At 63.1% G+C, this 113,665-nt stretch carries 105 protein-coding genes, 1 tRNA gene and 2 riboswitches (2 of these 108 cut by a window edge); of the genes, 54 read left to right on the top strand and 52 right to left on the bottom strand.

All coding sequences use genetic code 11. The annotated features are described in order from the left end of the window. Window positions 1-293, bottom strand: the 5' end (the start) of a protein-coding gene (locus QM996_RS16750; protein ID WP_500268409.1) for an FAD-binding oxidoreductase. The gene continues 1,129 nt to the left of window position 1, outside the view; 293 of the gene's 1,422 nt are visible here — the first part of the coding sequence; its start codon is at window positions 291-293; its stop codon lies off the left edge, out of view. Between the two features lie 10 nt (window positions 294-303). Next, window positions 304-1,704 (bottom strand): VOC family protein, encoded by a 1,401-nt coding sequence (gene hglS / locus QM996_RS16745; RefSeq protein WP_500268408.1) that lies wholly within the window; start codon window positions 1,702-1,704, stop codon window positions 304-306. Between the two features lie 113 nt (window positions 1,705-1,817). On the opposite strand from hglS, the gene QM996_RS16740 reads away from it, so the two are divergent. The 3 genes from QM996_RS16740 to QM996_RS16730 all read left to right on the top strand — a co-directional run bounded on the left by QM996_RS16740 (window position 1,818) and on the right by QM996_RS16730 (window position 13,092). Further along, window positions 1,818-2,711, top strand: coding sequence for a LysR family transcriptional regulator (locus tag QM996_RS16740; protein ID WP_500268407.1), 894 nt, complete (start codon window positions 1,818-1,820; stop codon window positions 2,709-2,711). A 352-nt stretch (window positions 2,712-3,063) separates the two neighbouring features. Next, window positions 3,064-11,691 (top strand): glycoside hydrolase family 94 protein, encoded by an 8,628-nt coding sequence (gene ndvB, locus QM996_RS16735; protein ID WP_500268406.1) that lies wholly within the window; start codon window positions 3,064-3,066, stop codon window positions 11,689-11,691. A 246-nt stretch (window positions 11,692-11,937) separates the two neighbouring features. Further along, window positions 11,938-13,092: an OpgC family protein gene (locus QM996_RS16730; RefSeq protein WP_500268405.1), complete on the top strand. Its 1,155-nt coding sequence runs from the start codon at window positions 11,938-11,940 to the stop codon at window positions 13,090-13,092. A gap of 24 nt (window positions 13,093-13,116) precedes the next feature. Here QM996_RS16730 and QM996_RS16725 read toward each other — a convergent pair whose 3' ends face one another. Both QM996_RS16725 and QM996_RS16720 read right to left on the bottom strand, forming a co-directional pair. Further along, the gene (locus tag QM996_RS16725) at window positions 13,117-13,749 is read right to left on the bottom strand and encodes a LysE family translocator (RefSeq protein ID WP_500268404.1); all 633 of its coding nucleotides are present in this window, start codon (window positions 13,747-13,749) and stop codon (window positions 13,117-13,119) included. A 182-nt stretch (window positions 13,750-13,931) separates the two neighbouring features. Continuing rightward, window positions 13,932-15,689 (bottom strand): glucan ABC transporter ATP-binding protein/ permease, encoded by a 1,758-nt coding sequence (locus tag QM996_RS16720; protein WP_500268403.1) that lies wholly within the window; start codon window positions 15,687-15,689, stop codon window positions 13,932-13,934. Window positions 15,690-16,069: 380 nt separating this feature from the next. Between QM996_RS16720 and QM996_RS16715 the strand changes: the two genes are divergently transcribed. Next, entirely contained in the window at window positions 16,070-16,810 is a 741-nt protein-coding gene (locus QM996_RS16715) for a helix-turn-helix transcriptional regulator (RefSeq protein WP_429814561.1), read from the top strand. Between the two features lie 118 nt (window positions 16,811-16,928). Continuing rightward, window positions 16,929-20,387, top strand: a complete 3,459-nt coding sequence (pyc, locus tag QM996_RS16710; protein WP_500268402.1) for a pyruvate carboxylase — start codon at window positions 16,929-16,931, stop codon at window positions 20,385-20,387. A 195-nt stretch (window positions 20,388-20,582) separates the two neighbouring features. Here the strand turns inward: pyc and QM996_RS16705 are convergent, their stop codons facing one another. The 4 genes from QM996_RS16705 to QM996_RS16690 form a co-directional block, all read right to left on the bottom strand. Continuing rightward, entirely contained in the window at window positions 20,583-21,344 is a 762-nt protein-coding gene (locus QM996_RS16705) for an amino acid ABC transporter ATP-binding protein (protein ID WP_500268401.1), read from the bottom strand. Further along, window positions 21,341-22,021, bottom strand: coding sequence for an amino acid ABC transporter permease (locus QM996_RS16700; protein ID WP_483500491.1), 681 nt, complete (start codon window positions 22,019-22,021; stop codon window positions 21,341-21,343). Before QM996_RS16700 ends, QM996_RS16705 begins: the two co-directional genes overlap by 4 nt. Window positions 22,022-22,126: 105 nt before the next feature. After that, the gene (locus QM996_RS16695; protein WP_500268400.1) at window positions 22,127-22,900 is read right to left on the bottom strand and encodes an amino acid ABC transporter substrate-binding protein; all 774 of its coding nucleotides are present in this window, start codon (window positions 22,898-22,900) and stop codon (window positions 22,127-22,129) included. Then, the gene (locus QM996_RS16690; RefSeq protein ID WP_500268399.1) at window positions 22,897-23,133 is read right to left on the bottom strand and encodes a hypothetical protein; all 237 of its coding nucleotides are present in this window, start codon (window positions 23,131-23,133) and stop codon (window positions 22,897-22,899) included. The genes QM996_RS16695 and QM996_RS16690 overlap by 4 nt, the downstream gene beginning before the upstream one ends. Window positions 23,134-23,171: 38 nt before the next feature. Between QM996_RS16690 and QM996_RS16685 the strand changes: the two genes are divergently transcribed. The 4 genes from QM996_RS16685 to ispG all read left to right on the top strand — a co-directional run bounded on the left by QM996_RS16685 (window position 23,172) and on the right by ispG (window position 27,045). Further along, a complete protein-coding gene (locus QM996_RS16685) occupies window positions 23,172-23,954 on the top strand; it encodes a DeoR/GlpR family DNA-binding transcription regulator (protein ID WP_500268398.1) in 783 nt (260 codons plus the stop codon). Further along, a complete protein-coding gene (locus QM996_RS16680; protein WP_500268397.1) occupies window positions 23,951-24,337 on the top strand; it encodes a VOC family protein in 387 nt (128 codons plus the stop codon). The genes QM996_RS16685 and QM996_RS16680 overlap by 4 nt, the downstream gene beginning before the upstream one ends. Before the next feature lie 29 nt (window positions 24,338-24,366). Beyond that, window positions 24,367-25,554, top strand: coding sequence for an MFS transporter (locus tag QM996_RS16675; RefSeq protein ID WP_500268396.1), 1,188 nt, complete (start codon window positions 24,367-24,369; stop codon window positions 25,552-25,554). A gap of 237 nt (window positions 25,555-25,791) precedes the next feature. After that, window positions 25,792-27,045, top strand: coding sequence for a flavodoxin-dependent (E)-4-hydroxy-3-methylbut-2-enyl-diphosphate synthase (gene ispG / locus QM996_RS16670; RefSeq protein WP_429815209.1), 1,254 nt, complete (start codon window positions 25,792-25,794; stop codon window positions 27,043-27,045). A gap of 42 nt (window positions 27,046-27,087) precedes the next feature. Here the strand turns inward: ispG and QM996_RS16665 are convergent, their stop codons facing one another. From QM996_RS16665 to QM996_RS16655, 3 genes are all read right to left on the bottom strand, one after another. Continuing rightward, window positions 27,088-27,732, bottom strand: a complete 645-nt coding sequence (locus QM996_RS16665; protein WP_500268395.1) for a LysE family translocator — start codon at window positions 27,730-27,732, stop codon at window positions 27,088-27,090. Window positions 27,733-27,815: 83 nt separating this feature from the next. Beyond that, a complete protein-coding gene (gene hisC, locus QM996_RS16660) occupies window positions 27,816-28,871 on the bottom strand; it encodes a pyridoxal phosphate-dependent aminotransferase (protein ID WP_500268394.1) in 1,056 nt (351 codons plus the stop codon). Between the two features lie 4 nt (window positions 28,872-28,875). Then, the gene (locus tag QM996_RS16655) at window positions 28,876-29,790 is read right to left on the bottom strand and encodes a polyprenyl synthetase family protein (protein WP_500268393.1); all 915 of its coding nucleotides are present in this window, start codon (window positions 29,788-29,790) and stop codon (window positions 28,876-28,878) included. 172 nt (window positions 29,791-29,962) lie between these two features. Here QM996_RS16655 and mtgA point away from each other — a divergent pair, with 172 nt between their 5' ends. The 5 genes from mtgA to QM996_RS16630 all read left to right on the top strand — a co-directional run bounded on the left by mtgA (window position 29,963) and on the right by QM996_RS16630 (window position 33,083). Further along, a complete protein-coding gene (gene mtgA / locus QM996_RS16650; protein ID WP_500270340.1) occupies window positions 29,963-30,709 on the top strand; it encodes a biosynthetic peptidoglycan transglycosylase in 747 nt (248 codons plus the stop codon). A gap of 103 nt (window positions 30,710-30,812) precedes the next feature. Next, window positions 30,813-31,556 (top strand): DUF1868 domain-containing protein, encoded by a 744-nt coding sequence (locus tag QM996_RS16645; protein WP_500268392.1) that lies wholly within the window; start codon window positions 30,813-30,815, stop codon window positions 31,554-31,556. Then, the gene (locus QM996_RS16640; protein WP_500268391.1) at window positions 31,557-32,204 is read left to right on the top strand and encodes a glutathione S-transferase family protein; all 648 of its coding nucleotides are present in this window, start codon (window positions 31,557-31,559) and stop codon (window positions 32,202-32,204) included. It begins immediately after the preceding gene. A gap of 145 nt (window positions 32,205-32,349) precedes the next feature. Then, window positions 32,350-32,535 (top strand): 50S ribosomal protein L32, encoded by a 186-nt coding sequence (gene rpmF, locus QM996_RS16635; protein ID WP_026186748.1) that lies wholly within the window; start codon window positions 32,350-32,352, stop codon window positions 32,533-32,535. A 146-nt stretch (window positions 32,536-32,681) separates the two neighbouring features. Next, window positions 32,682-33,083 (top strand): hypothetical protein, encoded by a 402-nt coding sequence (locus QM996_RS16630; protein ID WP_483500470.1) that lies wholly within the window; start codon window positions 32,682-32,684, stop codon window positions 33,081-33,083. A 111-nt stretch (window positions 33,084-33,194) separates the two neighbouring features. Here QM996_RS16630 and phaR read toward each other — a convergent pair whose 3' ends face one another. Continuing rightward, entirely contained in the window at window positions 33,195-33,773 is a 579-nt protein-coding gene (gene phaR, locus QM996_RS16625; RefSeq protein WP_173517872.1) for a polyhydroxyalkanoate synthesis repressor PhaR, read from the bottom strand. 224 nt (window positions 33,774-33,997) lie between these two features. Here phaR and QM996_RS16620 point away from each other — a divergent pair, with 224 nt between their 5' ends. The 8 genes from QM996_RS16620 to QM996_RS16585 all read left to right on the top strand — a co-directional run bounded on the left by QM996_RS16620 (window position 33,998) and on the right by QM996_RS16585 (window position 43,405). Continuing rightward, window positions 33,998-35,179, top strand: coding sequence for an acetyl-CoA C-acetyltransferase (locus QM996_RS16620; RefSeq protein ID WP_500268390.1), 1,182 nt, complete (start codon window positions 33,998-34,000; stop codon window positions 35,177-35,179). Window positions 35,180-35,191: 12 nt separating this feature from the next. Next, a complete protein-coding gene (locus QM996_RS16615; protein WP_500268389.1) occupies window positions 35,192-35,551 on the top strand; it encodes a hypothetical protein in 360 nt (119 codons plus the stop codon). Window positions 35,552-35,568: 17 nt separating this feature from the next. Next, a complete protein-coding gene (locus QM996_RS16610; protein ID WP_500268388.1) occupies window positions 35,569-36,294 on the top strand; it encodes a beta-ketoacyl-ACP reductase in 726 nt (241 codons plus the stop codon). Between the two features lie 678 nt (window positions 36,295-36,972). Then, the gene (locus QM996_RS16605) at window positions 36,973-40,002 is read left to right on the top strand and encodes a DEAD/DEAH box-containing ATP-dependent helicase (protein WP_500270339.1); all 3,030 of its coding nucleotides are present in this window, start codon (window positions 36,973-36,975) and stop codon (window positions 40,000-40,002) included. 4 nt (window positions 40,003-40,006) lie between these two features. Then, window positions 40,007-40,420 (top strand): RNA-binding S4 domain-containing protein, encoded by a 414-nt coding sequence (locus QM996_RS16600; RefSeq protein ID WP_500268387.1) that lies wholly within the window; start codon window positions 40,007-40,009, stop codon window positions 40,418-40,420. Between the two features lie 281 nt (window positions 40,421-40,701). Beyond that, complete coding sequence (fdxA, locus tag QM996_RS16595; protein ID WP_500268386.1) at window positions 40,702-41,040, top strand: ferredoxin family protein; 339 nt, start codon at window positions 40,702-40,704, stop codon at window positions 41,038-41,040. Window positions 41,041-41,449: 409 nt separating this feature from the next. Next, the gene (locus QM996_RS16590) at window positions 41,450-42,019 is read left to right on the top strand and encodes a CarD family transcriptional regulator (protein WP_173517865.1); all 570 of its coding nucleotides are present in this window, start codon (window positions 41,450-41,452) and stop codon (window positions 42,017-42,019) included. 519 nt (window positions 42,020-42,538) lie between these two features. Further along, window positions 42,539-43,405 (top strand): RNA polymerase factor sigma-32, encoded by an 867-nt coding sequence (locus tag QM996_RS16585; RefSeq protein WP_057254889.1) that lies wholly within the window; start codon window positions 42,539-42,541, stop codon window positions 43,403-43,405. 250 nt (window positions 43,406-43,655) lie between these two features. Here QM996_RS16585 and QM996_RS16580 read toward each other — a convergent pair whose 3' ends face one another. The 4 genes from QM996_RS16580 to thiB all read right to left on the bottom strand — a co-directional run bounded on the left by QM996_RS16580 (window position 43,656) and on the right by thiB (window position 48,812). After that, complete coding sequence (locus tag QM996_RS16580; RefSeq protein ID WP_500268385.1) at window positions 43,656-45,167, bottom strand: M48 family metalloprotease; 1,512 nt, start codon at window positions 45,165-45,167, stop codon at window positions 43,656-43,658. 282 nt (window positions 45,168-45,449) lie between these two features. Beyond that, window positions 45,450-46,169, bottom strand: a complete 720-nt coding sequence (thiQ, locus tag QM996_RS16575; protein ID WP_500268384.1) for a thiamine ABC transporter ATP-binding protein — start codon at window positions 46,167-46,169, stop codon at window positions 45,450-45,452. After that, entirely contained in the window at window positions 46,166-47,794 is a 1,629-nt protein-coding gene (gene thiP, locus QM996_RS16570; RefSeq protein WP_500268383.1) for a thiamine/thiamine pyrophosphate ABC transporter permease ThiP, read from the bottom strand. Before thiP ends, thiQ begins: the two co-directional genes overlap by 4 nt. A 7-nt stretch (window positions 47,795-47,801) precedes the next feature. Continuing rightward, window positions 47,802-48,812 (bottom strand): thiamine ABC transporter substrate binding subunit, encoded by a 1,011-nt coding sequence (thiB, locus tag QM996_RS16565; RefSeq protein WP_500270338.1) that lies wholly within the window; start codon window positions 48,810-48,812, stop codon window positions 47,802-47,804. A 148-nt stretch (window positions 48,813-48,960) separates the two neighbouring features. Continuing rightward, a riboswitch (TPP riboswitch) is annotated at window positions 48,961-49,078 on the bottom strand. Between the two features lie 146 nt (window positions 49,079-49,224). Between thiB and QM996_RS16560 the strand changes: the two genes are divergently transcribed. From QM996_RS16560 to QM996_RS16540, 5 genes are all read left to right on the top strand, one after another. After that, on the top strand, window positions 49,225-49,710 hold the full coding sequence (locus QM996_RS16560; RefSeq protein WP_500268382.1) for a GNAT family N-acetyltransferase: 486 nt from the start codon (window positions 49,225-49,227) through the stop codon (window positions 49,708-49,710). A gap of 84 nt (window positions 49,711-49,794) precedes the next feature. Then, window positions 49,795-50,445 carry a thiamine pyrophosphokinase gene (locus QM996_RS16555; protein ID WP_500268381.1) on the top strand — a complete coding sequence of 217 codons (651 nt, stop codon included), beginning with the start codon at window positions 49,795-49,797 and terminating at the stop codon, window positions 50,443-50,445. Between the two features lie 3 nt (window positions 50,446-50,448). After that, window positions 50,449-52,278 (top strand): ABC-F family ATP-binding cassette domain-containing protein, encoded by a 1,830-nt coding sequence (locus tag QM996_RS16550; RefSeq protein ID WP_500268380.1) that lies wholly within the window; start codon window positions 50,449-50,451, stop codon window positions 52,276-52,278. Between the two features lie 78 nt (window positions 52,279-52,356). After that, window positions 52,357-52,860 carry a MarR family winged helix-turn-helix transcriptional regulator gene (locus QM996_RS16545; RefSeq protein WP_500268379.1) on the top strand — a complete coding sequence of 168 codons (504 nt, stop codon included), beginning with the start codon at window positions 52,357-52,359 and terminating at the stop codon, window positions 52,858-52,860. Then, window positions 52,857-54,095: a multidrug effflux MFS transporter gene (locus QM996_RS16540; protein WP_500268378.1), complete on the top strand. Its 1,239-nt coding sequence runs from the start codon at window positions 52,857-52,859 to the stop codon at window positions 54,093-54,095. Before QM996_RS16545 ends, QM996_RS16540 begins: the two co-directional genes overlap by 4 nt. A gap of 58 nt (window positions 54,096-54,153) precedes the next feature. Here QM996_RS16540 and QM996_RS16535 read toward each other — a convergent pair whose 3' ends face one another. Next, a complete protein-coding gene (locus tag QM996_RS16535; protein WP_500268377.1) occupies window positions 54,154-55,371 on the bottom strand; it encodes an argininosuccinate synthase in 1,218 nt (405 codons plus the stop codon). 170 nt (window positions 55,372-55,541) lie between these two features. On the opposite strand from QM996_RS16535, the gene QM996_RS16530 reads away from it, so the two are divergent. Next, complete coding sequence (locus QM996_RS16530) at window positions 55,542-56,183, top strand: LysE family translocator (protein WP_500268376.1); 642 nt, start codon at window positions 55,542-55,544, stop codon at window positions 56,181-56,183. 250 nt (window positions 56,184-56,433) lie between these two features. Here the strand turns inward: QM996_RS16530 and QM996_RS16525 are convergent, their stop codons facing one another. The 7 genes from QM996_RS16525 to QM996_RS16495 all read right to left on the bottom strand — a co-directional run bounded on the left by QM996_RS16525 (window position 56,434) and on the right by QM996_RS16495 (window position 62,615). Beyond that, entirely contained in the window at window positions 56,434-57,228 is a 795-nt protein-coding gene (locus tag QM996_RS16525) for an ABC transporter ATP-binding protein (protein WP_429814653.1), read from the bottom strand. Continuing rightward, window positions 57,225-58,103, bottom strand: a complete 879-nt coding sequence (locus QM996_RS16520) for an ABC transporter permease (protein ID WP_500268375.1) — start codon at window positions 58,101-58,103, stop codon at window positions 57,225-57,227. Before QM996_RS16520 ends, QM996_RS16525 begins: the two co-directional genes overlap by 4 nt. Before the next feature lie 208 nt (window positions 58,104-58,311). Next, window positions 58,312-59,265, bottom strand: a complete 954-nt coding sequence (locus tag QM996_RS16515; protein ID WP_500268374.1) for an ABC transporter substrate-binding protein — start codon at window positions 59,263-59,265, stop codon at window positions 58,312-58,314. Window positions 59,266-59,407: 142 nt separating this feature from the next. Beyond that, window positions 59,408-60,643 (bottom strand): 23S rRNA (adenine(2503)-C(2))-methyltransferase RlmN, encoded by a 1,236-nt coding sequence (rlmN, locus tag QM996_RS16510; RefSeq protein ID WP_500268373.1) that lies wholly within the window; start codon window positions 60,641-60,643, stop codon window positions 59,408-59,410. A 285-nt stretch (window positions 60,644-60,928) separates the two neighbouring features. Further along, window positions 60,929-61,432 carry an invasion associated locus B family protein gene (locus tag QM996_RS16505; RefSeq protein ID WP_429814665.1) on the bottom strand — a complete coding sequence of 168 codons (504 nt, stop codon included), beginning with the start codon at window positions 61,430-61,432 and terminating at the stop codon, window positions 60,929-60,931. Between the two features lie 397 nt (window positions 61,433-61,829). Then, window positions 61,830-62,207, bottom strand: coding sequence for a YkvA family protein (locus QM996_RS16500; RefSeq protein ID WP_173517851.1), 378 nt, complete (start codon window positions 62,205-62,207; stop codon window positions 61,830-61,832). A gap of 90 nt (window positions 62,208-62,297) precedes the next feature. Beyond that, complete coding sequence (locus tag QM996_RS16495) at window positions 62,298-62,615, bottom strand: 4a-hydroxytetrahydrobiopterin dehydratase (protein WP_500268372.1); 318 nt, start codon at window positions 62,613-62,615, stop codon at window positions 62,298-62,300. A 193-nt stretch (window positions 62,616-62,808) separates the two neighbouring features. Here QM996_RS16495 and QM996_RS16490 point away from each other — a divergent pair, with 193 nt between their 5' ends. Further along, the gene (locus tag QM996_RS16490; protein ID WP_500268371.1) at window positions 62,809-63,285 is read left to right on the top strand and encodes a low molecular weight protein-tyrosine-phosphatase; all 477 of its coding nucleotides are present in this window, start codon (window positions 62,809-62,811) and stop codon (window positions 63,283-63,285) included. Here QM996_RS16490 and thpR read toward each other — a convergent pair. Both thpR and QM996_RS16480 read right to left on the bottom strand, forming a co-directional pair. Then, complete coding sequence (gene thpR / locus QM996_RS16485; protein WP_500268370.1) at window positions 63,222-63,812, bottom strand: 2'-5' RNA ligase family protein; 591 nt, start codon at window positions 63,810-63,812, stop codon at window positions 63,222-63,224. The two genes, QM996_RS16490 and thpR, sit on opposite strands and share 64 nt — an antisense overlap. 114 nt (window positions 63,813-63,926) lie before the next feature. Then, a complete protein-coding gene (locus QM996_RS16480) occupies window positions 63,927-64,568 on the bottom strand; it encodes an arylesterase (RefSeq protein WP_500268369.1) in 642 nt (213 codons plus the stop codon). Between the two features lie 65 nt (window positions 64,569-64,633). Between QM996_RS16480 and QM996_RS16475 the strand changes: the two genes are divergently transcribed. The 4 genes from QM996_RS16475 (at window position 64,634) to QM996_RS16460 (ending at window position 69,549) form a co-directional block, all read left to right on the top strand. After that, window positions 64,634-65,359 carry an ABC transporter ATP-binding protein gene (locus QM996_RS16475; protein WP_500268368.1) on the top strand — a complete coding sequence of 242 codons (726 nt, stop codon included), beginning with the start codon at window positions 64,634-64,636 and terminating at the stop codon, window positions 65,357-65,359. Then, window positions 65,356-67,908: an ABC transporter permease gene (locus QM996_RS16470; protein ID WP_500268367.1), complete on the top strand. Its 2,553-nt coding sequence runs from the start codon at window positions 65,356-65,358 to the stop codon at window positions 67,906-67,908. The genes QM996_RS16475 and QM996_RS16470 overlap by 4 nt, the downstream gene beginning before the upstream one ends. Window positions 67,909-68,132: 224 nt before the next feature. Continuing rightward, complete coding sequence (locus QM996_RS16465) at window positions 68,133-68,870, top strand: Bax inhibitor-1/YccA family protein (protein WP_429814683.1); 738 nt, start codon at window positions 68,133-68,135, stop codon at window positions 68,868-68,870. A gap of 121 nt (window positions 68,871-68,991) precedes the next feature. Further along, a complete protein-coding gene (locus QM996_RS16460; protein ID WP_429815219.1) occupies window positions 68,992-69,549 on the top strand; it encodes a GNAT family N-acetyltransferase in 558 nt (185 codons plus the stop codon). A 222-nt stretch (window positions 69,550-69,771) separates the two neighbouring features. On the opposite strand, the gene QM996_RS16455 is transcribed toward QM996_RS16460, so the two are convergent. The 3 genes from QM996_RS16455 to acnA form a co-directional block, all read right to left on the bottom strand. Beyond that, a complete protein-coding gene (locus QM996_RS16455; RefSeq protein WP_065374081.1) occupies window positions 69,772-70,176 on the bottom strand; it encodes a DUF2794 domain-containing protein in 405 nt (134 codons plus the stop codon). Window positions 70,177-70,486: 310 nt separating this feature from the next. Continuing rightward, window positions 70,487-71,260, bottom strand: a complete 774-nt coding sequence (locus QM996_RS16450; RefSeq protein WP_500268366.1) for a DUF1223 domain-containing protein — start codon at window positions 71,258-71,260, stop codon at window positions 70,487-70,489. 213 nt (window positions 71,261-71,473) lie between these two features. Continuing rightward, on the bottom strand, window positions 71,474-74,164 hold the full coding sequence (acnA, locus tag QM996_RS16445) for an aconitate hydratase (protein ID WP_500268365.1): 2,691 nt from the start codon (window positions 74,162-74,164) through the stop codon (window positions 71,474-71,476). Between the two features lie 269 nt (window positions 74,165-74,433). On the opposite strand from acnA, the gene ccmA reads away from it, so the two are divergent. The 5 genes from ccmA (at window position 74,434) to QM996_RS16420 (ending at window position 77,508) form a co-directional block, all read left to right on the top strand. Beyond that, window positions 74,434-75,084 carry a heme ABC exporter ATP-binding protein CcmA gene (gene ccmA / locus QM996_RS16440; RefSeq protein WP_500268364.1) on the top strand — a complete coding sequence of 217 codons (651 nt, stop codon included), beginning with the start codon at window positions 74,434-74,436 and terminating at the stop codon, window positions 75,082-75,084. A 51-nt stretch (window positions 75,085-75,135) separates the two neighbouring features. Beyond that, window positions 75,136-75,795 carry a heme exporter protein CcmB gene (ccmB, locus tag QM996_RS16435; protein WP_500268363.1) on the top strand — a complete coding sequence of 220 codons (660 nt, stop codon included), beginning with the start codon at window positions 75,136-75,138 and terminating at the stop codon, window positions 75,793-75,795. 164 nt (window positions 75,796-75,959) lie between these two features. Further along, window positions 75,960-76,730: a heme ABC transporter permease gene (locus QM996_RS16430; protein ID WP_223725860.1), complete on the top strand. Its 771-nt coding sequence runs from the start codon at window positions 75,960-75,962 to the stop codon at window positions 76,728-76,730. Beyond that, the gene (gene ccmD, locus QM996_RS16425; protein WP_500268362.1) at window positions 76,727-76,903 is read left to right on the top strand and encodes a heme exporter protein CcmD; all 177 of its coding nucleotides are present in this window, start codon (window positions 76,727-76,729) and stop codon (window positions 76,901-76,903) included. The genes QM996_RS16430 and ccmD overlap by 4 nt, the downstream gene beginning before the upstream one ends. Continuing rightward, window positions 76,900-77,508: a thioredoxin domain-containing protein gene (locus QM996_RS16420; protein WP_500268361.1), complete on the top strand. Its 609-nt coding sequence runs from the start codon at window positions 76,900-76,902 to the stop codon at window positions 77,506-77,508. Before ccmD ends, QM996_RS16420 begins: the two co-directional genes overlap by 4 nt. 256 nt (window positions 77,509-77,764) lie before the next feature. On the opposite strand, the gene QM996_RS16415 is transcribed toward QM996_RS16420, so the two are convergent. From QM996_RS16415 to QM996_RS16390, 6 genes are all read right to left on the bottom strand, one after another. Continuing rightward, window positions 77,765-78,358, bottom strand: a complete 594-nt coding sequence (locus QM996_RS16415) for a DUF2585 domain-containing protein (RefSeq protein ID WP_500268360.1) — start codon at window positions 78,356-78,358, stop codon at window positions 77,765-77,767. Then, the gene (locus QM996_RS16410; RefSeq protein ID WP_500270337.1) at window positions 78,355-78,987 is read right to left on the bottom strand and encodes an inner membrane-spanning protein YciB; all 633 of its coding nucleotides are present in this window, start codon (window positions 78,985-78,987) and stop codon (window positions 78,355-78,357) included. The genes QM996_RS16415 and QM996_RS16410 overlap by 4 nt, the downstream gene beginning before the upstream one ends. 108 nt (window positions 78,988-79,095) lie before the next feature. After that, on the bottom strand, window positions 79,096-80,877 hold the full coding sequence (gene ftsY / locus QM996_RS16405) for a signal recognition particle-docking protein FtsY (RefSeq protein WP_500268359.1): 1,782 nt from the start codon (window positions 80,875-80,877) through the stop codon (window positions 79,096-79,098). A gap of 18 nt (window positions 80,878-80,895) precedes the next feature. After that, entirely contained in the window at window positions 80,896-82,170 is a 1,275-nt protein-coding gene (gene mtaB, locus QM996_RS16400; protein WP_500268358.1) for a MiaB/RimO family radical SAM methylthiotransferase, read from the bottom strand. Next, entirely contained in the window at window positions 82,167-83,078 is a 912-nt protein-coding gene (dapF, locus tag QM996_RS16395) for a diaminopimelate epimerase (protein ID WP_500268357.1), read from the bottom strand. The genes mtaB and dapF overlap by 4 nt, the downstream gene beginning before the upstream one ends. A gap of 92 nt (window positions 83,079-83,170) precedes the next feature. After that, window positions 83,171-84,187 carry an MBL fold metallo-hydrolase gene (locus QM996_RS16390; protein WP_500270336.1) on the bottom strand — a complete coding sequence of 339 codons (1,017 nt, stop codon included), beginning with the start codon at window positions 84,185-84,187 and terminating at the stop codon, window positions 83,171-83,173. A 115-nt stretch (window positions 84,188-84,302) separates the two neighbouring features. On the opposite strand from QM996_RS16390, the gene QM996_RS16385 reads away from it, so the two are divergent. The 6 genes from QM996_RS16385 to trmD all read left to right on the top strand — a co-directional run bounded on the left by QM996_RS16385 (window position 84,303) and on the right by trmD (window position 88,783). Then, the gene (locus QM996_RS16385) at window positions 84,303-84,785 is read left to right on the top strand and encodes a MarR family winged helix-turn-helix transcriptional regulator (protein ID WP_500268356.1); all 483 of its coding nucleotides are present in this window, start codon (window positions 84,303-84,305) and stop codon (window positions 84,783-84,785) included. 256 nt (window positions 84,786-85,041) lie between these two features. Continuing rightward, window positions 85,042-86,607, top strand: a complete 1,566-nt coding sequence (ffh, locus tag QM996_RS16380; RefSeq protein ID WP_500268355.1) for a signal recognition particle protein — start codon at window positions 85,042-85,044, stop codon at window positions 86,605-86,607. Between the two features lie 14 nt (window positions 86,608-86,621). After that, window positions 86,622-86,957 carry a chorismate mutase gene (locus QM996_RS16375; protein WP_057254921.1) on the top strand — a complete coding sequence of 112 codons (336 nt, stop codon included), beginning with the start codon at window positions 86,622-86,624 and terminating at the stop codon, window positions 86,955-86,957. A 37-nt stretch (window positions 86,958-86,994) separates the two neighbouring features. Then, the gene (gene rpsP / locus QM996_RS16370) at window positions 86,995-87,369 is read left to right on the top strand and encodes a small ribosomal subunit protein bS16 (RefSeq protein WP_500268354.1); all 375 of its coding nucleotides are present in this window, start codon (window positions 86,995-86,997) and stop codon (window positions 87,367-87,369) included. A 146-nt stretch (window positions 87,370-87,515) separates the two neighbouring features. Then, a complete protein-coding gene (gene rimM / locus QM996_RS16365) occupies window positions 87,516-88,079 on the top strand; it encodes a ribosome maturation factor RimM (RefSeq protein WP_500268353.1) in 564 nt (187 codons plus the stop codon). An 11-nt stretch (window positions 88,080-88,090) separates the two neighbouring features. After that, window positions 88,091-88,783, top strand: coding sequence for a tRNA (guanine(37)-N(1))-methyltransferase (gene trmD / locus QM996_RS16360; RefSeq protein ID WP_500268352.1), 693 nt, complete (start codon window positions 88,091-88,093; stop codon window positions 88,781-88,783). Here the strand turns inward: trmD and QM996_RS16355 are convergent. Further along, on the bottom strand, window positions 88,765-89,511 hold the full coding sequence (locus QM996_RS16355; protein ID WP_483500411.1) for a sulfite exporter TauE/SafE family protein: 747 nt from the start codon (window positions 89,509-89,511) through the stop codon (window positions 88,765-88,767). The two genes, trmD and QM996_RS16355, sit on opposite strands and share 19 nt — an antisense overlap. A gap of 326 nt (window positions 89,512-89,837) precedes the next feature. On the opposite strand from QM996_RS16355, the gene rplS reads away from it, so the two are divergent. From rplS to QM996_RS16325, 6 genes are all read left to right on the top strand, one after another. Continuing rightward, the gene (rplS, locus tag QM996_RS16350; protein ID WP_173517824.1) at window positions 89,838-90,356 is read left to right on the top strand and encodes a 50S ribosomal protein L19; all 519 of its coding nucleotides are present in this window, start codon (window positions 89,838-89,840) and stop codon (window positions 90,354-90,356) included. A 126-nt stretch (window positions 90,357-90,482) separates the two neighbouring features. Next, window positions 90,483-91,292, top strand: a complete 810-nt coding sequence (locus QM996_RS16345) for a basic amino acid ABC transporter substrate-binding protein (RefSeq protein WP_173517823.1) — start codon at window positions 90,483-90,485, stop codon at window positions 91,290-91,292. A gap of 29 nt (window positions 91,293-91,321) precedes the next feature. Then, window positions 91,322-92,119 carry an amino acid ABC transporter permease gene (locus tag QM996_RS16340; protein WP_500268351.1) on the top strand — a complete coding sequence of 266 codons (798 nt, stop codon included), beginning with the start codon at window positions 91,322-91,324 and terminating at the stop codon, window positions 92,117-92,119. Window positions 92,120-92,158: 39 nt separating this feature from the next. Continuing rightward, window positions 92,159-92,287, top strand: coding sequence for a hypothetical protein (locus QM996_RS16335; protein WP_282439048.1), 129 nt, complete (start codon window positions 92,159-92,161; stop codon window positions 92,285-92,287). A gap of 74 nt (window positions 92,288-92,361) precedes the next feature. After that, on the top strand, window positions 92,362-93,771 hold the full coding sequence (gene leuC, locus QM996_RS16330) for a 3-isopropylmalate dehydratase large subunit (protein WP_500268350.1): 1,410 nt from the start codon (window positions 92,362-92,364) through the stop codon (window positions 93,769-93,771). Window positions 93,772-93,914: 143 nt separating this feature from the next. After that, window positions 93,915-94,451 (top strand): SixA phosphatase family protein, encoded by a 537-nt coding sequence (locus tag QM996_RS16325; RefSeq protein WP_500268349.1) that lies wholly within the window; start codon window positions 93,915-93,917, stop codon window positions 94,449-94,451. A 22-nt stretch (window positions 94,452-94,473) separates the two neighbouring features. Here the strand turns inward: QM996_RS16325 and QM996_RS16320 are convergent, their stop codons facing one another. Continuing rightward, entirely contained in the window at window positions 94,474-95,022 is a 549-nt protein-coding gene (locus tag QM996_RS16320; RefSeq protein ID WP_500270335.1) for a L,D-transpeptidase family protein, read from the bottom strand. Window positions 95,023-95,165: 143 nt separating this feature from the next. On the opposite strand from QM996_RS16320, the gene QM996_RS16315 reads away from it, so the two are divergent. Together QM996_RS16315 and QM996_RS16310 are read left to right on the top strand one after the other, a co-directional pair. After that, the gene (locus QM996_RS16315; protein WP_065776897.1) at window positions 95,166-95,849 is read left to right on the top strand and encodes a response regulator transcription factor; all 684 of its coding nucleotides are present in this window, start codon (window positions 95,166-95,168) and stop codon (window positions 95,847-95,849) included. Window positions 95,850-95,946: 97 nt separating this feature from the next. Beyond that, entirely contained in the window at window positions 95,947-96,402 is a 456-nt protein-coding gene (locus QM996_RS16310) for a cyclic nucleotide-binding domain-containing protein (RefSeq protein WP_500268348.1), read from the top strand. Between the two features lie 177 nt (window positions 96,403-96,579). Here the strand turns inward: QM996_RS16310 and QM996_RS16305 are convergent, their stop codons facing one another. From QM996_RS16305 to tesB, 6 genes are all read right to left on the bottom strand, one after another. Continuing rightward, window positions 96,580-97,386: an exodeoxyribonuclease III gene (locus tag QM996_RS16305; RefSeq protein WP_500268347.1), complete on the bottom strand. Its 807-nt coding sequence runs from the start codon at window positions 97,384-97,386 to the stop codon at window positions 96,580-96,582. A gap of 191 nt (window positions 97,387-97,577) precedes the next feature. Then, the gene (locus QM996_RS16300) at window positions 97,578-98,240 is read right to left on the bottom strand and encodes an outer membrane lipoprotein carrier protein LolA (protein ID WP_500268346.1); all 663 of its coding nucleotides are present in this window, start codon (window positions 98,238-98,240) and stop codon (window positions 97,578-97,580) included. A 218-nt stretch (window positions 98,241-98,458) separates the two neighbouring features. Then, a complete protein-coding gene (locus QM996_RS16295) occupies window positions 98,459-101,113 on the bottom strand; it encodes an FtsK/SpoIIIE family DNA translocase (protein WP_500268345.1) in 2,655 nt (884 codons plus the stop codon). A 232-nt stretch (window positions 101,114-101,345) separates the two neighbouring features. Beyond that, window positions 101,346-102,773 carry an ammonium transporter gene (locus tag QM996_RS16290; RefSeq protein ID WP_500268344.1) on the bottom strand — a complete coding sequence of 476 codons (1,428 nt, stop codon included), beginning with the start codon at window positions 102,771-102,773 and terminating at the stop codon, window positions 101,346-101,348. 26 nt (window positions 102,774-102,799) lie between these two features. Then, entirely contained in the window at window positions 102,800-103,138 is a 339-nt protein-coding gene (locus QM996_RS16285) for a P-II family nitrogen regulator (protein ID WP_077968248.1), read from the bottom strand. Window positions 103,139-103,372: 234 nt separating this feature from the next. After that, a complete protein-coding gene (tesB, locus tag QM996_RS16280) occupies window positions 103,373-104,257 on the bottom strand; it encodes an acyl-CoA thioesterase (RefSeq protein WP_500268343.1) in 885 nt (294 codons plus the stop codon). An 85-nt stretch (window positions 104,258-104,342) separates the two neighbouring features. Here tesB and QM996_RS16275 point away from each other — a divergent pair, with 85 nt between their 5' ends. Beyond that, complete coding sequence (locus QM996_RS16275; protein WP_500268342.1) at window positions 104,343-105,557, top strand: ubiquinone biosynthesis hydroxylase; 1,215 nt, start codon at window positions 104,343-104,345, stop codon at window positions 105,555-105,557. 234 nt (window positions 105,558-105,791) lie between these two features. Here QM996_RS16275 and QM996_RS16270 read toward each other — a convergent pair whose 3' ends face one another. From QM996_RS16270 to QM996_RS16255, 4 genes are all read right to left on the bottom strand, one after another. Further along, on the bottom strand, window positions 105,792-105,980 hold the full coding sequence (locus QM996_RS16270) for a Trm112 family protein (protein ID WP_043626122.1): 189 nt from the start codon (window positions 105,978-105,980) through the stop codon (window positions 105,792-105,794). A gap of 15 nt (window positions 105,981-105,995) precedes the next feature. Beyond that, entirely contained in the window at window positions 105,996-106,676 is a 681-nt protein-coding gene (locus tag QM996_RS16265; protein ID WP_500268341.1) for an LON peptidase substrate-binding domain-containing protein, read from the bottom strand. A 194-nt stretch (window positions 106,677-106,870) separates the two neighbouring features. Further along, complete coding sequence (trxA, locus tag QM996_RS16260) at window positions 106,871-107,839, bottom strand: thioredoxin (RefSeq protein ID WP_500268340.1); 969 nt, start codon at window positions 107,837-107,839, stop codon at window positions 106,871-106,873. Window positions 107,840-107,897: 58 nt separating this feature from the next. After that, window positions 107,898-108,407, bottom strand: a complete 510-nt coding sequence (locus QM996_RS16255) for a prolyl-tRNA synthetase associated domain-containing protein (protein ID WP_500268339.1) — start codon at window positions 108,405-108,407, stop codon at window positions 107,898-107,900. Between the two features lie 252 nt (window positions 108,408-108,659). On the opposite strand from QM996_RS16255, the gene QM996_RS16250 reads away from it, so the two are divergent. Continuing rightward, window positions 108,660-108,734 (top strand) — tRNA-Gly (locus QM996_RS16250). Between the two features lie 293 nt (window positions 108,735-109,027). On the opposite strand, the gene QM996_RS16245 is transcribed toward QM996_RS16250, so the two are convergent. The 5 genes from QM996_RS16245 to QM996_RS16225 all read right to left on the bottom strand — a co-directional run. Beyond that, window positions 109,028-110,044, bottom strand: a complete 1,017-nt coding sequence (locus QM996_RS16245; protein WP_500268338.1) for an aldose epimerase family protein — start codon at window positions 110,042-110,044, stop codon at window positions 109,028-109,030. 138 nt (window positions 110,045-110,182) lie between these two features. After that, complete coding sequence (locus QM996_RS16240) at window positions 110,183-111,367, bottom strand: vWA domain-containing protein (RefSeq protein ID WP_500268337.1); 1,185 nt, start codon at window positions 111,365-111,367, stop codon at window positions 110,183-110,185. Between the two features lie 9 nt (window positions 111,368-111,376). Beyond that, window positions 111,377-112,303: a homoserine O-succinyltransferase gene (metA, locus tag QM996_RS16235; protein WP_500268336.1), complete on the bottom strand. Its 927-nt coding sequence runs from the start codon at window positions 112,301-112,303 to the stop codon at window positions 111,377-111,379. 61 nt (window positions 112,304-112,364) lie between these two features. Continuing rightward, window positions 112,365-112,442, bottom strand: a riboswitch (SAM riboswitch). Between the two features lie 224 nt (window positions 112,443-112,666). Further along, on the bottom strand, window positions 112,667-112,996 hold the full coding sequence (locus tag QM996_RS16230; protein WP_500268335.1) for an NUDIX hydrolase: 330 nt from the start codon (window positions 112,994-112,996) through the stop codon (window positions 112,667-112,669). Window positions 112,997-113,087: 91 nt separating this feature from the next. Then, window positions 113,088-113,665 carry the 3' portion of an AAA family ATPase gene (locus tag QM996_RS16225; protein ID WP_500268334.1) on the bottom strand. 262 nt of this gene lie beyond the right edge of the window, so only the last 578 of its 840 coding nucleotides appear in the window; its start codon lies beyond the right edge, outside the window — the gene reads right to left on this strand; the stop codon is at window positions 113,088-113,090.

Here is a 113,665-nt window from a genome sequence, read left to right as displayed (position 1 = left end):
TGCTTGGTCAGCCGGTCAAGGCTGAGGACAACTTCATCACCCGACTGGTCCGGGGTCGAGCCGGAGACGAGGCCGGTGTTGCCGGATTGCGGGATCAGAGCGATGCCGCTCGTGACGCAATAGGCAACGGCAGCAGAGACTTCCTCCGTCGTCGCCGGCCGCAGAACGAGTGAGGTCCGGCCGCGATCGTAGCGCGCGCCGGTCTCGTAGGCTTCCAGGTCTTCAGGACGCGTGACGACACCCTTGTCTCCAAGGATGTCACTCAGCGCGTCGATGTGCCGTTTGTCGATCATCGGACAAGCATCATTCCGCAGCGATCGCGCCGGTCAAGGCCCTGATGCAGCTTTCGATCGATGCCTGCTCGATGCCGGCATAATGGTCGAACTCGTTGAGCACGGTCGCACCGAGGTCGCTCTCGAAGCGCTTCTGGTTCGGGCTGGCGACGAAGTCCTGCTGGGCGCCGTCGCCGAGGTTCGACTGGAAGATGCCTGCGGCGCTGACCGGCAGGAAGTCTTCGTAGACGATGGCGTCGAACTGGACGAGGCCGGCGGCGATCAGCGCTTCGATGTCGCGTGCCGGGGAGATACCGGCCTTGCGGCCCTTCTCCGTCAGAGAGTAGCTGAAATAGCCGAGACCGGCTTCGCGGATACCTGCCCAGGTATCGGGGAACGGTTCGAATGCCTTGGCGAGTGCCGCTTCGTATTCGCGGGCATTCGAGCCGTCGGCCGCCGGGCGGACGATCTTGCGCGAGGCGTCGAGCAGTTCGTCGTAGAGCGCGCGGCCCTTCGGGGTCAGCGCAATGCCGCGCTGTTCGATCTCGCCGAAGCGGGCGGTGTGCGAACCGGCCTTCCAGGTGCCGTCAGCATCCCTGAAGGAGACCGGTTCTTCCAGTGCCTTGAACGAGGTCTGGCGCAAGAGGATCGGGCACCTGCGGGTCGGCGGCCCTTCGACGACAGCCTTCGGGGCGATGGCGTATTCCGGCATCTGCGCCTGCACCTTGTCGATGTCGAGCGTGCGTGGCGTCAGGTGGTTGATGTGCGGGCCCTTGAAGGAGACGACGTCGGCGATCAGGCGATGGGCGTCATGCAGGCGCTTGTACATGTCGGCGCTGACATTGGCCTTGTCATGCCAGCGGAAGGTTTCGAGCACTTCCGAGACGAAACGTTCGGCGTCGGCCTTGTCGAGGCCGCCGTCGCGCTCAGCCTTTTGCGTGAGCTCCACGGCGCCTGTGGTGAAGATCTGGCGCGCGGCGAGGATGACCTCGGCTTCGGCGCGCAGCGCTTCGTCGGCGATCAGGTCGAGACGCAGCAGCGAAGTGAAGACGCGGAACGGGTTGCGCTTCAGCGCGGCCTCGCCGACCGGGCGGAAGGCGGTCGAATGGACGGGGACGCCGGCGGTCGACAGGTCGTAGTAGCCGACCGGATACATGCCCATGACGGCGAAGACGCGGCGCATCATTGCGAGCTCGGCCGGCGTGCCCAAGCGGATCGCGCCGTGGCGTTCCTCGGAGATACGGTCGAGCGAATCCGTGGCGTCCAGGCGCTCCTTCAGCAGCGGGTCGGCGGCGAGCGTATCGTCGTTCACCTTGGCGACCAGTTCCATCAGCGTGCCGTAGGCCGGCACCTCTTCGCGGTACATGACCGACATGGCTGCGGAAAAGGCCGAACGGATGTCGTCGGCGGATACGAAACTATTCTCTTTCACTGGGGCTCGCCTCGCGCTATGGGTGAAGGACAAGGTCATTCTCATTTCGGATCATATCCGATCGAACTGGCCATTGATCGCGTTGCTTCTGACTATGTTGATGCGAGGCTGGAATGAAGTTAAGCCGCAGGCTGGTTCCCGACGTGACGACGCTGCAGGCGTTCGAATGCGCGGCGCGACACGGCAGCTTCACGCAGGCCGCAGCCGAGCTGAACCTCACCCAAAGCGCTGTCAGCCGGCAGATCAAGGATCTCGAAAACCAGCTCGGCGTGCTCCTGTTCGAGCGCGTGCGCCAGCGGGTGATCCTGTCGGATGCGGGCCAGAAGTTCCTGCCCGAGGTTCGCCGTCTCCTCAACCAGACCGAGGAACTGATGGTGCGCGCCATGGCGTCGGCCCGGGCGGACTCGACGCTGTCGATCGCCTCGCTGCCAACCTTCGGCAGCCGCTGGCTGGTGCCGCGTCTTCCCGATTTCCTCAAGCGCCATCCGGATACGGTGCTGAACATCGCCTCCCGCTCCGCGCCTTTCGATTTCGACGAACAGAACTTCGATCTTGCGATCCACTACGGCCAACCGGTTTGGGCGCGCGCCACCTGCAGCTACCTCTGCAGCGAGATCATCGTGCCGGCTGCAAGCCCCGCCTTGCTGGCGGATCATCCGGTCAAGACTCCCGAGGATCTCGTCGCCGGCCCGTTGCTGCACCTCGCCACCCGCCCGAAGCTCTGGGCGCAATGGTTCGAGGCGAACGACATGGACGGCCGCGGCGCCTATCGCGGCAACCGCTTCGACCAGTTCTCCATGGTGATCGAAGCGGCGACGGCGGGGCTCGGTTTTGCGCTGCTGCCACGCTACCTGATCGAGCAGGAAATTGCCGCCGGCACGCTCAGCATCGTGCTCGACCGGCCGATGAAGACGGAAAACAGCTATTATCTCGCCGTGCCCGAGGGCAAGCTCGAAAACCCGATCAGCCTGGCCTTCCGGGAGTGGATTACCGAGCAGGTGGGCTGACGGATTTTCTCTAAATCGAGGGAACCTTCCTCGCCGCTTCACGTTTCGCCTCGTCTGCCATCCGCGATGAAGCTTGAGAAGAGGGCAATTGAGAGAGCTGTATCAAAGTGCCATTGGGGGCGCCCGCAGCGGCCGGTTTCGGCTTGATTCGTCTGTGCGCAAATCGTCCAAACTTATATGAGCAATCCTTGCAAGCTGTTGGCACCACGGCTAAAAAATGCCATTTTCATGCATCACGCGGCCTTGAAAACCAATGCGCCGCCGGCTTTGCGATCTCCGATGCCCAGTCGAGGGCGGTGCCTGTTACCGCCAGTTCCCCACCTGCGGGAATTGACGGTGGATGGGAGGACACATGACCGTGTCTAGCAACGCGCCGGCTCAGCCTGAATTCTCAGGTCCGCAGCCAACCCGGCAACCCAACGAGGACCGGGCCGATCAACCCCGGCTGGATTCAGAACCCGTACCCATGCAGCTTCAAACTACGCCGCCCACCTCTCCGCGCGAACCGGAAGCAAAGCAGATCGATTACAACGATTCGATCCGCGCCACCTTCTTCTCGATGGAGGACCTCCGGCAATGCGGCGAGGATCTCGCATTGAAGGGTGCCTCCGCACTGCCGGGGTTCTTCCCGTTCGAGTTCCGCCCGCGGCATCGTGAAAACGAGAACGAGATCCTGCGCGTCTACCGGGCGACGGCCGCCGACGTGGAGGCCGGGGCGACGATAACGCCGGCCGCCGAGTGGCTGCTCGACAACCACCACGTCGTCGAAGAGGCGATCCAGGAAGTCCGGCGCGACTTCCCGCGCCGGTTCTATCGTCAGCTTCCGACGCTCTCGGTTTCGGGCACGGTGATCCCGCGCACCATGGCGCTCGCCTGGCTCTATGTCGCCCACACGCACAGCACGGTGACGCGCGAAAGCATCACGGCGATGGTCGAGGGCTTCCAGAAGCGCGAGACCTTCAAGATCGGCGAACTCTGGGCGCTGCCGTCGATCCTGCGCTTCGTGCTGATCGAAAATCTCCGCCGGATCGCCATTCGCGTCGAGCGCTCGCGCGGCATGCGCCGCAAGGCAAACGATGTCGCCGACCAGATCATCCGCCTGAACGATCCGGAAAAATGTCGGGCGCTGCTTGCGGAGTCGGAAGCTCTGGCGGCCGACAACACCTTCGTCGCGCAACTGCTCTACCGCATGCGTGACGGCTCGCAGACTTCGGGCGCCGTCATCGGCTGGATCGAGGAGCAGCTCGAGAAACGCGGCAGCGACGTCGAGAACGCGCTGGTCGCGGAGCAGAATCGCCTGTCGTCCGGTAACGCGACGATGAGCAACATCATCCGCAGCCTGCGCGAAATCGACGACACCGATTGGGCCGTCTGGTTCGAAAGCGTCAGCAAGATCGACGCGGCGCTGCGCGAGGGCTCCGACTATGCAGCGCTCGATTTCGGCTCGCGCAACAAGTATCGCGACACGATCGAGAAGCTGGCACGCCGCTCCGGTCACAGCGAATACGAGGTGACGCAGATCGCCATCGAGATGGTGCGCGAGGCGGAAGCCGCGGCCGCGACCGAAGCGCCGCTGCAGGAGCCGAACGTCGGTTCCTTCCTCGTCGGCAAGCAGCGCAAGATGCTCGAGAAGAGGATCGGCTACCGACCCTCGCTGCTGCAGACGATCATCCGTATCAGCCGCAAGCTCGACTGGTTCGCAATCGCCGGACCGAACATCCTCTTGACGATCCTGGCGATGATCGCCGTCTTTTCCTTCGTCAGTCCGATGGACATTCCGAACGGTGCGAAGCTGATCATGTTGCTTCTTTTCGCGCTTCCGGCCTCGGAAGGCGCGATGGGCCTGTTCAACACGCTGGTGACGCTGTTCGTCAAACCTTCGCGACTTGTCGGCTATGAATTCCTCGACGGCATTCCCGAGCATGCCCGTACCCTCGTCGTCGTGCCCTGCCTGATCGCCAAGCGCGACCATGTCGACGAACTCGTGCGCAATCTCGAGGTACACTACCTGGCCAACCCGCGTGGCGAGATCTACTTCGCGCTTTTGAGCGACTGGGCGGATAGCAAGGCGGAGGAGTCGAGCACAGATTCCGACGTGCTCGACTACGCCAAGCGCGAGATTGCCCAGCTTTCGGCGCGCTACGCCTATGACGGCAAGACGCGCTTCTATCTCCTGCATCGCCGCCGCCTGTTCAACGAACAGGAAGGGGTGTGGATGGGCTGGGAGCGCAAGCGCGGCAAGCTGCACGAGCTGAACATGCTGCTTCGCGGCGACCGCGACACCTCGTTCCTGCAGGGCGCCAACACGGTGCCGGACAATGTTCAGTACGTCATGACGCTCGATTCCGACACGCGGCTGATGCGCGATGCGGTGACGAAGCTCGTCGGCAAGATCTACCATCCGATCAACCGCCCGGTGGTCGACCCTAAGACGCAGAACGTGATCGCCGGCTACAGCCTGCTGCAGCCGCGCGTGACGCCGTCGCTGACCACGGGCAGCGAAGCCTCGGCCTTCCAGCGCATCTTCTCGGCCAACCGCGGCATCGACCCCTATGTCTTCACCGTTTCCGACGTCTACCAGGACATCGCCGGCGAAGGCAGCTTCACCGGCAAGGGCCTCTACCATGTCGACGCCTTCGAGGCGGCGCTGAAGGGCCGGATCCAGGAAAACGCCGTTCTCAGCCACGACCTGCTCGAGGGCTCCTATGTGCGCTGCGCGCTGGTGACCGACGTCGAGCTCGTCGAGGATTTCCCGACCCGCTATGAGGTCGAGATGTCGCGCCAGCATCGCTGGGCACGCGGCGACTGGCAGCTTCTGCCCTACATCTTCAACTTCTCGAACGGGCTGTCGATGCTCGGCCGCTGGAAGATGTACGACAACCTGCGCCGCTCACTGATCCCGCTCGCCTGGCTCGTCGCCTCGGTCATGGGCTGGTACTATATGGAACCGACGGAAGCGTTGATCTGGCAGATCGTGCTGATCTTCAGCTTGTTCGTGGCCCCGACCCTGTCGCTGATCAACGGCCTCCTGCCGCGCCGCAACGACATCGTCGCCCGCGCCCACCTTCACGCCGTGCTCACCGAAATCCGCGCCGCCAACGCGCAAGTGGCGCTCCGCATCGTCTTCATCGCCCATAATGCGGCGATGATGGGCGACGCGATCGTGCGCTCGCTTTACCGCACCTTCGTCAGCGGCAAGCTGATGCTCGAATGGCGTACGGCGGCGCAGGTGCAGAGCGCCGGCCACGGCACGATCGGCGATTACTATCGCGCCATGTGGATCGCGCCGGCGCTTTCGGCGCTTTCGCTGGCACTTGCCGCGATCTCCGACACCGGCCTGCCGTTCATCGGCATTCCCTTCGCGCTGCTCTGGGCGCTGTCGCCTGCCGTTGCCTGGTTCGTCAGCCAGTCGGCCGAAACCGAGGACCAGCTCGTCGTCTCCGACGAGGCAATCGACGAGATGCGCCTGATTGCGCGTCGCACCTGGCGTTATTTCGAGACCTTCGTCACCGCCGAGCAGCACTTCCTGCCGCCGGACAACTTCCAGGAAACGCCGCAGCCGGTATTGGCCGAGCGCACCTCGCCGACCAATATCGGTGTCTACCTGCTGTCGGTTATGTCGGCGCGCGATTTCGGCTGGATCGGCTTCGAGGAGACGATCAACCGGCTGGAGCAGACGATCGCCACCATCGACCGGATGCCGAAGTATCGCGGCCACCTGTTCAACTGGTATCGGACGAATACGCTCGACACGATGGAGCCGCGCTACATCTCGTCGGTCGACAGCGGCAACCTTGCCGGTCACCTGATCGCCGTGTCGTCGATGTGCCGCGACTGGGCCGAGGCGCCCTCGGCGCATGTCCAGGGCAGCCTGGACGGTATCGGCGACGTCGTCGCGATCCTCCAGGAGGTGCTGCGCGAACTGCCCGACGACCGCAAAACGGTCCGGCCGCTGCGTCGCCTGATCGAGGAACGCATCGTCGGCTTCCAGAACGCTCTTGCCGCAGTCAAGCGCGAGCGCGAGTTCGCGTCGATCCGGGTTATCAACCTCGCCGTGCTGGCGCGCGACATGCACAAGCTCACCGTCAACCTCGACCACGAGGTGCGCACGCCGCAAAGCACTGAAGTGACGAAATGGGCAAACGCACTGGTCAGCACCTGTGAAGCCCATATTGCCGACGGTGTCTTCGACCTCAGTGCGATCGAATCGCTGCGCCAGCGCCTGCTGGTGCTGAAGGACCGCGCCCGCGACATCGCCTTCTCGATGGATTTCAGCTTCCTGTTCCGGCCGGAGCGGCGCCTGCTGTCGATCGGCTTCCGGGTCAACGCCAACGAGCTCGACGAGGCCTGCTACGACCTTCTCGCCTCGGAAGCCCGTCTCACCAGCCTGTTTGCCATCGCCAAGGGCGACCTGCCGACCGAGCACTGGTACAAGCTCGGCCGTCCGATCGTGCCGATCGGCGCGCGCGGCGCGCTGATCTCCTGGTCGGGCTCGATGTTCGAATATCTGATGCCGCCGCTGGTCATGCAGGAGCGGCAGGGCGGCATCCTCAACCAGACCAACAATCTGGTGGTGAAGGAGCAGATCAACCACGGCCGCCGCCTCGGCACGCCCTGGGGCATTTCGGAAGCCGCATTCAATGCGCGCGATCACGAACTCACCTACCAGTACACCAACTTCGGTGTGCCGACGCTCGGCCTGAAACGCGGCCTCGGCCAGAACGCGGTCATCGCGCCCTACGCCTCGATTCTTGCCTGCATGTACGATCCGAAATCGGCGCTCGCCAACCTCGGACGTCTGCGCGAGGTCGGCGCGCTCGGCGTTTACGGCTTCCACGATGCCGTCGACTTCACGCCGACGCGCGTGCCCGAGGGCCAGAAATGCGCGGTCGTGCGCAACTACTATGCGCACCACCATGGCATGTCGATCGCGGCTGTCGCCAACGTCGTCTTCAATGGTCGCCTGCGCGAGTGGTTCCACGCCGATCCGGTGATCGAGGCCGCTGAACTCTTGCTGCAGGAAAAGGCGCCGCGCGACATCCCGATCATGAACGCCAAGCGCGAGCCGGAATCGGTCGGCAAGGGCCAGGACGATCTCCTGCGTCCGGAAGTCCGCATCATCGAGAACCCGCTGGCGCAGGACCGCGAGACCGTGTTCCTCTCCAACGGTCACTACTCGGTCATGCTGACCGCCAATGGTGCCGGCTATGCCCGCTGGAACGGCCAGTCCGTCACACGTTGGAAGCCGGATCCGGTCGAGGATCGCACCGGAACCTTCATCTTCCTGCGCGACACGACCACCGGTGATTGGTGGTCGGCGACATCGGAGCCGCGCCGCGCCGCCGGCGAGAAGGTGCTGACCCGCTTCGGCGACGACAAGGCCGAATTCGTCAAGACGGTCGGCGATCTCACCAGCGAAGTGGAGTGCATCGTCGCCACCGAACACGACGCGGAAGGCCGCCGGGTCATCTTGCTCAATACCGGTGCCCAGGATCGCTTCATCGAAGTGACCTCCTATGCCGAGCCGGTGCTTTCGACCGACGAGGCCGACAGCGCGCATCCGGCCTTCTCGAAAATGTTCGTGCGCACGGAAATCAGCCGCCGTGGCGACGTCATCCGTGTCAGCCGCAACAAGCGCAGCTCCACCGATCCGGACATGGAAGTGGCGCATCTCGTCACCGACAATGCCGGCAGCGATCGCCATACGGAAGCGGAGACCGACCGTCGCCGCTTCATCGGCCCGGGCCGGACGCTTGCCGAGGCGGCCGCCTTCGACACGGATGCGGTGCTTTCCGGAACCGATGGTTTTACCCTCGATCCGATCATGTCGCTGCGCCGCGTCGTCCGCGTGCCTGCTGGCAAGAAGGTCAGCGTCGTCTTCTGGACGATCGCTGCGCCGAGCCGCGAGGAGGTCGATCGGGCGATCGACCGCTACCGCCATCCGGAGACCTTCAACCAGGAGCTCATCCACGCCTGGACCCGCAGCCAGGTGCAGATGCGCCATGTCGGCGTGACGTCGCAGGAGGCGGCGAGCTTCCAGATGCTGGGCCGCTATCTCGTCTATCCGGACATGCACCTGCGTGCCGATACGGCGACGGTGCAGGCCGGCCTCGACTCCCAGTCGAAGCTCTGGCCGCTGGCGATCTCGGGCGACTATCCGATCTTCTGCCTCCGCATCAATGACGACGGCGACCTCGGCATTGCGCGTGAGGCCCTGCGCGCCCAGGAATACCTGCGCGCCCGCGGCATCACCGCCGACCTCGTCATCATCAACGAGCGTGCCTCGTCCTATGCGCAGGACATGCAGCACGCGCTCGATTCCATGTGCGAGAACCTCAGGCTTCGTGGTCTTTCGGACGGCCCGCGCCAGCACATCTTCTCGGTGCGCCGCGACTTGATGGAGGCGGAGACCTGGTCGACGCTGCTGTCGGCTTCGCGCGCCGTGTTCCACGCCCGTAACGGCACGATCTCCGATCAGATCGCCCGCGCCAACTCGCTCTATTCGCCGGCGCCGGTGAAGGGTAGCGAGAAGAGCGGTGAGTTCGTCGGGCCGCTGCTGGCGGCACCGCAGGAGAAGGCAGACGTAGCCCCCGCGGAAATCAAGGGCGATGGCCTTTCCTTCTGGAACGGTTTCGGCGGCTTTGCCGAAGGCGGTCGCGAATACGTTGTGCGCCTGCGTGGCGGCGAAGCGACGCCGCAGCCCTGGATCAACGTCATCTCCAACGAGCAGTTCGGCTTCCACGTTTCGGCGGAAGGGGCGGCCTTCTCCTGGAGCCGCAACTCGCGCGATTACCAGTTGACGCCGTGGACGAACGACACGGTCATCAACCGTCCGGGCGAAGCGATCTTCATCCGCGACCTGGAGAGCGGTTCGGTGTCGACGCCCTATGCGTCGCTCTCGCGCCGCCGCTCCGTCGTCTTCGAAACCGCACACGGGCTCGGCTATTCGAGCTTCCGCAGTACCCAGGACGGCCTCGAGATCGAGGCGACTCATACGGTCCATCGGAGCCTGCCGGCAAAGCTCATCCGGGTCTCGATCCGGAACCGTACGGCGACGGCGCGGCGGTTGAGGCTCTACGGCTATAACGAGTGGGTGCTCGGCAACAACCGCGCCCGCTCGGCACCCTTCATCCTCTCGAAGTGGGATGAAGAGGCAGCCGCGCTGGTCGCAACCAACCCCTACAGCATCGACTATGCCGGTCGGTTCGCCTTCTTCACGGTCGAAGGGGGCCAGGCGGCCGGCTACACGGCGAGCCGCCGGGAGTTCCTGGGCTCGCTCGGCGGCATCCTCGTGCCGCAAGCGGTGCTTTCGGGTACCGAACTCTCCGGTTCCGTCGACGTCGACGGCGATCCCTGCGCCGTCGTTGCGTCCGATCTGATGATCGAACCCGGCGCCGAGCGGCAGGTCACCTTCATTCTCGGCGATACCGACAATGAGGATCAGTTTCGCGCCGTTATCGGTGAGCTGCGCGAGATCGCATTCGATACGGTACTGGACGCGGCAAAGACGTTCTGGCGCGATTTCACCGATATCGTGAAGGTGGAAACGCCGGACCCGGCCTTCGACGCCATGATCAACAACTGGCTGCCCTACCAGAGCCTCGGCTGCCGCATCATGGCACGCTCCGCCTTCTACCAGGCGAGCGGTGCCTTCGGCTTCCGCGACCAGCTGCAGGACACGCTGGCCTTCCTGATCCACCGGCCGGAGCTTGCCCGGGCGCAGATCCTGAACGCCGCGGCCCGGCAGTTCGTCGAGGGTGACGTGCAGCACTGGTGGCTGCCGGGAACCGGCGCCGGCGTGCGCACGATGATTTCCGACGACGTCGTCTGGCTGGCCCATGCCGTCACCCATTACTGCTCGGTGACCGGTACGTCCGACATCCTGGCGGAACAGATCGCCTTCATCAGCGGGCCGGCGCTCGAAGAGGGCCAGCACGATGCCTTCTACAAGCCTGACATTTCCGAGGAGGTCGGCGACGTCTACGAGCACTGTGCGCGCGCGCTCGATCTCGCGATCAAGCGGACCGGCAAGAACGGCCTGCCGTTGATCCTCGGCGGTGACTGGAACGATGGCATGAACCGTGTCGGCGCTGCCGGCAAGGGCACCAGCACCTGGCTCGGCTGGTTCCTCGCGGGCACCCTGCGTGGCTTCCTGCCTTACGCGCGCGAGCGCAAGGACCAGGCACGCGTCACCCGCTGGGAGTCGCATCTGGAAACCCTGAAGAAGGCGCTCGATATCGCCGGCTGGGACGGCGACTACTATCGCCGAGGTTATTACGACGACGGCACACCGCTCGGCACGAGCGAGGCGCTCGAATGCCGGATCGATTCGATCGGTCAATCCTGGAGCGTGCTTTCGGGCGAAGGCGACGAGCAGCGCTCGCTCAAGGCCATGGACGCGGTCATGGCCGAACTCGTCGATCCGGATCAGCACATCGTCCGGCTGTTCACGCCGCCGCTCGAACGGACGTCGCAGGACCCGGGCTACATCAAGGCCTATCCGCCCGGCGTGCGCGAGAATGGCGGGCAATATACCCATGCGGCCACCTGGGTGGCGCTGGCCTTCGCCGAACAGGGCAGGGCGGAGGAGGCCTGGCGCGTCTTCCAGATGCTGAACCCGGTCTCGCATGCCGGAAGCCGGGAGGCGGCGGAACACTACCGCGTCGAGCCCTATGTCGTCGCCGCCGATATCTATGGCGAAGGCGATCTCGCGGGACGCGGCGGCTGGACCTGGTATACCGGGTCGGCCGGTTGGCTCTATCGCGTCGGCATCGAGGGTATTCTCGGAATCCGCAGGCAGGGCGACAAGCTGGTCATCAGGCCGGTGCTGCCGGCGGCCTGGGACGGCTACTCCGCCGAGGTGACGCTGAACGGTGCGCGGCACAAGATTTCCGTGCAGCGCGACCAGAAAAGTGGCGAGCCGATCGTCAGCATAAACAATAGTGTCACAAAAAACGCGCATGAAGGCATTTTGCTGTAACTGCCGGCACTGAAGACAGGACGAGACCGGCTTTGTTCCCGCAAGGGCAAGGCCGGTTTTTCTTTGCGGAAGTGTCGGCGGCACGACCTCGACGGCCGGGTGTCGTGCCTTGGAGCGGGGTGCGGGCGGGAAGCCGCTGCACATTGCTCTCGTTCATGGTGCCGGGCGTCACGCGACAAGGCGGGGTGTCGGTGCCCGTTTCAACAGGGATGGGGCAGGGGCGCCAAATCCTGGAAAACGGAGCGCATGCTGCAAAAGACATTTCAGGGTGGCGTCAGCCCGACGTCCGTCCGAATGGTTCCCAAGGAGCGTGAGACACGCCTCGACGTGTTCAGGGCGCTGTGTCTGCTGACGATCTTCGTCAACCACGTTCCGGGACAGTATCTCGAATATCTGACGCACAAGAACTTCGGCTTTTCCGATTCCGCCGAGGCCTTCGTGCTGATCTCCGGCCTGTCGGTCGGGATCGCCTATGGCGGCAAGTTCGCCGCCGCCGGACGGCTGGCGACGACGCTGAAAATCTGGCGGCGGGCGCTGGCGCTTTACATCGCCCACATCATGACCAGCATCGTCACGCTGGCAATCTTCGCCGGCGGTGCGATCTATTTCGGCCGGCAGGACCTGATCGGCGAAATCAACATCCGTCCGATGGTGGAGCAGACCGAGCAGGGCATCGTCGCCATGGTGCTCCTGGGACACCAGCTCGGTTACAACAACATCCTGTCGATGTATGCGGCATTGTTCCTGATGCTGCCGGCAATCCTCTGGCTGAACGGCGTCAGCAAGAAACTGCTGCTATTGCTGTCGGCCGCCCTGTGGCTGGCCGCAGGCATCTTCAAATTCGTGCCGTCGAACTTCCTTGACGAAGGCTATTGGTTCCTCAATCCCTGGTCCTGGCAGTTCCTGTTCGTCATCGGCATCGTCATGATGACCTTCGTGCGCGGCGGTGGAACGCTGCCGCGCTGGCGCTGGCTGTTCGCCCTTTGCTGCGCCTATCTCGCGATCTCGGCTGTCTGGGTACTGTTCTCCTTCTGGAGCATAGACTTCTCCTTCGGTCTTCCAGCGGTCCTCACCGGCTTCGACAAGACCTTCCTGTCGGGACCGCGGCTGCTGCATGTGCTGGCGCTCGCCTATGTCATCGCCGTGACGCCTCGGATCAGCAACCTCGCCAAGCTCGACAGCGATCATCCGCTTGCGGTGGTCGGGCGACATTCGCTGCCGATCTTCATCTTCGGTACGATCCTGGCGATGTCCGGCCAGGTGCTGCTGTTCGTCACCGGGCGAAATCCGATCTTCGGTAGCTTGTTCGTGCTCGTCGGCATCGGGCTGCATTTCGCCTATGCCTACTATCTCGAATGGCTGCGCGGCATTGCCACGGCAAAACCGCTGCGGGCGGCGTAAGAAAACGCCGCCCTTGCCGGGCGTCTAATTTCTCGAACCAAGGGCAAGGCGGCAGGCGAGCCCCGTGAACACGCCGGCGAGCAGGTATTGCGGCAGCTTCGGGAAACGCCTGATACCGGCGAGCCGCGCGCGCAGATGGCTGCCAACCAGGATAACCGAGCCGTTCACCAGGAAGCCGATGCCGTTCAACACGGTTGCGAGCAGAAGCATCTGCGCGACCATCGACCCGCCTTTCGGGTCCACGAACTGCGGCAACAGGGCCAGCACGAACAGCGCCATCTTCGGGTTGAGCAGGTTCGTCATCAGTCCCTCGCCGAAGATTCGCCTGTTTGAAAGTCGATTGAGCGTCGAAATCGGGGAAGAACTCGTAGAGTCCGAGCGGACTGTCTTGTAGGCGAGATAAAGCAGATAGGCGCAGCCCGCCCAGCGCACGATCTCGTAGGCAACAGGTACGGTGACAAAGAGTTGGGAAAGACCGAGTGCGGCGGCCAGCGCATGGCAATAGGTGCCGAGCGCGATACCGCCATAGGTGAGGAACCCGGCCGCCCGCCCCTGGCTCACGCTCCGAGAAGCGATGAGCAGCATGTCAGGACCAGGCGTGGCGGTGAGCACGAGGCTTGCCGCGGCGAAGAGTGCAATGGTGGAGATATCCGGCATTGGTGATTCCCTTGGAATTGAAGCCGGAATTCCCGTCTACCAGCATTCCCAGGAATGACAAGGCTGTCATTCCCAGGAATGACAAGGCTGTTCGAAGCGACGCGCCAGAATGTCGAAAAGAAAAACCACCCGCGTTTGACTGCGGGTGGTTTGAAGTTCGTTCATTAACTTAAGCGAGCGTCCTATGCCGCCGTATGGCTCATGCGGACATCTTCGTCCGTCAGGATGCCGCTGGCGCGCAGCAGGGCTGCAAAGCGGCCATTGCTCTGGCTGAGCTCGTTGAAGCCGCCCATCTCGACGATCCGGCCCTGATCCATGAAGATCACCAGGTCGGCCTCGCGCACCGTCGACAGGCGGTGAGCGATGATGAAAGTCGTGCGGTTCTTGCGCAGCGCATCGATCGCATCCTTGACGCGGGCTTCGGTTTCGACGTCGAGCGCGCTGGTCGCCTCGTCGAGCACCAGGATCGGTGCGTTCTTGAGGATGGCGCGGGCAATTGCCACACGCTGGCGCTCGCCGCCCGACAGGCGGTTGCCGCGTTCACCGACCACCGTATCGTAGCCGCCCGTCCGGCTCTCGATGAAGTCGCAGGCGGCGGCCGCTTCGGCGGCAGCCATGACTTCCTCGATCGTCGCATCGTCACGGCCGAGACGGATGTTGTCCGAGATCGAGCGGTTCATCAGGCCCGCATCCTGGAAGACGGTGGCGATCGAACGGCGCAGCGACTTGCGCGTGACCTTCGAGATATCGTTGCCATCGATCAGGATCTGGCCGTCACGCGGGTCGTGGACGCGCTGCAGCAGGTTGACGAGCGTCGTCTTGCCGGCACCCGTCGGGCCGACGATGGCAATCGTCTGGCCGGCCTTGGCCGTGAACGAGACGTTGTGCACGCCCTGGTTCGTGTTGGCAAAGTCGAAGGAGACGTTGCGGAACTCGACTTCACCGACGACAGGCGGCAGTTCGGTCGCGCCCGGCGGTTCGTCGCGTTCGCGGACGGCGTCTTCGAGGTTGAAGAAGTCCTCGAGCTTGGCGCGGGCTTCGAAGATCTGCGTCACGAAGGCCTTCATCTGGTCGAGGCGGCCGATCAGCAGATTGGCAAAGCCGATGAAGGCGATGACTTCGCCGACGCCGAGCTCGCCGCGCTGTACCAGCACGGTACCGATGACGAGGATCGCCATCATCGAAATGGTGGAGGCGACGCGGTTCAGCGCACTCGCCAGCGCCCACCAGTCGAGCACCGGGAACTGGGCGGAGATCAGCCGCTCGGTGAACTTCTTCAGCTCGCGGGTTTCAGCCTCGATGCGGTTGTAGCTGTGCACGACCGAGACGTTGCTGATGGCGTCGGAAACGTGGGAGAAGACCGTATGGTAATGGTTCTCGACCGAGGCCTGGCCTTCCTTGGTGCGGCTCATGACGACCTTGCTGATCAGCACGTAGAGTGCGCCGAGCACGACGAGCACGAGCGAGAGGCGTACATCCATTGAAAAGGCGGTCGGAACGAGAAGCGCGAGCGCCACGGCAGTCGCCAGGTGCTGGCGCATGAACTCGAGCCAGAGGCCGAAGAGGGTTTCGCAGGCGCGCAGCAGCGTGTGCAGCGCGTTGGACGTGCCGCGCTGGCTATGCCAGGCGAGCGGCATGGAAACGATACGGCCGAAGGCTTCCGTCAGGAGCGTGGCGCGGCGGCCATGGGCCAGCCGGTCCGCCTCGCGGGCGACGAGCACGAAGGCGACGGTGTTGAACACGCCGAGACCTGCCCACATGAGCAGCATCGGCGTGACTTCGCCCTTCGACGAAATGGCGTCGATGATGCGCCCGAACAGGATCGGCTCGGCAATCGTGATGATGGCCAGAACGACGTTGGCGAGGACGATCGCCGAGACACGAAACTTGTGAGCCGCAAGATACTGGAGCGCTCTTGCATACACTTGGAACAATGACACTGTCTCACCCCTTCCGGGTACCGGATTTTGGCGCCGCAGACTTTTGCGGCGGATGCACCCGCGTCCTCGATGTACGGTTGGCGGGCCTTGGTCCGCCGCTGTACATTCGGGGCCGCGCTGAGACGGTCTTAGGCGGCAAGGGAGGCCGTAGCCGGACGTATGGACAGCCACTCGTTTTCCCGTTTCGCTCGTAACCGATGCTTGGCGAGAATATTCATAGTCTGCTATCTATCGTGCCAACTCCGATTTCTTGCATATTTCGCATAAGACCGGGCGTGGTATGACGGATTATCGCGGGTGCAACATGAATGGTCGCTGAACGGTGCCTTTATGTCCGGATTCGGAAATGCGACCATATGCATCTACCTGGAAGGTGATCCATGAACATTACGCTGCTCGTACAGTTTCTCGCGCTTCTGGAGGAGATGAAGACACGCGAGGAAATCATTCCGGAGTTCGAGCGCCTGCTCGATCGCTGCGGCTTCGATTTCTACGGGGTCGTCCGGCAACCGAAGCCACATGACAATCCGCTGCGGCTGCTGCTCGCCGGTCGCTGGCCGGAAGGCTGGCCGCAGATCTACATCCGCAAGAAGTTCGTGGTGATCGATCCGACCATTCGCTACCTCGGCCATGCGCAGCGAGGTTTTCGCTGGCGCGACACGCTGTTTGCCTTCCGCTCCGATCCGCATCGCAAGCGCATGGAAAGCATGATGATCGAGGCCCGCAACCACGGTCTCTACGATGGCTATATCTTCCCGGTGCACGGCCGGCGCGGCCTGCTCGGCAATCTGACAGTCGGCGGTCGTGTCGTCGAGTTGAGCCCGGTCGAGATCAGCCTGTTCGATGCCATCGCCAAGCGGCTGTTCTGGAAGCTGCTGGAGCTGAGCGATCCCGAGGTTTCGGCCGAGCTCGGCTCGCGCGTCGAGGTGCAGATGACGCGGCGCGAAATGGAAGCGCTCAACTATCTCGCCGACGGCATGACTTCGAACGACATCGGCAAGGTGCTCGACATTTCGAGCCACACGGTCGACTGGTACATGAACGGCATCCAGGAGAAGCTGAAGGGCAAGAACCGCCATCACGTCGTGGCGATCGCCTTCCGGCTCGGGTTGATTTCCTAACGTCAAAGGCTTTCGGTTTCCTGTCGCATCTGAAATTGCGCTCTGCTCGGTGACTCGCTAATACTTTATTTCGCGGGTGCAGCATTTCCCGCAATTTCAAGTCATTGAGGAGACCGACTTGCCTATCTCGAAGATCCTTGTTGCCAACCGTTCTGAAATTGCCATCCGCGTTTTCCGCGCTGCAAACGAACTCGGTCTGAAAACGGTCGCGATATGGGCAGAAGAGGACAAACTGGCGCTGCACCGCTTCAAGGCGGACGAAAGTTATCAGATCGGCCGCGGCCCGCACCTTGCCCGTGACCTCGGTCCGATCGAAAGCTACCTGTCGATCGACGAGGTGATCCGCGTCGCCAAGCTTTCCGGCGCCGATGCCATCCATCCGGGCTACGGCCTGCTTTCGGAAAGCCCGGAATTCGTCGATGCCTGTGACGCCGCCGGCATCACCTTCATCGGCCCGCGGCCGGAGACGATGCGCCAGCTCGGCAACAAGGTCGCCGCGCGCAACCTCGCCATTTCCGTCGGCGTGCCGGTCGTGCCGGCCACCGATCCGCTGCCGGACGACGAAAAGGAAATCCATCGCCTTGCCGCCGAGATCGGCTATCCGGTCATGCTCAAGGCCTCCTGGGGCGGTGGCGGACGCGGCATGCGCGCCATCCGCGACCCGAAGGACCTGATCCGCGAGGTGACGGAAGCCAAGCGCGAGGCGAAGGCTGCCTTCGGCAAGGACGAGGTCTATCTCGAAAAGCTGGTCGAACGCGCCCGTCACGTCGAAAGCCAGATCCTCGGCGATACCCACGGCAATGTCGTGCATCTCTTCGAGCGCGACTGCTCGATCCAGCGCCGCAACCAGAAGGTCGTCGAGCGCGCGCCGGCACCCTATCTCTCGGACGCGCAGCGTCAGGAGCTTGCCAACTATTCGCTGAAGATCGCGCGTGCGACCAACTATATCGGCGCCGGCACCGTCGAATATCTGATGGATGCCGACACCGGCAAGTTCTACTTCATCGAGGTGAACCCGCGCATCCAGGTCGAACACACCGTCACCGAAGTGGTGACCGGCATCGACATCGTCAAGGCGCAGATCCACATCCTCGACGGCGAGGCGATCGGCACACCGGCATCGGGCGTACCTGACCAGGCGAACATCCACCTCAACGGTCACGCGCTGCAGTGCCGCATCACCACCGAAGATCCGGAACAGAACTTCATCCCGGACTATGGCCGCATCACCGGCTATCGCTCGGCGGCCGGCTTCGGCATCCGCCTCGATGGCGGCACGGCCTATACCGGCGCCTACATCACCCGCTACTACGACCCGCTGCTGGTCAAGGTCACGGCTTCCGGCAGCACGCCGGCGGAGGCGATCAGCCGCATGGACCGGGCGCTGCGCGAATTCCGCATCCGCGGTGTGGCAACAAACCTCACCTTCCTCGAGGCGATCATCGGCCACGAGCAGTTCCGCAACAACACCTACACCACCCGTTTCATCGACACGACGCCTGAACTGTTCCAGCAGGTGAAGCGCCAGGACCGCGCGACGAAGCTCTTGACCTACCTCGCTGACGTCACCGTCAACGGTCATCCGGAGGCGAAGGGCCGCCCGAAGCCGCCGGCGGATGCGGCGAAGCCCGTCGTGCCGTTCATCCAGGGGGAAGTCCCCGCCGGCACCAAGCAGAAGCTCGACGAACTCGGCCCGAAGAAGTTCGCCGAGTGGGTGCGTGGCGAAAGCCGGGTGTTCCTGACCGATACGACGATGCGTGACGGCCATCAGTCGCTGCTTGCGACCCGCATGCGCACGCATGACATCGCCCGCGTCGCCGGCACCTATGCCCGCGCCTTGCCGCAGCTCTTTTCGCTGGAATGCTGGGGCGGTGCGACCTTCGACGTGTCCATGCGCTTCCTTACCGAAGACCCGTGGGATCGCCTCGCCCGCATCCGCGAGGATGCGCCGAACCTGCTGCTGCAGATGCTTCTGCGTGGCGCCAACGGCGTCGGCTACAAGAACTACCCCGACAACGTCGTGAAGTATTTCGTCCGCCAGGCGGCGAAGGGCGGCATCGACGTCTTCCGCGTCTTCGACTGCCTTAACTGGGTCGACAACATGCGGGTGTCGATGGAGGCCGTTGCCGAAGAGAACCGCATCTGCGAGGCGGCGATCTGCTACACCGGCGACATCCTGAACTCGGCGCGCCCGAAATACGATCTCAAGTATTACACGGCGCTGGCGGCCGAGCTCGAAAAGGCCGGCGCGCACATGATCGCCGTCAAGGACATGGCGGGCCTGTTGAAGCCGGCGGCCGCACGCGTGCTCTTCAAGGCGCTGCGCGAGGCGACGGATCTGCCGATCCACTTCCACACACATGACACCTCGGGCATCGCGGCCGCGACCGTTCTTGCTGCCGTCGATTCCGGCGTCGATGTCGTCGATGCGGCGATGGACGCCCTGTCCGGCAATACCTCGCAGCCCTGCCTCGGATCGATCGTCGAGGCGCTTCGCGGCTCGGAGCGTGATCCGGGGCTCGACCCCGAATGGATCCGCCGCATCTCGTTCTATTGGGAAGCGGTGCGTTACCAGTACGCCGCCTTCGAAAGCGACCTCAAGGGGCCGGCATCGGAAGTCTACCTGCACGAAATGCCGGGCGGCCAGTTCACCAACCTCAAGGAGCAGGCCCGTTCGCTTGGGCTCGAAACCAAGTGGCACCGTGTCGCCCAGGCCTATGCCGACGCCAACCAGATGTTCGGCGACATCGTCAAGGTGACCCCGTCCTCCAAGGTCGTCGGTGACATGGCGCTGATGATGGTCTCCCAGGATCTGACGGTTGCCGACGTCGAGAACCCGGCGAAGGACATCGCCTTCCCGGATTCGGTCGTCTCGATGCTGAAGGGCGATCTCGGCCAGCCTCCTGGCGGTTGGCCGGAAGCGCTGCAGAAGAAGGCGCTGAAGGGTGAGAAGCCCTATACCGCCGTTCCGGGCTCGCTGCTGCCGCCGGCCGATCTCGACGCGGAACGCAAGGCGATCGAGGACAAGCTCGAGCGCAAGGTCGACGACTTCGAGTTCGCTTCCTACTTGATGTATCCGAAGGTCTTCACCGACTATGCGGTCGCCGCCGACACCTACGGCCCGGTCAGCGTCCTGCCGACGCCGGCCTATTTCTACGGGCTGGCGCCGGGTGAGGAACTGCAGCCGGAGATCGAGAGGGGCAAGTCGCTGGTGATCCTGCACCAGGCGAAGAGCGAGCCGGACGAGAAGGGCATGGTCAAGGTGTTCTTCGAACTGAACGGCCAGCCGCGCCTGATCAAGGTGCCGGATCGCAACCGCAGTGCCGCCAGCGCTGTGCGCCGCAAGGCCGAGGGCGGCAATGCAGCCCACCTCGGCGCGCCGATGCCGGGCGTCATCTCGACCGTTGCCGTCAGCGCCGGCCAAGCGGTCAAGGCCGGCGACGTGCTGCTCTCGATCGAGGCGATGAAGATGGAGACGGCGTTGCATGCCGAGAAGGATGGCACGGTCGCCGAGGTGCTGGTGCGCGCCGGCGACCAGATCGACGCCAAGGACCTGCTGATCGTTTTCGACGCCTGAGGGCTTCTGCCCCTGTAAACAAGAACGGTCGGGTTTTTGCCCGGCCGTTTTTTGTTTTTGCGAGGTTGCTGTCGAAGTGGTCGGCTCGGCCATCTCTCTGGACTGAACATCAAGCCCGAGGATGACGATCGAGAGGGATGCCGTTTTTCTCCTGCGACCGGACGTGGTTGGGCAAACCAGTCGCCTGACCCTGCCTCAGATCTCGTAGTCGTGCGGAGCGCTCAGCGAGGCGATGAACTTCTTGGTGCGTTCGCGTTCGGGGGCCGAGAAGATCGTCTTCGGCGCACCGCTTTCGACGATGACGCCGCCATCGAGGAAGATCACCTTGTCGGCGACGCGCGAGGCAAGCCTGAGGTCGTGGGTGGCCATCACCATTGTCGTGCCCTCGCGGGCAAGTCGGCTCAGAACCTCGACCACTTCCTCCGCCAGTTCCGGGTCGAGCGCGGAAGTTGGTTCGTCGCAGAGCAGCACGCGCGGCGAAGGGGCGAGCGCCCGGGCGATCGCCACACGCTGCTGCTGGCCGCCTGAAAGCGTCGCCGGCCAGGCATTGGCCTTGTGCGCCATGCCGACCTTTTCCAGGAGTTCCATCGCCCGGGCCTTCGCGCGGTCGGCGGGCCATTTCAGCACCGTGACCAGGCCCTCCATGACGTTGCCGAGCGCGGTCTGGTGTGGAAAGAGCTGGAAGTTCTGGAACACCATGCCGGTCTGCCGTCGTAGCCGCTGGATCGACGCCCAGCCGATCTTGTGACCGGGAGAGAACTCGATCTTCTCGTCACCGAGGCGGATCGAACCGGAGGTCGGGGTCTCCAACAGATTGATGCAGCGCAGAAGCGTGCTCTTGCCACCGCCGGACGGGCCAACCAGCGCGGTTACCGTGCCCTCGGAGAGCGCCACGGAGATATCCTTCAGCACCAGATTGTCGCCGAAGCGCTTTTCGATATGGGAGAGCTCGATCATGCGCGTGCCTCCAAGAAACCGCCATAGCGGGCGAAGCGCCGCTCCAGCCGCACTTGCAGGGCGGAGAGCACGGAGCTCATGGCAAGATAGATCAGCGCCGCCTCGATGTAGAGGATCAGCGGCTCGTAGGTGGTGGCGACGATGCGTTGTGCAGTCTGGAACATCTCCGGCACGGTGATCGCCGCGGCAAGCGACGTGTCCTTCACCAGCGAAATGAAGGTGTTCGACAGGGGCGGCACGGCGACACGGGTCGCCTGCGGCAGGATGGTGCGGCGCATCGCCTGGCTCCAGCTCATGCCGATGGAATAGGCCGCTTCCCATTGCCCGCGCGGCACCGACGAGATGACGGCGCGGATGATTTCGGACGAATAGGCGCCGACATTCAAGGAGAAGCCGATGAGGGCGGCGGTGAAGGCATCGAGCAGGATGCCGGCGCTGGGGAGCCCGTAGAAGATCACGAAGAGCTGGACGAGCAACGGCGTGCCCCGGATCACCCAGACGTAAAAGCGCGCGATCAAGGAAACCGGGGTTGGCCCGAAGAGACGGGCCACGGCCGTGACGAGGCCGAGGATCAGACCGAAGATGAAGGAAAGCAGGGTCAGCGGGATGGTAAAGGTCAGGCCGGCCCAGAGCAGGGACGGCAGAGATTCCAGCATCAGTGGGAGCCATGTAGTCAAGGGCGGGCCTTTCAAAAAGCGCGATCCGCCCCGGGGTCCGGAACGGATCGCTTTTCATAGCCGAGAACGGTCGGCGGAGAAACCGACCGAGTGCTCGGGACGACGTTACTTCGAGACGTCGGCGCCGAAGTATTTCTGCGAGATCTTGTCGTAGGTGCCGTCGGCCTTGATCTCGACGAGCGCCTTGTTGATCGCTTCCAGAAGCTCCGGCTCGCCCTTGCGGATGATGATGCCGGAGAAATCGGCATCGGCCTGCTCGGCAGCGATCTTCACCGGCGCGTCGGGCTTCTTCTTCTTGAAGTCGAGGAAGGAGAGGCTGTCGTTGATCGTCGCATCGGCGCGGCCGGTCAGCACGAGCTGGATCGACTGGTCGAAGCCGTCGGTGCCGACGAGTTCGGCGCCGGACGCGGTCGCGAGCTTGCCGAAGTTGCTGGTCAGCGACTGGGCCGACTTCTTGCCCTTGAGATCGGCGAAGTCCTTGATCTCCGCGTTGTCGCTCTTGACGATCAGCACGGCCTTCGAGGCGATGTAGGGCTCGGAGAAGTCGTACTTCTTCTTGCGCTCCTCGGTGATGCCGACCTGGTTGATGACCGTGTCGTAACGGTTGGCGTCGAGGCCGGCGATCAGGCCATCCCACTTGCCCTCGAGGAATTCGGCCTTGACGCCGAGCTTTTCGGCGACCGCCTGGCCGATCTCGACGTCGAAGCCGACGAGCGCGCCGGAGGCGTCGTGATAGGTGAAGGGAGCGTAGGTGCCCTCGGTGCCGATCTTCAGCACACCGGCAGACTTGATCGCATTGAGGTTCTCACCGGCTTCGGCGGAAGCAAGCGCGGCAACCTGCATGAGAGCAGCGGCGAACAACGTGGGGAGGAGTTTCATCGTGATTTTCCATCTTCTTTCTGGTCCGGCCCGTCGTCCGGATTGAGCGGACAATCGCATAAAAGATCGGCGATCTGAGCGTATAAAACACCAATTCCCGAGCGTTTTGATGAAGATTTTTCCTCAAAACGGCGCTGGCTGCGCGCAAAAGGCACGGTTTTCCGGAAATCCCACCCATTCCGATTTGGCTGTCCAGCGCACTTGAAATCGGTTTCAAAAGTCGGTATGCACATTTATAGCGATTCATGCACGTTTATGCACGATTGATGAAATGTCAGGCGAACTCCTACTTCGTGAGCGAAAGACGCTGATCCAGGAACGGCTGAAGGCCAATGGCCGCGTGCTGGCGGCCGACCTTGCTGCCGAGTTCAACGTCTCCGAGGACACAATCCGTCGCGATCTCAGGGAAATGGCGGCGGCGGGCCTCTGCGAGCGGGTCTATGGTGGCGCTCTTCCGGTCGTTCCCGCAGCGCACACCACCCTGAGCGAGCGCATTGCCATGGCGCCGGAGCGCAAGGCAGCGGTCGCCCGCGTGGCCGTCGGTCTGATCGAGCCGGGCATGACGGTGTTTCTCGATGCGGGCTCGACCAACCTCGCCATCGCGCAATTGATCGAGCCGGACCTGCCGGTCACCGTCGTCACCAATACGCCGCTGATTGCCGCGGCGCTGATGGAAAAACCAGGCGTCGACCTCATCTTGCTGGGCGGGCCGCTCAACCGGGCGGTCGGTGCGGCCGTCAGCGCGCGGGCACAGCGCGATGCGGAATTGCTCAGACCCGATCTCTGCTTTCTCGGCACCTGCGGCGCGGATGCCGCGGCGGGCCTGACGGCGATCCATTTCGAAGACGCGGAATTCAAGCGGCTGATTGCGTCGCGCAGCCGGCGGCTCGTGGTCGCCATTACCAGCGACAAACTCGGGACCGCGGCCGCGCACGGGATCGTCGACATCGACGACAGGGTGGCGCTGGTGCTGGAGGCAGACGCTCCGGCAGAACACCGTGCTGCATTCGAGGCGACGGGCGCGGACGTCATGATGGCCGGAGGGACGCGATGATGACGATCGTCCATGTGGCGCTGTGGACCCGGGACCTCGATGCGATCGCCGGTTTCTGGTCGACGTTCTTCGGGGTCGAGGTCGGCGATGTCTATGAAAGTCGGCGGCGGCCGGGCTTTCGTTCGCGCTTCCTGACGCTCGGCGACGGACCGACGATCGAGATCATGGAAGGCCCCTGGGTTGCGCCGGGCGATCCCAAGGAAGAGCGCACGGGCCTTGCCCATGTGGCGCTTTCACTCGGCAGCGAGCAGGCGGTCGATGCCATGGCCGCGCGCGCTGAAGTCCAGGGCCTGCTGGTCGCGAAGCCGCGCTGGACCGGCGACGGCTTCTACGAGGCGGTTCTGTGTGACCCCGATGGCAATCTGATCGAAATCACAGTTTGAGCCGGACGATCCGGCACAGAGGCAAGACCATGGACCAACGTTCTCCCACCGCGACCGTCCGCCAGGGCTACATGACCCGCAACCGGCTGGCCGTTTCGTTGCTCTTCCTGATGAACGGCTTCGTCACCGGAAGCTGGGCGCCGAAGATCCCCGAATTCAAGGACCGGCTCGGCATCAGCGAAAGCGTGCTCGGCCTTCTAATCCTGATGTTCGGCATCGGCTCGCTGGTGCTGATGCCGATTGCCGGCGGCTACATCGCCCGCGTCGGCTCACAGAAGGTGGTGAAGGTCACGGCGATTATCCTGTCACCGTTGCTTTTGCTCCTCACGCTTGTTCCGAATGTCTGGGCGGCGGCCATCGGCATGTTCGTGCTTGGCGGCTTCGTCGGCGCCATGGACGTCGCCATGAACGCCAATGCCGTCGAGGTCGAAAAGTCGATGCGCCGGGCGATTATGTCCTCCTGCCATGCCTATTGGAGCCTTGGCGGCCTGATCGGCGCCGGCATCGGCGGTTTCCTGATGGCGCATTTCGGCGTGCTGCCACATGTCTTCGTCGTCACCGTGATCTGCCTGGCGCTGATCGCGATTGCCTGGCCGATGATCCTTGCCGACAAGCCGCATCCGGCCGCTGCGAAGGAAAAACTGCGCCTGCCGATGACGCCGCTTCCCTGGCTGATCGGTATCATGGCGCTGTTCTCGATGGTGCCGGAAGGCACGGTTCTCGACTGGGGCGCGCTCTATCTGCGCAACGAACTCGGCGCTTCGGTGGAGCTTTCCGGCTTCGGCTTCGCCGCCTTCTCCGCCACGATGGCAACCATGCGCTTTGCCGGCGACCTCGTGCGCGATCGTTTCGGCGCCAAGCGAACCTTGCGCATCTGCACCGTGACCGCGCTCATCGGCATGATCCTCGCGGGCATGGCGCCGAACGCCTACATCGCCATTCTCGGCTTTGCCATCGCCGGTATCGGCATTTCAAACATGGTGCCAATCGCCTTTTCGGCCGCCGGCAACATGCCGGGCCTGCAGCCGGGCATCGGTCTCTCGGTCGCGACCTTCATGGGCTATTCGGGCATGCTGTTCGCGCCGTCGGTGATCGGCTTCGTCGCCGAGCATACCGGCTTTGCCATCGTCTTTACCTCGGTTCCGGTGCTCTTCATCGTCGTGCTGCTACTGTCGCACAATGCGGTTCACGCCGATCACGCCAAAGGGCACGAGTGATCCATTGAGCCGCGGACGAGCGTGTTCTGCGCAGGTCGCAAGCGCCCCTCATCCCGCGGGTTGAGGGGCCTCTCGCGCAAGGCCGCCATCAAATCGCCGTCAGGGCATGATGTCGCCGTTGACAAGCAGGCTTTCCTCATCCACCTGATGGGCGAAAAGCCGGAGCTTGATTAGGGAAAGCGTTGCGATATCAGCACGCGACCCGCTCCGCCTGAGATGACCCACGAAGAGGCCTTCATGTCTTCCGCCTTCGATTTCGAACCGCAGCCCCGCCGTGCCTCTGTCGCCGTCGATGTCGGCGGCGTCATCGTCGGGGGCGGCGCACCGGTCGTGGTTCAGTCGATGACCAACACCGACACGGCCGATATCGATGCGACCGTGGCCCAGGTGGCCGCTCTCCACAAGGCCGGCTCGGAACTGGTGCGCATCACCGTCGACCGCGACGAAAGTGCTGCCGCCGTGCCGAAGATCCGCGAGCGGCTCGAGCGCCTCGGTCTCGACGTGCCGCTCGTCGGCGACTTCCATTATATCGGCCACAAGCTGCTTGCCGATCATCCGGCCTGCGCCGAGGCGCTGGCGAAATACCGCATCAATCCGGGCAATGTCGGTTTCAAGGACAAGAAGGACAAGCAGTTCGCCGAGATCGTCGAGATGGCGATCCGCTACGACAAGCCGGTGCGCATCGGCGTCAACTGGGGCTCGCTCGACCAGGAACTGCTGACGCGGCTGATGGACGAGAACCAGGCGAACGGCTTTCCGCTGACCGCGCAGCAGGTGACGCGCGAAACGATCGTCCAGTCGGCGCTGCTCTCGGCCGATCTTGCCGAGGAAATCGGCCTGCCGCGCAACCGCATCATCCTCTCGGCCAAGGTTTCCGGCGTTCAGGACCTGATCGCCGTCTACGCCATGTTGTCGGCCCGCTCCGACCACGCGCTGCATCTCGGCCTCACCGAGGCCGGCATGGGCACCAAGGGCATCGTCGCCTCCTCCGCCTCGCTTGGCATCCTGATGCAGCAGGGCATCGGCGACACGATCCGCATTTCGCTGACGCCGGAGCCCGGCGGCGACCGCACCCGCGAGGTGCAGGTGGCGCAGGAACTGCTGCAGGTCATGGGCTTCCGCCAGTTCATTCCCGTCGTTGCCGCTTGTCCCGGCTGCGGGCGCACGACGTCGACCGTGTTCCAGGAACTCGCCCAGAAGATCCAGGACGATATCCGCCGCAACATGCCGGTCTGGCGCGAGAAATATCCCGGCGTCGAGGGCCTGAAGGTCGCGGTCATGGGCTGCATCGTCAACGGTCCCGGCGAAAGCAAACATGCCGATATCGGCATCTCGCTCCCCGGTACCGGCGAGATGCCGGCCGCGCCCGTCTTCATCGATGGCCAGAAGGCGATGACGCTGCGCGGTCCGAACATCGCCGCCGACTTTGAAACGCTCGTTTCCGACTATATCGAGAAGCGTTATGGCCGCGGCCAGGCGGCTGCCGAGTAAACGGTTTCGTTCGAGACGATCCGACGCCTGACGGCCTCGGAGCTAAAGCCGCGACGTCAGCAGTTTCAGCCCCGCAAAGGCGAAGAAGCCGGCCATCAGGCTTTCGATCAGCCGCTTGGATCTGAGATAGACGCGGTGCACCGGCGAAAGCGAGAACACGATCGCGAAGCCGCAGAACGTCATCAGGCCGAGGACCATGCAGCCGCCGATGAAGGTGGCTGTGACGCCGACGGGCGCTCCCTCGGGCATGCCGAGCGAGACCAGCATGATCCAGGAGAAGATCGCCTTGGGGTTGGTCAGGTGGATGCCGAGCCCCTTGAGATAGAGCCGCTTCAACGATGTCTGTACTTTCGCGGCGGTCGGCACGATCGCGCCCCTGTCGCTGCGCATGGCGGCGCGCAGCGCGTTATAGGCGAGCCAGAAGAGATAACAGGCGCCGGCGATCTTCAGGACGATGATTGCATGGCCATAGGCGCGGATCAGCGCCGAGAGGCCCGACGCCGTCAGCATTGCCCAGGTGTAGCTGCCGGTGAGCACGCCGAAGGCAAGCGCCAGGCCGGCCTTGCGCCCCTGGCTGACCGAGGTGGTGATGATCGCCAGGATCGCCGGTCCCGGTGAGGCGGTCCCGATCAGATAGGCGGTCCAGGCGATGAGCAGCTGCGGCAGATAGGGTGTCGGGTCGAACATGCGAAAAAGCTCCGGCTCGGTCGCCGGAAGCTAGTTCAGTTCATCGCCCGTTTGAAACAGCGAAATGTCACCGAGACAAGATGTCAGAGGATCTCGTCGAGTGCTTCGATCAGGCGTGCGCATTCCTGATCGGTGCCGATGGTGATGCGCAGGAAATCGCCGATGCGCGGCTTGGCGAAGTGGCGCACCAGCACGGCGCGTTCGCGCAGCGCCTTCATCAGCGTTTCGCCGCTATGGCCTGGATGCCGGGCGAAAACGAAATTCGCCGACGAGGGCAGCACCTCGAAACCACGCTGGGCGAGATCAGCGGTGAGGTGCTCGCGGGAGGCGATGATCTTTGCCCGCGTCTCCTCGAACCAGGCTTCATCCTCGATCGCGGCGATGGCACCGGCCTGTGCCGGGCGGCCGAGCGGATAGGAGTTGAAGCTGTCCTTCACCCGTTCCAACGCCTCGATCAGCGGGCGCTGGCCGATGGCGAAGCCGACGCGTAGGCCGGCAAGGGCGCGCGACTTGGAGAAGGTCTGGACGACCAGCAGGTTTTCGTACTTCGAAACCAGCTCTGCGGCCGATTGGCCGCCGAAGTCGACATAGGCCTCGTCGATGACGACGGGCTGATCGGGGTGGCTCGCGACGAGCCGTTCTATTTCCGAAAGCGGCAGGCCGATGCCGGTCGGCGCGTTCGGGTTCGGCAGGATGATCGCGCCGCAGGGCCGGTCGTAATCGGCGACATCGATTTCGAAGCGGTCGTTCAGCGGCACTTCGACCGTGGCGATCTCGAAGAGCCGCGCATAGGTCGTGTAGAAGCTGTAGGAAATATCCGGATAAAGCAGCGGCGCGTCGTGCTTGAGCAGGCCGGCGAATATATGCGCCAGCACCTCGTCGGAGCCGTTGCCGACGAAGACTTCTTCCGCCGTCACGCCATAGCGCGCGGCGATCGCCTGGCGGAGCTTCAGCGCCAGCGGATCGGGATAAAGGCGGAGGTCGCTGCTCGCCGCAGCGTTGATCGCGTCGAGCACCTTCTCAGAGGGGCCGTAGGGGCATTCATTGGTGTTGAGCTTCACCAGATTGGCGATGCGCGGCTGCTCGCCCGGAACATAGGGCTTGAGCTTGGAGACGATCGGCGACCAGTATTTGCTCATGGATCTAGCTCCTGCGGTTGGCGATGAAGCGGGCGGTTTCGACGAGAATGGCAGAGCGTTCGCCATAGGGCGTAAGCAGAGCTTCGGCTTCTGCGACCAGTTGCTCCAGTCGTTCTTCTGCCCAGGCCTGGCCGTGCAGCGCGACGAGCGTACCCTTGCCGCGGGCAGCATCCTTGCCGGTCGCCTTGCCCATGGTCGCCGCATCGGCGGTGAGATCGAGCAGGTCGTCGGCAAGCTGGAAGGCAAGGCCGATCTTTTCGCCGAAGCTGCGAAGGCGCGCCCGGTCGTCCTTCGACGCGCCGGCGGCAATCGCACCGGCCTCGCAGCCGAAGCGGATGAGGGCGCCGGTCTTCATCGCCTGTAGCGTGACGATGCCGGCCTCATCCGGCGGCGATTTTTCCGCGGCAAGATCGAGCGCCTGTCCGCCGGCCATGCCGCCGTGGCCCGCGGCCCGTCCGAGGGCCAGGATCAGCTCCACCTTCTTGGCATCCGTCAGTGGTGTTTCCGGCGCCGCGATGATGTCGAAGGCGAAGGTCAGCAGGCTGTCACCGGCGAGGATCGCGGTTGCCTCGTCGAAGGCCTTGTGCACCGTCGGCTGACCACGTCTGACATCGTCGTCGTCCATCGCCGGCAGGTCGTCATGGACGAGTGAATAGCAATGCACGCATTCGAGCGCCGCGCCGACGCGCAAGGATGCATCGATGCCGCCGCCGAGAAGATCGGCACACTCGATCACCAGAAAGGGACGCAGCCGCTTGCCGCCGTTTAGCACCCCGTGGCGCATGGCGGCGAGCAGGTTTGCCGGCCGGGCGATCTCATCGACCTCCGTCGTCGGGCCGAGCAGGCGCTCGAGCAAAGCTTCGACGGCGCGGGCATTGCTGGCGAGGCGGCGGGTAAAAGGCGATGTGTCCTGGCTCATGCGCGCTCTTTGGCATGGGCGAAGAGGGCTTTCAACGGGGATTCGTGTCGCAGCGGCGCGCTTTCCCTGGGACAGCCGCGTACGCACCTTGCCTTTTGCCTGAAAGCCCGTTCAACTTTGCCGGCCCATACACTAAGAGAGGCGGATGGACAGCGAGGTGGATAGTCAGGCCGTGAACATGGTTCCGGAAGCGCGCGATGAGGGCGAAGTGCCTTCCAGTCGCTGGTCGTCGCTCCTCCGGACGTTACGCACGAAACGCCGCCAGATCATCGTGGCTGTCCTGGGCTTTGTCGCTTTGCCCTATGTGCTGATCATTCTCTACCTGATCGAGTTCATTCATCCGGTCTCGACGCTGATGCTACGTGACCTCGTTCTGCTTCGCGGCTACGACCGTCAATGGGTCGAGTTCGACAACATCGCGCCGGTGCTGGTGCAATCGGTGATGATGTCGGAGGACGGCCAATTCTGTGCCCATGACGGTGTCGACTGGGGGCAGATGCGCGGCGTGGTCGAGGATGCCCTGGATGGGGAATCGACCCGCGGGGCCAGCACCATCCCGATGCAGACGGTCAAGAACCTCTACCTCTGGAACGGCCGTTCCTTCCTGCGCAAGGGCATGGAACTGCCGTTGGCGATCGCCGCCGATTTCGTCTGGAGCAAGCGGCGGATGATGGAGATCTATCTGAACGTCGCCGAATGGGGCGATGGAATCTACGGTATCGAAGCGGCCGCCCGCCACCACTTCGGGGTTCCCGCGGCCAAGCTGTCGCGCCGGCAGGCCGCGCTGCTTGCGGTTTCGCTGCCCAATCCGAAGGAGCGCAATGCCGGAAAACCCGGCCGCGGGCTCAGGCGCCTGGCGGCTTTGATCGAGCGCCGCGCCAGCCGCTCCGGCGGCTACATCACCTGCCTTTATGATTAGGATCAGACCTTTTCATTGGAAGCCGTCGCCGGGCGGTGTCATGCTCGCGTAGTAGAGTTCTGCCATCTGGGCCTCTCTCCATTTGAAAGGCTCGACCGCTCCCATGACCTCGATTTCTCCCTCGCTTCTCGCCTTTGGCCACAACGCAAACAACGTACCGCCGAAGCATCTCGGTACCCGCTACGCAACGGATGGCCGTTTCCTGCGTGAACCCGGCAACACGGTCGTTTCCCACGTCACTGCCGGTTTGCCGTCCGAGGCCGCCGTGCTTGCGGTGCGTGATCGTCTGATGGCGATGCCCGAGGCGGGGCAGTTCGCTTTCACCCATCCGTCCAGCCTGCATATGACGATCTTTCAGGGCATCATCGAATACCGCCGCAGGCTGCCCTTCTGGCCGGCAGACATGGCGCTCGATACGCCGATCGACGTGATGACCGAGCACTATCGCGGGCGGCTGAGGCACTTTGTTCCGCTGGAGCCGTTCCGGGCCCGCGTGACGGACGTCACGCCGACCGGACTCGCGCTCGAAGGCGACAGCGCTGCCGATCGCGCATGCCTCAAGGCCTGGCGCGATGCTTTCGCCGAAGCCTTCGGCTACCGCCATCCGGACCATGACGACTACGCGTTCCACATCACCTACGCCTATGTCATCGACTGGCTCGATGACGCGGCCCTGCCGCGCTGGCAGGCGATGTTGAGCGAGCAACTCGCCTACCTCAGGGAACGGGCGCCGGTGATCGAGCTCGATCCCCCGGCCTTCTGCTCCTTCGAGGACATGAACCATTTCGAGGAACTGATCGTTTTCTCGGACAGACCCGCAATCAAGGCCAGCAATCAAGGATCCTAAATGACCGGACTTACGCTTTACGTCGGCAACAAGAACTATTCATCCTGGTCGATGCGGCCCTGGATGGCGATGACCGCCGCGGGCATCAATTTCGAGGAGGTGGTCATTCCCTTCGATTTCGCGGCCGGCAATCCCGATATTCGCGCCGTCTCGCCGACGGGACGCGTACCGTTGTTGCGGCATGGCGATCTGCTCGTCTGGGAATCGCTGGCGATCATCGAATATGTCGCCGAGCTCTTTCCCGATGCCTGGCTCTGGCCGGCCGATCGCCAGGCCCGTGCCCGGGCGCGCAGCTATTCCATGGAGATGCTCTCCGGCTTCCGGGCGCTGCGCAGCGCCTGTCCGATGAACATCCGCCGGGATAAGCGGGCCCTGGAGGTGGATGCAGACGTTCGCGCCGACGTCGCCCGCATCGAGCAGATCTGGAAGGAGGCGCTCACCCAATCCGGCGGTCCGTTCCTCTTCGGCGCCTTCAGTGCGGTGGACGCGATGTACGCTCCTGTGGTCAATCGCTTCGACGTCTATGATCTCGTTGCGGATCCGGAAATGCTCGGCTACATGCAGCGGATGAAGGCGCATCCCGCCTATCGGAAGTGGGAAGAGGCCGCCCGGGCTGAGCCGTGGGTCGTTCCCGAAGACGAGGTCTGACTCGGTCGAGTCGAAAAATTGCGGCTGGGGACTGGTCAAACGGGAGTTGGCCATGTATAAGCGCGCCAAATTTCCGTGATTGACATCTGTTTGACACGGCCATTTCGGCTGCTGAACAGTGTTTGCCCGATAAGTGGAGAATGAAATGGCTGTACCGAAAAGAAAAACGAGCCCGTCCAAGCGTGGCATGCGCCGTTCCGCTGACGCCCTCAAGGCTCCGACCTACGTCGAAGACAAGAACTCGGGCGAACTGCGCCGTCCGCACCACATCGACCTGAAGACCGGCATGTACCGTGGCCGTCAGGTTCTGACCCCGAAGGAAAACGCATAAGCGTTTCCGTTCGCGGATTAGGTTCAAAGGGCTGGCTCTGCCGGCCCTTTTGTTTTGCGTCTGACATTTTCTCGCTTGGACCCTGTGCTATCAGAAGAAGCTTGACCTGAAGACGCCGCAAGACGCGGCAAAGGAGTTCGTTCCCGATGCTCGCTGCCGTTCCGCTGCTGATCCTGCCTTTCGCCATCTACAATCTCGCGATGATCGGAATGTTTGGCGGTATCGCCGGGCTGAACGCCGAGATGCTGTCGTTGTCCATGCTGTCGGGCGCGACCTGGACGATGCGCTTCGGTGACCTTCTGATCGTCGTTGCGCTGTTGCTGCTGTTCGTCGAATTGCTGAAGGCGACCCGCACGAGCACGCGGGCGCTGATGGATCACCTGTTGTCGATGATCCTGTTCATCGTCTTCCTGATCGAATTCCTGCTGCTGGCGCCGGCGGCGACCCAGCTCTTCTTCATCCTGATGACGATCAGTTTCATCGACGTCATCGCCGGTTTTGCCGTCTCGATGCGTTCGGCTGGCCGGGACGTGTCAATCGGCCTTTGAAGCGCGCGACGATCCGGCCGATCCGAGGCGCTGGCCCAATTCAAAGCATTTTTCTGCTGGACGGGAGACGAGGCGGGATGGAACGCGCCCGCCTTCACGAGGAAAGCGCGCTCAGCCGAGATTGTCGAGCTTGGTCTGGAGCGCGCGAAGCTGCTCCTTGAGCTCGTCGATATCCTTGGCTTCCGCCTTCTTGCTTTCCTTCACCGGCGGGGCGGTGATGAAGGGCGAGAACATCTGCATCGCCTGATGGAACATCTCGGTGTTGCGGCGGACCTGCTCTTCGACAAGTTGCAGCGGCACCTGCAGGTTCTTGCCAAGCGGCGTGTCGCCGAAGGCCTTGTTGATCTGCTCGCGCATCTGCGACTGCTGCTCGGTGAAAGCCTGCATCGAGTGCTCGAGATAGCTCGGCACCACCATCTGCATCTGATCGCCATAGAATGAAATGAGCTGGCGCAGGAAGGAGATCGGCAGAAGCGTGTTGCCGGTCTTGGACTCCTGCTCGAAGATGATCTGCGTCAGCACGGAATGGGTGATGTCCTCTCCGGACTTCGCGTCCTGGACGACGAAATCCTCGCCCTTCTTCACCATCACAGCCAGGTCGTCGAGCGTGACATAGGTGCTGGTCCCGGTGTTGTAGAGCCGCCGGTTCGCATATTTTTTTATAACGATCTGGCCTTCGTGCTTCGCCATCAGGGTCTCCTCTCACCCATCGTCCCGTCTTTATTGCGTTTTTCAGAGTATCCGCAAAAGAGCGCCGCTGACAATGTCTTTGTGCGTTGCGGCGACGCAAGTGCGAAATCTTGCGGTTGCGTCTCACGTGATGGTTTTGTGGCACTGCATCAAGCCGTTTGACTTGCGTCGCGCGCTTTGCCAGTCTGCTTCCATTAGGCAAGAAAGATCTGAGGAAACGTCCCATGAGCAATCCCTCCATCGTGATCGCCAGCGCCGCCCGCACTGCGGTCGGATCCTTCAACGGTGCATTCGGCAATACGCCGGCGCACGAGCTCGGCGCCGCCGTCATCAGGGGCGTGCTCGAGCGCGCGGGCGTCGAGGCAGGCGAGGTCGACGAGGTGATCCTCGGCCAGGTGCTGCAGGCCGGCGAGGGCCAGAACCCGGCGCGTCAGGCGGCGATGAAGGCAGGCGTCCCTCAGGAAAAGACCGCCTGGGGCATGAACCAGCTCTGCGGTTCGGGCCTTCGCGCCGTGGCGCTCGGCATGCAGCAGATTGCAACCGGTGATGCGGATATCATCGTCGCCGGCGGCATGGAGTCCATGTCGATGGCGCCGCACTGCTCGCATCTTCGCGGCGGCGTGAAGATGGGCGACTTCAAGATGATCGACACGATGATCAAGGACGGCCTGACCGACGCCTTCTACGGCTATCACATGGGCATCACCGCCGAAAACGTCGCCCGCCAGTGGCAGCTCAGCCGCGAGGAGCAGGACGCGTTCGCACTCGCCTCGCAGAACAAGGCCGAAGCGGCACAGAAGGCCGGACGTTTCGCCGACGAGATCATTCCCTTCATCGTCAAGGGCCGCAAGGGCGACGTCACCGTCGACCAGGACGAATATATCCGCCACGGCGCAACGCTCGACCAGATGACGAAACTGCGTCCGGCCTTCGACAAGGAAGGCACGGTCACCGCCGGCAACGCCTCCGGCCTCAATGACGGCGCCGCCGCCACCCTGCTGATGACCGAAGCGCAGGCTTCCAAGCGCGGCATCCAGCCGCTCGCCCGTATCGTTTCCTGGGCAACGGCCGGCGTCGATCCGCAGGTCATGGGCACCGGGCCGATCCCGGCTTCACGCAAGGCGCTGGCGAAAGCCGGCTGGGCGATCGGCGACGTCGACCTGGTCGAGGCCAACGAGGCTTTCGCCGCCCAGGCCTGCGCGGTCAACAAGGACCTCGGCTGGGATCCGTCGATCGTCAACGTCAATGGCGGCGCGATCGCCATCGGTCATCCGATCGGCGCCTCTGGCGCCCGCGTCCTCAACACGCTGCTCTTCGAAATGAAGCGCCGCGGCGTTTCCAGGGGGCTTGCAACGCTCTGCATCGGCGGCGGCATGGGCGTCGCCATGTGCGTCGAACGGCTCTAGTCGGTTGGCGGCATGAACAGCGCCAGGTGGGTTCCATTTTCCCTCTTGCTGGCCGGTTCGCCGATCGTTTCCGCACACGCCGATCCCGCGCCTCTCGACGAGGCGCGGCTGGTTCAGTGCATGCTGGAACATACGACCTCAAATGACGAGGTCGTTTTCAAGGACATGATGGTTGCGGCCCTGAACGACGACAGCGGCGCGCTGAAAGCGTCGCTCGTTCAGCTCACCAGCCTGATGATGAACCTCGCACTGACCAAGTGCGATGTGGGAATGTCTGCGCTTGCCACACCCCAGTTTCAGGCTGCGGCCAAGCTCTACGGACAACAGGTCGGCGAAAAGCTGATGAAGAAGGCCTTTGAGAAACTGAACTGATCAAGTGGGAGGCGTGCATGAGCAGGGTAGCATTGGTCACGGGTGGGTCGCGCGGCATCGGTGCGGCAATTTCCATCGCACTCAAGAATGCCGGCTACAAGGTGGCCGCCAACTATGCCGGCAATGACGAGAAGGCCGAGGCCTTCAAGCAGGAAACCGGCATCCCGGTCTACAAGTGGGACGTTTCCAGCTATCAGGCCTGCGCCGATGGCATCGCCAAGGTCGAGGCCGATCTTGGCCCGGTCGACGTGCTGGTCAACAATGCCGGCATCACCCGCGACGCGATGTTCCACAAGATGACGCCCGAGCAATGGGGCGAGGTGATCGGCACCAACTTGACCGGTCTCTTCAACATGACGCACCCGTTGTGGTCCGCCATGCGCGACCGCGGCTTCGGCCGCGTCATCAACATCTCGTCGATCAACGGCCAGAAGGGCCAGATGGGCCAGGCCAACTATTCGGCCGCCAAGGCCGGCGATCTCGGCTTCACCAAGGCGCTCGCCCAGGAAGGCGCCGCCAAGGGGATCACCGTCAACGCCATCTGCCCGGGTTATATCGGCACGGAAATGGTGCGGGCGGTGCCGGAGAAGGTCCTCAACGAGCGGATCATTCCGCAGATCCCGGTGGGCCGCCTCGGCGAGCCGGAAGAAATCGCCCGCTGCGTGGTGTTCCTGGCTTCTGACGATGCCGGCTTCATCACCGGCTCGACGATTTCGGCGAATGGCGGACAGTTTTTCGTCTGAGCGCCTGGACTTATCTGCGCTTTCGAGCGGCGCCCCTCGGGGCGCCGTTTTCATGCGAGGCTGCGGGCAGGATCGCCTGTTCTCTCGGGATTTGAATCCCGAAGCTGTGCCTGCGATTCTGTTGCCGGCGAGCGGCGCAGACACTATATCTTGTGGAGAACAAAAGCGGAATGATGCGCGGATCACGTCTCGCCGTCGGAGGCTCCGTATTGGTCGAGGGGGCGCGGCGCGATTCTCATTCTCCCTGTTCGGTGAATCTTCGACGAATTTCGTGAAAAATTTTCCAGGCTTTCCAGAGTCTTGGATTCGGAATCCTTTGATCTGTCTGGCAATGGGACAGCGAGGCTCGAGGCGAGTCGGCGGCCCTGATGCGCGGAATCCGTGCCAGATTCAGCATGTGGTGCAACGTTCGGTGTTGAAATCTATATGTAGTCGTGAACATACAGTGAATCGCAATGAGTCTGCGATTCGTCGCCGATTCGTTCCATGGCTGTTCCTGTCCGCGATGGCGCCAACCACAACAGGTGGTGCAATGAGCTGAGAGACGCCGAACGATGGTTTTAGTTGTCGGCGCCCCTTGCGTTTGGCTCGGTGCGTGGGCATGTGTTTGCCGCCAGCGTGAAAAGACGCTGCCGTAATTTCAGAATGCCCGGGATCGATGACGTGTCCGTTCACCCCATGATCCTGAGCGGCCGCGGCGTTACCGCGGTGCTCGGGCCAACCAATACCGGCAAGACGCATTATGCGATCGAACGCATGATCGCGCACGACAGCGGCGTCATCGGCCTGCCGCTGCGCCTCCTGGCGCGCGAGGTCTATACGCGTCTGGTTGAAAAGGTCGGCCATCACAATGTCGCGCTGATCACCGGCGAAGAGAAAATCACGCCGCATCGCGCCCGCTATTCGGTCTGCACCGTCGAAGCGATGCCGCGCGAGACGACTGCGTCCTTCGTCGCCATCGACGAGGTGCAGCTTGCCGGCGACCTCGAGCGCGGGCACATCTTTACCGACAGGATCCTGCATCTTAGGGGCCGCGGCGAGACGCTGCTGCTCGGTGCCGGAACGATGCGGCCGATCCTCGAACAGCTCCTGCCCGGCATCACCGTCGTCGAGCGGCCGCGCATGTCGCAGCTTCTCTATGCCGGCTCGAAGAAGATCACGCGCCTGCCGCACCGCTCGGCGATCGTCGCCTTCTCGGCCGATGAGGTCTATGCGATCGCGGAGCTGATCCGCCGTCAGCGTGGTGGTGCCGCCGTCGTTCTCGGCGCGCTTTCGCCGCGCACGCGCAATGCCCAGGTGGCGCTCTATCAGGAAGGCGATGTCGAGTATCTGGTCGCGACCGACGCAATCGGCATGGGCCTCAACCTCGACGTCGACCATGTCGCCTTCGCGCAGGACCGCAAGTTCGACGGCTACCAGTTCCGCAATTTGAACCCGGCCGAACTCGCGCAGGTCGCCGGGCGTGCCGGCCGTCACCTGCGCGACGGCACGTTCGGGGTGACGGGCCGCGTCGATCCTTTCGACAATGAGTTGGTTCACCGCATCGAGTCACATGAGTTCGATCCGGTGAAGGTGCTGCAGTGGCGCTCGAAGGCGTTCGACTACTCCTCGCTCACCGCCCTGAAGAAGAGTCTCGACGCCGCGCCGACGGTTCCCGGCCTTGCCCGGGCGCTACCTGCGGTAGATCAGCAGGCGTTCGAGCATTTGGCCCGCTACCCGGAGGTCGTCGACATCACGACCAATGCCGAGCGCGTGGAAAAACTGTGGGAAGCCTGCGCGCTGCCGGACTATCGGCGCATCACGCCCGTCCAGCACGCCGATCTGATCTCGACGATCTACGCGGATCTCGTTCGCCGGGGTACCGTGAACGAGGATTTCATGGCCGAACAGGTCAGGCGGGCCGATCATACCGATGGTGAGATCGACACACTTTCGGCGCGAATCGCGCAGATCAGAACCTGGACCTATGTGTCGAACCGGCCGGGATGGCTGGCCGATCCGACACACTGGCAAGAAAAGACGCGGGAAATTGAAGATCGATTATCCGACGCACTACATGAACGGTTGACGAAACGCTTTGTTGATCGCAGGACATCTGTGCTCATGAAGCGCCTGAGAGAGAATGCTATGCTGGAAGCTGAAATCAGTGTGAATGGTGACGTCTTCGTCGAAGGTCATCACGTAGGACAACTAACCGGTTTCCGGTTTACGCTGGCGACCGGCGGCGATGGCCCGGACGCAAAGGCCGTGCAGGGGGCTGCCCAGAAGGCGCTGGCGCTCGAGTTCGAGGCGCGGGCCGCACGTCTGCACGCTTCGGGCAACAACGACCTGGCGCTTTCGTCGGATGGACTCGTGCGTTGGCTCGGCGATCCCGTCGCCCGTCTGGCGGCGAGCGACCATGTCATGCGGCCGCGCGTCATCCTGCTTGCCGACGATCAGCTGCAGGCGAATGCCCGCGAGCATGTGCTGGCGCGCATCGAGCGCTTCGTGAACCATCACATCGGTACGGTGCTGAAGCCGCTTGACGATATCTCGCGCGCCGAAGACCTCGAAGGCCTCGCCAAGGGCCTCGCCTTCCAGTTGGTCGAGAACCTCGGCGTGCTCTTCCGTCGCGATGTTGCCGACGACGTCAAGTCGCTGGACCAGGACGGTCGCGCTTCGATCCGCAAATACGGCGTTCGTTTCGGCGCCTACCACATCTTCCTTCCGGCGCTCTTGAAGCCGGCTCCGGCCGAACTGATCACGCTTCTCTGGGCGCTGAAGAACGATGGCCTCGACAAGCCCGGCTACGGCGACCTCATCCCGATGCTCGCTGCCGGCCGCACGTCCGTGGTCACCGATCCGTCCTTCGAGCGGACCTTCTACAAGCTTGCCGGTTTCCGTTTCCTCGGAAAGCGCGCGGTACGCATCGACATCCTCGAGCGCCTGGCCGATCTCATCCGGCCGCTGCTGCAGTGGAAGCCCGGCGCGCAGCCGCGCCCGGAAGGCGCCTATGACGGCCGCCGCTTCACTGCGACCACGTCTATGCTTTCGATCCTTGGCGCAACGCCTGACGATATGGAAGAGATCCTGAAGGGCCTCGGCTACCGGGCCGACAGCATCAAGGCCGAGGAGGCTGCGGCCTTCCTCGCCAGCCAGGATGGTGTACCGGCCGTTGCTGCCGCCGCTTCCGAGCCGGCTGCTGCCGCCGATGACGCAGACGCTGGCGACGGCGCGGCGGATGCCGATACCACAGCCGCCGAGGCACCGGCTGCCGAGACCGAGAAGGCCGAAGGCGACGTCGCCGTCGCGACAATCGACGCGCAACCGGCCGAAGTTCAGGCTGCCGATGCCGGGGAACCGATCGAGGCCAAGCCCGTGCTGCTCTGGCGTCCAGGCACCCGTCAGGATAACCAGCGCCAAGGCGGCGGTCGCCATCAGGGCGACCAGCGTCGCGGCGGCCAGCGCCATGGGCATGGTCAAGGCCAGGGCGAAGGACGTGAGGGCGGACGCAAGGGCGGCCAGCCGGCACGCGGCAAACGCCACGAGGGTGGCAAGTCTGAAGGCGGGCCGCGCCAGGACCGTGGTGACCGTCACGATCGTCACGACCGTGGCGGCAAGCCGGGCCAAGGCAAGTTCGAGGCGCGTCCGCCGCGTCGCGATAAGCCGGTGGATCCGGATTCGCCTTTCGCCAAGCTTGCGGCGCTCAAGGAGCAGATGAAGAAGTAAGGTCATGGAAAAACAGCCCACGTCCAACCCGGCATCGCGCCAGCGTCTCGACAAGTGGCTGTTTTTCACGCGGCTGATCAAATCGCGCTCGCTTGCGCAAAAGGCGATCGAGGACGGCCGGGTGGCCGTCAACGAGCAGCGCGTGACGCAGTCGTCGTTTCAGGTCAAGGCGGGGGACGTGCTCGAGCTCGCCCTCGACCGCCGCGCGCTGATCGTGCGCGTGCTTGCCCCCGGGGAGCGACGTGGCCCCTACGAGGAGGCGCGGCTTCTTTATGACGATCTCACGCCTGAACAGCCGAAGGAAAGGCTCTCGGCTTATGATCTCGCTACGCGAGACCGTGGGGCGGGACGCCCGACCAAGAAGGAGCGGCGGGAAACCGACCGGCTGAAACCCGATTTCGATCCGCGCGAGGATTGAAGCGCGTCGCGATCTTTCAGATCCGCTCCTTGCGCTTGACCGCAAAACCGCTCCGCGCTTTTGCGCGACATGCTTTAGAAAACTCTGCCTTTGCCGCGGCGTTTCGCGCATTGAATATTCTTGCAAAGGGCCCATAAAGCCTTTACCTGACAGACCCACGTTGGGTGCATCGGGTTTGCTTCGGCAGCTATGCGCGCCGGACATTCCTAGCATGCGCGGACGACGAGCATCACCATTGATTGCCGTCTGCCATCAAACGTGAGCATTGGCTGGAGTACCTCATGACTTACGTCGTGACCGACAACTGCATTCGCTGCAAGTATACCGACTGTGTCGAAGTCTGCCCCGTGGATTGCTTCTATGAGGGTGAGAATTTCCTCGTCATTCATCCGGACGAGTGCATCGACTGTGGCGTCTGCGAACCGGAATGTCCTGCCGAAGCGATCAAGCCGGATACGGAGCCGGGCCTTGATATGTGGTTGAAACTGAACGCTGATTTTGCCACGAAGTGGCCGAACATCACGGTCAAGCGCGACCCGATGCCGGAAGCCAAGGAGATGGACGGCGTCGAAGGCAAGTACGAGAAATTCTTCTCCGCCGAGCCGGGCCGGGGCGACTGAGGCGAACGATCTCCTTCGTTCGTCGAGGCTGACGCAGCGAGAGCGACCCAGCGCGCCAAACCTGGGGAAAACACGCACTGCGCTCGCAGTTGCGAGAATGGCGGCTTGATGACTGCCATGCAGCAAATTATTGATTTCGGCACTTTTTTGTGATAGGTTCCTTCTACTGATCCACAGAGGGTGTTTTTGCGCGCCCGAAAACCATCACGAAAGCAAACGATCTCCAAAACGCGGTTCTCCCTATTACGCAACATGGCTTTGCTCTGTTGCGACCGCATTTCATGAGGCTGTTTGCATTCCTTGGACGGACCAGGATGTACCCACCCGGCGGTATCCCCGTCTATCCCGGGCCTCACTGACCCGGCCCCGGCCAGAATGGCCGGCGCGAAACAGGGAGTTTTTGAAACGAATGACGACCCAGCAGAAAAAATCTTCGACACGCCAGGGCTTCAAGACCGGTGAATCGATCGTCTATCCGGCCCACGGCGTTGGCCAGATCGTGGCGATCGAAGAGCAGGAAGTCGCCGGCATGAAGCTTGAGCTTTTTGTCATCGATTTCGAGAAGGACAAGATGCGTCTGAAGGTGCCGGTGGCCAAGGCTGTCAGCATCGGCATGCGCAAGCTGTCCGAAACCGATTTTGTCGATCGTGCGTTGAAGGTTGTGCAGGGCAAGGCTCGCGTGAAGCGCACCATGTGGTCGCGCCGCGCCCAGGAATACGATGCCAAGATCAACTCCGGCGACCTGATTTCCATCGCGGAAGTCGTTCGCGATCTTTATCGCGCTGAAAACCAGCCGGAACAGTCCTATTCCGAACGCCAGCTCTATGAGGCTGCCCTTGACCGCATGGCGCGCGAAATCGCTGCCGTGAACAAGATGTCGGAGACCGAAGCCGTGCGCCTCGTCGAGGCCAACCTTAGCAAGGGCCCGAAGCGCGGCAAGGCTATCGAAGAAGACGACACCCAGGACGAAGCTGCGTAAGCATTTCGCCCGCATCAGTACCTGCAAAAAGCCCGGCCAGCGCGCCGGGCTTTTTCTTTGACCGAATGGAACCTTTCGCGCTGACGCGCATTTAGATTAGCCGGCAGGAATGCGCCGCTTTCGCGCCGGGCGATCTTGGTTCTGTGATCCATCACCGTTCAGGTTCGTGACTTCGAAGTTAGGGCGCCGCATCGCTTCTTCAAGTTTCGGCGTTGCGGCTCCGGAGCATCCCGCCTCAAGTGGCCTCACTGGAAGCGGAGAAGATGCTCTCGAAACAAAGTGCTAGAGCGACCTAATGCGTTGATCCGAACGCACGGTGCTCTTGAGCGGGATGAGGAAAAGTGTGAGCGGTTTTCCGCCCGCATCCCGCTCAGGCTTACTAGAATCGATCACGACGATTTGGATCGATCCGATCCAAAACATAGTGATCTGGACGCCCTTGCTGCCGGACGCCTCATCCGTCCGGCCCTTTTGGACTTCACACGCAATGGCGCCCGGGCGCCAGTCACGGAGTGATCGATGAAGACTCTCACTGCAGACCGGCGGATGATCAAGATCGCAATGGAGGCCCCTTATCTCGAACGCGACGAGGAGCACGCGCTGGCACAGGCCTGGCGGAACGACCATGATCAGGAAGCCCGCAACAAGATCGCCATGTCCCACATGCGGCTGGTGATCTCGATGGCAGCGAAATTCCGCAATTTCGGCCTGCCGATGGGCGACCTGGTGCAGGAGGGCCATATTGGTCTCCTGGAAGCGGCCGCCCGCTTCGAACCTAGCCGTGAGGTCAGGTTCTCGACCTATGCGACCTGGTGGATCCGGGCATCGATGCAGGATTACGTCCTGCGCAATTGGTCGATCGTCCGCGGCGGCACGAGTTCGGCGCAGAAGGCGCTGTTCTTCAACCTGCGGCGCTTGCGCGCGCGTCTTGCCCAAGGCGACAGGCAGCTTACATCGCAAGCTATGCATGAGGAAATCGCTGCGGCGCTTGGCGTCAGCATCGCCGACGTGCAGACCATGGATGCGCGGCTATCTGGCAGCGACACCTCCTTGCAGGCCCCCGTCGGCGGCGCCGATTCCGATGGCGGCGAGCGACTGGATTTCCTGGCCAGCGATGCGCCGCTCCCCGACGAACAGGTCAGCGACATGATCGACGGAGAGCGCGCCCGTGTGTGGCTTCGCGATGCGCTCGGCGCCTTGACGGAGAGGGAGATGCGGATCATCCGTGCACGACGACTGTCGGAGGATGGTGCGACGCTTGAAGAGCTTGGCCTCGATCTCGGCATTTCCAAGGAACGGGTGCGGCAGATCGAAACCCGGGCGCTCGAAAAGCTGAGAGTGGCGCTTGCGACCAAGGCGCCGGCCCTGACCGCAGGCATTCACTGAAGCGCGTCGCGATTTTTCAGATTCGCTCCCTGCGCTTTAAGTCTTTGATATTTTGCATGTCGTTATCGCAAAGCCGCCGCGCACTTTTGCGCGACACTTTAGCAGCCATCACAAGCACCGCGTAGTGGCCTGGACCCAGTCCGAGGCACTACGCAGTGCCCTCGCATATTGAGGTCCGCGCCACCGGCGAACGCCTGAGCATTCCGCAGCACAAGCGCGTGCGAGCCCGCCTGCGGTGAGGCGCCGTCGCTTACTCGGAAACGATTTTCACCTTGTCGCCCGGCTTCACCGTCGAGGTGACCTGCATCGCATTGATCACCCGGAACAGGTCGAGTTTGCGATCCGTCCCCATCATGCGGGCGGAGAGCGTCGCGATCGTCTCGCCGGGCCTCACCGTCACGACCCGGATGCGCAGCGGCTTCAGCGATTGGGCCTCGGCTGGCGTCATGCGGCGGAACGAGCTGCGCAGTTGGTTGGCGGTCTGCTCGAGTGCGCTCGAACCCTTCGGAACGGCGGTCAGGAAGCGGTAGATGCCGTTGTCGATGCGGATGACGGTGACGTCGAAGTCCCAGCGATCGGCGGAGGCGCGCGCGGTCGCGGCATCGAGGCCGTTGACATTGATCGGCCTGATCGTGTCGGGCTGCAGGCCGGTGACCCAGCCGCTGGCGATATAGTCGGTCAGGCTGCGGCCGCCGGTGTCCGCCACGCCGTCGAAGCGCACGGCGATGTCGCCCGGGCCAGTCGCGAGAACCGCTTCCGCCTTGTTGTCGATCTGGAAGCCGGTCGGCACGTCGAAGCGAATGCCGAGCTGGCCGTGCAGGAAGGTCTGGCCGCGGACATAGCCTTCTTGCGGGCTGTCGCCGTAGAGCAGGCCGTCGATGCCGGCGAGGTAATAGTCGCGGCCGCGATCGCCGCTGGTGCCTTCCGGCCCGAAGGCGCGGGCATGCCGGCGCGCAAGGTCCACACGCTGCGGCGCGTTCGGGTGGCTCGACAGGAAGTCGAGGCTCTGGTCGGATTCCGGATCGACCGCGGTGAAGCGGCTATAGGCCGCCATCGAATCGAGGAAGCGCGCCGCGGCATAGGGGTCGTAGCCGGCTTCGCCGAGCATGCGCACGCCGATCACGTCGGCCTGGAGTTCCTGGTTGCGCGAAAAGGCCGCAAGTCTGAGCTTGCCGCGGGCGAGTGCCTGCTTGCCGGCGAGATCGGACGACAGCACCTCGGAGACCACGCGGCTGGCGATGACTTCCGCTTCCTCGCGCTGCTGGCGTTCGATGCCGTGGTTGGCGGTGACGTGCGCCATCTCGTGCGACAGGACGGCTGCGACCTCGGAGGCATCGTTGGCAAGGGCGAGCAGGCCGCGGGTGACGTAGAGATAGCCACCCGGCAGCGCAAAGGCGTTGATTGCCGGCGAATTCAGAATGGTGATGCGGTAGGACTGCTGCGGGTTTTCCGAGACGGCAGTCAGCGCTCCGGCGATGCGGGCGACCAGCCGTTCGGTCTTCGCGTCCTTGTATTCGCCGCCATAGCTTGCGACGATGCGCGGATGCTCGCGCGCGCCCATTTTGGCGCGCGGGTCGTTCTTCTGGACCTCGTCGACAATCTGCGGATTGGACGAAGGCGAAACGGTCGGCTCGTAGGATTGCTCGATCACCGACTGGCATGCGGAGAGAAGCGTGGTCGCGAGCAGTGCAACCACGGCGCGTGCACGCAGCCGTCCGCGCTTCGGCGGGAACCGGTCGTGTGTGACTGTATGCCTCTCCATGCCTCAGCCCGTTTCCCGTCGATCGCTCCGGAACGACAGCGTTGAAAGTCCTACTTTTTCAGTCCGGCAGCGTTGCTCCGCCGCGACTGCTCAGCCCTGGTCTTGCTGTATCTGATTTCAGCGCCACCTGCCTAGTTTGTCTCGGTAGAAATAGTTGCCCCGTGGTATCACGGCAACGGATGCGCGAATATTCGCGCCCGCGGCCGGATATTTCGCGCGTCGCATGGTGTCGCGGTCAAATTGTGGCAATCGGCTGAGGGCGAGGCGAAACTGCACCCTCCTTCACGCGTTGCCGAGAAAGCGGTCGATTGCCGCATTGTCACGCCGCTCCAGGAAGCGGTCGAGCGTATCGTGTGCAATGATACGCCCCTGGTCGAGAAAAAGCACGCTATCGGCCAGTGCTTTCACGTCCTCGGGATGGTGTGTGATCATCAAGATGGTGTTGCCTTCTTCCGCATGCAGCTCGCGAAGAAGCGTGCGCATGCCGGTGCGCATCCCGGGATCGAGGGCAGCAAAAGGTTCATCCAGCAGGAGGAGGGGACGGTGCCGCACGAGTGCGCGGGCGAGCGCGACCCGCTGGCGTTCCCCGCCGGAAAGCGTGGACGGCAGCCGTCGTCCGAAGCCTTCAAGCCCAACGCGGCGAAGCGCGTTCTCGATCTTCTTCCGATCTTCGTCCGTCAGGCGAAGTGCGGGATCGATGCCGAGGCCGACATTGGTCGCGACATCGAGATGGGCGAAGAGATTGTTGTCCTGGAAGATCATCGAGACCGGGCGCTCGGAAGGTGCGCGGTTGCCAGCGTTCTCACCGAGGATACGGATCTCGCCGCGGTCGACATCTTCAAACCCTGCAATGAGGTGGAAGAGCGTCGACTTTCCGGTCCCGGAGGCGCCGGCAACGGCAACGATGCCGCCGGCGGCGATCGTACAATCGAAGCGCAGCGTGGTCGCTTCGAAACAAACCTCGACGTTGCGCAGTTCTATGGCAGCGGTGGGCTCAGTCATGCTTTGCGTCTTTCCGGCCGGCGGACGTCGTCCGCCGTGCCGAGGATGGTGAAGATCAGGCAGAGAAGCCCGAGGAAGAGGGCGAGGCCGGCCGCATCGGCCGTGCGGTAGCTGCCCATACGGCTATAGAGCAGCCAGGGAAGCGTCACCATGTCCTGCGAACCGAAGACGGCGACGGCGCCGAGATCGCCGAGCGACAGCGCCATGGCGAAGGAGAGCGCCATCAGCAACGGTTTGCGAAGGGCGGGAAGGTCGATCCATCGCAGGCGATGAAAGCCGCGGATGCCAAGGCTTGCCACCAGCCGTTCAGAGCGCGCCGCGTGCGTCGCCATGGCCGGCGCCAGGATACGGTGGACGAAGGGGAGCGCCATCAGGGCATTGATCGCCACGACAATGACAGGCGCAAAGCGCGCGACATCACCGAAGGGGCGGAGGAGCAGGAACCAGCCGGCGCCGAGCACAACCGGCGGCACCAGCAGGATGAGCGAGGTGCTGGCGCCGATCATACCGGCAAATCCGTATGCCAGCTTTCCCGCATGACGGGGCGCGGTGATTGTCGCCGCGGCGCGGATCATGACGGCTGCCATGGCAACGGAGGCAAGTGCCGAGGCAAGCGCGATCGCAGCACTCGTCATCAGTGCCCGGTGCACGTTCGGATCCCGGGCGAGCTTGAGGAGGTCGGCCTGCAGGCTTGAGATGACCACCGCAACCAGGGGAGCGATGAGAAAGAGCAATGCCAGGACGATCCAGGTGCCGTCATTGAGGCGCGCTATTGCCGCTGCGCCATCGAAGCGGCGAACCGTGCGGCCGCCGGTCATACCCTCCTCCGGCTCCGTTGCCAGATGTCTGAGAATGAAAAGCAGGAGGCCGGTCATGGCGATCTGCAAGCCGGACAGCGCGATGGCGCGCGGCGGATCGAAATCGAAGCGCAGCGCCTGGTAGATCGCGACCTCGATCGTGCTGGCAGCAGGCCCGCCGCCAAGCGTCAGCACGAGCGTGAAGCTGGTGGCGCAGAGCATGAAGACGAGGCCGGCCGCACCCGGCAGCAGGCCCCGCAGGACAGGCCATTCGATGAAGCGGAAGAGCGCGTGGGACGGCATTCCGAGATTGGCGGCGCTGCGCCAATATTCGGCGGGAATGCGCTCGAGCCCGGCCAGGAACAGGCGCGCGGCGAGCGGCATGTTGAAGAAGACATGGGCGAGCAGGATGCCGAACAGGCCGTAGATGCTAACCGGCTGCTCTAGGCCAAGCCAACGCAGGCCCGCATTGAGGAAGCCCTGGCGTCCCCAGATTTCGATGAGCCCAAGCGCGCCGACGAGAACGGGCAGACCGAGCGGCAGCGCCATCAGGCGCAAGAGCCAGATGCGACCGAAAAACTGCGGCCGCCGCGCCAGCGCCCGTGCCACGGGTATCGCGAAGAGCACGGAGAGCAGCGTGGAAAGGCTTGCCTGCAGCAGCGTGAAGCGGGTGACGCGCCAGATATAGGCGTCGAACAGGGTGCCTTCGTCCGCGCCGCCGGTCTCAGCGAGCAAGGCGGCGATCGCCAGGCCGACGAAGAGCAGGAAGGCGCCGAGGCAAAATGCCCCGGCGGCAACCGTCATGCGGTTTTCGCGAAGCGCGAACAATCCAGCCTCAGTTCTTGCTCATCGCGGCAAGCCACTCGTCGATCCAGGCCTTGCGGTTTTTCGCGACCTCTTCCGAAGGTAGCAGGAAGGTCTTTTCCGGAGTGACCAGCTTGTTGAAGGCATCCGGCAGCGGCGCGCTGGTGGCGCCAACCGGCATCATCCAGTTGGTCGTCGGGATGATCGACTGGAACTCCGGCCCGGTCATGAAGCTCAGGAACTGCTTAGCCAGTTCAGGCTCCTTGGCATTCTTGATCATGCCGGCGACTTCGATCTGGATGTAGTGCCCTTCGGAGAAGGCTGCGGCCTGGTAGCGGTCGGTGTTCTCAGCAACCATGTGGTAGGCCGGCGAGGTGGTATAGGAGAGCACCATCGGCGCTTCGCCCTTGGTGAAGAGGCCATAGGCTTCCGACCAGCCGGGGGTGACCGTCAGTACGCGATCCTTGAGCTTTGCCCAGGCCGCACCGGCCTCATCGCCATAGACGGCCTTGACCCAGAGCAGCAGACCGAGGCCCGGCGTTGAAGTGCGCGGATCCTCGATGACGATCTTCTGCGATGCGTCGCCTTCCACCAGCTCCTTGAGGCTCTTCGGCGGCGTCTTTAAGGTCTCGGTGTCGTAGACGACGGCGAAGTGACCGTAATCGTAGGGTAGGAAGGTATCGTCGGAGAAGCCGCCGGGAACCTTCAGGTCCTTGGCGTCGACCCCGTGCGGCGCGAAGAAGCCGGTTGCCTTGGCTTCCGCCACGAGGTTGGTGTCGAGACCGAGCACGATGTCAGCCTTCGAGGCCTCGCCTTCGAGCTTCAGGCGGGTAAGCAATTCGACGCCATCGGCAACGCCGACATAATTGACCTTGCACTCGCAGGTCTTTTCGAAGGCTTCCGCCACCTTGGCGCCCGGGCCCCATTCGGTGATGAAGCTCTCATAGGTATAGACCGTCAGCGTCTTGTCGGCAGCCGCTGCATAACCAGCGAAAACAAGGCTTGTCGTGGCAGCCAGAGCTAGAGCGCAGAAGCGCTCCAGCTTCTTGCTTTTACGCAATTCCGGACGCAAAACCGCGCCGCACTTTTGCTGGAATTGCTCTAGCCGGCTAATCATTTTGTGTTGCGATGAATTGGACATGCGAAGCACCTCTCCCAATGTTCGTTGTTGCACGGGAAAAGGGCGTATCGGTGCGATCGCGTCTAATCCCTCCGCCGGTATGAGCCGGATCAGGTTCCGCGGGTTGGCGTTTCACGCCTCTCAGCCTTCGGCCGTCATGCGGTCGGAAGGCACCCCGTTAGAGCGCCAAGAGATTTACCGCCACGTTGGTTCCATGGCAAGCGTGTTTGGTGCAGGTCGATTTGATGCCTGCTCCGGGCATGGCGTCCGCGCTTGCGTAAGCCGGAAGCTGCGCTAAGACAAAAACTGCAGAGAGCCGCGAGGAGGAAATGCCATGCCAGATATGCTCGTTCGACTATATGCCTTGCCGGCGCAGCCCCAGTCGAAGCTTGGCCCGGGCATCTGCATTCGCCGCGCCATGGCGCCCGAGCGCCGCCTGGTCGTCTCCTGGATCGAGAAGACTTTCGGCGTCGGCTGGGCGGGCGAGGCGGAAGCGGCCTTTTCCTCGACCCCGACGCGCATTCATATCGCCGTGCATGACGAGAAGATCGTCGGTTTCGCCTGCTACGACGTGACCGCGCTCGGCTTTTTCGGCCCGACCGGCGTCGACGAAGGCATGCGTGGGGAGGGCATAGGCGAGGCGCTGCTGATCGAAAGCCTGGCGGCGATGCGCGAGGCTGGCTACGGTTATGCGGTCATCGGCGGGGTCGGTCCGGCGAAGTTCTATGAGCGGGTGGCCGGCGCCATCGAGATTCCGGATTCGACGCCCGGCGTCTATGCCGGCATGCTGTCTCCCGATCCGGTGCCGGAAGGCCATTGACGGCTCTCGCAAAATCTTGAGATCCGGGCGTCTTGTAGCTTTCTTCGTTTTCCTTCCGCGGTCCTTTGCGCTATGGGCTTTGCCATGGCTCGATCGACCTTCACCATTCTGCTTGGCGGTGCGCTGACAAGTACCGACCGGCTGACACGCCAGCTACACGGAAGCCGCTTCGTCGCGGCTGACGGCGGCATGCGACACGCGCGTCTGCTCGGCGTCGTTCCGGACGTCTGGGTCGGTGATTTCGATTCGACTGAAGATACCCTGCTTTCCGAATTCGCCTCTGTTCCGCGCGAATCCTATCCGGCGGCAAAGGCTGCCACGGATGGCGAGATCGCCGTCGAGGCTGCGCTGTCGCGTGGTGCCGACAGATTGATCTTTGCCGGTGCGCTTGGCGGCACCCGCAGCGACCATGCCTTCCTGCACCTGTTGCAGGCGGTCGCCCTTGCCGAGCGTGGCCTATCGGTGCTGATGACCTCCGGCGAGGAAGAGGCCTATCCTCTGCTTGCCGGTACGCTCGAGCTCGACCTGCCAAAGGGTTGCCTCTTTTCGGTCCTGGGGTTGACCGAGCTTACCGGCCTTTCGATCGTCAATGCGCGTTACCCGCTCGACGATTTCACCCTGCCGTTCGGCTCGTCCCGAACCGTTTCCAATGTTGCGGAGGGTCCCCTTCGCTTCAGCCTCAAGAGCGGCCGCGCCATCGTGCTTGCCCGCCCCTATGATCTTACCGGAGCCTGAGCCTTGGCGCCCCCCATTCTGAAACTCGACGACATCTTCCTCACCTTCGGCGGCACGCCGCTTCTGGCCGGCGCCAACCTGCAAGTGGAGCCGGGCGACCGTATCTGCCTGGTCGGACGCAACGGCTCGGGCAAGTCGACGCTGATGAAGATTGCCGCGGGTCTTGCGGAAGCGCAGTCGGGCGAAGTGTTCCGCCATCCCTCGGCGACCATCCGCTATCTGCACCAGGCGCCGGATTTCGACGGCTACGATACGGTGCAGGCCTATGCCGAAGCGGGTCTCGGCCCGAGCGACGACCCCTATCGCGTCGCCTATCTGTTGCAGCATCTGGGACTGACCGGCGAAGAAGACCCGAAGCGGCTCTCCGGCGGCGAGGCGCGCCGGGCGGCGCTCGCCCGCGTCATGGCGCCGGAGCCCGATATCCTGCTGCTTGACGAGCCGACCAACCATCTCGACCTGCCAACGATCGAATGGCTGGAAGACGAACTCACCCGCAGCCGCTCGGCGCTGGTTTTGATTTCGCACGACCGGCGCTTCCTGGAGAAGGTGTCGAACGCGACTGTCTGGCTCGATCGTGGCCAGTCGCGCCGGCTCGACCGCGGCTTTGCCCATTTCGAGGCCTGGCGCGACGAGGTGCTGGAAGCGGAAGAGCTGGAGCAGCACAAGCTCGGCAAGGCGATCGAACGCGAGGAGCACTGGCTGCGTTACGGCGTGACGGCCCGGCGCAAGCGCAACATGCGGCGCCTCGGCGAGCTGCAGAACATGCGGGCGGTTTATCGCGGTCACAAGGGGCCGCAGGGGACTGTGCAGGCAACGGTTGCCGATGCCAAGGAGTCCGGCAAGCTGGTGATCGAGGCCGAGAAGATCAGCAAGGCCTATGGTGACCGCACCATCGTTGCGCCCTTCTCGATCCGCGTGCATCGCGGTGACCGCATCGGTCTCGTCGGCCCCAACGGTGCCGGCAAGACGACGCTTCTGAAGATTTTGACAGGGCAGATCGAACCGGACAGCGGCACGGTCAAGCTCGGCACCAATCTCGAAATGGCGACGCTCGACCAGAAGCGCGAAGACCTCAATCTGGACGACACGCTGGCGCACTACCTCACCGACGGGCGCGGCGAGAACCTGCTGGTCAATGGCGAGCAGCGCCACGTCACCGGCTACATGAAGGATTTCCTGTTCCAGCCGGAGCAGGCGCGCACCCCGATCCGCGAACTCTCCGGCGGCGAGCGGGCAAGGCTGATGCTGGCGCGTATCCTGGCGCGGGCAACGAACCTCTTGATCCTCGACGAGCCGACCAACGACCTCGACATCGAGACGCTCGACCTCTTGCAGGAGATCGTCGCCGGCTTTGCCGGAACGGTGATCCTAGTCAGCCACGACCGTGATTTCCTCGACCGCACCGTCACCTCGACGATCGCGCCGGCAAACCCCGAGGAGCCGGACGGCCGCTGGATCGAATATGCCGGCGGCTATTCCGACATGATGGCGCAGCGCAAGGGCGCGATCGAGGAGAAGCGCAGAGCCGAAAAGGCGGAAAAGGCCAAAGCCAACGAAACCACTGCGCCGGCTGCCGAAGCGCCAAAGGCCGCCAAGGGCAAGCTCTCCTACAAGCAGAAATTCGCACTCGAAAACCTGCCGAAGGAGATCGCCAAGGCAGAGGCCGAAGCCACCAAGCGCGAGGAAAAGATGGCCGACCCCAACCTTTTCACAAAGGATCCAAATGCCTTTGCAAAGCTCGCGCAGGAACTGGAGAAGCTTCGTGCGGATCTGGCCCGCATGGAGGAGGAATGGCTGGAGCTTGAGATGCTGCGCGAGGAGCTCGAAGGCTAAGCGACAACCGGTAGCGCGTTGAACGGCGTCGTCAGATATGATAAGTAAAACTTATTATATCATATGTGAACGATGCTGATGCCCTTCAAACTCGAATCCGAAACCATTGGAATGCTGCTGACCGACGTCTCGCGCCTGCTGCGCGGGGCGTTCGACCGCAAGGTCAACGCCATGGATCTGGGCATCACCCCCGGCGAGGCACGCACGCTGATCCAGGTCGTGCTTACCGAAGGCATCAAGCAGGCCGAGATCGCGACTCGCATGGGGATCGAGCCGATGACGCTTTCGGCCTATCTCGACCGGCTGGAGACGATGGGGCTTGTCGCCCGTGTGCCGGATCCGGCGGACCGCCGCGCCAAGAACGTCGTCATCACCGACAAGGCAGGTCCACTGCTCGCCGATCTGATGGTGGGGTTGCGGGAGATGATGAACGCCTATACGGCGGGGCTCGACGAGGCGACCCGCGAGGTTCTTTGCGCCAACCTGCGCATCCTGCGCGACAACTTGCGTGCGCTTGACCCGTGCCTTGCCGGCAAGGAGGCTGGCGAGACGTCCGAGGACCAGCCCGGAGCCCCGCGATGACGCGTCGCATGAGCGAACGGCGCACGAGCATCATCGGCGCCTTCCTGGTGGCGCTCGGCCCAGTCTCCATGGCGCTTTATACCCCAGCCATGCCGGAACTGGTGCGCGCCTTCTCTTCCAGCGAGGCGGCGATCAAGATGACGCTGTCGCTCTATTTCGCCGGCTTCGCCTTTGCCCAGCTCGTTTCCGGCACGCTCTCCGACGTCATCGGCCGACGCCGCGCGACGCTGATCTTCATGGCGATCTATCTCATCGGCAGTCTGATGGCCGCCTTCGCGCCGTCGGTTGCGGTGCTCCTTGCCGGGCGTCTGGTGCAGGGCATCGGCGCGTCCGTCGGCATGACGGTGGCCCGCGCGATCGTGCGCGACCAGTTCACAGGAACCGAAGCCGCGCGCATCATGAACATGATCGGCATGATGCTGGCGCTCGGACCTGCCGTGTCGCCGACGCTTGGCGGCCTGGCGCTCGGGCTCTTCGGCTGGCAGTCGATCTTCTTGCTGATGGTCGGCTTCGCCGCCATGGCCTGCCTCACCGTGCAGTTCTTCATGGCCGAGACCGTGACGCCCGATCCGGCCAAGGGGCACCTGAAGCCGATCCTTGCGGCCTATCGTCGATTGGTGAGCGACAGCCGCTTCGTCTCCTCGACGCTTGTCATCGGCGGGGCCGTCGGCGCGCTCTATGCCTGGGCGACGATGCTGCCCTTCGTGCTCATCAATGAAGTCGGCCTGACGCCGACCGAATTCGGTGTCGGCATGCTGATGCAGTCGGGTCTGTTCTTTTCGGGGACCGTGGTGGTCCGGCTGTTGATGCGGCGCTTCACGCCGCAGGCGCTGGTACCGGCGGGCCTCGTCTTCATCGGTCTCGCCAGCCTCGTGCTTGCCTATACCATGCATATGCTGTCGCCGAGCTTCCTGTCGGTCATGCTGCCGATCGGTCTCTACGCTTTCGGCATCGCCTTCGTGATGCCCTACATGATGACGGCGGCGATGGCACCGTTTCCCGATATCGCCGGCACGGCATCGGCTGTCATGGGCTTTGTCCAGATGGGCTCGGGGCTTCTCGGTGGCGCGATCGCCGCCGCGGTCGGCGCGCCGGTGCTGGCACTCGGCATGATCATCCCAAGCTTCGGCCTCGTCTGTATCCTCAGCTATGTCTGGTATCGCCGGACGGTTCGGTTGCAGCCGCTGGCCGCGGCTGCTGACCGCGAGGAACCGCTGCCGGAAGCGGCGGAATAACGGCAACAAAAAGCCTCCGCGAAGGGCTCGCGGAGGCTTCTTTTTTCGGGGGCTCGTCTTAGCGGTTGCGCGCGGCCAGCGTGCGCAGGCGCAGCGCGTTGAGCTTGATGAAGCCGGCGGCGTCCTTCTGGTCGTAGGCGCCCTGGTCGTCCTCGAAAGTGACCAGCTTGTCGGAATAGAGCGACTTGGCGCTCTCGCGGCCGATGACCATGACGTTGCCCTTGTAGAGCTTCAGCGTCACTTCGCCCTCGACATGCTCCTGGCTCTTGTCGATCGCGGCCTGCAGCATTTCGCGCTCCGGCGAGAACCAGAAGCCGTAATAGATCAGCTCGGCATAACGCGGCATCAGCTCGTCCTTGAGGTGTGCGGCGCCTCGGTCGAGCGTGATCGACTCGATCGCGCGGTGAGCGGAAAGAAGAATGGTGCCGCCAGGCGTCTCGTAGACGCCGCGCGACTTCATGCCGACGAAGCGGTTCTCGACGAGGTCGAGGCGGCCGATGCCGTTGTCGCGGCCGTATTCGTTGAGCTTGGCAAGCAAGGTCGCCGGTGACAGGCGCACACCGTTGATCGAGACGGCGTCACCGCGCTCGAAACCGATCTTGATGACGGTCGCCTTGTCGGGAGCTGCTTCCGGCGAAATCGTGCGCATGTGCACGTATTCCGGTGCTTCCTGGGCCGGATCCTCCAGAACCTTGCCCTCGGACGAGGAGTGCAAGAGGTTGGCGTCGACGGAGAAGGGAGCCTCGCCCTTCTTGTCCTTGGCGACCGGGATCTGGTGCTTCTCGGCGAATTCGAGCAGGTCGGTGCGGCTCTTGAACGACCAGTCACGCCAGGGGGCGATGATCTTGATGTCGGGGTTCAGAGCGTAGGCCGAAAGCTCGAAGCGAACCTGGTCGTTGCCCTTGCCGGTGGCGCCGTGGGCGATCGCGTCGGCGCCGGTCTTCCGGGCGATGTCGATCAGGTGCTTGGAGATCAGCGGGCGGGCGATGGAGGTGCCGAGCAGGTAGACGCCTTCATAGACGGCATTGGCGCGGAACATCGGGAAGACGAAATCCTTGACGAACTCCTCGCGGACGTCCTCGATGTAGATTTCCTTGATGCCGAGCATTTCGGCCTTCTTGCGGGCCGGCTCGAGCTCTTCGCCCTGGCCGAGGTCGGCGGTGAAGGTGACGACTTCCGCGCCGAGTTCGGTCTGCAGCCACTTCAGGATGATCGAGGTGTCGAGACCGCCCGAATAGGCGAGAACGACCTTTTTCACGTCTTTATGCGATGCCATGGTTTCCGTCCGTCTGGTCTTGGGAGGGCGGCGATGCCGCGTGCAAATCTGCGGCACTTTAGCCAGAACCTGCGGCGATACAAGCATTAGAACGCCGGATCTCGCGAATCCGCTGGCAAAAGAGCGGGCGCGGGATTACGAAAGGCGACCTCGTGCCTCGGAGACCGACGATGGACTTCATTCCCAGCCTGCCGACCCTCTTGACCTTCGCGGCCGCGACGCTGCTTCTGGCGGCGACGCCCGGTCCGGACATGACGCTTTCGATCAGCCGCGCGCTGGCGCAAGGCAAGAAGGCCGCGCTCTTCGTCGTGCTCGGCACCAGCTTCGGCATCATCGTGCATACGCTTCTCGTCGCCTTCGGCATCTCGGCGCTGATCACGGCTTCGCCCACCGCCTTCGCCATCCTCAAGACCGGTGGCGCCGCCTATCTCCTCTGGCTTGCGGTGCAGGCGATCCGCTTCGGCTCCAGCATCTCCGTCCAGAAGGTCGAGGCGGCGGAGGGCACGGCGCTTGCCAACATTTCCGCCGGCTTCTGGGTGAACCTGCTCAATCCCAAGGTCATCATCTTCTTCATGACCTTCCTGCCGCAGTTCGTCAGCGCCGACGATCCTTCGGTCACCGGCAAGCTCCTGTTCCTCGGCCTGTTCTTCATCACGATCGGCATGCCGGTCAACATGCTGGTGGTCTTCACCGCCGACTGGCTCGCCTCCTGGCTTCAGCGCAACAAGGCGGCAATGCGGGCGCTCGACTTCAGCTTCGCCGGCGTCTTCTCGGTCTTCGCGGTCAAGATCTTCATGACGACGGCGCGCTGAACCGTCTTCGGAGCTTTCGCCCCTCATCTGCCTGCCGGCATCTTCTCCCCGCTCGCGGGGAGAAGAGCGCATGCCGCACCGTTCGGCGCGAAACGCGACCGTCGGCGGAGCCATCTTAGAAGGGGTGTCGATTGCAGCCTATGCTGCTGGCTGGCGGGAACCGAGCGATCGCCGCTTGTCTCTTCTCCCCGTGTCCACGGGGAGAAGATGCCGGCAGGCAGATGAGGGGCAATCTCGAAGTTAAACTGGATCAGCCGATCAGCAGCGCGTCGTCGTCGAGCGTCTGACCGCGGATGCGGCGGAACATGGCGATCAGGTCCTCGACCTGCAATTCCTTGCGGCTGTCGCCGGCGACGTCGAGCACGATCTCGCCGCCGTGCAGCATGATGGTGCGGTGGCCGTAGTCGAGCGCCTGGCGCATCGAATGGGTGACCATCATCGTCGTCAGCTTGCGCTCCGAGACGATCTTCTGCGTGAGGTTCATCACGAACTCCGCCATGCCCGGGTCGAGCGCTGCGGTGTGCTCGTCGAGCAGCAGCACTTCCGAGCCGGCGAGGGTCGCCATGACCAGCGAAACCGCCTGGCGCTGGCCGCCGGAGAGCAGGTCCATGCGGTCGCCCATGCGGTTTTCAAGTCCGAGATTGAGCTCGGCGATGCGTTCGCGGAAATGCTCGCGGCGTTTGGGTCCGAGCGCTGCAGTGAGGCCGCGCGCTTCGCCGCGCTTGGCGGCGAGCGCCAGGTTTTCCTCGATCGAGAGCGCGCCGCAGCTTCCGGTCAGCGGATCCTGGAAGACGCGGGCGACGAGGCCGGCGCGAGCGGCGGTACCCTTGCGGGTGACGTCGGTCTTGCCGATCGTCACCTGGCCAGCGCTTGGCAGCACATCGCCGGCGAGCACGCCGAGAAGGGTCGACTTGCCAGCACCGTTGGAGCCGATGACGGTGACGAAGGAACCCTGTTCGATCGTCAGACTGACGCCGTTCAGCGCCTGCTTCTGCAGCGGCGTGCCCTTGCCGAAGATGACCTGGATGTTCTGGACGCTGATCATGCCGCACCTCCGCGACGAAGACGGGGAAGGATAAGGGCAAAGGTCACGAGCGCGGCCGTCACGAAGTTGAGGTCGGAGGCCTGCAGCCCGAGCATGTCGGTCGACAGCGCCAGCTGGATGGCGATGCGGTAGAGGATCGATCCGAGGACGCAGCCGATCAGCGCGATCAGGATACCGCGGGCGCCGAGCAGCGTCTCGCCGATGATGACGGCCGCGAGACCGACGACGATGGTGCCGACGCCCGAGGTGACGTCGGCAAAGCCGTTGGTCTGGGCAAAGAGCGCGCCGCCGAAGGCGACGAGCGCGTTGGAGATCGCCATGCCGAGATAGATCTGGCGGTTGGTGTCGACCCCTTGTGCGCGGGCCATGCGGGCATTGGCGCCGGTGGCGCGCATCGCGAGACCGGCATCGCTTTCGAGGAAGCGCCAGACGATGATGACGGCGATGACGACGAGCACGCCGATGAACAGCGGACGGACATAGAAATCACGCAGGCCGAGGCCGTAGAAGGGCGACAGCATCGTGTCGGCATTGATCAGCGCGACGTTCGGCTTGCCCATGACACGCAGGTTGACCGAGAAGAGCGCGATCATCGTCAGGATCGAAGCGAGCAGGTTGAGGATCTTGAAGCGCACGTTGAGCATCGCCGTGACGATGCCGGCCACGGCACCGGCGACCATCGCCACGCAGGCGGCAAGCCACGGATTGACGCCGGCGATGATCAGAACGGCGGTGACGGCAGCCCCCAGAGGAAACGATCCATCGACGGTCAGGTCGGGGAAATCGAGTACCCGGAAAGCGAGAAAGACGCCGACGGCAACGAAGGCGTAGACCAGCCCCAGTTCCACGGCTCCCCAGAAAGCGATTAGACTCAACCCCAGACCCTCTTTTCCACGTGTCGCGCTTGGTTGTCCTTATGTGCGCGACGTTCCCGCTTGGCATATCCGCCCGATGGCGTGCGCCTATGCCGTTTAGAACTTTGGAGCGGCCTTCAATTTCCCAGGCCTCTCATAGCGAACCGCCCCCGTATGGAACGGAGGCGGGCAAAACGCAACAAACTTGAACCTGAAAAGGCCGAAAGCCTTATTCAACGACGCGCGTTGCGCGCTTTACGACACTTTCCGGAAGGGTGACGCCCATCTTCTCGGCAGCCTTCTTGTTGATCACCAGGTCGGAACCGGCGGCGACCTTCACGGCGATGTCACCCGGGTTTTCGCCCTTGAGGATGCGTACGACCACGTCGCCGGTCTGCTTGCCGACGTCGTAGTAGTTGAAGCCGAGGGCTGCGAGCGAGCCGCGGGCAACCGAATCCGTGTCGGCGGTGAAGAGCGGCAGCTTGGCTTCCTCGGCGACGGCGACGGCGCCTTCGAGCGCGGAGATGATCGTGTTGTCGGTCGGCACGTAGATCGCATCGGCGCGGCCGACGAGAGCACGGGCCGCACCCTGGACTTCGGCCGACTTCGTGGCAGCCGACTCGACGACGGTCATGCCGGCCTTTTCGGCTTCGGCCTTGAGCACGGCGAGCAGCGAAACGGAGTTGGCTTCACCGGAGTTGTAGAGATAGCCGATCGACTTGGCGTTCGGCAGGATCTCCTTGATCAGCGCCACGTGCTCGGCAACCGGCGACATGTCCGAGAGGCCGGTGACGTTGCCGCCGGGCTTGTCCATGTCCTTGACCAGTTGCGCGCCGACCGGATCGGAAACGGCGGTGAAGACGACCGGGATGTCGCGGGTCGAGGAGACGACGGCCTGGGCGGACGGGGTCGAGATCGGCACGATCACATTCGGGCCCTCGCCGGCGAACTGGCGGGCGATCTGCGCGGCGGTTGCCGGGTTGCCCTGGGCCGACTCGTAGATGAACTTGAGGTTCTCGCCTTCCTTGTAGCCGGCGGCGGCCAGCGCATCCTTCACGCCGTCGCGGGCGGCATCGAGCGCCGGATGCTCGACGATCGCGGTCACGGCGACGGTCACCTCATCGGCACGGGCGGGCATGGTGAATGCCACCGTAGCGGCAAGGGCGATGAGAAGTGAGCGCATGGGTTGTCCTCCTGAAATGATTTTCGCTTTCTTAGGAAACCGGTGACATGAAATCAATCGATAGGAACTGGATCATTCATCAAAGTTCTTCATCGATCCCCAAAGCTGAAGACCGCGGAGCCTTGCATTATCTCTCTCGATCTCAGTCTTCACCGTGATTAGCGATCATCATCGCCTCGAAGGCCAGGCGATCGACCTTGCGCATGCGCTCGGATTCGGACTTCAACTGGCCGCAGGCGGCGAGGATGTCGCGGCCGCGCGGCGTGCGGATCGGAGAGGCGTAGCCCGCCTGGTTGATGAAGTCGGCAAACTTCTCGATCTGCTCCCAGTCGGAACACTGGTAGTTGGTGCCCGGCCAGGGGTTGAACGGGATCAGGTTGATCTTCGCCGGAACGCCCTTCAGGAGCTTCACCAGTTCCTTGGCGTCTTCCAGGCTGTCGTTGACATCCTTCAGCATCACATATTCGAAGGTGATGCGGCGGGCGTTCGAAAGTCCCGGATAGGCGCGGCAGGCCTCCATCAGCTCCTTCAGCGGATACTTCTTGTTGATCGGCACCAGCAGGTCGCGCAGGTCGTCGCGCACCGCATGCAGCGAGATCGCCAGCATGACGCCGATTTCTTCGCCGGTGCGGTAGATCTCCGGCACGATGCCGGAGGTCGAAAGCGTGATACGGCGCTTGGAAAGCGACAGGCCCTCGCCGTCGGACGCGATCAGAAGCGCGGTCTTGACCTCAGCGAAATTGTAGAGCGGCTCGCCCATGCCCATCATGACGATGTTGGTGATCTTGCGGCCCTCGGCCGGCACGATCGCGCCCTGTGGCGTGTCGCGCTCCGGGAAATCGCCGAGGCGGTCGCGCGCGAGCAGCAACTGCGCCAGGATTTCCTCCGCCGTCAGGTTGCGCACCAGCTTCTGCGTGCCGGTGTGACAGAAGGAGCAGGTGAGCGTGCAGCCGACCTGGCTCGAAATGCAGAGCGTGCCGCGGCCTTCCTCGGGGATGTAGACGGTCTCGATCTCGACCGGGCGGCCGGCGCCGCGCGCCGGGAAGCGCAGCAGCCACTTGCGGGTGCCGTCACCGGAGATCTGCTCCTCGACGATTTCGGGGCGGGCGATGGTGAAATGCTGCTCCAGCATCTCGCGCATGTCCTTCGACACGTTCGTCATATGGTCGAAGTCGGAGACGCCGCGCACATAGAGCCAATGCCAGAGCTGGCTGACGCGCATCTTGACCTGGCGCTCCGGCACGCCCTTTTCGACCAGCGCCTTTGCCATGTCCTCGCGCAGGAGGCCGATCAGCGACGGCTTTTCCGCCTGGGGCGCTACGCGTACCTGCGGCGCCTTGACGATCTCCACCCGGTTCAGAATTTCAGTGGCTGCCATGCTCGTGATGTCCTGTCGTACGGCGTGAGGCCGTCCGGAGAGCGGGTCCGGAAATCGTCCTGATGCGCGAATTGAAATCGGTCGAGCCATCGAAAGCGGCCAATCGGGGCGCGGAGGCTCTCAAGTTGGGCCGCGCTTTAGCATTGTTTTGGCCGGGAGTCACGCGGCAGGCCCCAGGAACGCAGAAGGCCGGCTTCGCAGCCGGCCCCATGCCTGGGTTTCGCCTTCAGATGTCACGTAATCGTGTCGCAAGACCGCTGCACAGTTTTGCGCGACATGCCTGGATTACTTGCAGGCCTCGATCTGCTTCAGCGCAGCGGAGATGCCCGAGAGCGAATAGGAATAGGAAGTTGCCGTGCCCTTGCGCGACTTGGCGTTGACCGACATGGCCTTGCCATTCTTCATCGCGGCAACGAGCGCCGGTTCTTCCGCCGCGTTTTCGACCCAGGCGGAGTTGCCCTTGGTGAACATCACGAAGGTGCGGCCGTCGATGACGACGTTGACCTTGGAGTTCTCCTGCAGCGGGTAGCCCATCATCGCCTGCGGTTCATAGCTGATGTTCTGGCCCGGGCGCTGGGACACGAGGAAGAAGATGTCGCCGTGGTCGACGCCGGCCGGGCTCTTTTCCTTCGGAACCGAGAGGACGTAGCAGACCTTGCCGCCGCCGGCGTTGTAGGAATAGGCGCCCCAGGCGTTGAACTGCTGGATGCGCGTCGGAGACTGGGCGGCAGCCATGCTGGCGGTTGCCAGAACGAATGCGATTGCGGTTGCGATCTTTCTTACAAACATGAGGTCCTGCCGCTTTTCTTGCTCTTCGATCACCCGAAACAGGTCAGACGGGCGACGCGTCGTCATCATTTGAATTTGTTTTGACTTAATTCAGGTTACCAAACCGTCAACGATGGTCGAAAACCGCCGGTTTAGCCCCGAAACGGAGCGATTTGCTCCATTGTCCGGCGCCGTTCGACCGGTGATTCGTACCATCGCCGAACCAAGGATCGATGTCGGATGCGCGGTACTTCGGAATGCTGTTCCGGAAGGATTCCTGCCCCAAACCATTGAATGACGCCGAACGCGCCAAAGCGCGCGACCGGCGTCATTCGCATGTCTATGCCACAAAGAATCGGGCAAGAGTTTGACTTTTGGGCGGGAATGGGGCGCCACAACCCAGGAGCCCAATCTCCGTTCAATCTTGCGGAGTGTCGGCAAGGGTCTCGTCGGCCTTGGTGTAGTGCGTTTCCTTGATCTGGCCGCTAATGGCGGCGAAGGCCGCGGTCAGCACCGCGACGTCGTCGGAGAAGCCGACCACGGCCAGCATGTCGGGGATGATGTCGATCGGCAGCACGAAATAGGCGAGTGCGGCAAGCAGGATGCCGCGGGTTCGCGTCGGCGTCTGCGGATCGATGGCGCAGTAATAGGCGGCGACGAGGTCGCGGCTGAAGGGGATCTGCCGCGCAGCCCGGCGGAAGGTCGGCCAGAAGCGCCGCTTCACACGCTTCTCCCTGCGCTCCTGCTCGGATTCTTCGCCAGGCAAGAGAATTTCACCGATCTTGATGTCGTCCATCGTCCCGCTTCCGCTGATTCCAGAGCACCTTACCCGCTTTCGCCTGAAAGCCGATTGCTCCGGGGTTGCTCAATATGGGGAGCGGCCGTGCTATTTCAAATGATCGGGCATGCGACCCGCTGCCGCCTTGTCCATCCGGGCCGCCAGCTTGAAGTCCATCTCCGTCAACCCGCCGGCGTCATGGGTCGTCAGGGTCACGTCGACGCGATTGTAGACGTTGAACCATTCCGGGTGATGGTTGAGCTTCTCGGCAACGATCGCGCACTCGGTCATGAAACCGAAGGCCTCCACGAAGTTCTTGAAGCGGAACGCCTTCCAGATCGAGTTGCCGTCTTCAGCTCGCACCCAGCCCTCCATCTTGTGCAGGTTTTCGGCAATCGTCGCTTCGTCGAGCTTTTCCGCAGTCATCGTCTCTCTCCCACACGTCGACCTGTTCGAGGGCCTACAGCGCCGCGCGTCTCATGAGACGCGCAAAGGTCGCTGTAGCTACTTTGATTTGCCGCATGTCTTCGTCCTTAAATCGAGGTCGATTTAAGGAGACATGCAGTAGCTGCCGCGTTTAAGTGCGCACCAATCTCCAGTCCTGTCGAACTTGAATAGCATGAAACCGGTCAGAGTTCTTTTCGTTTGTCTCGGCAATATCTGCCGGTCGCCGCTGGCCGAGGGCGTGCTGCGCGCGTTGGCGGAGCAAAAGGGACTGGCATCGGCGCTGCAGGTGGATTCGGCCGGAACCGGTGCCTGGCACATCGGCGATCCGCCCGACGGCCGCTCGATCCAGGCGGCGCGTCGGCACGGGATCGATATCTCGGCGCTGCGCGGGCGCCAGGTCCAGGCCGAGGATTTCCGGGATTTCGACCTGATCCTCGGCATGGACGAGAACAATGTCCGCACGCTGAGACGGTTGGCGCCTGAAGGCGCGGCAGGGAAAGTGCATCTTTTCCTGGACTATGCCTCTGGCCGCCGCCAGGACGTGCCGGATCCCTATCACGAAGGAGCGGAAGCCTTCGAAGCGCTCTACCAGATGCTCGAGGCCGGATGCTCGTCGTTGCTCGTAAGGCTCGGCGAGCGCACCTCGTGAAGCGGGAAGACCTCCTCCGTGAGGTAAGGCCCGCCGCCGACCGAATCACGCGATGACAGAAGCACGAAGCGCGAGACGGTGAAGGGCGAGGTCATGAAGTTTCCACGTCCCGAGAGGTATTCGACGACATCCTCGACGCGGCTGGAGCGCAGCCGGGCGAGCGTCACATGCGGTGTGAACTTGCGCGGATCCGGCTGCAGTCCGAGCCGCTGGCAGATACGCTCGATTTCGGCCTGCAGCGCATACATTTCCGGCTGGTTGGTGACGCCGGCCCAGACCGAATGCGGTTTCTTGGAGCCGAAGGCGCCGGTGCCGGTCAATTGAAGCTGGAATTCCGGTCTTTCGATCCGATCGAGCTTGTCGATGATCTCGTCGGCGGTGCGCCAGTCGACGTCACCGATGAAGCGCAAGGTGATGTGGTAGTTCTCCACATCTATCCAGCGAGCTCCGGGAAGTCCTCCGCGCAGCAACGAAAGACTCATTGCTGCATTGCGCGGAATTTCGAGGGCGGTGAATAGTCTCGGCATGGCGAGCTCCCCGAATCTCTTGCAGATGTCTCAGCGAATCACGCATCGAGTCTGCACGCAACTAGTATTTGACACTTACGAATATTAACGTTCTCTTAACTGTGGACGATGTCATCACTCCGTCTTATTCAGCGTTGCCACAAAGCGTTCGACCACAGGCAATGCCTTCTCGACCATCACGCCGATGCCATCGCCATTGGGATGAATGCCGTCTTCCAGCTTGAGCTTCGCCTCGGTCACCACGCCGTCGAGGAAGAACGGATAGAGTTCCAGCCCATATTTTTCGGCGAGCTCCGGAAAGATCGGGTTGAAGCGGGCAGCATAGTCCGCGCCCATGTTCGGCGGCGCCATCATGCCGGCGAGCAGCACCGCTATGCCTCGGTCCTTGAGCCGGGTGATCATCGCCTCGATATTCTTGCGGGTGGCTTCCGGCGGGATGCCGCGCAGCGCGTCATTGGCGCCGAGTTCGAGGATCACGCCCTTCGTGCCATCAGGCACAGACCAGTCGATGCGGGCAAGGCCGCCGGATGAGGTGTCGCCGGAAACACCGGCGTTCGCGATCGTCACGTCCAGGCCCTTTTCCTTCAGCGCCTTTTCGAGCCGAGCGGGGAAGGCGTCCTGCGGCGGGAGCTGATAGCCGGCCATCAGGCTGTCGCCGAACCCCACAAGGCTGATCGTCTCGGCGCGTACTGTCGATGATAACGCAATTGTCATCATCAGTGCCAAGAAAACCCGTTGAAATCCTTTTAATGCCATGGGCCTGTTCCTAAATCCCGAATGCCGTTTCTGTTCCCCATTTCGTTCATATAGGGTTGTTTCCCTTGGCCAGCACCATCATCGAACTCAAAAACGCGGATCTGACCCTCGGGGAGGCGGCAGCCTCGGTGCATGTGCTGAAGGGCATGAACCTCACGATCAATGCCGGCCAGTCCGTCGGCATCGTCGGTCCGTCGGGTTCGGGAAAGTCGACCCTGTTGATGGTGCTTGCCGGGCTCGAGCGGCTGGATAGCGGCGAGATCGTCATCGACGGCACGCCGCTGCACCGGCTCGACGAGGACCGGGTGGCGGACTTCCGCGGGCGCAACATCGGCATCGTCTTCCAGTCCTTCCACCTCATCCCCAACATGACCGCGCTCGAAAACGTCGCGGTGCCGCTCGAACTCGCCAATGTCCCGGGCGCCTTCGAGATCGCGCGCAAGGAACTCGTCGCCGTCGGCCTCGGCGAGCGGCTCAGCCACTATCCCGGCCAGCTTTCCGGCGGCGAGCAGCAGCGCGTGGCGATCGCTCGCGCCTTGGCGCCTTCGCCGAAACTGCTGATCGCCGACGAGCCGACCGGCAACCTCGACGCCGAGACCGGACGCCAGATCGCAGATCTGCTTTTCGCCGAACAGCGTGACCGCGGCATGACACTCGTTCTCGTGACGCATGATGCGGCGCTTGCCGCACGCTGTGCGCGGCAGGTCCGCGTCCGCTCCGGCGAAATCGTCGCCGGCGGCGAGGCGGAGCCGTTGGTGGTGACGCCGCACCAAGAGGCGGCCTCGGTATGAACGGCGTGTCATCGGTTCGGCTGCGGCCGCTGCTTGCCCTTCGCCTGGCGCTGCGCGAAATGCGCGGCGGGCTTCGAGGTTTCTACATATTCCTCGCCTGCATCGCGCTCGGCACCGCGGCCATTGCCGGCGTCAATTCGCTGTCGCAATCGATCACCGCGACGATCGCCACGCAGGGGCAGGAACTGCTCGCCGGCGACATCCGCTTCGAGCTCAACAACCGCGTGGCGACGACCGACGAGCGGGCCTATCTCGACACGCTCGGCACTGTTGCGGTTTCCGCCGGCCTGCGCTCGATGGCACGGCTGCCCGACGGTTCCAACCAGGCGCTGGTCGAACTGAAGGCGGTCGATGCCGCCTATCCGCTCTACGGCGCACTGGAAAGCGAGCCGAACCGTCCGCTGCATGAACTGTTGGCGCGTGATGGCGAAACCTTTGGCGCCGTCGTGGCACCGCTGCTGCTCGACCGCCTGGGCGTGCAGGTCGGCGATGAAATCCTTCTCGGCAACGCCAAAATCCGGATCGCCGGCACGATCCTACGCGAGCCGGACGCCTTGTCCGACGGCTTCGGCTTTGCACCGCGCCTGATGATCTCGGCCGAAGCGCTTACGGCTGCTGGCCTGGTGCAGACGGGAAGCCTTGTCGAGCATAGCTACAAGGTGAAGGTCGCCGATCCGGCGCAGCTTCCGGCCATTCGTGCCGATGCCGAGAAGCGCTTTCCGGCGGCCGGCTGGTCGATCCGCACCAGCGCCAACGCCGCGCCGTCACTGACGGCGAACATCACCCGCTTCTCGCAGTTCCTGACCCTCGTCGGCCTGACGGCGCTGATCGTCGGCGGCGTCGGCGTTGCCAACGCGGTGCGCGCCTATCTCGATCAGAAGCGCAGCGTCATTGCGACCTTCAAATGCCTGGGCGCGCCTGCCTTGCTGGTGGCGATGATCTATCTGGCACAGATCCTGATGATCGCCCTGATCGGCATCGTGATCGGCCTGGTCCTCGGCATGCTGATCCCCTTCATTGCAGCGCAGTTCCTCGCCGACCTGCTGCCGATCTCGACCGAGTTTCATCTCTATCCGGGCGCTCTCGGTCTTGCCGCGCTCTTCGGCGTGCTGACGGCGCTGACCTTCGCCATCCTGCCGCTCGGGCGGGCGCGGGCCATTCCGGCAACCGCGCTCTTCCGCCAGCAGGGTTTCGACCCTTCAGGCATTCCGGCATGGCCCTATCTGCTGGGCGCCGTCGCCTGTCTTGCCGCGCTTGCGGCGCTCGCGATCTGGACGGCCTATGACCGCTATATTTCGCTGGTGTTCCTCGGCGCGATCGCCTTCGCCTTCATTGTCCTGCGCGTCGTCGCGCTGCTGATCGCCTGGCTTGCGCGCCGCAGCCCGCGGGTCAACTCGCCGGCCCTGCGTCTGGCGATCGGCAACATTCACCGCCCCGGTGCGCTCACGCCTTCCGTCGTGTTGTCGCTCGGTCTCGGGCTGGCGCTGCTCGTGACGCTGGCGCTGATCGACGGCAATCTGCGCCGCGAACTCACCGGCAACATGGCGGAGCGGGCGCCGAACTTCTTCTTCGTCGATATCCAGGGCAATGAGATCGAAGGCTTCCGCTCGGTGCTGAAGCGGACGATCCCGAAGGGCAAGGTCATCGAGGTGCCGATGCTGCGCGGCCGCATCATCGCCTTCAACGGCGAGGACGTGAACAGTCGCAACGTGCCGCCCGGCGGCCAATGGGTACTGCGCGGTGACCGCGGCATCACCTATGCCAAGAACAAGCCCGAGAACTCCACGCTGTCCGAGGGCACATGGTGGCCGGCCGACTATAGCGGCGAGCCCCTGGTCTCCTTCTCGGCGGAAGAGGCCGGCGAACTCGGCCTGAAGATCGGCGACACCGTGACCGTCAACGTGCTCGGCCGCAACATCACCGCCAAGATCGCCAATTTCCGCAATGTCGAGTGGGAATCGCTTTCGATCAACTTCGTCATGGTGTTTTCACCGAATACCTTTGCCGGTGCGCCGCATGCGTGGCTGGCAACGGTCATCGATCCGGAAGCGACACCGGAAGAAGAAGCTGCGGTGCTGAAAGCCGTCACCAACGCCTATCCGACGATCACCAGCGTGCGTGTGAAGGATGCTCTCGACATCGTGAACGGGCTGCTCGGACAGTTGGCAACGGCGATCCGGGCTGCGGCCGCGGTGGCGCTCGTCGCGTCCGTCCTGGTGCTTGCCGGTGCGCTTGCCGCCGGCAACCGGGCGCGTGTGCATGATGCGGTCGTCCTGAAAACGCTGGGCGCGACACGCGCGACCCTCATCCGGGCTTTCAGCTACGAATATGCCATTCTCGGCCTTGCAACCGCGGTTTTTGCCCTATTTGCCGGCGGTGTTGCTGCGTGGTTCGTCGTCAGCCGCATCATGACGCTGCCGTCAAGCTTCCTGCCGGATGTCGCCATCCTGACCGTCGCCGGGGCCCTGGTGATGACCGTTGGCATCGGTCTTGTCGGTACGTGGCGCATTCTCGGGCAGAAGGCGGCGCCGGTTCTGCGCGAGCTCTGAGGACGTGCAGTTAACCGTAAATCCCCGTCGCGCTTGCCGGAAACGGTCGGATGCGTTCGAATCCAGGGGCTTCGGGTCTTGTACGCAACGGGTTTCGGCATCATATTTATCCACAGGCATGCTGGAGCTCCGCAGCGGCGCCTGGGCGTGGAAGCCAGCCTTCCAAAGCGAGACCTTTCGCCGCCCGACACCGTAACTTCCACCGGAGCTTAAATGAGGAAACAATGGCTGATCTGAGAAACTACCAAACCCGAATGTCGCCCGCCGGCGCTCAGGCGGGTGCCGTGATCGATGAAGGCCTTCGTGCTTACATGCTGAAGGTCTACAACCTGATGGCCCTTGGGCTGGCGATCACCGGCGTGGCAGCTTACGGAACCTATGCGCTTGCCGTCTCCAATCCGGCATTCGCCCAACTCATCTACGGTTCGCCCCTGCGGTGGGTCGTGATGCTGGCGCCGCTGGCGATGGTCTTCTTCATGAGCTTCCGCATCAATTCGATGAGCGTCTCCGCAGCTCAGACGACGTTCTGGATCTACGCCGCCCTGATGGGCCTGTCGCTGTCGTCGATCTTCCTGGTCTTCACCGGCCAGAGCATCGTGCAGACGTTCTTCGTCACGGCCGCCTCGTTCGGCGCCCTGTCGCTTTACGGCTACACGACCAAGAAGGACCTGTCGGGCTTCGGCACGTTCCTGATCATGGGACTCTTCGGCCTGATCATCGCGTCGATCGTCAACATCTTCCTTGTTTCGTCGGCCCTCGGCTTTGCGATCTCCGTGATCGGCGTGCTGATCTTCGCTGGCCTTACCGCCTATGACACGCAGAAGATCAAGGAAATGTACTACGAAGCCGACGACAGCACCGTTGCCGGCCGCAAGGCGATCATGGGCGCGCTGACGCTCTACCTCGACTTCATCAACCTGTTCATGTTCCTGCTGCAGTTCCTGGGCAACCGGAACAACTAAGCACGAAACGAATGACGGAAAAGGCGGCTTCGGCCGCCTTTTTTGTTGCCCACATATGTTGATCGCGTCCCCGCTCCGTGGGAGTGAAGGACGACGAAACCTCAAGATGCAGTCTATCGCCATGTCCCTGAGTTTGCGTGACGCCACCTTGGCCGACCTTCCCGTCATCACCGGAATCTACCGCGAATCCGTTCTGAATGGTGTCGCCACCTATGAGATCGTGCCCCCTTCGGAGGCGGAGATGCGAAGCCGCTTCGAGACGATTGTCGGCAACGGTTACCCCTATATGGTCGCATGTAACGGCAGCGGATCGATCGTCGGCTATGCCTATGCGTCCGCGTTCCGGACGCGCACGGCCTATCGCTTCCTGGTCGAGGATTCGATCTATCTGGCGCCGGAAGCGCGCGGCAAGGGCGCCGGCAGGGCGTTGCTCGCCGAACTGATCCGTCGCTGCACGGAACTCGGCTTTCGGCAGATGGTCGCGGTGATCGGCGGCGCTCATCCCGCCTCGATCGCGGTGCACCGGTCCCTCGGCTTCGAACTTCAGGGTACGATGAAGGCGACCGGCTTCAAGCACGGCCGCTGGCTCGATACGGCGATCATGCAGCTTGCGCTCGGCGAGGGACAGGCGAGCGATCCACCGGAAGACGTCTATCCAGACACGCTCTATCAGAGCTGATTGCCCACAGGCCAAACGGCAGGCCCGGCGTGCGCTGATTGCAGTCAGCCTTGCGTTCAGGCGAAAGCCATGCGCCGGCAGAAACCACAGTGCATCGCACCGGGCTGCTGCTGCAGATCGGGTCTTTAAGCGCATCGCGATCTTTCAGATCGCTCCTTGCGCTTCAGGATCTTGATATTCGCATGCCGCGCAAAACCGCTGCGCACATTTGCGCGGCATGCCTCAGGTTTCCACCAGCTTCAGGACCTTGTCGAACACCTTGAGCACTTGGGCGAGCTCATGGCCGCGTTTCAGGATCGTGCCGTGAATGTTCAGCACGCTATAGGCGCCCTGTTTCGTCGACAGCTTCGGGTTCTTCTCGATCCGGTAGAGCGGCATCTCCCCCGATCGCTTGAACACCGAGAAGACCGCTCGGTCCTTCAGGTGATCGATGGCGTAGTCCCGCCACTCACCCTCGCCGACCATGCGACCATAGACCCAGAGGATCTGGTCCAACTCGCGGCGATGGAAAGTGATGGGGGGAGGGTTCTTGGCGTTCTTGTATTCGTGAAGATCGACAACCACTTCAGAAGTGGTCTCGCGCTGATGGCGCGCCTCGCCTTGCGGCAAATCCGGCTCATCGGTCATCGGCAATCCGGCCTTCTGTTGTGACAGAACGATAACAGTGTGCCTGACGTGAGCCGAAAAGCAAGCCGGAAGCCGTTGGACGATGAGGGCATTTCTTGCCTCTGCCCCATTTCAGTCAAATCGCCGCCCCAATTCACCGCAAAACTCGCGGGCGCTGACGGACAGAGTCGTTGCCACCGTATGTCCGGTCAGGTCGTCATGCTGCGGGAGTTCACCGAACGCAGCCATGGCCGGTTCGGTCCGGTAACTTCGAACCCTCAGCCCCAGCCCCTCGATGCTGCCGGGCCGAACCACCCCCTCGCGCTTCGCCCTAGAGTTTGCCCTGGGGGCCGGCGAGCACGGCGGCTGCGCCGACGATCGCGCCCGGCGTCTCCTTGTCCTTCATCGACTGCAAGAGAACCGCACAGCCACTATTGCCGGGGCGCTCGGTCAGGACCGTTGCGGGAAGGGTGAAGCTTGCCGGTTTTCCATCCCACATGCCGATGGTCTGAATGTCGCGCACGGCATGCCAGTAGGGGATTTCCTTGCCGCGGTTCTCCCCTTTCTCCATCTTCACGACCTTCGCACGGTCGAAATAGACGACCACGACGTTCGCCTTGCCGATGCCGCTACCGATGTTGATCTGGATCTCTTCGCCCTGGATCTTCGCATCGACGGGTACGGCAAGCCCCTTGCCATCGGCTTTCATCGTTTCCAGCCGGGCCTTGATCGCCTGAAGGTTGCCGCCGTTGAGATGGTCGCGTCCATTCAGAATGGCCTGGGGCGTATAGACGCCGTTGCGACCCAGCATGCGGGCATAGGCGTATTGCCGCTCGGTATTTTCCTTGGAGGCGAGCGTGTCGGCCCAGCCGAGATAGTTCCAGTAGTCGACGTGATAGGCGAGCGCCACGACGTCACCGTCGTCGACCAGCGTCTTCAGCGCCGCATCCGCCGGCGGGCACGAAGAACAGCCCTGGCTGGTGAACAGTTCAACGACGCCTTTGATCACCTGTCCGTCCTGTGCCCCGGCCGGTGCACCAGCGGCTGTGAACAGCCCGAAAGCCAGTGCAAAAGGGCGAATGAAAGAACGGTCTGCGGATGTCATGGCGTCACTTCGTTGGGGCCGTCGGCCTACTCCTTGTGGGGGAGTTAATTACATACGCCGGCCAGGCATCAACGGAAAGTCACGTTGGAGTGAGGTCGCGGGTGAGTGCCACCTTTAGCGGGCGCCCCGGCATTTGGCGGCCTGAGAAGAAAGAGCCGGGGCGCCTTTCGGCGTCCCGGCTCCAATGTTTCACGGCATGTCGATCGCGGCCGATCAGGCGGCCAGGTCGCGCAGAACGGTCTGCAGGATGCCGCCGTTGTTGACGTAGGTCACTTCGTCCAGGGTATCGATGCGGCAGATCAGCGGAACTTCCTTCACGCTGCCGTCGCCATAGGTGATCTTGGCAACGCGCTTCTCGCGCGGCTGGACCTTGGCGAGGTTGTCGATGGTGACGACTTCATCGCCCTTGAGGCCCAGCGATTCCCAGGTCGTGCCCTCTTCGAAGACGAAGGGGATGACGCCCATGCCGACGAGGTTCGAGCGGTGGATACGCTCGAACGACTGCGCGATGACGGCCTTGACGCCCAGCAGGTTGGTGCCCTTCGCGGCCCAGTCACGCGACGAACCATTGCCGTATTCGACGCCGGCGAAGATGACGAGCGGAACGCCCTCTTCCTTGTACTGCATGGCCGCGTCGTAGATCGACATCTCTTCCTTCGACGGATAGTGGATGGTGTAGCCACCTTCCTTGCCATTCGGGCCGAGCATGTGGTTGCGGATGCGGATGTTGGCAAATGTGCCGCGCATCATCACCTCATGGTTGCCGCGGCGCGTACCGTACTGGTTGAAGTCGGCAACGCCGACACCATGACCGATGAGGTAGGAGCCAGCCGGCGAAGCGGCCTTGATCGAACCGGCCGGGGAGATGTGGTCGGTGGTGATCTTGTCGCCGAAGAGACCGAGAACGCGAGCGCCCTTGATGTCGGAGATGCCCGAGCCGGCCTTGCCCATGCCGACGAAGTACGGCGGGTTCTGCACATAGGTCGATCCCTCGTCCCATGCGTAGGTCTGTCCGGCCGGAACCTGAACGGCCTGCCAGTTTTCGTCGCCCTTGAAGACGTCCGCGTACTTCGTCGCGTAGAGTTCGCGGGTGACGTACTTGAAGATGAACTCCTGGATTTCCTTCGAGGTCGGCCAGATGTCCTTGAGGAAGACCGGCTTGCCGTCCTTGTCCTCGCCGATCGGCTCCTTGGTCAGGTCCTTCTGCACGGAGCCCGCGAGGGCGTAGGCGACGACGAGTGGCGGCGAAGCGAGGTAGTTCGCCTGAACGTCAGGAGAGATACGGCCTTCGAAGTTGCGGTTGCCCGAGAGAACGCCGGCGGCGATCAGGCCCTTGTCGTTGATCGTCTTCGAGATCGGACCCGGCAGCGGACCGGAGTTGCCGATGCAGGTGGTGCAGCCGAAGCCGACGAGGTTGAAGCCGAGCGCGTCGAGGTCCTTCTGCAGGCCCGACTTGGCGAGGTATTCGCCGACGACCTGCGATCCCGGTGCGAGCGAGGTCTTGACCCAGGGCTTGGACTTCAGGCCCTTGGCGACCGCGTTGCGGGCGAGCAGGCCGGCCGCGATCAGCACCGACGGGTTGGAGGTGTTGGTGCACGAGGTGATCGCGGCGATCGCGACGTCGCCATGGCCTAGGTCGTAATCCGTGCCTTCAACGGCATAGCGGTTCGAAAGCTGGCCGGGCTTCTTGTAGTCGTTTTCGAGCGCGGTGGCGAAACCGGAGGCGATGCTTTCGAGCGCGATGCGGCCTTCCGGACGCTTCGGGCCGGCCATCGACGGAACGACGTCGCCGAGGTCGAGTTCGAGCGTGTCGGTGAAGACGAGATCGGCGCCGTCGCCTTCGCGCCACATGCCTTGCGCCTTGGAGTAGGCTTCGACCAGCGCGATGCGCTGTTCTTCACGGCCGGACATGGTGAGGTAGTTGATGGTTTCGCTGTCGACCGGGAAGAAGCCGCAGGTCGCGCCGTATTCCGGACCCATGTTGCCGATGGTCGCACGGTCGGCGAGCGTCATGTTGTCGAGGCCCGGGCCGAAGAATTCGACGAACTTCGAAACCACGCCCTTCTTGCGCAGCATCTGAACGACCATGAGTACGAGGTCGGTTGCGGTGACGCCCTCTTTCAGCTTGCCGGTCAGCTTGAAGCCGATGACTTCCGGCAGCAGCATGGAGACCGGCTGGCCGAGCATTGCGGCTTCCGCTTCGATGCCGCCGACGCCCCAGCCGAGAACGCCGAGACCGTTGATCATGGTGGTGTGGCTGTCGGTGCCGACGCAGGTATCCGGGTAGGCGGTGATTTCGCCGTCTTCTTCACGGGTCCAGACGGTCTGGCCTAGATACTCCAGATTGACCTGGTGACAGATGCCGGTGCCGGGCGGAACGACGCGGAAGTTCTTGAACGCCTGCTGGCCCCACTTCAGGAAGCGGTAGCGCTCGCCGTTGCGCTGGTATTCGAGTTCGACGTTGCGGGCAAAGGCGGTCGCCGTGCCGAATTCGTCGACGATGACCGAGTGGTCGATGACGAGGTCGACGGGAACGAGCGGGTTGATCTTCTCCGGGTCGCCGCCGAGCGAGACCATGGCGTCGCGCATGGCAGCGAGGTCGACGACGGCGGGAACGCCGGTGAAGTCCTGCATCAGCACGCGGGCCGGACGATAGGCGATTTCGTTTTCAGCCGTGCCCTTGTCGTTGAGCCAGGCGGCAACGTTCTCGATGTCCTTCTTGGTGACGGAACGGCCGTCTTCGTTGCGCAACAGGTTCTCGAGCAGAACCTTCATCGAGTAGGGGAGCCTGGATACGCCGGCGAGACCGTTCGCCTCAGCCTTGGGCAGGCTGTAATAGACGTAGTCCACACCGTTGACGGTGAGCGTGGAGCGACAATTGAAGCTGTCTAGGGATTTGGACACTGGATAATACCCCGTTCCGTCTGATCGCCAAAAACTGACGTACGAACGCCCGAGCGCCTGTGAAGCGCAAATTGGGATGCGGGTGCGGCCATTTCCGCTGTCCGTACGTGGAAATTCATTCCATGTTCGGCGCTAGGATGAAATTCACGCCGACCGCTGGCGTGTTGGCCGCCTTATAGATAATTTCTCCAAAACGTGCCAGAGCAACGAAGGTTCAATTGGAACTTTTTTTGCTCTGCGGAAGACGCGCGAAGGGAAGACAGATATTCATGCGCCTGCTGGCTGAAGGTTTGAGTGCGAAGCGCGGCGAGGATCTGATTTTTAACGATATTTCCTTTGCGCTTGATACCGGCGAAGCCCTTGTCGTGACGGGTCCGAACGGCTCGGGCAAGTCCACTTTGCTCCGGGTTCTGGCAGGTTTGCTGAGGCCCGAACGCGGGCACTTGAAACTTGAGAATGGCCCCCCGGAAATAGCCAATCCCGCAGAGGTCAGCCACTATCTCGGTCACCGCAACGCGATGAAGCGCGAACTGACGGTCGCAGAAAATCTTTCCTTTTGGCAGCGTTTCATGGGCGATTCGCTTGGAGGTCATGGCGTCGCTCTCGACGAGGCCGTCGAGGCGGTCGGTCTGCCTGACATAGCACACCTGCCTTTCGGCTATCTCTCGGCCGGTCAGCAGCGCCGCATGGCGATGGCGAAGCTGCTCGTCGCCTACCGTCCGATCTGGATTCTCGACGAGCCGACCGCCGCCCTCGACGCCGGCGCCGACCGGTTGTTTGCGGATCTGGTGAAGGCGCATCTTGGCAAGGGCGGCATCGTGGTCGCAGCGACGCACCAGCCGCTCGGGCTCGATCAAACAAAGGAATTGCACATGAAGGGCTTCGAGCATCTGGCGGGAGGGCTCTGGCATGACGCGTAGGGGCGTGATGCAAGGAAGCCTGTCCGCGCTCGCTGCCGCGAGACTGGTGGCATGATGGCGCTCTTCTTCCGCGATCTGAAGCTGTCGATCCGTGCCGGCGGTGGCGCGATGATCGGCGTGCTCTTCTTCATGACCGTGGTGGCGGTCATTCCCTTCGGCGTCGGCCCGGATCTGAACCTGCTTTCGCGCATCGGCCCGGCGATCCTCTGGATCGGCGCGCTGCTTGCCTCGCTGCTTGGCCTCGACCGCCTGTTCCAGGCGGAGCGCGACGACGGCTCGCTCGACCTGATGCTGATGCAGGAGGCGCCGCTGCTCTTCACCGTCTTCGTCAAATGCGCGGCCCATTGGGCGGCGACCGGGCTGCCGCTGGTGATCGCTTCGCCTTTGCTCGGCCTCTTCATGAACATGAGCGAGATTGCGATCGGCGCCACCATGCTGACGCTCTTGATCGGCACGCCGGCGATCACCTTCATCGGTGCGGTCGGCGCGGCCGTCGCCGTGTCGCTGCCGCGCGGCGGGCTGCTCGTTTCGATCCTGGTGCTGCCGCTTGCTATTCCCGTGCTGATCTTCGGCGTGAGCGCCGTCTATGCGGCAATCGAGGATCCGGCGCCGTTCCTGCCGCCCTTGATGATCCTCGCGGCGATCACCCTGTTCTTTGCCGTCATCGGACCGGTTGCCGCCGCCGCAGCACTTCGGCACGCGTCCGATTGACGCAATCAGGACAGATCGGCTGAAACTGTTTGCGGTTTTCCGTCGCAGCCGGCGCTAAGTCATTCAGATCGATCACGTTTATGATTGGCGGCGCCAACGGATCGTGATCGGTCGATTGACGGGGATCAATTGCAGCAGAGGGGCTTAAGCGTTAAAGAGCCATCATGAGCGAAAACAGCCTGGCCATCCGCAAATTCAGTGACCTCGCCAACCCGACACGGTTCCTGGCGTTGGCCGACCGTCTGCTGCCTTGGCTTGCCGGCCTGACGGCGTTGTTCTTCGTCGCCGGCCTCTGGCTTTCCTTCACCACCGAGGGCGACTACCAGCAGGGCGAGACGGTGCGCATCATGTATGTGCACGTGCCCGCCGCCTGGTTGTCGATGATGTGTTATTCGGTGATGGCCTTGGCAGCCCTCGGCACGCTCGTCTGGCGCCATCCGCTCGCCGACGTCTCCTCGCGTGCGGCAGCGCCGATCGGTGCCTGTTTCACCTTCCTGGCGCTCGTGACGGGCTCGCTCTGGGGCAAGCCGATGTGGGGCACCTGGTGGGTGTGGGACGCGCGGCTCACTTCGGTCTTCGTGCTGTTCCTGATGTATCTGGGACTGATGGCGCTCAACCGTGCGATCGATGATCCGGCGCGCTCCTCCAAGGTTTCCGCGGTGCTCGTGCTGGTCGGCTTCGTCAACATCCCGATCATCAAGTTCTCGGTCGAATGGTGGAACACGCTGCATCAGCCGGCAAGCGTCATGCGGCTCGACGGGCCGACGATCGATCCGGAGTTCCTGTGGCCGCTGATCGTGATGGCAATCGCCTTCACGCTTCTCTTCTTCACGCTGCACATCGCCGCCATGCGCAACGAAATCCTGCGCCGGCGCGTCACGGCGCTGCGCCGTCTGGCGGCGCGCAGCGCCGGCAGGGGAGCCCGCACGAAATGATGAGCCACGCCGCTTACGTCTTTACGAGCTATGGAATAGCGACGCTGACCGTCCTCGGCCTGATTGCCTGGGTCGTGCTCGATGGGCGCGCGCGTCGACGTGAACTCGCCGAACTCGAAGCCTCGGGTATTCGCCGGCGCTCGGCCGAAACGGCATCGGGAGAGACACGATGACCAGCACCCCTGCGCCAGGCGGCGAAGAGCGCAAACCCGGCCCCTTGCGTTTCGTGCTCGCGGCACTGCCGCTCATCATCTTCGCCGGGCTTGCGGCGATCTTCTGGAGCCAGCTCAATTCCGGCAAGGATGTTAGCGAGATCCCGTCGGCACTGATCGGCACGAAGGCGCCGAAGCTCGACCTGCCGGCGCTGGAAGGGGCGACCCGCGACGGCCAGCCGATGCCGGCGCTGACCGATGCGGCGATCAAGGGCAAGCTGACGCTCGTCAATGTCTGGGCCTCCTGGTGCGTGCCGTGCCGTCAGGAGCACCCTTTCATTCGGGAGCTGGCGAAGGATCCGCGGCTCACCGTCGTCGGCATCAACTACAAGGACCAGAACGAAAACGCCCTGCGTTTTCTCGGCGAGCTCGGCAATCCCTTCGCCGCAATCGGCGTCGATCCGCGCGGCAAAGCGGCGATCGACTGGGGCGTCTACGGCATCCCGGAATCCTACCTCGTCGGGCCTGATGGTACGATCCTCTACAAGCGTGTCGGACCTTTCGACGAGAACAGCGTGAAGACCGGGCTGCTGCCGGCAATCGAGAAGGCTGCTGCGGGTTCGTGAGCGTCGGCGCGCTGTCGACAGATTAGCCTCATCCCGCTGCCGCGACCTTCTCCCCGCATGCGGGGCGAAGGGACTTGGAGGGGCCGCCTCCTTCCACCGCTACTCTACAGAGGAGGAAGCGCGATGGTGGAGGCTGCTGACAATCCAATGCCAATGGCTTAGGGCAATCGGGTGCGGCGAGTCTCCTTCGCCCCGCCTGCGGGGAGAAGGTGGCCGGCAGGCCGGATGAGGGGCTACGACGGCGACCGAAGTCCGCCTAAATCCCCGCCTGCCATTCCCTGACGGCGTCGAGCGGCCAGGCCAGCATCAGCACGTTGAGCGTGAGATTGTCGCGGATCAGCCAGCCGGTGAAGATCTCGAAGACGATGGCGACCGTCACCGTCAGCCAGATGGGCATACGGGCGGCGAACAGGAAGCCGGCGACCATGGCCAGCGTGTCCATGGTGGAATTGAGGACGCTGTCGCCGAAATAGTCGAGCGAGATTGTTGCTGAGCGATAGCGGTTGATCACCATTGGGGTGTTTTCGGCAATCTCCCAGGCGGATTCGATCACCGTCGCCAAGAAAAGCTTTGCCGACAGCGGCTTGCCGCGCAACAGCAGATGGCCGAGACCGTAGAACAGGAAGCCGTGGATGATGTGGGACGGCGTGTACCAGTCGGCGATGTGCTGCGAGTTGCCGCTGGATTTTACCACGGGCTCGAAGAGTTTGACGTAGCCGCACTCGCAGATCCAGAGACGTCCCATCAGATGCTGGGTTATGACCTGGATGATGAGGACCGCGAAACAGGCGGCCAGCCAGAGGAGTGCGCGACGGTTGCGGCTGTCATTCTCCTCGAGAGCGGCGCTCACTCGGCGTTCTCCTGGTCAAGCGAGTGCTTCATGATCAATGGCATCTGGGCGAGCGTGAACAGAATGGTGATCGGCATCGTGCCCCAGACCTTGAAGGCGACCCAGAAATCGGTCGAAAACGAGCGCCAGACCACCTCGTTGAGCACGGCCAGGAACAGGAAGAACACACCCCAGCGCAGCGTGAGTTTGCGCCAGCCGGGTTCGTCGAGCTTGAAGGCGGAGTGGAAGACGTAGCCGAGCAGCGACTTGCCGAACAGGAGACCACCGAGCAGGATCGCGCCGAACAGCGTGTTGACGATCGTCGGCTTCATCTTGATGAAGGTGTCGTTCTGCAGCCAGAGCGTCAGCGCGCCGAAGACGAAGACGACGATGCCGGAGATCAGCGGCATCATCGGCAGCGTGCGGGTGAGCATCCAGGAGACGGCGAGCGCGATTGCGGTCGCGGCCATGAACAGGCCGGTGGCGATGAAGATCGGACCGCCGAGCTCGGCCAGCGCCGGAAAATGTCCGGCCAGCCATTCGCCGCGCGAATTGGCGAAGAAGAAGACCATCAGCGGTCCAAGCTCCAGCACCATCTTGAGCAAGGGGCTGACTTCCTTCTGCGGCTTGGTAGCCTCGATCGACGACATCTGGGGGTCCTGTTTCTGCATATGCCTGCTGCTCTTAACACCAGCTTTGCGGCAAAACCATATCAAGGCAACGGGCTCGCGCAAACGCACGGGCGCAGCCCTGCCTCGTCAGGCGGCGACGCCAGCGATCGCCTCCGCAAAATCCTTGGCCTCGAACGGTTCCAGATCGTCGACGCCTTCGCCGACGCCGATGAAATAGACCGGCAGCTTGTGCTTGGCGGAGATGGCGACGAGGATGCCGCCGCGCGCGGTGCCGTCGAGCTTGGTCATGATCAGACCGCTGACGCCGGCGACATTGCGGAAAATCTCGACCTGCTGCAGGGCGTTCTGCCCGGTGGTGGCGTCGAGGGTCTGCAGCACGGTATGCGGCGCATCCGGATCGAGCTTGCCGAGCACGCGGACGATCTTTTCGAGTTCGGCCATCAGCTCTGCCTTGTTCTGCAGGCGGCCGGCGGTATCGATGATCAAGACGTCGGACTTCTTCTCGCGCGCCTGCTGGAAGGCCTCATAGGCAAGGCCGGCCGCATCGGCGCCGAGTTTGGAGGAAACGATGTCGGACTTGGTGCGCTCGGCCCAGATCTTGAGCTGCTCGATCGCCGCGGCACGGAAGGTGTCGCCGGCGGCGAGCATGACCTTGAGGCCTGCGCCCGAAAGCTTGGCGGCGAGCTTGCCGATCGTCGTGGTCTTGCCGGTGCCGTTGACGCCGACCACCAGAATGACGTGCGGCTTGTGGCTGAGATCCAACTCCAGAGGCTTGGCGACGGGCGAAAGCACCTTGGTGATCTCGCCGGCCATGATGCGCGAGACGTCCTCGCCGGAGACGTCCTTGCCGTAGCGTTCGGAGGCGAGTGTATCGGTGATGCGCATCGCCGTTTCGACGCCGAGGTCGGCCTGAATCAACAGGTCTTCGAGATCCTGCAGCGTCGCTTCGTCGAGCTTGCGCTTGGTGAAAAGGCTGGCGATCTGGCCGGTGAGCTGCGACGAGGTGCGCGCAAGGCCGCGGCGCAGGCGCTGGTACCAGGTGAGCTTTTCCTTCGGCGCTGCGGCCGGCTCTTCCCTGGGTTTGCGCTCGGCGGCCGAGAAGCCCTTGGGGAGGGCGCGGGCCGCGGCTACTTCGGCTTCGCCTGCGTCGATTTGTGAGACGTCGGCCGTTGCCTCTGCGGCGGTGTTCTCTGCAGTCTCTGAGCTTTCGCGGAGGGCTGCGGCTTCACCCCCCTCTGCCCTGCCGGGCATCTCCCCCACAGGGGGGGAGATTGTGCTGGGCTCGCTTTCGGTGTCACGCTCGAGCGTTTCGGTTGTCGTGATGTCGCTCGCTTCGGATTCGACATCGTCCGCAGGTGACACGGCTTCCGCGGTGCTCTCGGCGGTTTCGGCCTCGTCGGAGGCTGCAATGGTCTCTTTGGATTCGGCTGGCTTCTCGGTAGAGATCGTTTCCGCAACTTCGATGGCTGCAGGCACGTCGTCGGAGGTCGACGCGGTCTCCATCTGTTCTCCCCCCTTGTGGGGGAGATGTCCCGAAGGGACAGAGGGGGGTATTGCAGCATCTTCGACGATCGCGGTTTCAATCTCGTCGCGCGCCAGTTCCTCGGCGTCATCCGAAGCCGGTCCACCCGCGGTTTCGATCTCGGCTTCGAGCACCGGATCGTCCTCGGAGAGAGGCAGCGTCTCGATGTCGACAGGCGGCTCGAAGGCGGCTTCGGGGCTTTCCTCGACGATCTCTGCCTCGGCGACAGGGGCGGACGGCTCGACTGCCTCAGCACTTGGCTCGGGTTGCCGCTCCACCTCGGGCGAAGAGACAATCGTCTCGTCAGGCACACCTTCCGGCGGCTTCGTTTCCTCGACGGCGCCCTTGCCGAAGGTGAAGATCCTCTTGATGAAACCCATTGCCATTCAGGAATTCCGCATAAGTCAGGCCGCAGCCATCTGTTTGACCTGCATCGTCAGGTGCTTGCCATTGTGGCCGGTGATCGTGACCGGGACAAGCGCGCGCGGTTTGAGGCCGGCGGCATCGACGAGTGTGAAGTTTTCGGTGTGAGCGAGCCCGTTGTTCTCGACCAGGATCGTCTGTTCGCCGCCAACCATGCCGTCGAGATGGCGGGCGTAGAGTGCCGCACCGACCGCACGCAAGCGCGCGGCGCGATCCTTGATGAGGCCGCGGTCGAGCTGCGGCATGCGTGCCGCCGGCGTCCCCGGACGCGGGCTATAGGGGAACACATGCAGATGGGCGATGCCGCAATCCTCGGCGAGCCTTGCGGCGTTCTCGAACATCTCTTCGGTTTCCGTCGGGAAGCCGGCGATCATATCGGCGCCGAGGTTGATCTCGGGGCGCAGCCGCCGGACCTCGTCGGCGAAGGCGCGGGCGTCGGCGCTCGAATGGCGGCGTTTCATGCGCTTCAGGATCATATCGTCGCCATGCTGCAGCGACAGGTGCAGATGCGGCATGAAGCGGGCCTCGTCGGCGATCAGGTCGAAGAGGTGCTTGTCGGCCTCGATGCCGTCGATCGAGGAAAGGCGCAGACGGCGGATTTCCGGCACCTGCTTCAACAGCGTCTTCGCCAGCAGGCCGAGCGTCGGCGTGCCCGGCAGGTCGCCGCCGTAACTGGTGGCGTCGACGCCGGTCAGCACGATCTCGCAATAGCCGGTTTCGACGAGCTTGCGCGCCTGGTCGACGACGGCGCCCATCGGCACGGAGCGGGAATTGCCGCGGCCATAGGGGATGATGCAGAAGGTACAGCGATGGTCGCAGCCGTTCTGTACCTGGATGAAGGCGCGCACGTGGCCGTCGATGTGCTTGACCATCTGCGGTGCCGTGGCGCGCACGCTCATGATGTCGTTGACGCGCAGCTTTTCTTCCGCCGAGACGCCGAAATCGGGCAGGGAGCGATACGAGGCGCTCTTGAGTTTTTCCTCATTGCCGAGCACGGCGTCGACCTCGTCCATTTCGGCAAAGGTTTCCTTTTCCGTCTGCGCTGCGCAGCCGGTGACGATGATGCGGGCATGCGGGTTGTCGCGGCGCGCGCGGCGGATCGCCTGGCGTGCCTGGCGCACCGCCTCGCCGGTGACGGCGCAGGTGTTGACGAGGATGGCGTTGTTCAGCCCCGCCTTCTCGGCTTCCGCCCGCATCACTTCGGATTCGTAGGTATTGAGACGGCAGCCGAAGGTTATGACCTCGACGCCGCTCAAAGCGCCTGCGCTCCGCTGGCCTCGGCTTCCTCGCGCTGCCAGGTGCCGGTGGTGGGGTTCAGCGTGCCGGACCATTCCCATTCGGCCGGACCGGTCATGATCACATGATCGTCGCGCTCGCGCCATTCGATCGTCAGCTTGGCCGGAGCCGGGGCGGAAGAGACGTCGATCGTCACCTTGCGGCCGGTGCGACCCGTGCGCGCGGCGCTGACCGCTGCAGCGCAGGCTGCCGAGCCGCAGGCAAGCGTCAGCCCGGCGCCCCGTTCCCAGGTGCGGGTGCGCAGCGACGAGGGCGAAAGCACCTGTGCCAGCGTGATGTTGGCGCGCTCGGGAAACATCGGATGGTTTTCAAGCAGCGGACCAAAGCGATCGAGATCGAACGACATCGGATCCTTGTCGACCCAGAAGACCGCGTGCGGATTGCCCATCGACATGGCCGAGGGCGAATGCAGGACAGGATTGTCGATGGGGCCGATCTGCAATTCGATGCGGCTCGTATCGGCGAACTCCTCGGCAAGCGGGATCCTGTTCCAGTCAAAAACCGGATTGCCCATATCGACCGATATCGTGCCGTCCTCGTGCTCCGCGGCATTCAGGATGCCGGCGACGGTCTGGAAGGTGAACGCCTTCTTGCCAGTTTCGGCGGCAAGCGCCTGGACGACGCAGCGCGTGCCGTTGCCGCAGGCCTGGGCCATGGTGCCGTCGCAATTGACGATGTCGATCCAGGCGTCGGTGCCGGCGGCCTTCGGGTCGTGGATCGCCATGATCTGGTCGAAGGCCGTCGCCGGGTCGGCATTGAGCGCGATCGCGGCTGCGGGCGTCACCCGATCCTTCCGGGCGCGCATGTCGACAACGAGGATCTTGTTTCCAAGCCCGTTCATTCTGGCGAATTGCACGTTGTCGGTCATGTGGCGATGGTCCAAACCGGCCTGCATCAAGCGAGGCACCCTTCATTCGGGCTGTATATGGCGGAAAAGCCCGGAAATTACCAGTGCTGCCTTCATTCCCGGGCGGATGCAGCGACAGGCACGTCGAAGACCTCGCCGGGGCGCAGCGGCCGGAAGCGGGCGCGGGCGATGCCGGCCGCATCGAGCGCCCGTTCCAGCGCCAGCCGCGGCTCGTCGACGCCCTCGTCGGTCAGGCGGAACGTGCCCCAGTGGTGGCCGGCGACGTGGGCGGCAGCACAATCGATCATGCCACGCACGGCTTCTTCCGGGTTCTGGTGCTGGTCCTGCATGAACCAGCGGGGTTCGTAGGAACCGAAGGGCAGGTTGGCGAGACGGAAAGCGCCGTGTTTTTCGCGGGCGGCGCGATAGTTTGTGCCGCCATGAAAGCCGGTGTCGCCGACATGGTAGATCTTGCCGGCCGGCGTCTCCAGAACGAAGGCCGCCCAGAGCGCCATGCGCCGGTCGCGTGAGCCGCGGGCCGACCAGTGGTGGCAGGGCTCCGCGTGGATCACGATGTCATCGCCGCAATCGACCCGGTCATGCCAGTCGACCACCGTTATCTCGGCATCGGGAACGGCGTGGCGGATGATCGTGTCGTTCCCGAGTGGAGTGATGATCCGGGGCGTGTGCTCGTCGTGAAGCGCGGCCAGCGTTTCGACATCGAGATGGTCGTAATGGTTGTGGGTGACCAGCACGATGTCGATCGGCGGCAGATCGTCGAGCTCGATGCCGGGGGCATTGCGGCGCTGCGGGCCGGCGAAGGCGAAGGGGCTGGCGCGGTGCGCCCAGACAGGGTCGGTAAGAATGTTCACGCCGTGCACCTGGATAAGCAGCGTCGCATGGCCGACCATCGTCACGCGCAGGCGTTCGCCTTCGACGCTGAGTTCGGGCTTCACTTGCGCGAACGGACTTGGATTGTGCGCCGGCCAGCGGACCTTGCCGCCGCCGAACTGCCAGCGCAGCAGGTCCGCCATTCCCTTGGGCGGCTTGCCGCCGGGATTGAAGAAGCGGGTTCCGTCAAAATGATCGGAGACGGGGCCGCGATAATATGGATTGGGCGTCTTCTTCATCCAGAGCCTTTCGGCATGTCTCATGACTGAATCAAATGGTGCAGCGGCATAGGCGATGGAAGGTCGGGCCTTAATAAATTCTTGAAGACAGCAACTGGATTGCTATCGTGTTCGCATGCTCGTTCGATTCGATCCGCATGAACGCCTCTACAAGACCCTGAAGCTGGTCCGCTCCGTCCATCTCAACATGCAACGCGCGTCGGAGCATATGCTCGATGGGGCCGGCATATCCGTGGCCGAGCGCGCGGTTCTCGAACTTTTTTGCGCAGTGCAGATAACCGTGCCGGAGGCGGCGCGACGCCTGTCGATGAAGCGGCAGTTCGTGCTGCGCATCGTCACCGGACTGATAGACAAGCATTTGCTCGAGAAGCAGCCGAATCCGGAACATCGGCGCGCCTATCTTTGCACGCCGACGGTTGCCGGTCGCGATCTGTTCGAGGAAATTCATCGTCGCGAAGTCGAGATGCTGCACGCCTTGCTCGGTGACATCAACCAGACCGAAGTGGTGGCGGCACTCAGGGTAATGACGCGGGTCGCGACGGCCTTCGAGCAACTGACCGGGGAACTGGGCGAGGCCGCCGAGGGCGAGGCGCTTTGAGCCTGAAGCGCCCTCATTGCCCTGCCGTCCTTGACTTTTGCCGCGCTTTGCTGTTTATCCGCCCCAATTCCTTCGCAAGCTCAAGTCTTCGAAGCCGCCGACCGGGTCCCGTAAAGGTATAAAGAGAACCCGGAGGTCAACACCCGACAGCGCGTCGCGCCCTCGGGTGGTTTTTGGCTTTGCGCCTTGTTTTCCGCGCGAAGGAACCCACGTTTCCGGCGAGTTGATCGCCACCGGAAACCAGAAGGAAGTAAGAATGTTCGAGAGCCTCCAGGACCGCCTTGGTTCCATATTGAATGGACTGACCGGCCGCGGCGCATTGTCGGAAGCCGATGTTTCCGCCGCGCTCCGCGAGGTTCGCCGTGCGCTGCTCGAAGCCGACGTCGCGCTCGATGTCGTGCGCTCCTTTACTGAAAAGGTTCGTGAAAAGGCCGTTGGCGCCGAGATCCTGAAGTCGATCAAGCCCGGCCAGATGGTCGTCAAGATCGTCCACGACCAGCTCGTCGAGATGCTCGGCTCCGAGGGGGTCACCATCGACCTCAATGCTCCGGCGCCCGTCGTCATCATGATGGTCGGTCTGCAGGGCTCGGGTAAGACGACGACGACAGGCAAGATCGCCAACCGGATGAAGTCGCGGGACAAGAAAAAGGTCCTGATGGCTTCGCTCGACACGCGCCGTCCGGCCGCGCAGGAGCAGTTGCGTCAGCTCGGCGTGCAGACCGGCGTCGATACGCTGCCGATCATTGCCGGCCAGTCGCCGACCGATATCGCCGCGCGCGCCGTCCAGGCTGCCAAGCTCGGCGGTCACGACGTCGTCATCCTCGACACCGCCGGCCGTACCCATATCGACGAGCCGCTGATGATCGAGATGGCGGAGATCAAGCGGAAGTCCAATCCGCATGAAATCCTGCTCGTCGCCGATGCGCTGACCGGTCAGGACGCCGTCAATCTCGCCCGCAACTTCGACGAACGTGTCGGCATCACCGGCCTGGTGCTGACCCGCATGGATGGCGACGGTCGTGGCGGCGCGGCACTCTCGATGCGGGCCGTCACCGGCAAGCCGATCAAGCTCATCGGTGTCGGCGAGAAGATGGGCGAGCTCGAAGAGTTCCATCCCCGCCGTGTCGCCGACCGCATCCTCGGCATGGGCGACATCGTCTCGCTCGTCGAAAAGGCGGCCGAGAACATCGACGCCGAGAAGGCGGCGGCCATGGCCGCCAAGATGGCCAAGGGCAAGTTCGACCTGAACGACCTCGCCGACCAGCTCAAGCAGATGCAGAAGATGGGCGGCATGGGCGGCATCATGGGCCTGATGCCCGGCATGGCCGGCATGAAGGACAAGATGGCTGCGGCCGGTCTCGACGACACGCTCTTCAAGCGTCAGCTCGCCATCATCTCGTCGATGACCAAGGCCGAGCGCGCCAATCCGGACCTGCTCAAGCATTCGCGCAAGAAACGCATCGCGAGCGGCTCCGGCACCGATGCCGCCGACATCAACAAGCTTCTGAAGATGCACCGCCAGATGGCGGACATGATGAAGATGATGGGCGGCAAGGGCAAAGGCGGCATGATGAAGCAGATGATGGGCGGCCTTGCCAACAAGATGGGGCTCGGTGGCCTCGGTGGCGGCGGCATGCCTGACCTGTCGAAGCTCGACCCGAAGCAGCTCGAAGCGCTGCAGAAGCAGGCGGAAGCGGCCGGCCTCAAGCCGGGCGGAATGCCGGGTCTTGGCGGCGGTGGTCTGCCGGGTCTGGGCGGCGCCAAGCTTCCGGGCCTCGGTGGCGGCTTCCCCGGCCTTCCCGGCCTGCCGAAGAAGAAGTGAGGATCGCTTGAGAGATGATTGATCCCGAAATCAAACAGGAATTGGCGGGTTACCGGCAGTCGATCGACAACATCGATGCCGCGCTCGTCCACATGCTGGCCGAACGCTTCCGCTGCACCCAGGCAGTCGGGGTTCTCAAGGCCAAGCATGATCTGCCGCCGGCCGACCCGGCGCGCGAAGAATACCAGATCGAACGCCTGCGCCGCCTGGCCAAGGATGCCAATCTGGATCCGGATTTCGCCGAGAAGTTCCTGAACTTCATCATCAAGGAAGTCATCCGGCATCATGAAGCCATCGCCGCCGATCGCTCGCATAGCGCGGGCAACGCCGGCACAAACCATTCCGCTTGAACGAAGCGGTCAAGAAAGCCTGCAAGGAGTAACTGAAATGGCACTGAAAATTCGTCTCGCCCGTGGCGGTTCCAAGAAGCGTCCGTACTACCAGATCGTCGTTGCCGACGCCCGCAGCCCGCGCGACGGCCGCTTCCTCGAGAAGATCGGCTCCTGGAACCCGATGCTCGGCAAGGACGACGAAAAGCGCGTCGAACTCGACGCCGAGCGCGTCGCCCACTGGATCGCGCAGGGCGCCCAGCCGACCGACCGCGTTCTGCGCTTCCTCGACCAGGCTGGCCTGGCAAAGCGTCCGGCACGCAACAACCCGTCCAAGGCCGTTCCGGGCAAGAAGGCTCAGGAGCGCGCTGCTGAAGCCAAGCAGAAGGCTGAAGAAGCCGCTGCTGCCGCTGCAGACGCTGCCGCGGAATAATAGCCGGCAAACGGTCTGGAACGGGATCGTCGGTCTTCTGATCGCGTCCCCGCTCCGGCTTGCCGTGACTTAAGGAAACGGGTGGCATTTCCATGCCGCCCGTTTTCCGTTATGTGCACCGATATATCCCGAAACGGACGCGGACGATGAGCAAACTCGAAAACCCGGTTCTGATGGCGACGGTCGGCGCAGCGCAAGGCTTGCGCGGCGAGGTCAGGGTCAAGTCTTTTACCGACGATCCGACGGCGCTTGGCGACTACGGCAACCTGCACAGTGCCGACGGCCGCGTCTTCGAGGTGCTGGAAATCCGCGAGGCGAAGAACGTCGTCATCGTGCGCTTCCGCGGCGTCAACGACCGCAATGCCGCCGAGGCGCTCAATGGCCTCGAGCTCTTCATCGAGCGGGACAACCTGCCGGACGAGGATCTCGACGAGGACGAGTTCTTCTATGCCGATCTCGAGGGCCTGGAAGCGATCGACGGTAATGGCACCAGTTATGGCAAGGTCAGCGGTGTGTTCGATTTTGGTGCCGGTGATCTCCTGGAGCTGAAGGGCCCGGGCAGGCGCCCGGTGCTGATCCCCTTTACCGAATGGTCGGTGCTGGAAATCGATCTGGAAGCGGGCAGGCTGCTGGTCGATCCGGTTGCCGCCGGTCTTTCCGACGACAAGGACCAAGATTCGGGAAGTCCGTTTTCCGCGAAGCGCAAGTGAGCGATGCGGCGATGACTTTTCGTGCGACTGTTCTGACGCTCTATCCCGAGATGTTTCCGGGCCATCTCGGCGTTTCCCTTTCGGGCAAGGCGCTGGAGCGCGGCCAATGGTCGATCGAGGCGGTGCAGATCCGCGATTTCGCCGAGGACAAGCACCGCACCGTCGACGATACGCCGGCGGGTGGTGGTGCCGGCATGGTGCTGAAGCCCGACGTGCTCGCCCGAGCGATCGACCATGTCTCTGAGGGCGATGATCGCCCGCGGCTGCTGATGAGCCCGCGCGGCCGGCCGCTGACGCAGGCGCGGGTGCGCGAACTTGCTGCCGGTCCCGGTGTCGTCATCGTCTGCGGACGCTTTGAAGGCGTCGACCAGCGGGTGATCGATGCCCGCGGCCTCGAAGAGATTTCGATCGGCGACTATATTCTTTCCGGTGGTGAACCGGCGGCGCTGACGCTGCTCGATGCCGTGGTGCGCATCCTGCCCGGCGTCATGGGCAACGAGCTTTCGGGTGTTCATGAAAGCTTCGAAGGTGGCCTGCTCGAGCATCCGCATTATACCCGGCCGCAGGTCTTCGAAGGCCGCGAGATCCCGGCTGTGCTGACCTCGGGCAACCACGGCGCGATTGTCAAGTGGCGCGAGGCGGAGGCGCGGCGCCTCACCGCCGAGCGCAGGCCCGACCTTCTCGATCAGCCCGTGAAGAAATAATAGGCGGCCAGCAGCAGGCCGACGGCGACGACGAGGGCGCGGATGATCGCCTGCGGCACGCGCCTGGCCGCCCAGACGCCGGAGTAACCGCCAAGGGCCGCGCCCGGTACCATGATTGCCGCATGCAGCCAGGAGACGACGCCGCCCGCAGCAAAGACGACGATGGCGATCGCCGCAATCACGATCGAGATGAAGTTCTTGAGCGCGTTCAGCCGGTGGTAGCCGCCACCGGTGGCGAGCCCCAGCACTGCCAGCATCATGATGCCCATGCCGGCGCCGAAGAAACCGCCATAGACGGAGGTGACGAACTGGGCGCCGATGCCGGCTGGATTGATCGCATGCTCGTCAACACGCGCCTTGGGCTTCAAGAGCGGTCCGGCGGCGAAAATCGCGGTTGCCGCAAGCAGCAGCCAGGGGACCAGCGCGCGGAAGGAGGCGTTGGAAAGCGAGACGAGTAGCAGCGCGCCGCCCAGACCGCCGAGCGCCGAGATCACGCCGAGCAGCATGGCATAGCGCTTGTCGGCGCGGATCTCCTTGGCATAGGCGAGTGCCGAGGTGATATAGCCTGGGAACTGGATGATCGACGAAGTCGCATTGGCGACGATCGGCGAAAGGCCGCCAAGCGTCATCGCCCCGAAGGTCAGGAACGTTCCGCCGCCGGCGATGGCATTGACGACACCGGACAGGAAGCCGGCCGCAAAAAGCATGAGCACTTCGAAGATATGCATGGTCTCCCCCGACCCACCACGCTCGGGATAGCCGGTGGTTGTGGCGGCCGCAAGTCCGGTGCGTCCGATAATCGCCCGCGCCTATTTGCGGATTTTCTGATAGAATCATCATGTTCGGCGCGGATCGCCGAGAAAATATGGCTTCCGGGGATGACAAGCCGAACCGATTGGTGTATGTGCCGCCCCGGTTCGGGTTCTGTGCCCGTCGACCAAAACAAAGAATGGCGAATCCGCTCCTGCCGGTTTCCGGCAAAACCTGAAGGCAAGCCCGACAGGTTCATCGAGAGCGCTCTGGCTGTTTCAGAAGAACTTGAAAGGTTAGACCGATGAACATCATCCAGCAGCTGGAAGCCGAACAGGCCGCCAAGATCGCCGCCAAGCGCACGCTCCCCGAATTCTCCGCAGGCGACACGCTGCGCGTCAACGTCCGCGTTGTCGAAGGGAACCGTACCCGCGTTCAGGCCTATGAAGGCGTCTGCATCGCTCGTTCGGGCGGCGGCATCAACGAAAACTTCACCGTTCGCAAGATCTCCTACGGCGAAGGCGTCGAGCGCGTATTCCCGGTTTACTCTCCGCTCGTCGAGAGCGTCGAAGTGGTTCGCCGCGGTAAGGTCCGTCGCGCCAAGCTCTACTACCTGCGCGATCGTCGCGGCAAGTCGGCTCGTATCGTCGAGAACACCGGCACGCGCGCCCGCAAGCTCAACGAAGCCGAGCGCCAGGCGATTGCCGAGGAAAAGGCACGTATCGAGGCTGAAAAGGTTGCAGCAGCCCAGGCGCTCGCCGCCGAGAAGGCAGCAGCCGAAGCCGCCGAAGCAAAGGCAGCAGCGGAAGCCGCAGCAGAATAAGTTTTCAATCCTCTCGGATTGTTGGAAAGGCGGCCTCGGCCGCCTTTCTTTTTTGGTACTATCCGCTTGTCTTTTCGACGGAATTTGTGACATTTTCCGCTGCCACAATTTTCGGGAGCCCCTTCAATGACAATCCGTCGCCACGTGCTTGCGGGCATCGCAGCCGCACTTGCCGTTCCTTTCGCATTTTCTGCACCGGCCACTGCCAGCGACCTGCCCGATCTCGGCGGCAAGACGGTCGTCGTCGTCACGGAGAACGCCTACCCGCCGCTGCAGTTCGTCGATCCGAAGACCGGCGAAGCCAAGGGCTGGGAATACGACGCGATGAACGAGATCGCCAAGCGGTTGAATTTCAAGGTCGAATACCAGAACACGAGCTGGGACGCGATGATCCAGGCGGTGCACGACGGCCAATATCAGATCGGCATGACCGGCATCACCATCAAGGATGACCGCAAGGAGAAGGTCGACTTCTCGGACCCCTATATGCGCTCGCAACAGTTCATGCTGGTGCGCAGCGATGAAAACCGCTTCAACGACGGCAAGAGCTTCGGCGCCTTTGCCGACGGTCTGGTCGGCGCCCAGCCGGGCACCTCGCCGTTCTACACCGCCGTCTACGAAATGCTCGACGGCAACGAACAGAACCCACGCATCAAGCTGTTCGAGACCTTCGGTGCAACCGTGCAGGCGCTGAAGGCCGGTGACGTCGACGTGGTGCTGACCGATAGCGTCGCCGCCAAGGGCTATGTCGATTCCTCCGAAGGCAAGCTCAAGGTCGTCGGCGGCCCGCTCGGCACCGAGGATTTCGGCTTCATCTTCCCGAAAGGCTCGGATCTCGTCGCTCCGGTCAACGCCGCGATCAAGGCCTTGAAGGAGGACGGCACCTTCGATGCCCTCGATAAGAAGTGGTTCCTCGAATACAAGATGGGCGGCTGATCTGAGTGGCTGCCCCGCAATCTCCTGATATGTCCGGCAAGGGCGACTATCCCTGGTGGTTGGTCGCCCTTCTTGTGATCGCGGTGGCGCTTGCCGCCGTGATCGTCAGCAATGACATCTTCTCCGAAGTTTTCACTGTCGTCTTCAAGGGCCTCGGCGTCACCGTCTTCGTGACCCTCATGGGCTTCGTGCTGGCGACGACGTTCGGCCTCGGTATCGCGCTCATGGCGCTCTCCGAGCATACGGCGCTGCGGCAGGTCGCGCGCTTCTATACCGAAGTCATCCGCGGCGTGCCGATCCTGGTTCTGCTGTTCTACATTGCCTTCGTTGGAGCGCCGGCGCTGGTCGTCGCGGCCAATTTCGTCTGTGCGCCATTGATCAGTGCCGGCTGGATGGAACCGGTCGTCGTGCGCGACATCTCGCTGATGTGGCGCGCAATCATCGCCTTGATGATCGGCTATTCCGCCTTCATCGCCGAGGTGTTCCGGGCCGGCATCCTTTCGGTCGACAAGGGGCAGGTCGAGGCCGCGAAGGCGCTGGGACTTACGCGCTATCAGCGTTTTCGCCTCGTCATCTTCCCGCAGGCGGTCCGCGTGATCCTGCCGCCGCTCGGCAACGACTTCGTCGCCATGGTCAAGGATTCTTCGCTCGTGTCGGTGCTCGGCGTCGCCGACATCACGCAGATGGGCAAGGTTTACGCCTCCGGCTCCTTCCGCTTCTTCGAGACCTATTCGATCGTCGCCTATGTCTATCTGGTGCTGACCATCGGCCTGTCTCTGGCATTGCGGGCGTTGGAGCGGCGGCTGCGACGTGCCGAGCAGCGCTGAGGCCGCTTCCACCAATTGCCGACCTGTCAGAAAATTGATATGAACACGGCCATGGAATCCAAATTCGGATGTCGCGAACAGAAAATCGTCGTGCTGCAGGATCACAAGCGCCTGCCGGCACGTTTCTTTGCGCGCGTCCACGGGGCGCTCACAAGCCGCCTATCCTGATCTCCTGATCAGCGTTTCCGGCCGCCCTGCCGCCGGCTTTCCCTACCTTTTGAAAACTCGATGGATATACTGCCATGAGCGCACCGCGTACCCTCTATGACAAGATCTGGGACGACCACCTGGTCAACGAACAGGAAGACGGCACCTGTCTTCTCTACATCGATCGTCACCTCGTTCACGAAGTGACGAGCCCGCAGGCCTTTGAGGGCCTGCGCATGGCCGGCCGCCAGGTCCGCGCCCCGGAAAAGACACTCGCCGTCGTCGACCACAACGTTCCGACATCGGCCGACCGCCATCTCGGCATCAAGAACGAGGAAAGCCGCATCCAGGTCGAGGCGCTCGCCAAGAACGCCGCCGACTTCGGTGTCGAATACTATTCCGAGAACGACAAGCGGCAGGGCATCGTGCACATCGTCGGCCCGGAGCAGGGCTTCACCCTGCCGGGCATGACCATCGTCTGCGGTGACAGCCACACCTCGACGCACGGTGCCTTCGGTTCTCTGGCCCACGGCATCGGCACCTCCGAGGTCGAGCACGTACTCGCGACCCAGACGCTGATCCAGAAGAAGGCGAAGAACATGCTGGTGCGCGTCGACGGCCAGCTTCCGCCCGGCGTCACCGCCAAGGACATCATCCTCGCGATCATCGGCGAGATCGGCACCGCCGGCGGCACCGGCCACGTCATCGAATTTGCCGGCGAGGCGATCCGCTCGTTGTCGATGGAAGGCCGCATGACCATCTGCAACATGACGATCGAAGGCGGTGCCCGCGCCGGCCTGATCGCGCCCGACGAGACGACATTTGCCTATATCAAGGACAAGCCGCGCGCTCCGAAGGGTAAGGCCTGGGACATGGCGCTCGAATACTGGAAGACGCTGCACACGGACGAAGGCGCGCATTATGACCGCGTCGTCGTGCTCGACGCCGCCAACCTGCCGCCGATCGTGTCCTGGGGCTCCTCTCCGGAAGACGTCATTTCGGTTCAGGGCATCGTTCCCAATCCGGACGAGATCCAGGAAGAGACCAAGCGGGCCTCCAAGTGGCGCGCGCTCGATTACATGGGCCTGAAGCCGGGCACGAAGATCACCGACATTGCCATCGATCGCGTCTTCATCGGTTCCTGCACCAATGGTCGCATCGAGGATCTCAGGGCCGTGGCCCAGGTCGTCGAAGGCCGCAAGGTCGCCTCGACCGTTTCGGCGATGATCGTTCCAGGCTCCGGCCTCGTGAAGGAACAGGCCGAGGCCGAAGGCCTCGACAAGATCTTCAAGGAAGCCGGCTTCGACTGGCGCGAGCCGGGCTGCTCTATGTGCCTGGCGATGAACGACGACCGGCTGAAGCCCGGCGAGCGTTGCGCGTCGACGTCGAACCGCAACTTCGAAGGTCGCCAGGGCTTCAAGGGCCGCACGCATCTGGTTTCGCCGGCCATGGCGGCAGCCGCGGCGGTGGCGGGCCACTTCGTCGATATCCGCGAATGGAAATAAGCCGGATCTGAGCTTTTCCGGCGCAAATGGCCGCCCTTCGGGGCGGCCTTTTTTGTCTGCGCGCATTCAAGGCATTCCGCGCGGCTCGGCGAAATGCGCTAAGCTGTCCACTCCTGGCCCGAAGAGCCTTGGGAGGACGACGGATGAGCGACGACCTGCCTGTTCACACCTACTGCCTGATGCTGCTTCGGCATGCCAAGTCCGCCTGGCCGGACGGCGTCGCCGATATCAATCGCCCGCTTGGCGAACGTGGCCGCAAGGCAGCGCCCCGGATGGGCGACTACATGAAGCAGCATAAGCTCGTGCCGGAACGCGCCCTCGTTTCTGCGGCGAAACGTGCACAAGAGACCTGGCAACTGGTCGCGGCCGCCCTGCCGTCGGGGATCGCGGTCGAGAATACCCGCGCGATCTACGAGGTGGGAGCGGCCCAGATCCTGAGCGTCCTCCGCGAGACCGATCCGGCCGTCGGGACGCTGCTCGTCGTCGGCCACAATCCTGGCATGGAGGACCTGGCGTTCCAACTCGTCGGTTCCGGCGATGCGGACTTGCGGATGCGTATGGCGGACAAGTTTCCGACGGCTGCCCTTGCCGTGCTCGAATTCGAAGCAACGGGTTGGCGCGAGCTTGCGCCCGGCGGTGCCAAGCTCCGGCGTTTCGTGACGCCCCGGTCGCTGGCCTGACTGACACCAGCCCTGGCCGGTATCAGAGAACCTGGATAACGGTGCCGCGCCGCATATGCGGGATCAGCCGCGACATGGCGGACAGGCTGACCGCGACGCAGCCCTGCGTCGGCTCATAGCCCGGCCGGATCAGGTGGAAGAAGATCGCCGAGCCGGCATTTCGCCGGCGAGCCATAAGGTTCCAGTCCATCACCAGGCAGATGTCATAGAGCCCGTCCTCGCGCATCATTTCCTCATGGCTCGGCGCGAAAGGTGCCGTGACCGGACGATTGTATTGGGCGTGGCCTGACGCGTCGCACCACAGCATGCCCTTGCGCGTGGTCCGCGTCGGCAGCGGCGTCGGCGGCAGGGAGAGCCGATCGCGCCTGACATAACCGCCGATCAGCTTCATTGCGGCGCGCGGGGTGGCGCCGTCACCCTCGCGCTTCAGGCTGGTGATGCCGCTTCGTCCGATCGCCGCCTGCTCGACGCGGCCGTCGAAGCAGACCAGTGCCCGCTTTCGATCGCGCGGCGCCGGGCGAACTGTGATGATGGATTTGGCTGGTCTTTTTCCCGACGTTTTCTTGCGCATCATTCTCACGGATTTTTGCTTTGCCCGTGATTTGGGGGGCACCATAAGCACGGTTGCGAATATAACGATCCAGCAATGCTGGTTCGCTTGCCAACACAGGCATTTGAGCTAGTTTGAAAATGGAAGCAAACAGGAATTGTCCAATGGCGACCCGTACCATTCTTCTTGTCGATGACGACAATGACCTGCGCGAGACATTGGTCGAGCAGCTCTCGCTCTACGAAGAATTCGATCTCATCCAGGAGGCGACCGCCGGCAAGGGTATCCAGACCGCACGTGGGCAGCAGGTAGATCTGCTGATCATGGACGTCGGCCTGCCCGACATGGATGGTCGCGAGGCGGTAAAGCTCCTGCGCAAGGGCGGCTTCAAGGCGCCGATCATCATGCTGACCGGCCACGACACCGATTCGGATACGATCCTCGGACTCGAGGCCGGCGCCAACGACTATGTGACGAAGCCGTTCCGCTTCGCCGTGCTGCTTGCCCGCATTCGCGCGCAGTTGCGCCAGCACGAGCAGAGCGAGGACGCGACCTTCAGCGTCGGGCCCTACACGTTCAAGCCCAGCCAGAAGCTGCTGACGCTTGAGAACGGCCAGAAGATTCGTCTCACCGAGAAGGAAGCGGCGATCATTCGCTACCTCTACCGCGCCGACCAGAAGGTGGTGACGCGCGACGTGCTTCTGGAAGAGGTCTGGGGTTACAATTCCGGGGTCACCACCCACACGCTGGAAACCCATGTCTACCGGCTGCGCCAGAAAATCGAGCGCGACCCTTCCAATGCCGAGATTTTGGTGACAGAGAACGGCGGCTACAAGATCGTTCCGTAGCCGGGGCATGCATGGCACAAACTGCTCCACACCATGTTCCGTTTTCCGTTACCGGCCTGCCGGGTCGGCAGCGACGTGACTTCCGGAGGTTAGCCGCTTGGCACTCAACGATGATATCGTGCTTCTGTCCAACGTGCCGCTGTTTGCCGATATCAGCGAGGACAAGCTCAGACTGATCGCCTTTGGCGCGGAGCGGCGCCGCATATTCAAGGGGCAGGAGCTGTTTCGCGAAGGGGCGCCAGCCGATTGCGCCTATGCGATTGCGAGCGGCAGCCTGTCCTTGTCGAAGGCAGGCGCCGACGGCTCCCTGGCGACGGTCACCACGGTTGGTCGTGGTGCACTTCTGTCGGAACTGGCCCTGATCTCGATGGTCGAACGCAAGTTCACGGCGACCGCCGAGGAAGATAGCGAGGTCATCCGCATCAACCGGCCGCTCTTCCGCCGCATGCTGGAAGAGTATCCGGAAGTGGCGGAGCTCGTCGAAGTGCGCATCCGCGAGAACCTGCAGGCGATGATCCGCCGGGCCGGCGCGCTCGTCGGCCGCTTTGACTGAATACAGGTAACGGGCCTCTGTCCGTTACCACCGGTATTTCAGCGAACCGAGCACGCCCGAATAGAGGGATAGTCCGCTTGGAAATGCGCATCAAGAAAAATATGATTCTTTTAATCGTGTTTTTCTTGATGAATCGGCAAGCACCGAAGGCGCGCGCCGCCGCTCAGGGAAAAGCGTCTAGATATCGAAGTGGGCGATGACCGGCACGTGGTCGGAGGGACGCTCCCAGCCGCGGGCTTCGCGCAGGATGTCGACGTGCTTCAGCGCCGGCGCCAGGTCGGCGGAAGACCAGATATGATCGAGCCGGCGACCGCGGTTGGCGGCCTCCCAGTCCTTCGCCCGGTAGCTCCACCAGGTGTAGAGCTTGGTCGGGGCCGGTGTGTGCTGGCGCATCAGGTCGACCCAGCCGCCGCCGGTCATGACCGTGGTCAGCCCTTCGGTCTCGATCGGCGTGTGGCTGACGATCTTCAGCAACTGCTTGTGCGACCAGACGTCGTCTTCGAGTGGCGCGATGTTGAGGTCGCCGACGAGGATCGAGGAAATGCCGGCCTCGGCCTCCGCGTGCAGCAGCTTCATCTCCTCGACGAAGTCGAGCTTGTGGCCGAACTTTGGATTGATGGTGCGGTCCGGCTCGTCGCCGCCCGCCGGAACATAGAAATTGTGTAGCCGGATCTTCTTGCCGCCGGTCTCGAAGACGACCGAGAGGTGGCGGGCATCGCCGACGCCGCAATAGTCGCGGCGGTCGCTGAGCTCATGCAGCGGCAGGCGCGAGATCGTCGCCACGCCGTGATAGCCCTTCTGGCCGTGCATCTCGATGTGATTGTAGCCGAGCGCCTTCAGCGGCTTCGAAGGGAACTGGTCGTTCGGGCATTTGGTTTCCTGCAGGCAGAGTATGTCCGGCTGCCACGTCTTCAGGAGATGCTCGACAAGCGGCATGCGCAGGCGAACGGAATTGATGTTCCATGTGGCGACGGAAAGGGCCATTCGTCATTCCCTGATCGGCTGGGGCCGGACGTTCGCGAAGGGAAGGCCGGCTTGGATGGATGTTTGACCTGAGCTTTAAGCAGGTCCGACGCGCCGGGACAAGGAATGCGCGAACGGGAGCGCACGAAAAAGGCCGCCATCCGGCGGCCATGTCCATCATGCCAGCGGTCGAGATGCCGGCGGTTGGATCTCTAGCCGCCCCGCTTGTTGCGGACCTCGTCGTAGGGGATCTGGAAGACCTTGTCGTCCAACGGCATCCCGGTCTGGACATTGAAGATCATGACCGAGGTATCCTTCTTCTGCGCGTCAGTGATCGTCCATTGGCGCAGATCGTAGGTCTTCGGATCGAACATCATGGTGATGGTCGAATCGCCGAAGATTGAGCGGTCGCCAAGCACGATGGTGATGAGGTCGGACTCTTCCTTGACGTCGCGCACCATCTTGCCGGTCAGATCGATCTTTTCGCTGAGCAGCAGGTTGAGCGGCGTCTTCGACAGCGGATAGATGTCCCAGGTCTTGAGCTTCATGTTGCCGATGACCACCGACTTGCCGTCGGCGATGACGCGCATCGGCGAGGGGGCTTCGTAGTTGAAGCGGATGCGGCCGGGGCGGCGGATATAGAACTTGCCGCCGGTCTGTTCGCCGCGTGGGCCGAACTGCACGAATTCACCGGCCATGGTCTTCACCGAGGAGAAGTGATCGGCGATCTTCTGGGCGGCACTCGGCGCCTGGGCGAAAGCCTGGGTCAGGTCGAGACCGGTGCCGCCGATGCCGGCAAGCGCCGCGAGCCCGCACACGAAGAGGCGGCGCGAAATCACCGGAGGATTGCGCTCGCCGATTTTGGTCTCTGTCATCTCAGTCTCCTTCATTTACGGATCATCTGGAGCGCAAGTGCGGCGCCTTCAAGGCGCCTCTTTCGGGCATTTCCGCTCGCGCTCTCACATGACCGTTACCGGTTTGGTCTTTCGTCCGGTGCCTCTGTCCGTGTCTGCGGGTCGTCTCTTCTGTTGGTGCAGCACGCTCTCGCGAAATGCACCGTACTCCCGCCGGAATTGCCTTGCCGACCGGCCCTTTACTCTTCGGTCGGAACGAGTATCTCGCGCTTTCCGGCGTGGTTCGCCGGGCCGATGATGCCTTCCTGCTCCATGCGCTCGATCAGCGATGCGGCCCGATTGTAGCCGATCCCGAGGCGGCGCTGCACGTAGGAGGTGGAGGCCTTGCCGTCGCGCAGAACGACCGCGACCGCCTGATCATAAGGGTCGTCGGAATCGGCGAGGTTGGAGGTGCCGGCCGGTCCGCCGCCCTCGCCATCCTCGTCGTCATCCTCGGTGATGGCATCGAGATATTGCGGCACGCCCTGGGTCTTGAGATAGGCGACGACCTCCTCGACTTCGGTGTCGGAGACGAAGGGGCCGTGGACGCGCTGGATGCGACCGCCGCCGGCCATGTAGAGCATGTCGCCCATGCCGAGCAGCTGTTCGGCGCCCTGTTCGCCGAGGATCGTGCGGCTGTCGATCTTCGAGGTGACCTGGAACGAGATGCGCGTCGGGAAGTTGGCCTTGATCGTGCCGGTGATGACGTCGACCGAGGGGCGCTGTGTCGCCATGATGACGTGGATGCCGGCGGCGCGCGCCATCTGGGCGAGGCGCTGGACGGCTCCTTCGATATCCTTGCCGGCGACCATCATCAGGTCGGCCATTTCGTCGATGATGACGACGATGTAGGGCATCGGCGACAGATCGAATTCTTCGGTTTCGTACATCGCCTCGCCGGTCTGGCGGTCGAAGCCGGTCTGTACGGTGCGAGTGATCGATTCGCCCTTGGCAAGTGCCTGTTCGACGCGGCTGTTGAAACCGTCGATGTTGCGCACGCCGATCTTCGACATCTTCTTGTAGCGCTCTTCCATCTCGCGCACCGTCCACTTCAGCGCGACGACCGCCTTCTTGGGATCGGTCACGACGGGCGAAAGCAGGTGCGGGATGCCGTCATAGACGGAGAGTTCGAGCATCTTCGGGTCGATCATGATCAGGCGGCACTGATCCGGGCGCAGGCGATAGAGCAGCGACAGGATCATCGTGTTGATCGCCACCGACTTGCCCGAGCCAGTAGTACCGGCGACGAGCAGATGCGGCATCTTGGCGAGATCGGCAACCACGGGCTCGCCACCGATCGTCTTGCCGAGCGCCATGGCAAGGCGTGCCTTGGAAGTCTCGAAGTCACGCGAGCCGATGAGTTCGCGCAGGTAGACGGTTTCGCGCCGCTGGTTCGGCAGTTCGATGCCGATGGCATTGCGGCCGGGAACGACGGCGACGCGGGCAGCGATCGCGCTCATCGAGCGGGCGATGTCGTCGGCAAGGCCGATGACGCGGGACGACTTGATGCCGGGTGCCGGCTCCAGTTCATAGAGGGTTACGACCGGACCCGGGCGTACATGGATGATCTCGCCCTTGACGCCGAAATCCTCGAGCACGCCTTCGAGCATGCGGGCATTCTGCTCGAGTGCGTCGGGCGACAGCGAGGCGTCGCGGCTGACATTCTTCGGTTCGGCAAGGAAATGCATCGGCGGCAGCGTGAAGTCGCCATCGTCCTCGACGAACGAGCGCTGGGCTTCGCGCTCGATCCGCTGGCCGGCTTTCGGGCGGGGCGCCGGCGTTGCCACGCGCGAGCCTGACTTCGGCAGGCCCTGCTTCGGCGGCGCTGCCCGCGGCGCCCAGTCGGATGCCGGGTCATCATCCTCGTCGTCCGGCAGGATGCCGGCGGGGCGGCGCTCGTCGATATCGAAGGGCAGATCGTCGTCCTCGCCATCGGACATGATCGGCGGCGGCGTGACGATGCGGCGTTCGGAGCGGTCGAGCGAGGGTTCGATGCGGTCGCCAGCAGCCATCGGCTTCGGCCGGACCGGCTCGTTCAGCGTGCCGAACTCGTCATTGTTGAAATCGTAGGGCTCGTCATACTGGCGCTTGGGCGAACTGCGCGTGCCGCTCATGCCGAAAATGCGACGCACGCGTGCGTGCATCGTGTAGCGCATATGAGCGAAGGAACCCATCAGCAGGGTGAAGGGGCCTTCGCTGTCGTCCTCGTCCAGTTCATCGCGAACGGTACGCGCCTTGCTCGGCGTCGGTTCGACAACCTCCTCGTCTTCCTCTTCGTCGCTGACGCCGATGAGACCGGCGCTGTAGATCAGGCACCACGCGGCCGGTGCCGCGAAGATGCAGGCGAGCACGGTCGCGAGCGTGCCGGTGGGGAAGGCGCCCGTGAAGAGTGCGGGAAAGCGGAGAATCATGTCGCCGAAGACGCCGCCGAGACCATTGGGCAAGGGCCAGGTGATGGGCGCGGGCACGCAGCTCAGCGCCGCGCCGGCAAGCACGGAGCCTATGAACCAGGCGCCGAGGCGCTTGAAGATCTTGTCGAAGCGCTTGCCGCTGATCAGCACCAGCGCCCAGGCAACGGCCGGCAGCAGCGCGACGACGCTGGCAAGGCCGAAGAATTGCATGAAGATATCGGCAAAGGCCGCACCCGGATAACCAAGCACATTGGTCGGCGCTTCCGACGTGGCATAGGAGAAGCTCGGGTCGGCGACGTTCCATGTCGATAGCGCCGCGACAGCCAGCGCCAATGCGCTGAACAGCGCAAAGCCCGCCAGCGACGCGATCTGTCGCCAAACGAAGGTGGTTAGCACGAACCGGTTGGAACGGCTGTCAAGCGTTGCCGGATTGCTTCTGCTCATATTGCCTGCTGCCCGTGTCGATCTCTAGGGCACATTGCGTGCCATGGAATCAACCTAAGCGGAGTACGGTTAATGCGACATTAACCATGCGTAGTTGCCGCTAAAATAGCGGCGCCTGTCCTGAAGATCGGTACGAAAAAAGGCCCGGATCTTGCGATCCGGGCCAAAGGCGATCCGCAAAGGCGGATCGCGACGGGACTTGGGTGGCGCCGTTTGTGGCGCCACGATGCGCTTAGCTGGCGTGGTAGGCGGCTTCGCCGTGGGACGAGAGGTCGAGACCTTCGCGTTCGGCTTCGACGGAGACGCGCAAGCCTACGATTGCATCCACCACCTTGAAGATGATGAACGAACCGATGCCGGACCAGGCCACGGTGACGAGCACGCCCTTGAGTTGTGCCAGGACCTGGGTTGCCGTACCGGCATAACCGGCTGCGAAGTCGGCCGTCGAGTAGTCGACGATGCCGGCGCCGCCGAGGGCCGGGTTGACGAGGATACCGGTAGCGATGGCACCGAGGATGCCACCGACGCCATGAACGCCGAAGACGTCGAGGCTGTCGTCGTAGTTGAACTTGTTCTTCACGACGTCGACGAAGAAGTAGCAGACCGGCGAGACGATGAAGCCGAGCACGATCGCGCCCATCGGGCCGGCAAAACCGGCGGCCGGCGTGACGGCGACGAGACCGGCAACGGCACCGGACGCTGCACCGAGCATCGAGGCCTTGCCGCGGACGAGCGTTTCGACGACGGCCCAGGAGATGATGGCAGCGGCGGTTGCGAGGAAGGTATTGATCATCGCGAGTGCGGCATAGGCGTTGGCCTCGAGGTTGGAGCCGGCATTGAAGCCGAACCAGCCGACCCAGAGCAGCGACGCGCCGACCATGGTGAGCGTCATCGAGTGCGGCGCCATGATTTCCTTCTTATAGCCCGTGCGCTTGCCGAGCAGGATGGCGCCGACGAGGCCGGCAATACCGGCATTGATGTGGACGACAGTGCCACCGGCGAAGTCGATCGCGCCGAAGGAGAAGATCAGGCCGGTCGGAGCCGTATAGGCGCTCGGGCCGCCCCAGAACCAGACCATGTGGGCGACCGGGAAGTAGACGAAGGTGACCCAGAGGATGACGAACAGCACGACGGCCGAGAAGCGGATGCGCTCGGCGAAGGCGCCGACGATCAGCGCCGGCGTGATGCAGGCAAAGGTCATCTGGAAGACGACGAAAACATATTCGGGGATGAACACACCCTTGGAGAAGCTCTCGGCAAGCGTGGTCGTGTCGACGCCGGCGAGGAACATCTTCGATAGGCCACCGACGAACAGGTTGAGCGAGCCGCCGTCCGTGAAGGCCAGTGAGTAGCCGTAGGTGACCCAGATGATCATGACGATCGCGGTGATCATCAGCACCTGCATCAGAACCGACAGCATGTTCTTGGCGCGCACCAGGCCGCCGTAGAAGAGGGCAAGGCCCGGAACGGTCATGAGGAGCACGAGGATGGTCGACAGCAGCATCCAGGTGGTATCGCCCTTGTCGGGAACTGGGACGGCCGCGGCAGCCTCTGTTGCGGCCGGCGCCGCTTCCTGGGCGAAGGCAACAACCGGCGCAAGCAGGGCGGCGGTCAGTGCGCCCAGGCGTCCGAGAGAGGTGGAGAATTTCATTGATGACATCGAGTAGTGCTCCCTGAACGGCGTGATTACAACGCTTCTGAATCGGTTTCGCCGGTGCGGATGCGCACGGCATGGTCAATGGCGTAGACGAAGATCTTGCCGTCGCCGATCTGGCCGGTCTTGGCGGCGGCGGCGATCGCTTCCACGGCCTTGTCGACGAGTTCCGAGGCAACGGCGATTTCGACCTTCAGCTTCGGCAGGAAGCTCACGGCATATTCGGTGCCGCGGTAGATTTCGGTATGTCCCTTCTGGCGGCCGTAGCCTTTGACTTCGGTTACGGTCAGGCCCTGGATGCCGACAGCAGTGAGGGCTTCGCGAACCTCATCGAGCTTGAACGGCTTGATAATGGCCATCACAATTTTCATCTGGTTTCATCCTTGTTCGCCTCCGGCGGAGGCCGTCTCTCCTTGCTGCGGAGCGCCAGGGCGCCGTGCAACCGGACAATGACATTCAAGGGGCGTGCCAGATTCAGACGCCTGCGCTAAGCAAATGAAAAACAACGGGAAAAATGAAAACCGCAGCATGGATGCTGCGGCGCACTAAAAAATCGTCAATTTAGAAGATTAAAAAATAGGCATATTTTAGAATCTGCCCGTTTTTTATTCAGATGCCTTTTTCCGGATCAGCCCTTCCTGGGCGACAGAGGCGATCAGCACGCCGGAACGCGTAAAAAGGCTGCCTCTGGTCATCCCGCGGGCACCATGTGCACTCGGACTGTCCTGGGTATAGAGCAGCCAGTCGTCCATCTTGCAGGGGCGGTGGAACCACATGGCGTGATCGAGGCTTGCGACCTGCAGGTTCCGGTCGAAGACCGAAGTGCCGTGCGCATAGAGCGAGGTGTCGAGCAGGGTCATGTCGGAGAGATAGGCAAGGATGGCCGCCTGGATATGGCGCTCGTCCGGAACCGCGCCGACCGCCTTGACCCAGACGTCCTGGATCGGCTTGCCGTCGTTGCGGGTGAAATAGTGGTGCAGCGAGGCCGGGCGGATTTCGATCGGCCGCGGCCGCTCCCAGTAACGCCGGATCGCCTCCGGTGCGTGGACGAGGAATTTCTCCTTCAGCTCCTGTTCGCCCGGCAACGTCTCGGGCATCGGCAGCTTCGGCATCTCGATCTGGTGGTCGAAACCGTCCTCGTCGTACTGGAACGAGGCGGACATCGAGAAGATCGCCTTGCCGTGCTGAATGGCGACCACACGGCGGGTGGCGAAGCTCGAGCCGTCGCGGATACGGTCGACCTCGTAGATGATCGGTACCGACGGATCGCCCGGCCGCATGAAATAAGCGTGCAGCGAATGGACGAAGCGGTCGGCGTCGACGGTCCGCTGGGCCGCCACCAGCGCCTGGCCGATGACCTGGCCGCCGAAGACCCGCTGCCAGCCGACCTGCGGGCTCAAGCCCCGGAACAGGTTTTCCTCCAGCTTCTCGAGATCGAGAATGGCAAGCAGCGCATCCATGGGCGTGGCGGTCTCAGCGGGGCGCGACATTTCGGCAGTCTCCGATGGTAGGAACGTCGATGGCATTGATCTATATAGACATAAAACGATGCTCAAGTGCGACGGGAGAAAGCGGATGCTCGATGTCTTGATTGCCGGTGGCGGCTATGTCGGCCTTTCGCTCGCCGTTTCCCTGAAGAAGGCGGCGCCGCATCTGAGCGTGATGGTGATCGACGGCGCCCCGGAAGGCGCCTGGAAGAAGGACCAGCGCGCCTCGGCGGTTGCGTCGGCTGCCGAACGCATGCTCGACGTGCTCGGGGTCTGGGATCAGATCGTGCCGGAGGCGGAGCCGATCCGCCGGATGGTGATTACCGATTCGAAGGCGGCCGATCCGGTGCGCCCGGTGTTCCTGACCTTCGATGGTGACGGCGGCGATGGCCGGCCCTTCGCTCACATGGTGCCGAATACGGCGCTGGTCGGCGCGCTGCGCGGCGCATGCGAGGAACTCGGCGTCGTCAATCGCCAGTCGACGATGGTCGAAAGCTTCAAGAGCGGCGATCATGCGGTCGACGTCACGCTTGCCGGCGGCGAAAAGCTGGAAGCGCGCCTGCTTGTGGCCTGTGACGGCGTGCGCTCCAAGCTGCGCGATGCCGCCGGCATCAAGACGGTCGAGTTCGACTACGGCCAGTCCGGCATCGTCACGACGGTCGAGCACGAGCGGCCGCACGACGGCACGGCGGAGGAGCATTTCCTGCCGGCCGGTCCGTTTGCGACGCTGCCGCTCAAGAACAATCGCTCGTCGCTGGTCTGGACCGAGCGCACCGAAGACGCCGAACGACTGGTCAACGGCGACGATTTCCTGTTCGAGGAAGAGCTGGAGCGCCGTTTTGGCCACAAGCTTGGACATCTGAAGGTGGTTGGCGGACGGCGGGCCTTTCCACTCGGCCTGACGCTCGCCCGCGATTTCGTCAAGCCGCGCTTTGCCCTTGCCGGCGATGCGGCCCACGGCATTCATCCGATCTCAGGACAGGGACTCAATCTCGGCTTCAAGGACGTCGCGGCTCTGGCGGAAACGATCGTCGAGGCGGATCGCCTCGGGCTCGACATCGGCTCGCTTGCGGTCCTCGAGCGCTATCAGACCTGGCGGCGTTTCGACACCTTCCGCATGGGGGTGACGACCGACGTGCTCAACCGGCTGTTTTCCAACGACATCACCCCGGTCCGTATTGCCCGCGACTTCGGCCTCGGTATCGTCGATCGGTTGCCGTCTCTGAAGAATTTCTTCATCCGCCAGGCCGCCGGCATCGCCGGTGAGAGCGATCCGCGGCTGCTGTCGGGGCAGCCGATTTGAATATCGACCTTGGGATTGCCCCTCACCCTAACCCTCTCCCCGCAGGCGGGGAGAGGGGACGAGATCTACCGTTGCGTCGCCGCCATGCGCGACCGGACAGCAAGCAAGCGGCGGTTTGACTTTTCAGGTGCGAGCGCGCCACGCGGTTCCTTCGCCCCGCCTGCGGGGAGAAAGTGGCCGGCAGACCGGATGAGGGGCAGTTGAGAATTATGCGATCGAGAGCCGCCGCGTACCTCAATCCTCGATCTTGCGCGCTTCCGAGACCAGCATGATCGGCACGCCGTCGCGGATCGGATAAGCAAGGCGAGCCTTTTCCGAGACGAGTTCGTTGGCTTCGGCGTGGTAGCTCAAGCGGCCCTTCGTCAGCGGGCAGACGAGCAGTTCAAGCAGTTTCGGGTCGACCTTGCTGGCGTTGATATCCATTATCCGTCGCTCGCTTCACTGCAGGATGCTGTCCATATCGCCGAAGTCGCGCGCGAGCACGATCTCGGTGATGGCGATCAGGGTTTCCGCGCGTGTCTTGAGGTCGGGTGCTTCGAGCAGCGCCTGTTTTTCCGCCGGCCCATAGGGCGACATCATCGCCATGGAATTGACCAGGGTGCGATTGCTCGCCCGTTCGACGCTTTCCCAATCGGCCTTGAGCTTGTTGGCTTCGAGATAGGCCTTGAAGGCGGCAAGCAGAGCCGCCCGGTCGACGAGGGTTTCATCGTCGCGGTTCTCGAGATCGGCGGCAAAGGGGCCGATGCGGAAACGGCGGTAGCCGCGCGTTCCGTTGACCTCCGAAAACAGCCGGTAGCGGCAGACCCCGGTGAGCGAGGTGATGTAGCGGCCGTCGCCCGTCTCGGCGAAGGAGGTGATGCGGCCGATGCAACCGACCTCGCAGAGCGCTTGCGTCGGGCCGGTGGCCGTCTCGTTGCGTCCTTCGCAGAAGGAGGGCTGCACGATGCCGATCAGGCGGTTGCCGGAAAGCGCGTCGTCGAGCATGGCGAGATAGCGCGGCTCGAAGATGTTGAGCGGAAGCTGGGCACCGGGAAGCAGCAGGGCACCGGTCAGCGGAAACACCGGAATGATCTCCGGCAAGTCCTGAGGACCGAGATAGCGTGCATTTCCGACGTGCATTTTCCGATAGACCCTGAAGGTATCCGCTCTTGCCCCGCCAAGGAAGCGTGGTCACCAGACCAAAAGATGGTGCGTTCCTTGAAAATCTCAAGAGACACGCATGTCGATCTTCATGGGTGAATGCGGATCGTGATTGGGTGCGCACAAAAAAGGGCACCGACGGCGCCCTTTATATCTAAGCAATGCCTGACGGTTCAGGAGAACAGGATCGACGAGAGCTTGCGTCGCGCGGCGATCGTTGCCGGATCCTTCGGCCCCCAGACCTCGAAGAAGGACAGGAGTTCGCGCCGGGCGCCGTCGTCGTCAAAGCCGCGATCGCGCTTCATGATCGTCAGCAGGTGGTCGGCGGCAGCCGTCCGGTCGCCTTCGACATTGCGGATCTTGGCGAGCAACATGCGCGCCTCGTGATCGTCGGGGTTTGCGGCAAGGCGCCGCTCGAACTCGTCGGGATCGCCGAGCTTGCGGGCTTCCTCGATCTGGTCGAGTTTCTTGCCGACCGCTGCGATGCCCGCGTCCTTGGCGAGATCTTCCGGCAGGCCGGAAAGAGCCTCGCGGGCTTCGGCGAGCTGGCCGAGGGCGATCATGCAATCGACCATGCCGGCGATCGCCACGACGTTGTCGGGGTCGGCCTGCAGTACGGCGCCGTAGAGGCCGGCGGCGTTCTGGGCGTCGCCGGCATCGAGCAGCGCCTTGGCATCGGTGAGTACGGCTTCGATCTCGGCCTTGCTGTCGTCGACGGCGGGGCCGGCGATCTTTTCGATGAATTGCTTGATCTGGCTTTCCGGCACCGCGCCCATGAAGCCGTCGACCGGTCGTCCGCCGACGAAAGCGATGACGGCAGGGATCGACTGGATGCCGAGCTGGCCGGCGATCGAAGGATGATCGTCGATGTTCATCTTGACGAGCTTGACGCGGCCTGCAGCTTCCGTGACCACCTTTTCGATGACCGGCGTGAGCTGCTTGCAGGGGCCGCACCAGGGTGCCCAGAAATCGACGAGAACCGGCTGCTGGCGGGAGGCCTCGAGCACGTCCTTGGCAAAGTTGGCGGTGGTGGTTTCCTTGATCAGGTCACCGTTCGACGCGGCCGCCGGCTGGCCGAAGGAGGCCGAGCCCGTCATCTGAGTGCCGAAAGACCCTGCATAGGGATTGTCGCTGCCCGTCATTCTTCTCTCCTCGCCGGCTCGCTGGCCGGCTTACTGCATTCGCGCCAAAGATCGTATGTCAGGCCGTGACTTTCAAGACAAGCGGTTCGTGTCCGGTCGCTTCCATGAAGCGCAGCAGATCCCTGGATGCGATCGAGGTCGTCGCGTCATTCGAGAGCGGATGGCAATTGACGATGTCGAACTTCATCAGCTCCTCGTCGAGGATGACCTTGACGTTGCCGCCGGTGTCGTTGATGGCGCCGAAGGCGGTGACGGCCCCCGGAATGACGCCCAGATATTCCATCAGCTTTTCCGGCTTGCCGAAAGAGACCCGGCTCGCCGCACCGATCACCTGGTGAACGGTCTTCAGGTCCACCGTTGCGTGCTCCTCGACGGTGAGCAGGAAATAGTTGTCCTTCTTGTCCTTCACGAACAGGTTCTTTGTATGGCCGCCGGGAATCTCGTCACGCAGCGCTACCGATTCGGCGACGGTGAATACCGGCTCGTGGTTCTTGGTTTTATGCTCGATCCCAAGTCCGTCGAGAAAACGAAAGAGGTCTTCGGTGGTCTTCGGCTGTGATTCACTCATGATTCTCATCCCTTGGGCGTTCGTTTTCGATCCTGCTTTAGGGGAGAAGCCCGTCAGCGCGCAATCTCACAGGCGGCGATGATGACCGAAAACGCGGCATTTCCGGGCTTTGCGGAGGGTCTCCAAAAAAATATTCGATTTCTCGTCATTTCCCTGTTGCATTCCAAAATCGCTTAGGCCATATACCGCCCGTCGCCGCAAGACAGCGCCGACGCCACGGTCCACCGACTACCCCCGGGCCGCGGAAAATGAGCGGGTGTAGCTCAGGGGTAGAGCACAACCTTGCCAAGGTTGGGGTCGGGCGTTCGAATCGCCTCACCCGCTCCAGTTTCTCCCAACCATTTCATTTCATAATTGTTTTGGAAATGAGATGGCATCTGCCGTAAGGCGCGTTGCCCTTCGAGGGCGACTGCAGCGCCGTGCGAATAGGTGCGCTCTGCCGAACACGATGCCGGTCCTTTGGGTCGTTCGCCGCCTTCCACTCACTACTGAATGTCTCCTTAAATCGACCTCGATTTAAGGACGAAGACATGCAGCAAATCAAAGTCCGACAGCGACCTTTGCGCGTCTGATAAGACGCGCGGCGCTGTAGAGATCGTCAGCATCTGTGCGGGTCGCACTCAGCTCTTCATGAAGACGTAGTCCGTCTCCTGCCGACGGATCTCGCCGGGGCGAAGCACCGCGTTCGGGAAACCGGCATGGTTGATGGCGTCGGGCCAGATCTGGGTTTCCAGGCAGAAGCCTGCGAACGGGCCGTAGCGGCGTCCCTCAAGGCCGGGGACGGGGATATCGAGCTTGACGCCGGTGTAAAGCTGTACGCCCGGTTCCGTCGTCAGCACTTCCAGCGTGACGCCGGAATTGATGCTGCGGGCCAGCGCCACCGAGTGTTTCGCCATGGGCTCGTTCGAAAGACAGAAATTGTGATCGTAGGCGATGCGCTCGCCTTCGGTCTGGCGGCGAAGCGGCGTCATTTGCCGGAGGTCGAAGGCGGTGCCCTCGACCGCACGGATCTCGCCTGTCGGGATCTGCCGTTCATTGGTCGGCAGATAGTGGTCGGCAGCGATCATGATGTCGTGGCCGAGTGCGTCGGCGCTACCGTCGAGATTGAAATAGCTGTGCTGGCAGACATTGGCGAGCGTCGGCCGATCGGTCTCGGTTTCATAGACGACACTCAAAACGCCGCCGGGCTTCAGCGTGTAGGTGCAGGTTACCTGACAATTGCCGGGATAGCCGGCGCGTCCGTCCAGATCGGTGATCACAAGCGTGACGCTGTCCGCTGTCTGGCGGGTGATCGTCCAGTTGCGCTTGCCGATATTGTCGCTGCCGCCATGCAGGTGCGTGACGCCCTTCTCGTTCAATTCGAGCTGATAGGCCTCGCCGTCGAGCGTGAAGCGCCCGTTTCCGATTCGGTTGGCGCAGCGTCCGGGCGTAGCGCCGAGATAGGGCGAATGGGCGAGATAGCTTTCGAGATCGCTGAAACCAAGCACCAGCGGCGGCTCATGGCCTTCCAGCCGCAGATCCTGGATCACAGTGCCCCAGGTCAGCACATGCGCTGTAAGGCCGCCGCCGGAGAGCACCACACGATGGACCGGCTCGCCGGATGGCAGGTGGCCGAAGATTTCTGTGTTCTGATGCATATTCACCGCTGGCTCCCTCTTCGCGACCGCAGCAACCTGCGTCATTTCCGAGGATGCGGCAACCGGAAATCTTAGTACAGGGCTACAGCGACGTTAGCGCGTTTTGAAAGACGCGCGCTGTAGGATTTCGCGGTCATTTCAGCGGGATAGTTGCTTGGTGGCATCCTGCAGGCCGGCGAGCGTCAAAGGGAACATCCGCCCTTCGAACAGTTTTCTCACCATGGCGATCGACTGGGTGTAGCCCCAATGCTGTTCGGGCACGGGATTGAGCCAGATCGAGCGTGGGAAATGTGCCGTCATGCGCGAGAGCCAGAGGGCGCCGGCCTCGTCGTTCCAATGCTCGACCGAGCCGCCGGGATGGCTGATCTCATAGGGACTCATCGAGGCGTCGCCGACGAAAATCGCGCGGTAATCGCCGCCGAAGGTGCGCAGCACCTCCATCGTGCGGGTGATGTCGCCGCGCCGGCGGCGGTTGTCCTTCCACAGGCCCTCGTAGATGCAATTGTGGAAGTAGAAATGCTCCATGTGGCGGAACTCGCCGCGGGCGGCTGAGAACAGTTCCTCGACGATGCGGATGTGATCGTCCATCGATCCGCCGACATCGAAGAACATCAAAAGCTTCACGGCATTGCGGCGCTCGGGCCGCGTCACCACGTCGAGATAGCCGTGCTCGGCGGTGGCGCGGATCGTGCCGGAAAGGTCGAACTCGTCGGCAGCGCCCTGGCGCACCCAGCGCCTGAGCCGTTTCAGCGCCACCTTGATGTTGCGGGTGCCGAGTTCGACCGTGTCGTCATAGTCTTTGAACTCGCGCCGGTCCCAGACCTTGACGGCGCGGCGATGGCGCGACTGGTCCTGGCCGATCCTGATGCCTTCGGGATTGTAGCCATAGGCGCCGAAGGGGGAGGTGCCGGCGGTGCCGATCCATTTCGAGCCGCCCTGATGCCGGCCCTGCTGTTCGTGAAGCCGTTGGCGCAGCGTCTCCATCAGCTTGTCGAAACCGCCGAGAGATTCGATCAGGCGCTTTTCTTCCTCGCTCAGGTGCTTTTCGGCGAGCTTGCGCAGCCAGTCCTCGGGGATGGCCGCCTCTTCGCCGGCTTCCATCGGATTGACCGCTTCGAGACCAGAAAAGCAGTGCTGGAACACCCGGTCGAACCGGTCGATATGGCGCTCGTCCTTCACCAGCGCCGTGCGCGCCAGGTAGTAGAAGGCTTCGACGTCGAAGGCGGCGATGCCCGCCTCCATCCCCTCGATCAGGGACAGGAATTCCCGGAGCGTCACCGGGACCTTCGCCGCCTTGAGTTCGAGGAAGAAGGGGATGAACATCGCCAGGTCTCAGCTTTCTCCGGTGCCGATCTCCGAGAGATCATAGGGCGTCGTCTGGTACATCTCGTTGATCCAGTTGCCGAAGAAGAGATGGGCATGGCTGCGCCAGCGGTTCTGTGGCGGCAGGGTCGAATCGTTGTGCGGGAAATAATCGTGCGGCATCTTGATCGGCACACCGGCATCCACGTCCCGGAAGTATTCGTCCGACAAAGAGGTCGAATCATACTCCACATGGTTGAACATGTAGAGCCGGTTGCCCTTTTTCTCGTGCACGAGGCAGACGCCCATCTCCTTCGATTCCATCAGGATTTCGAGGCTGGGCACCTTGTCGATGTCGGCGCGTCGGACCTCGGTCCAGCGCGAGACCGGGACCGCGAAGTCGTCGGAGAAGCCGTTGAGATAGACGGAGGAGCGGTTGAGGTTCTGGTGACGGTAGACGCCGAAAGCCTTCTCGTTGAGCGGATATTTCGGCACGCCGTGGAAATGGTAGATCGCCGCCATCGCGCCCCAGCAGACGTTGAGCGTCGAATGCACATTGGTCGCCGTCCAGTCGAAGATCCGCTTCAGCTCGTCCCAATAGGTGACGTCCTCGTATTCCAGCGTCTCGACCGGCGCGCCGGTGATGATGAAGCCATCGAACTTGCGACCCTTCACCTCGTCCCAGGTCTCGTAGAAGGAGAGCAGGTGATCTTCCGAGGTGTTCTTCGCACGGTGAGCGCCGATGCGCACCAGCGACAGTTCCACCTGCAGCGGCGAGGCGCCGATCAGGCGCGCCATCTGGATCTCGGTCTTGATCTTGTTGGGCATGAGGTTCAGAAGCCCGATCTGGAGCGGGCGGATATCCTGACGGATCGCCACGGTCTCGGTCATCACCCGCACGCCCTCATGCACGAGGGTTTCGAAAGCGGGCAGTGTATCGGGAATCTTGATGGGCATGGGCTTCCACTCGATCAATACAAAAAAACCGGCGGCGATTGATCGCGACCGGTCCTCGGAAATCCAACTTTCCTCGGCCCTTTAGCGACTTGTTTAACGTGGCTGCAAGCCGGCCGGCCAAATCACCACGGGGAATTTGATAGCGCGAGTGGGCCGCGGGGGTCAAGAAAAACGATTCGGGGGTGCGGGACGGCCCCTCATCCCGCTGCCGCGACCTTCTCCCCGCAAGCGGGGAGAAGGGACCTCGCCGCACCGTTTGTTTCCGATGGGGCACTGCAGTGAAAACAGGCTTCACCCATCGGCTGGTCGCGACGCCCGTCCCTCTCCCCGCCTGCGGGGACAGGGCTAGGGTGAGGGGTGAATTTACACCAAGTGCAGAGCGTCCCGCATTCCATATCCCAACTGATGCCCCGCCCCGTCGATGCCGAGCCAGAAGAAGCGGAAGCGGATCGGCGGACCGCCGCTATCCGGCGTCATCTCGTGGTGCAGCCATGTCTGTTGCAATTCGCCGGCAAGGGCGACGTGAAAATAGTGTCGCCGATGGCAGATGGTTCTACCGTCCTTCCAGTAAGAATAGTCCTGCGTGACGAGGTGCGTGAGCGGCGGCGATGGCGTCAGCCCGGTCTCCTCGATGAATTCCCGCTGCGCCGCTACTTGCGGGCTCTCGCCCGGCTCCATCGTACCACCGGGCACCTGCAGTTGATCTCCGGAAAGTCTGGCTCGTCGAAGACCAGCAGGTGGCCCTGCCAGGTGGCATAGATCAGCACCTTGTGCGCGTCCGGGCTCATCCGTCGCGGCGCGCCATGAAGGCGAGGCGCTCGAAGAGGTGCACGTCCTGCTCGTTCTTCAGAAGCGCGCCGTGCAGCTTCGGCAGCATGGTCTTGGCATCGGCCCTGAGATCGGCCGGATCGACCTCGTCGGCGACAAGCAGCCGGATCCAGTCGAGCGCTTCGGACGTGGAGGGCTTCTTCTTGAGGCCCGGCACCTGGCGGATGTCGTAGAAGGCGGCAAGGGCTGCCGAAAGCAGTGTCTTGCGGATGCCGGGATAGTGCACCTCGACGATGCGGGCGAGCGTTTCGGCATCGGGAAAGCGGATATAGTGGAAGAAGCAGCGGCGGAGAAAGGCGTCCGGCAGTTCCTTCTCGTTGTTGGAGGTGATGATGACGATCGGCCGCTGGCGGGCGCTGATCATCTCGCCGGTCTCGTAGACATGGAATTCCATGCGGTCGAGTTCCTGCAGCAGGTCGTTCGGAAACTCGATGTCGGCCTTGTCGATCTCGTCGATCAACAGCACCACACGGCGATCCGCCTCGAAGGCCTGCCAGAGCTTGCCCTTGCGGATGTAGTTTTTGACCTCGTTGA

It is taken from the genome of Sinorhizobium chiapasense, from assembly GCF_045277575.1.
GTDB lineage: Bacteria > Pseudomonadota > Alphaproteobacteria > Rhizobiales > Rhizobiaceae > Ensifer > Ensifer chiapasense_A.
The sequence above is the reverse complement of the archived record's forward strand: the minus strand, read 5'-3'. Positions and strand labels throughout refer to the sequence as shown.

Excerpts from the sequence above, each read along its gene's own strand:
- ccmD (WP_500268362.1), top strand. The coding sequence starts at position 76,727 with ATGATGAGCCACGCCGCTTACGTCTTTACGAGCTATGGAATAGCGACG.
- fdxA (WP_500268386.1), top strand. The coding sequence starts at position 40,702 with ATGACTTACGTCGTGACCGACAACTGCATTCGCTGCAAGTATACCGAC.
- trxA (WP_500268340.1), bottom strand. The coding sequence starts at position 107,839 with ATGACGGGCAGCGACAATCCCTATGCAGGGTCTTTCGGCACTCAGATG.
- rimM (WP_500268353.1), top strand. The coding sequence starts at position 87,516 with ATGAGCAAACTCGAAAACCCGGTTCTGATGGCGACGGTCGGCGCAGCG.
- QM996_RS16630 (WP_483500470.1), top strand. The coding sequence starts at position 32,682 with ATGCTCGCTGCCGTTCCGCTGCTGATCCTGCCTTTCGCCATCTACAAT.
- ndvB (WP_500268406.1), top strand. The coding sequence starts at position 3,064 with ATGACCGTGTCTAGCAACGCGCCGGCTCAGCCTGAATTCTCAGGTCCG.
- QM996_RS16645 (WP_500268392.1), top strand. The coding sequence starts at position 30,813 with ATGACCTCGATTTCTCCCTCGCTTCTCGCCTTTGGCCACAACGCAAAC.
- QM996_RS16525 (WP_429814653.1), bottom strand. The coding sequence starts at position 57,228 with ATGATCAGCGTCCAGAACATCCAGGTCATCTTCGGCAAGGGCACGCCG.
- QM996_RS16460 (WP_429815219.1), top strand. The coding sequence starts at position 68,992 with ATGTCCCTGAGTTTGCGTGACGCCACCTTGGCCGACCTTCCCGTCATC.
- QM996_RS16715 (WP_429814561.1), top strand. The coding sequence starts at position 16,070 with ATGAACATTACGCTGCTCGTACAGTTTCTCGCGCTTCTGGAGGAGATG.
- QM996_RS16255 (WP_500268339.1), bottom strand. The coding sequence starts at position 108,407 with ATGAGTGAATCACAGCCGAAGACCACCGAAGACCTCTTTCGTTTTCTC.
- ispG (WP_429815209.1), top strand. The coding sequence starts at position 25,792 with ATGTCTTCCGCCTTCGATTTCGAACCGCAGCCCCGCCGTGCCTCTGTC.
- QM996_RS16535 (WP_500268377.1), bottom strand. The coding sequence starts at position 55,371 with ATGGCATCGCATAAAGACGTGAAAAAGGTCGTTCTCGCCTATTCGGGC.
- QM996_RS16685 (WP_500268398.1), top strand. The coding sequence starts at position 23,172 with ATGTCAGGCGAACTCCTACTTCGTGAGCGAAAGACGCTGATCCAGGAA.
- QM996_RS16545 (WP_500268379.1), top strand. The coding sequence starts at position 52,357 with ATGCCCTTCAAACTCGAATCCGAAACCATTGGAATGCTGCTGACCGAC.
- QM996_RS16465 (WP_429814683.1), top strand. The coding sequence starts at position 68,133 with ATGGCTGATCTGAGAAACTACCAAACCCGAATGTCGCCCGCCGGCGCT.
- trmD (WP_500268352.1), top strand. The coding sequence starts at position 88,091 with ATGACTTTTCGTGCGACTGTTCTGACGCTCTATCCCGAGATGTTTCCG.
- phaR (WP_173517872.1), bottom strand. The coding sequence starts at position 33,773 with ATGGCGAAGCACGAAGGCCAGATCGTTATAAAAAAATATGCGAACCGG.
- QM996_RS16345 (WP_173517823.1), top strand. The coding sequence starts at position 90,483 with ATGACAATCCGTCGCCACGTGCTTGCGGGCATCGCAGCCGCACTTGCC.
- QM996_RS16600 (WP_500268387.1), top strand. The coding sequence starts at position 40,007 with ATGGAAAAACAGCCCACGTCCAACCCGGCATCGCGCCAGCGTCTCGAC.
- rpmF (WP_026186748.1), top strand. The coding sequence starts at position 32,350 with ATGGCTGTACCGAAAAGAAAAACGAGCCCGTCCAAGCGTGGCATGCGC.
- thiQ (WP_500268384.1), bottom strand. The coding sequence starts at position 46,169 with ATGACTGAGCCCACCGCTGCCATAGAACTGCGCAACGTCGAGGTTTGT.
- QM996_RS16375 (WP_057254921.1), top strand. The coding sequence starts at position 86,622 with ATGATTGATCCCGAAATCAAACAGGAATTGGCGGGTTACCGGCAGTCG.
- QM996_RS16495 (WP_500268372.1), bottom strand. The coding sequence starts at position 62,615 with ATGACTGCGGAAAAGCTCGACGAAGCGACGATTGCCGAAAACCTGCAC.
- QM996_RS16385 (WP_500268356.1), top strand. The coding sequence starts at position 84,303 with ATGCTCGTTCGATTCGATCCGCATGAACGCCTCTACAAGACCCTGAAG.
- QM996_RS16300 (WP_500268346.1), bottom strand. The coding sequence starts at position 98,240 with ATGACAGAGACCAAAATCGGCGAGCGCAATCCTCCGGTGATTTCGCGC.
- QM996_RS16245 (WP_500268338.1), bottom strand. The coding sequence starts at position 110,044 with ATGCATCAGAACACAGAAATCTTCGGCCACCTGCCATCCGGCGAGCCG.
- QM996_RS16335 (WP_282439048.1), top strand. The coding sequence starts at position 92,159 with ATGAACACGGCCATGGAATCCAAATTCGGATGTCGCGAACAGAAAATC.
- QM996_RS16490 (WP_500268371.1), top strand. The coding sequence starts at position 62,809 with ATGAAACCGGTCAGAGTTCTTTTCGTTTGTCTCGGCAATATCTGCCGG.
- QM996_RS16455 (WP_065374081.1), bottom strand. The coding sequence starts at position 70,176 with ATGACCGATGAGCCGGATTTGCCGCAAGGCGAGGCGCGCCATCAGCGC.
- QM996_RS16305 (WP_500268347.1), bottom strand. The coding sequence starts at position 97,386 with ATGGCCCTTTCCGTCGCCACATGGAACATCAATTCCGTTCGCCTGCGC.
- QM996_RS16605 (WP_500270339.1), top strand. The coding sequence starts at position 36,973 with ATGATCCTGAGCGGCCGCGGCGTTACCGCGGTGCTCGGGCCAACCAAT.
- QM996_RS16675 (WP_500268396.1), top strand. The coding sequence starts at position 24,367 with ATGGACCAACGTTCTCCCACCGCGACCGTCCGCCAGGGCTACATGACC.
- QM996_RS16580 (WP_500268385.1), bottom strand. The coding sequence starts at position 45,167 with ATGGAGAGGCATACAGTCACACACGACCGGTTCCCGCCGAAGCGCGGA.
- tesB (WP_500268343.1), bottom strand. The coding sequence starts at position 104,257 with ATGTCGCGCCCCGCTGAGACCGCCACGCCCATGGATGCGCTGCTTGCC.
- QM996_RS16500 (WP_173517851.1), bottom strand. The coding sequence starts at position 62,207 with ATGGACGACATCAAGATCGGTGAAATTCTCTTGCCTGGCGAAGAATCC.
- QM996_RS16695 (WP_500268400.1), bottom strand. The coding sequence starts at position 22,900 with ATGAAACTCCTCCCCACGTTGTTCGCCGCTGCTCTCATGCAGGTTGCC.
- QM996_RS16450 (WP_500268366.1), bottom strand. The coding sequence starts at position 71,260 with ATGACATCCGCAGACCGTTCTTTCATTCGCCCTTTTGCACTGGCTTTC.
- dapF (WP_500268357.1), bottom strand. The coding sequence starts at position 83,078 with ATGACCGACAACGTGCAATTCGCCAGAATGAACGGGCTTGGAAACAAG.
- QM996_RS16505 (WP_429814665.1), bottom strand. The coding sequence starts at position 61,432 with ATGTTTGTAAGAAAGATCGCAACCGCAATCGCATTCGTTCTGGCAACC.
- hisC (WP_500268394.1), bottom strand. The coding sequence starts at position 28,871 with ATGAGCAAATACTGGTCGCCGATCGTCTCCAAGCTCAAGCCCTATGTT.
- QM996_RS16355 (WP_483500411.1), bottom strand. The coding sequence starts at position 89,511 with ATGCATATCTTCGAAGTGCTCATGCTTTTTGCGGCCGGCTTCCTGTCC.
- QM996_RS16540 (WP_500268378.1), top strand. The coding sequence starts at position 52,857 with ATGACGCGTCGCATGAGCGAACGGCGCACGAGCATCATCGGCGCCTTC.
- QM996_RS16725 (WP_500268404.1), bottom strand. The coding sequence starts at position 13,749 with ATGCCGGATATCTCCACCATTGCACTCTTCGCCGCGGCAAGCCTCGTG.
- QM996_RS16690 (WP_500268399.1), bottom strand. The coding sequence starts at position 23,133 with ATGTGCATACCGACTTTTGAAACCGATTTCAAGTGCGCTGGACAGCCA.
- QM996_RS16390 (WP_500270336.1), bottom strand. The coding sequence starts at position 84,187 with ATGAAGAAGACGCCCAATCCATATTATCGCGGCCCCGTCTCCGATCAT.
- QM996_RS16585 (WP_057254889.1), top strand. The coding sequence starts at position 42,539 with ATGAAGACTCTCACTGCAGACCGGCGGATGATCAAGATCGCAATGGAG.
- QM996_RS16560 (WP_500268382.1), top strand. The coding sequence starts at position 49,225 with ATGCCAGATATGCTCGTTCGACTATATGCCTTGCCGGCGCAGCCCCAG.
- QM996_RS16275 (WP_500268342.1), top strand. The coding sequence starts at position 104,343 with ATGCTCGATGTCTTGATTGCCGGTGGCGGCTATGTCGGCCTTTCGCTC.
- QM996_RS16740 (WP_500268407.1), top strand. The coding sequence starts at position 1,818 with ATGAAGTTAAGCCGCAGGCTGGTTCCCGACGTGACGACGCTGCAGGCG.
- QM996_RS16480 (WP_500268369.1), bottom strand. The coding sequence starts at position 64,568 with ATGGCATTAAAAGGATTTCAACGGGTTTTCTTGGCACTGATGATGACA.
- QM996_RS16285 (WP_077968248.1), bottom strand. The coding sequence starts at position 103,138 with ATGAAAATTGTGATGGCCATTATCAAGCCGTTCAAGCTCGATGAGGTT.
- QM996_RS16615 (WP_500268389.1), top strand. The coding sequence starts at position 35,192 with ATGAACAGCGCCAGGTGGGTTCCATTTTCCCTCTTGCTGGCCGGTTCG.
- metA (WP_500268336.1), bottom strand. The coding sequence starts at position 112,303 with ATGCCCATCAAGATTCCCGATACACTGCCCGCTTTCGAAACCCTCGTG.
- leuC (WP_500268350.1), top strand. The coding sequence starts at position 92,362 with ATGAGCGCACCGCGTACCCTCTATGACAAGATCTGGGACGACCACCTG.
- ffh (WP_500268355.1), top strand. The coding sequence starts at position 85,042 with ATGTTCGAGAGCCTCCAGGACCGCCTTGGTTCCATATTGAATGGACTG.
- rpsP (WP_500268354.1), top strand. The coding sequence starts at position 86,995 with ATGGCACTGAAAATTCGTCTCGCCCGTGGCGGTTCCAAGAAGCGTCCG.
- rplS (WP_173517824.1), top strand. The coding sequence starts at position 89,838 with ATGAACATCATCCAGCAGCTGGAAGCCGAACAGGCCGCCAAGATCGCC.
- QM996_RS16420 (WP_500268361.1), top strand. The coding sequence starts at position 76,900 with ATGACCAGCACCCCTGCGCCAGGCGGCGAAGAGCGCAAACCCGGCCCC.
- QM996_RS16410 (WP_500270337.1), bottom strand. The coding sequence starts at position 78,987 with ATGTCGTCGATCGAGGCTACCAAGCCGCAGAAGGAAGTCAGCCCCTTG.
- QM996_RS16515 (WP_500268374.1), bottom strand. The coding sequence starts at position 59,265 with ATGCGCTCACTTCTCATCGCCCTTGCCGCTACGGTGGCATTCACCATG.
- QM996_RS16590 (WP_173517865.1), top strand. The coding sequence starts at position 41,450 with ATGACGACCCAGCAGAAAAAATCTTCGACACGCCAGGGCTTCAAGACC.
- QM996_RS16315 (WP_065776897.1), top strand. The coding sequence starts at position 95,166 with ATGGCGACCCGTACCATTCTTCTTGTCGATGACGACAATGACCTGCGC.
- QM996_RS16640 (WP_500268391.1), top strand. The coding sequence starts at position 31,557 with ATGACCGGACTTACGCTTTACGTCGGCAACAAGAACTATTCATCCTGG.
- ccmB (WP_500268363.1), top strand. The coding sequence starts at position 75,136 with ATGATGGCGCTCTTCTTCCGCGATCTGAAGCTGTCGATCCGTGCCGGC.
- QM996_RS16680 (WP_500268397.1), top strand. The coding sequence starts at position 23,951 with ATGATGACGATCGTCCATGTGGCGCTGTGGACCCGGGACCTCGATGCG.
- QM996_RS16530 (WP_500268376.1), top strand. The coding sequence starts at position 55,542 with ATGGACTTCATTCCCAGCCTGCCGACCCTCTTGACCTTCGCGGCCGCG.
- rlmN (WP_500268373.1), bottom strand. The coding sequence starts at position 60,643 with ATGGCAGCCACTGAAATTCTGAACCGGGTGGAGATCGTCAAGGCGCCG.
- QM996_RS16620 (WP_500268390.1), top strand. The coding sequence starts at position 33,998 with ATGAGCAATCCCTCCATCGTGATCGCCAGCGCCGCCCGCACTGCGGTC.
- QM996_RS16320 (WP_500270335.1), bottom strand. The coding sequence starts at position 95,022 with ATGCGCAAGAAAACGTCGGGAAAAAGACCAGCCAAATCCATCATCACA.
- thpR (WP_500268370.1), bottom strand. The coding sequence starts at position 63,812 with ATGCCGAGACTATTCACCGCCCTCGAAATTCCGCGCAATGCAGCAATG.
- QM996_RS16240 (WP_500268337.1), bottom strand. The coding sequence starts at position 111,367 with ATGTTCATCCCCTTCTTCCTCGAACTCAAGGCGGCGAAGGTCCCGGTG.
- QM996_RS16705 (WP_500268401.1), bottom strand. The coding sequence starts at position 21,344 with ATGATCGAGCTCTCCCATATCGAAAAGCGCTTCGGCGACAATCTGGTG.
- QM996_RS16555 (WP_500268381.1), top strand. The coding sequence starts at position 49,795 with ATGGCTCGATCGACCTTCACCATTCTGCTTGGCGGTGCGCTGACAAGT.
- QM996_RS16270 (WP_043626122.1), bottom strand. The coding sequence starts at position 105,980 with ATGGATATCAACGCCAGCAAGGTCGACCCGAAACTGCTTGAACTGCTC.
- QM996_RS16470 (WP_500268367.1), top strand. The coding sequence starts at position 65,356 with ATGAACGGCGTGTCATCGGTTCGGCTGCGGCCGCTGCTTGCCCTTCGC.
- ccmA (WP_500268364.1), top strand. The coding sequence starts at position 74,434 with ATGCGCCTGCTGGCTGAAGGTTTGAGTGCGAAGCGCGGCGAGGATCTG.
- QM996_RS16325 (WP_500268349.1), top strand. The coding sequence starts at position 93,915 with ATGAGCGACGACCTGCCTGTTCACACCTACTGCCTGATGCTGCTTCGG.
- QM996_RS16340 (WP_500268351.1), top strand. The coding sequence starts at position 91,322 with ATGTCCGGCAAGGGCGACTATCCCTGGTGGTTGGTCGCCCTTCTTGTG.
- QM996_RS16665 (WP_500268395.1), bottom strand. The coding sequence starts at position 27,732 with ATGTTCGACCCGACACCCTATCTGCCGCAGCTGCTCATCGCCTGGACC.
- QM996_RS16655 (WP_500268393.1), bottom strand. The coding sequence starts at position 29,790 with ATGAGCCAGGACACATCGCCTTTTACCCGCCGCCTCGCCAGCAATGCC.
- QM996_RS16290 (WP_500268344.1), bottom strand. The coding sequence starts at position 102,773 with ATGTCATCAATGAAATTCTCCACCTCTCTCGGACGCCTGGGCGCACTG.
- QM996_RS16730 (WP_500268405.1), top strand. The coding sequence starts at position 11,938 with ATGCTGCAAAAGACATTTCAGGGTGGCGTCAGCCCGACGTCCGTCCGA.
- QM996_RS16295 (WP_500268345.1), bottom strand. The coding sequence starts at position 101,113 with ATGAGCAGAAGCAATCCGGCAACGCTTGACAGCCGTTCCAACCGGTTC.
- QM996_RS16610 (WP_500268388.1), top strand. The coding sequence starts at position 35,569 with ATGAGCAGGGTAGCATTGGTCACGGGTGGGTCGCGCGGCATCGGTGCG.
- QM996_RS16265 (WP_500268341.1), bottom strand. The coding sequence starts at position 106,676 with ATGCACGTCGGAAATGCACGCTATCTCGGTCCTCAGGACTTGCCGGAG.
- ftsY (WP_500268359.1), bottom strand. The coding sequence starts at position 80,877 with ATGGCAATGGGTTTCATCAAGAGGATCTTCACCTTCGGCAAGGGCGCC.
- QM996_RS16430 (WP_223725860.1), top strand. The coding sequence starts at position 75,960 with ATGAGCGAAAACAGCCTGGCCATCCGCAAATTCAGTGACCTCGCCAAC.